Genomic DNA, 115,343 nt, shown 5'->3' with positions numbered 1-115,343 from the left:
GCCGAGGCCGCGCTCTCCGCGGCGAAGCAGGCGTTCGGGGAGGCCGAGGAGTTTGCGCGCCGCTGCCAGGAGGAGGCACGCGCGCGTGCCGCCGAGATCGTCGCGGACGCGCGCGTGCACGAGGAGCGCATCGCCCGCGAGACGGAACAGGTCCTGCGCGAGCACGGCGAGACCTGGGACGACGTACAGGCGCAGATGGACCACGTACGCAACAGCCTGACCTCGCTGACCGGCCGGGCGGCCCTGGAGTAGCGACCGTCCCCGGCGGGCACCGCGGCTCCCCGTCAGGTGGCTGCGTCAACTCCCCCTGCGTACCGCCCCCGCCAGGATCCAGCCCTCCACCGCCTCGTACTGGTGCCGTTGTTCCCCCGCCTCGCGGCGGCCCGAGACGACCGTGCCGAGCCAGCCGAAGAAGAAGCCGGCCGGTATGGAGACGATGCCGGTCGTGGTGAACGGGAACCAGTTGAAGTCGGCGTGCGGGAAGGCCGATATGGGCGAGCCGGAGACGAGATTGGTGCCCGGCATGAGCAGCACCACGGTCAGCGAGCCCCCGAGCAGCGTGGCCATCAGCCCGCTGCGCGTGTAGCGGCGCCAGAAGAGGCCGTAGACCAGGGCGGGCGCGAGCGCGGAGGCGCCCAGGCAGAAGGAGAGGGTGATCAGCGGCTGCAGGCTGTGGTGCTGCACCAGGGTGGCCAGCAGGACGGTGGGGATGCCGATGGCGAGCGCCGAGAGGCGGGCGAGGGCCATCTCCCGGCGGGCGGGCATCTCCTGCACGCGGGCCGCGAACACGTCGTGGGCCAGCGAGTTGGCGCAGGCGAGGATCATCCCGGCCACCGAGGCGAGCAGGGTCAGGAAGATCGCGGTCGTGACCATCGTGAAGAGGAAGGTCTCCGCCGTGGACACGTCGCTGCCGAACGCCGCCCGCGTTCCCAGCAGGTACGCGGTGTTGCCCTGCGGGTCGGCCACGGCGATCGCCGGAGTGCCGACCAGGGCCGTGGCGCCGAACCCCACCACCGTGATGACCAGCACGAACAGGGCGACGATCGACACCGCCCAGGACATCGAGCGGCGCACCTGGCGGGCGCTGGACGCGGTGTACATGCGCATGGTGACGTGCGGCAGACAGGCCCCGCCGAGCACGATCGTCAGCTCCGAGGTGACCATGTCGAGGCGGGGGTAGGCGCCGCCGCTGAACTCCAGCCCGGAGCGCAGGAAGGCCGGCCCCGCGCCGCTCTGCCGGGACGCCGCGGTGAACAGGGCGCCGGGGTCCCAGTCGAAGCGGCGCAGGATCAGTACGGCGACCACGGCGCCCGACCCGAGCAGCATCACGATCTTCAGGATCTGGATGAGGGCCGTGCCCTTCATGCCGCCGATCGCCGCGTAGCTGATCATCAGGGCGCCGAGTCCCACGACACAGCCGGTCTCCACCGACGGGTCGGAGAAGCCCAGGATGAACGCCATCAGCTGTCCGGTACCGGCCAGTTGGACCAGCATCAGCGGCACCAGCGCGGCGAGGGTCACCGCGCAGGCCGCGATCCGTACGCCCCGGCCCGGCATCCGGCGAGCCAGCGCGTCGCCCATGGTGAACCGGCCCGCGTTGCGCAGGGGTTCGGCCAGCAGGAACATCAGCAGCATCAGCGACAGCGCCGTACTGAGGGCGAGGACGACACCGTCGTAGCCGCACAGGGCGACGACCCCGCTGGTGCCGAGGACGGTGGCCGCGGAGATGTAGTCACCGGCGATGGCGAGGCCGTTGCGCAGCGGGGACAGGGAGCCGTAGCCGGTGTAGAACTCGTCGAGGTCGTCGCGGTCCGGGCCGGTCATCACGCACAGCAGCAGGGTGAGGGCGGCGACGGCGGAGAATGCGACCAGGGACATGGCCTGCGCGGAGCTGCTGAAGCCGGTCATCGGTCCGCCCTTCGCCGCGCGTCCAGTTCGGCCTCCCTGCGGATGCGGTCCGCGAGCGGATCGAGGTGCCGGCGCGCGGTGTACTCGTACAGGGCGATCGCGAGCCAGGTGACGGGGAGTTGGACGAGGGCGAGCAGCAGGCCGGCGGGGATGCCGTCGGCGACCGTGCTCGTCATGACGTGCGGGGCGCACGCGGACAGGATCAGGAACAGCGTGAAGTAGCCGAGCGCGGTGAGCGTGGCGGTGCGCCGCTGCCAGCGGTAGGCGGTGCGCAGGACGCGCAGGTCGCTGTGGTGTCCGAGGGGTGCGCGCGGCGGCCGTGGGCGGGGCGGTTCGGGGGGTAGGGGCTGCCAGGGGTAGGTGAGGTGGGGCGGGGAGTGCGGCGGGTCGTAGGACATCCCGGGGCTCCTTGCGTGGCTCGGGTCCGTGGCGGCGGACCGCAGGGAGAGGGGGAGCGGGGCCACGCACGTTACTCGCGAGTTACAGGCGGCGTGGAGTTTTCCCCAGACTGGCCAGTCGGTATGCGCTTGCTGGTCGAATACCGTGCCGAGCTGTTCGAATACCGGTCCGACCTGGGGTGTTACCCGCGTTAACCCAGAGGGTCCGGGGATGCCCCGACCCTCACTCCTGCCGTACCGGAAACCGTCGCGGTGCCACCAGCAGCAGCACCGCGAACGCCAGGGCCGCCGCGCCCGCCGCGCCGAAATACACCGCGTGCACCGCGTCCGCGATCGCCCGCCGGGTCGCCTCCGGGGCCGTACCGGTGTCCAGTCCGCGCGTGACGGAGTCCAGGTCGCTCGCCCCGCCCAGCCGGGCGGCCAGCACCGCGTTGGCCACGGCGCCGAAGAGCGACGCGCCGACCGTCTGCCCCGTCTGCCGGCAGAACAGCACCGACGCGGTCGTCGTCCCCCGCTCCGACCAGCCCACCGACGACTGCACCCCGATGATCAGCGGCAGTTGGAACAGCCCCAGCGCCCCGCCCAGCAGCAGCATCAGCAGCATCGGCTGCCACCACGCCCCGGGATACGGCAGGAACGGGAACGCGAACAGGATCAGCGCGCCGAGGCCGATGCCGATCAGCGCGGTGTCGCGGAAGCCGATCCGCCGGTACACGTGCTGGCTGAGCGCCGCCGAGCTCGACCACGTCAACGTCCAGACGCACAGCACCAGTCCGGCCGCCGCGGGCGCGAGTCCGAGCACCGACTGCGCGTACGTGGGCAGGAACACCGAGGGCGCCACCATCAGCAGGCCCAGCGCGCCGAACGCCAGGTTGACGGCCGCGATCGTACGCCGCCGCCACACCCACCCCGGCATGATCGGCTGCTCCGCCCGCCGCTCCACCCACACCACCACACCGGCCAGCGCGAGGCCCGCGGCGAACAGGGCGAGCGAGGGCGCGGACAGCCACGGCCAGGCGACCCCGCCCTGCACCAGCGCGGTCAGCAGCACCCCGCCGCACGCGAACACCGCGAGCGCGCCCGCCCAGTCCACGCGCGCGCGGGCGGCCCTCTCCCGCTCCGGCTCGTGCAGATGACGGACGATCAGCCACAGCGCCGCCGCCCCGATCGGCAGGTTGACCAGGAAGATCCAGCGCCAGTCGGTGTACGCCACGAGCACCCCGCCGAGCCCGGGGCCGGCCACCGCCGACACCGCCCACACCGTGGACAGCCTGGCCTGGATCTTCGGGCGTTCCGCCAGCGGATACAGGTCGGCGGCCAGGGTCTGCACGGTGCCCTGCAACGCCCCGCCACCCAGGCCCTGCACGATCCGGAACGCGATCAGCGCCGCCATGTTCCAGGCGGAGGCGCTCAGCAGCGAGCCGAGCAGGAACACGGAAGCGCCCACCACCAGGACCGGCTTGCGGCCGAAGGTGTCGGACAGCTTGCCGTAGACGGGGAGGGTGACGGTGACGGCGAGGAGATAGCCGGAGAACAGCCAGGAGAAGTACGAGAACCCGCCGAGGTCGCCGACGATCTGCGGTACGGCGGTGGAGACGATGGTGGCGTCGAGCGCGGCCAGCGCCATCGTGAGCATCAGCGCGGCGACGACCGCGCCCCGCCGCCGGGTGTCCTGCCGCCGAGCGGCGCCGTCGCGTATCGCGGGTGTCGTACTCCCCACCGGACCCCTCCCTGTGTTTCATGCACCTAATTTCGCTACGACAGAGCTTCCCCTGCCCCCCGACCCCGAAGCAACGCGCTTGAGCCTGACGCGGCGTGAGGGTGGAGGCTTGCTGCGTCCCGGGGTGGAGCCCGACCCCGAGACGATCTCCACCCGGCGGTGGAGATCCCCTAGGGGTATCTCCCCAGCAAGGTGCGGGCAGGGTTCGTCCCGCCGGAGGACGAGAAGGGCCGGGTGCGCTCCTTAACCTGGCTTTACGCCGCTGGGGGGCGGCTGACCGAACCGGCGGGGGTGGGGTTTTCCCCCCTGCAAGACGGGGCTTCGCACCAGCGCGCGACTGCCCCTCCTCCCGCGAGACTCATCGACGTACCGCTGCACGACACCGACGCACTGCTTCACGACACCGTTCGCTGACCGACATAGGAGACTTACCGTGACATCGGCTGTGACCATTCCCAGGCACGGGGGCACTGGAGGGCCTACGGCCGTTGCCGCGCGGGCCCGGCAGGTCGTCAAGGCGTACGGGTCCGGTGAGACCCGCGTCGTCGCCCTGGACCACGTCGACGTGGACATCGCCCGCGGCCAGTTCACCGCGATCATGGGCCCCTCGGGGTCCGGCAAGTCCACGCTGATGCACTGCCTCGCCGGGCTCGACACGGTGAGCAGCGGTCAGATCTACCTGGACGAGACCGAGATCACCGGCCTGAAGGACAAGAAGCTCACCCAACTGCGCCGGGACCGGATCGGGTTCATCTTCCAGGCGTTCAACCTGCTGCCGACGCTGAACGCGCTCGAGAACATCACGCTGCCCATGGACATCGCCGGCCGCAAGCCCGACAAGGCGTGGCTGGACCGGGTCGTGGAGACCGTCGGCCTCGCCGGGCGGCTCAAGCACCGGCCCACCCAGCTCTCCGGCGGCCAGCAGCAGCGCGTCGCCGTGGCCCGCGCGCTCGCCGCCCGCCCGGAGATCATCTTCGGGGACGAGCCGACCGGAAACCTCGACTCCCGCGCGGGAGCGGAGGTCCTGGGCTTCCTGCGCCGCTCGGTCGACGAACTCGGCCAGACCATCGTGATGGTCACCCACGACCCCGTCGCCGCCTCCTACGCGGACCGCGTGCTGTACCTCGCCGACGGCCGCATCGTGGACGAGATGCACAACCCGACGGCCGATCAGGTCCTCGACCGCATGAAGGACTTCGACGCCCGGGGGCGTACGTCATGACCGTCCTCAAAACCTCGATGCGCAACTTCTTCGCGCACAAGGGCCGTATGGCGCTGTCGGCGATCGCGGTGCTGCTGTCGGTCGCGTTCGTCTGCGGCACGCTGGTGTTCACCGACACGATGAACACCACGTTCGACAAGCTGTTCCAGGCCACGGCCTCGGACGTGACGGTCACCGCGAAGAGCGCCTCCGACACCGGTGAGACGACCTCCTCCACCGGCAAGCCGCCCGTCATACCGGCCTCCGTGGTCGCCGAGGTCCGCAAGGCCCAGGGCGTCAGGAAGGCCGAGGGGACGGTCTTCTCCACCTCGGTGACCGTCATCGACGCCGACAAGGACAAGCTCTCGCCCAAGAGCGGCGGGCCGACCATCGTCGGCAGCTGGAACGCCAACTCCGCCCGCACCATGAAGATCACCTCCGGCGCGGCGCCCAAGGGCCCCGACCAGGTGATGGTCGACAAGGACACCGCCGACAAGCACCACCTGAAGCTGGGCGACGAGATCGGCATCATCTCGGTCGTGGGCACGCACCACGCGCGCGTGTCCGGCATCACCTCCTTCACCGTCACCAACCCCGGCGCTGCGATCTTCTACCTGGACATGAAGACCGCCCAGCAGACCCTGGTCGGCAGGACCGGCGTCTACACCGACGTCGACGTCACCGCCGCCAAGGGCGTCACCAACGCGGCGCTGAAGCAGAACGTGATCGCCGAACTCGGCCACGGCTACAAGGTGAAGACCGCCAAGGAGGTCGCCGACGCCAACCAGAAGAGCGTCGCGAGCATGCTGAACGTCATGAAGTACGCGATGCTCGGCTTCGCCGGAATCGCTTTCCTCGTCGGCATCTTCCTGATCATCAACACCTTCTCGATGCTGGTCGCCCAGCGCACCCGCGAGATCGGCCTGATGCGCGCCATCGGCTCCTCCCGCAAGCAGATCAACCGGTCCGTGCTGGTCGAGGCGCTGCTGCTGGGCGTGATCGGGTCCGTGCTCGGCGTCGGCGCGGGCGTCGGCATCGCCGTCGGCCTGATGAAGCTCATGGGCAACATGGGCATGCACCTGTCCACCGACGACCTGACCGTCGCCTGGACCACCCCGGTGGCGGGCCTCCTCCTCGGCGTGATCGTCACCGTCCTCGCCGCCTACCTGCCCGCCCGGCGCGCCGGCAAGGTCTCCCCGATGGCCGCCCTGCGCGAGTCGGGCGCCCCCACCGACGCCAAGGCCGGTGTCGTCCGGGCCGTGATCGGCCTGCTCCTCACCGGCGCTGGCACCGCGAGCCTGTTCGTCGCCGCGAGCGCCGACAAGGCAAAGGCCGGTTCGGGCTGGCTGGGCCTCGGCGTGGTCCTCACGCTGATCGGCTTCGTCGTCATCGGCCCGCTGCTCGCCGGCGGCCTGGTCCGCGTCCTCGCCGCGATCATGCTGCGGATCTTCGGCCCGGTCGGCCGGATGGCCGAGCGCAACGCGCTGCGCAACCCGCGCCGCACGGGCGCCACCGGCGCCGCCCTGATGATCGGCCTCGCCCTGGTGGCCTGCCTGTCGGTGGTCGGCTCCTCGATGGTGGCCTCCGCCAGCGACCAGCTCGACAAGACCGTCGGCACGGACTTCATCATCCAGGACGACAAGGGGGCGGTCATCGCCCCGCAGGCGGTCCAGACGATCAAGGACACGCCGGGCCTCGCGCGGGTCACCGAGTACCGGATCCTGGACGCCTCCCTGACCACCCCTGACGGCCGCACCTCCAAGGGCGAGCACATCAAGGCGGCCGACCCCACCTACGCGCAGGACCTGCGCACCAAGACGGTCTCCGGCGCCCTCACCGACGCCTACAAGCCCGACTCGATGTCCGTGCCCGAGGGCTTCGCCAAGAAGCACGGCATCAAGATCGGCTCCACGGTCACGGTCGGTTTCAAGCGCGGTACGGCGGCCAGGCTGACGGTCCGCACGATCACCAGTGATGACGTCGCGTTCGACAAGGGCGCGATGTACGCCGCCATCGCCACGGCCGCGAAGTACGTGCCCGCCGACGGGATGCCGCTGGACCAGATGGTCTTCGCCAGCGCCAAGCACGGTCAGCAGGCCGCCGCCTACAAGGCGCTCAAGGCCGCCCTGCACGACAGCCACCCGGAGCTGACCGTGCGCGACCAGACCGACTACAAGAAGGCGCTCAAGGACCAGATCGGCCAGCTGCTGAACATGATCTACGGCCTGCTCGCCCTCGCGATCATCGTCGCGATCCTGGGTGTCGTGAACACCCTGGCCCTGTCGGTGGTCGAGCGGACCCGCGAGATCGGCCTCATGCGCGCCATCGGCCTCTCCCGCCGCCAGCTGCGCCGCATGATCCGCCTGGAGTCCGTGGTCATCGCCCTCTTCGGAGCCCTGCTCGGCCTGGGCCTCGGCATGGGCTGGGGCGCGACCGCCCAGAAGCTCCTCGCGCTGGAGGGCCTGAAGGTCCTGGAGATCCCCTGGCCGACGATCACCGGCGTCTTCATCGGCTCGGCCTTCGTGGGCCTGTTCGCCGCCCTGATCCCGGCGTTCCGGGCGGGCCGGATGAACGTCCTGAACGCGATCGCCACGGACTAGCCGCACAGGCCAGGCCGAGGCCACGACCACCGCATACGGGGGTTGCGGAGGAAGAGCCCGGTACCGGGAAGTCTTGGAGGACTTCCCGGTACCGGGCTTCTTGCCGTCGCGGCGGCGTTGTCGGCGCAGTTGTCCACAGCCTCCGACGCCCACGAGTCAGGCGTCGTACGCTGGACACCCCCGGCCACTCCACGCGTCGGGCTCTTTGCGTTGCCCACCCCCCTGGACGGAACAAGCCCCATGAGCCTGCACGGTCTGCTCGACGCCGTCGTCAAGGACGCCGCCCTCACGGAAGCCATCAAGGCCGCGGCGGACGGCAACCGCATGCACGTCGACCTCGTCGGCCCCGCGGCGGCCCGCCCCTTCGCGGTCGCCGCCCTGGCCCGCGAGACCGGCCGCCCCGTGCTCGCGGTCACGGCGACCGGCCGGGAGGCGGAGGACCTGGCCGCGGCCCTGCGCTCGCTGCTGCCGGCCGAGGGCGTCGTGGAGTACCCCTCCTGGGAGACCCTCCCGCACGAGCGGCTCAGCCCGCGCAGCGACACCGTCGGACGGCGGCTCGCTGTCCTGCGCCGCCTGGCCCACCCCAGCGCCGACGACCCCGAGACGGGCCCGGTCTCCGTGGTCGTCGCGCCCGTACGATCCGTGCTCCAGCCGCAGGTCAAGGGCCTCGGCGACCTGGAGCCCGTGTCCCTGAAGACGGGCCAGAGCGCCGACCTGAACACCATCGTCGAAGCCCTCGCCGCCGCCGCGTACGCGCGCGTGGAGCTGGTCGAGAAGCGCGGCGAGTTCGCCGTACGCGGCGGCATCCTGGACGTGTTCCCGCCCACCGAGGAACACCCCCTGCGCATCGAGTTCTGGGGCGACGACGTCGAGGAGATCCGCTACTTCAAGGTCGCCGACCAGCGCTCCCTCGAAGTCGCCGAGCACGGCCTGTGGGCGCCGCCCTGCCGCGAGCTGCTGCTCACCGACGACGTCCGCGCACGCGCGCGTGCCCTCGCCGAAGAGCACCCGGAGCTGGGTGAACTGCTCGGCAGGATCGCCGAGGGCATCGCGGTCGAGGGCATGGAGTCCCTCGCCCCGGTCCTGGTGGACGACATGGAACTGCTGCTCGACGTGCTGCCCAAGGGCGCCATGGCCGTCGTCTGCGACCCGGAGCGGGTCCGCACGCGCGCCGCCGACCTCGTCGCGACCTCGCAGGAGTTCCTCCAGGCCTCCTGGGCGGCCACCGCGGGCGGCGGCGAGGCACCCATCGACGTCGGCGCGGCCTCCCTGTGGTCCATCGCCGACGTCCGCGACCGCGCGCGCGAGCTGGACATGATGTGGTGGTCGGTGTCCCCGTTCGCCGCGGACCTGGAGCTGGAGGCGGACACCCTCAAGCTCGGCATGCACGCCCCCGAGACCTACCGCGGCGACACCGCCAAGGCCCTCGCCGACACCAAGGGCTGGCTCGCCGACGGCTGGCGCACGGTCTTCGTCACCGAGGGCCACGGCCCGGCCGCCCGCACCGTCGAGGTGCTCGGCGGCGAGGGCATCGCCGCCCGCCTCGATGCCGACCTCGGCGAGCTGAGCCCGTCCGTCGTGCACGTCTCCTGCGGTTCCATCGACTACGGCTTCGTGGACCCGGCGCTGAAGCTGGCCGTCCTCACCGAGACCGACCTGTCCGGCCAGAAGGCCGCCGGCAAGGACGGCGCCCGGATGCCGGCCCGCCGCCGCAAGACCATCGACCCGCTCACCCTGGAGCCGGGCGACTACATCGTCCACGAGCAGCACGGCGTCGGCCGCTACATCGAGATGGTGCAGCGCACGGTGCAGGGCGCCACGCGCGAGTACCTGGTTGTCGAATACGCCCCCGCCAAGCGCGGCCAGCCCGGCGACCGCCTGTACATCCCAACCGACCAGCTGGAGCAGATCACCAAGTACGTCGGCGGCGAGGCCCCCACCCTGCACCGCCTGGGCGGCGCCGACTGGACGAAGACCAAGGCCCGCGCGAAGAAGGCCGTCAAGGAGATCGCCGCCGACCTGATCAAGCTGTACAGCGCGCGCATGGCCGCCCCCGGGCACGCCTTCGGCGGCGACACCCCGTGGCAGCGGGAGCTGGAGGACGCCTTCCCCTACGCGGAGACCCCGGACCAGCTGACCACGATCTCCGAGGTCAAGGAGGACATGGAGAAGTCGGTCCCGATGGACCGGCTGATCTGCGGCGACGTCGGCTACGGCAAGACCGAGATCGCCGTACGGGCCGCCTTCAAGGCCGTACAGGACGGCAAGCAGGTCGCCGTCCTCGTCCCGACGACCCTGCTGGTGCAGCAGCACTTCGGCACGTTCTCCGACCGGTACGCGCAGTTCCCGGTGAGCGTGAAGGCCCTGTCCCGCTTCCAGACCGACACCGAGGCGAAGGCCACTCTGGAGGGCCTGAAGGAAGGCGCGGTGGACGTCGTCATCGGCACCCACCGCCTCTTCTCCTCCGAGACCAAGTTCAAGGATCTGGGCCTGGTCATCGTCGACGAGGAGCAGCGCTTCGGCGTCGAGCACAAGGAGCAGCTGAAGAAGCTCCGCGCCAACGTCGACGTCCTGACCATGTCCGCCACCCCGATCCCGCGCACCCTGGAGATGGCGGTCACCGGCATCCGCGAGATGTCCACGATCACCACGCCGCCGGAGGAGCGGCACCCGGTGCTCACCTTCGTCGGGCCGTACGAGGAGAAGCAGATCGGCGCCGCCATCCGCCGCGAACTGCTGCGCGAGGGCCAGGTCTTCTACATCCACAACCGGGTCGAGTCCATCGACCGGGCCGCCGCGCGGCTGCGCGAGATCGTCCCCGAGGCGCGCATCGCCACCGCGCACGGCCAGATGTCGGAGTCGGCCCTGGAGCAGGTCGTGGTCGACTTCTGGGAGAAGAAGTTCGACGTGCTCGTCTCGACCACGATCGTCGAGTCCGGCATCGACATCTCCAACGCCAACACGCTCATCGTGGAACGCGGCGACACCTTCGGCCTGTCCCAGCTGCACCAGCTGCGCGGCCGGGTCGGACGAGGGAGGGAGCGCGGCTACGCGTACTTCCTCTACCCGCCGGAGAAGCCGCTGACGGAGACCGCCCACGAGCGCCTCGCGACGATCGCCCAGCACACGGAGATGGGCGCGGGCATGTACGTGGCGATGAAGGACCTGGAGATCCGCGGCGCGGGCAATCTGCTGGGCGGCGAGCAGTCCGGGCACATCGCGGGCGTCGGCTTCGACCTGTACGTCCGCATGGTCGGCGAGGCCGTCGCCGACTACCGGCGCCAGCTGGAGACCGGCGGGGTCGAGGAGGAGCCGCCGCTGGAGGTCAAGATCGAGCTTCCGGTCGACGCGCACGTCCCGCACGACTACGCGCCCGGCGAGCGTCTGCGCCTCCAGGCCTACCGCGCCATCGCCTCCGCCAACTCGGAGGAGGACATCAAGGCCGTCCGCGAGGAACTCACCGACCGCTACGGCAAGCTGCCCGAACCGGTGGAGAACCTGCTGCTGGTGGCCGGGCTGCGGATGCTCGCGCGCGCGTGCGGCGTCGGCGAGATCGTCCTGCAGGGCACCAACATCCGCTTCGCGCCGGTGGAGTTGCGCGAGTCGCAGGAACTGCGGGTCAAGCGGCTCTACCCGGGCACGGTCATCAAGCCCGCCGTGCACCAGGTGCTGGTCCCGCGCCCGAAGACCGCGAAGGTGGGCGGCAAGCCGCTCGTCGGCCGCGAACTGCTGGGCTGGGTCGGCGAGTTTTTGGCGTCGATCCTGGGTTCCTGAGCCGGCGGTACGGGGGTGCGCGCCTCGCGCCCCCGCTACCGTAGGGGAAGGAACGATTCCGCCTGGGCGACATGAGGTCCCGGGCGAGGGCGAATGGGGGGCCTACCGTGGCGCGTCTGAGGGGCGGGGCGGTCACCGCTGTCGTCATGCTGGTCGGTGTGGCCGGGATGGCCGGCTGCACGGCGGATCACACCAAGGGGCCCTCCGGGCCCGAGCCGGGAAGCGGGGGCGCCGCCCTGGCCGCCGCCGACGCACTGCCCGTCAAGGGGCGCGCGCCGAAGACCGGTTACTCCCGGGCCCGCTTCGGCAGCGCCTGGGCCGACACCGACTCCAACTCCTGCGACACCCGCGACGACATACTCAAACGCGACCTGAAGGACGTGAAGTTCACCGGCGGCACCTGCAAGGTGACGTACGGCCTGCTGGAACCCGACCCGTACTCCGGGAAGCACGTCACCTACCGGCGCGGCCGGAGCCTGGTCGACATCGACCACGTCGTCGCCCTCTCGGACGCCTGGCAGAAGGGCGCCAAGTACTGGGACCCCAGCAAGCGCATAGCGCTGGCCAACGACCCGCTCAACCTGTTGGCGGTCGACGCGAGCACCAACCGTGGCAAGGGCGACGGTGACACAGCCACCTGGGTCCCGCCCAACACGGCCTTCCGCTGCACCTACGTCGCCGCTCAGGTCGCGGTCAAGAAGAAGTACGGCCTGTGGGTCACCGCCGCCGAGAAGGCCGCGATGAAGAAGGTGCTCGCCGGCTGCCCGCGCCAGGCCCTGCCCACGGGCGGCAATCCGACGAAGGCCCCGGAGCGGTTCCGGGCCCGGTGACCAGCTAATTCGCTTCCTCGATGTGCCCCGGTTAACTACCGTGACCGGCATGGACGTCAAGGTAAGCAGCCTCGCCGAGCGGCCCGACCGGCTGCCGGCGGTGTTCGGCATGGCCGACACATGGCCGGAGTTCGTGACCAACGACCCGGTGGGCTACGCCCACTACGGCCGCATCCCCACCGAACTGCCGGAGTACGCGCTGTTCGCCGAGGACGAGCGGGGCGAGATCGTGGCGCACGCCTTCAGCGTGCCGTTCGCTCTCGCGGCCGAGGGCCGGGGCAGCCTGCCCGCGCGGGGCTGGGACCAGATCCTGCTGTGGGCCTTCGCCGACCTGCGCCGCGGCACCCGCCCCGACACCGTCAGCGCGGTCTCGGTCGTCATCGCCCCGCATGCCCAGGGCCACGGCCTGTCCGCGGTCATGCTCTCGGCGATGCGGGACAACGCCCGCGCCCGCGGCTTCCGCGAGGTCGTGGCCCCCGTACGCCCGAACGCCAAGCACCGCGAGCCGCACACCCCGATCGCCGAGTACGCGCACCGGGTGCGCCCCGACGGGCTGCCGGAGGACCCGTGGCTGCGGGTCCATGCCCGCGCCGGCGCCACCATCGACTCCGTCGCCCCGGCCTCCATGACCGTGGGCGCTTCGCTGGAGGAGTGGCGCCGCTGGACCGGACTGCCCTTCGACACCGCGGGCGACGTCGAGGTGCCCGGCGCGCTGGTCCCGGTCCGCTGCGAACCGGAGCGCGGATACGCCGTTTACGTCGAGCCCAACGTCTGGATGCGGCACCCGCTCTGACCCTGCGCAGGGCCCAGCCCCCTCGGCGGGCGGCTGGGCGGGGGCGCGCGCCCGGATCGGGGCCGGGCGCGTGCCGCCCCAGTGTGGTGACCGTGCCGGTCAGGCCTTCTTCCAGTCGCCGCAGTCGGTCGTCTTGAAGTAGGCGTCCGTCGGGCGGATGGTGACGACGGCCGTGCCGGTCACGTTGTTGTTGGCGATGATCGAGTCCAGGCCGTGCTCGGCGTCCTTGGTGCGCTCCCAGTAGCAGGAGTCGTCCTTGTTTCCGGTCGACTTGTAGGTGCCCGGCGCGATGTCCGTGCCGACCTTGAACATGCCCCCCTTGCCGCTCATGGCGGAGGCGGGCGTCCCCTTTGCCTTCGGGTCTACGGCCTCCCAGTCCTTGCAGCCGCTGGACTTGAACAGCTTGTCGGTGGCCTTGATGGTGACGTAACTCGTGCCGGTGACATTGTCGTTGGCCAGCAGCGAGTCGGTGTCGCCCGAGGCGTCCTTGGCGCGCTCCCAGTAGCACATGTCGTCGGTGTTGCCGGTGGAGCGGTAGGTGCCCGGCTTCACGTCGGAGCCGACCTGGTACTCGCCGTCCCCGTCGAAGGCGGCCTTCTTCTTCTCGGCCGCCTTTGCGCCGCCGGAGTCCTTCTTCCCGCCGGGCTTGTGCTCGGCGGAGGCCGAAGAGCCCTTGCCGCTGCTGTTGGAACCGCTGTCCTTGTCACCGCCGCCGCCCGCGTTCGCGGACACGACACCGATGACGACGACCCCCACGACGGCGCCCAGCGCGACCTTGCCCTTCATCCCCATGACGGGTCCCCTCCCGTGTGCGGCGGCCTCCCCCTCTGGTGGGCCGCTCGTTCGCTGGGTCAATAAGAGCAGAGCCTGTGAACCGAGTCAACACGATTCACAAGATGAGGTGTGTACACGATCGTGAATGCATGGCTCTTGTGTACGCCGGTATGCTCGGTGCACACGTGGGATGAGGGGAGCGGGGCTGGTGCAGGACAACGCGACAGAGGTGACCGCGGCAGGTATCGCCCGGCTCGCCGGGGTGGGCCGCGCCGCCGTCAGCAACTGGCGTCGCCGCCACGCCGACTTCCCCAAACCGGTCGGCGGCACCGAGACCAGCCCGTCCTTCGCCCTCGGCGAGGTCGAGGCCTGGCTGCGCAGGCTGGGCAAGCTCGCCGAGGTCCCGCTGCGCGAACGCGTCTGGCAGCAGCTCGTCGGCCACCCCGGGGGCCCGGTCACCGCCCTGGTGCACGCGGGCTGCGTGCTGCTGCTGATCCATGAGCGCCCCACCGTCTGGCTGGACGCCGCCACCGGCTCCGACGAACGCCTGGCCGCGATCCTGCCGGGCGCGCTGGAACAGGTGCTGACCCCGCGCTTCGGTGCGACGCGCAGCCGCCGTGTTCACAGCGGAGGCTCCCGGGGCGAGGCGGCGGCTGTGAACGCCATGGGCCCTGTGAACACCGGGACGCCCGCTCACACCGGGGCGCCCGCCCCGGTCCCCGCCGCTGTGAACACCCCGCCCGCCGTGAACACGGGGACACCCCCGTCGCCCGTGAACACCGCGCCGGCCGTGGACAGCGCCCCCGCGCTGCACATCCCCACCGGCCCCGAACTCCTCCCCTCCGTCCCGCTCCTGCGCGGCGTGGCCGAGCTGGCCGCCGAGACGGGGGCGCGGCAGGCCTTCGAGTTCCTGCTGGGCCGGCATCTGGACGCCAACCCCCGCCAGTACACGCTCACCCCGGCCGAACTCGCCGGCCTCATGGCCGACCTGGCCGGCCCCGCCCGTACCGTCCTGGACCCTGCCTGCGGCACCGGCGCCCTGCTGCGCGCCGTCGAGACCCGGCCCGACCAGGAGCTGTACGCCCAGGACAGCGCCCACGACCTCGCCGCGCTCACCACGCTGCGGCTCGCCCTGCACGCTCGCGCGGGCGTGCGCGGCGCAGCCGGCGACACCCTGCGCGCCGACGCCTACCCGGAGCTGCGCGCCGACGCCGTCCTGTGCCACCCGCCGTTCAACGAGCGCAACTGGGGGCACGACGAACTCGCCTACGACCCCCGCTGGGAGTACGGCTTCCCCGCGCGCACCGAGTCCGAGCTGGCCTGGGTGCAGCACGCGCTGGCCCGGCTCGCCGACGGCGGAACCGCCGTCCTGCTCATGCCCCCGGCCGCCGCCTCCCGCCGTTCCGGGCGCCGGATCCGGGCCGACCTGCTGCGCCGGGGCGCGCTGCGGGCCGTGGTCGCGCTGCCGGTCGGGGCGGCGCCGCCGTACAACATCCCGCTCCACGTGTGGGTGCTGCGCCGCCCCGACCGGACACCGGCCGCGCCCGAGGTGCTGCTCGTGGACACCGGGCGGTTCGCCGGCGAGGGGCGCGGCGGACCCGACTGGGCGGCGGTGCGGGACGCCGTCCTGGACGCCTGGCGCGCCTTCGAGCGGGCCGGGCGGCTGGAGGAGCGCCCGGGACTGGCCCGCTCCCTGCCCGTCATCGAACTCCTCGACGACGACGTGGACCTCGCCCCCGCCCGGCATCTGCCGCCCGCCGCCGTGGCCGACGGCGCGGAGCAGCTCACCGCGGTGCGCGAACGCCTCGGCGTCACCCTGCGCCTGACCACGGAGCTCACGCCGCCCCCCGCCACGCCCGCGCCGGCCGCGCGCCGGCCGCTCACCACCATCGGCGAACTCGCGCGCGGGGGCGCCCTGGTGATGCGCACCGGCGGAAACGGCGGCCACGCGCGCGTGCCCGTGCTCACCGACCACGACGTCCTCGCCGGAACGGCCCCCTCCGGGACGCTCCCCGAGAGCGACGAGGAGGCGGTGCTGACCGAGCCGGGCGACGTCGTCGTACCGGTGCTCGGCGGCGGCTCGGTCGCGCGCGTCATCGACGACGCGACCGGAGGCGCCGCCCTGGGGCGCAACCTCGTGCTCCTGCGCCCCGATCGCACGGCGCTCGACCCCTGGTTCCTCGCCGGCTTCCTGCGCGGCACCGCCAACAACCGCCAGGCCAGCAGCTACGCCTCCACCGCCACCCGCCTCGACGTGCGCCGCCTCCAGCTGCCCCGGCTACCGCTGGACGAACAGCGGCGCTACGGCGCGCGCTTCCGCGCCCTCGACGAGTTCGAGCGGGCACTGCGCCACGCGAGCCGCCTCGGGGAGCAGTTGGTGCGCGGGATGTACGACGGGCTGACGGACGGGACGGTGGCGCCGGAATGACCGAAGCGATCAGTGCGACAACGGTTCGGTAGACCCGTAACCCCTTGTCGGTGTCGGCCTATAGGCTCGAACTCCGAAGTGGACCAACCCCCGGCCCAGGAGCAGTCATGTACGGCCACGGCGCGGCGCCGCCCACCCGCGGCGCGGGAAACGTCATCACCCTGCGCGTGCTGATGGCCGCCTGCGGCATGTTCTCGTGCGGCATCCTCGCGTGCGTGCCGCTGTTCCGGGTCGCGTTCCTGCGCGCGCGGTGGTTCGACTGGCTGGTGGCCTGGGCGAGCCTGGTGCTGGGCATGGCGTGCTTCGCGGTGGTCGGCTCGGTGCCGGAGAACGACAGGAGGGGCGACTTCGCGCTGGCCACGGTCCTGCTCCTCGGTGTCGCCGCAACCGTCCACTTTCTGGTCGCGGACATCCGGCACCACTCCAACGCACAGCGCGCGCAGTCCGGTTACGCGCCGCCGCACGCCCAGACCCTCCCGACGTCGTACGGCTACCCGCAGCCCGGGTCGCCGTACGCGAGCGCGCCGGTCACCCCGCACACCCCGCCGCCCATGACGCACACCCCGATACCCGGCCCCCCGCAGTCCACCCCGCTCGCTCCGCCCCCGCCCCCGCCCCAGGCCCACCCGCAGCCCCAGCGCCCGGCGCCCGCGCGGATCGACCAGGTGCGCGCCGAACTGGACGAGCTGAGCGACTACCTGCGCAACCACGAGGGCGGAAGGTGAGCGTGGCGGCGGGACGTGTCGTCGCCGGCCGTTACGAACTGTCCACGCTCATCGGCCAGGGCGGCATGGGCCAGGTGTGGACGGCGTACGACCAGCGGCTCGACCGGCGCGTGGCGGTGAAGCTGCTGCGCCCCGACAAGGTGGCCGGGCAGGAGGCGGACGAGCTGCGCCGCCGGTTCGTGCGCGAGTGCCGGGTGACCGCGCAGGTCGACCACCCCGGGCTCGTCACCGTGCACGACGCGGGCAGCGAGGGCGAGGAACTGTTCCTCGTCATGCAGTACGTCGACGGCGCCGACCTCTCCGACCACCTCGCCGAGCACGACCCGTACCCCTGGCAGTGGGCGGTCTCGGTCGCCGCGCAACTGTGCGCCGTGCTGAGCGCCGTGCACGCCGTGCCGATCGTCCACCGCGACCTGAAGCCGCGCAACGTGATGGTGAAGCAGGACGGCACGGTCACCGTTCTCGACCTGGGCGTGGCGTCGGTCATGGACACCGACACCACGCGCCTCACGCACACCGGCTCACCCATCGGCTCGCCCGCCTACATGGCGCCCGAGCAGGCGATGGGCGGTGCGGTCGGCCCGTACACCGACCTGTACGCGCTCGGTGTGCTGATACACGAACTGCTCAGCGGTGACGTGCCGTTCACCGGTTCCACGGCGCTCGGCGTGCTGCACCGGCACCTGTACGAGCCCCCGCTTCCGGTGCGCCGGATCCGGCCCGAGGTCCCCGAGGCGCTCGAAGCCCTCGTCCTCAGGCTGCTCGCCAAGGACCCGCAGCACCGCCCGGCCTCCGCGCAGGAGGTGTACGAGCACCTGGCCCTGCTGCTGCCCGCGCGCGGGATGCCGACGGGAGAGCCTTTGGACCCCACGCGCCCCTTCCTGCGCCCGCACGCCCCCTGGCCGGACCGCGCGCGGACGCCCGCGCCCCAGCCCGCCCCCGTCGCGCCCGCGCCGCCGGTGGCCGAGAAGCCCGATGTGGCCGCCGCCGTGGACGAGGTCAAGCGCCTCCTGGGGGAGGGCCGGATCACCCAGGCCGTGGACATCCTCGGCGCGATCCTGCCCGCCGCGGCCGAACAGCACGGCGAGCACTCCCCGGTCGTCCGTACCCTGCGCAAGCAGTACGCGGCCACGCTCCTGGACGACGGCCAGTACCGGCGCGCCCTGCCCGAACTGCGCCGCCTGGCCGACGAACGCGCCGCCGAGGCCGGCCAGGCCGACCCGCAGTCCCTGCGCTACCGCTACGAGGCCGCCCAGTGCCTGGAGCAGCTCGGCCAGCCGGCCGCGGCGCTCGCCGAGTACCGCGCGCTGCTGCCGTACTACGAGAACCAGTACGTCTCCGGCGACCCGCAGCTCGCGCACGACGTGCGCCGCCGTATCGGCCACCTGCTGCTCGCCCTCGGCGACCGCCCGGCCGCCCACGACACGCTCGCGCGGCTGCTGATGGACGTGGAGCGCGTGCACGGCCCGGGGCACCCCCTGGCGGCGGACATACACCGCACACTTCAGTGGCTGGGGCAGATGCACGGCTAGGAGTACACCTGGCTCCTGCCGTCGCGAGGGGCGCGACGGTGCCCGAAGCGGCTGTGAATCGTTGGTCGAATGGGTTGGCCGCAGCCTGCCCACTGCCTACCATCGATCACCGCAAGACTTTGTGCACCGTCGCACAAACTCCTCGGGAGGTTAACTTGCACCGCCGCCGTCGCACCGCGTTCGTCCTTTCCGCCGCGATCGCCGCCGCGGCACCCCTCCTCACCGCCTGCGGAAACGATGCGCACCCGGGTGCGGCGGCCGTCGTCGGCGGACAGCGGATCACCGTCGCCCAGCTGCAGAGCCGGGTCGACGAGGTCCGCAAGGCACAGCGGGCCGCGGTCTCGGACGAGGCCCAGTACCAGCAGGTCCTCGCCTCCACCAGCAGCCTCACCCGCGACACCCTGCACAACATGGTCCTGGACCGGGTGCTGCACCGGGCCGCGCAGGACGCGGGTGTCACGGTCACCCGCAAGGAGGTCCAGCAGATGCGCGCCGGCCTGGAGCTCCAGACGGGCGGCGCCAAGGGGCTGGAGACGGCCTGGCTGCAGAAGTACGGCATCGCGCCCAGGCGCCTCGACGACAACCTGCGCCTCCAGCTGGAGGCGCAGAAGCTCGCTGCCGGCCTCGGCACCGACACCAGCCAGCCCGCCTTCTGGAAGGCCCTGTCCAAGGCGTCCCAGGAACTCCACGTCGACCTCAATCCGCGCTACGGCGCGTGGGACGTGCAGCGGAGCAGCCGGGTGGACGCGAAGACGCCTTGGGTGCGGGAGGTCACGGCGGACGGCGGGCAGCCGCTGTCGGCGTAGAGCCGGGGCCGTCGGTCATACGATCACGGGAATCCAGGGGCCCTGTGGACAACCGGGCCGCTCCCTCCGCACCGTGCGTTACGTTCGGATCGTGAACGCAATCAGCCCCGAAGCCCCTGGCCGTATCGTCCTGCTCACCACGAGCCACCGAGTCGCGCCCGGCCTGCTGTCCTGGCCCGCCTGGCAGGCGCTGCGCGCCGCGGACGCCGTGCTGTGCGCGGACGGCGCCCATCCGCAGCTGCCGTATCTGCGCGAGGCCGGGATAGCGGTGGCGGAGGCGTCCCCCACCGCGCAGGAGCTGATCGACGCCTGCGCCGGCGGGCGGACCGCGGTGGTCGTGGCCACGGGTGAGGGCGAACCGGTCCTCACCGACGGCCTGGCCCGCCTCGCCGGCTCCGGCCGCGTCCGGATGCCGGAGCTGGAGCTGCTGCCCGCTTCCTACGACCTGCCAGGCGCCCGCCTCCTCGACCTCGTCCAGGTCATGGACCGCATCCGCGCCGAATGCCCCTGGTCGTCCCGGCAGACCCACCAGGGCCTGGCGAAGTACGGCATCGAGGAGGCGTACGAACTGGTCGAGGCCATCGAGGCCGGCGACCGGGACGAACTGCGGGAGGAACTGGGCGACGTCCTGCTCCAGGTCGTCTTCCACTCCCGCATCGCCGAGGAGGACCCGGACGCGCCGTTCTCAGTCGACGACGTGGCCGGCGGCATCGTCGCCAAGCTGATCCACCGCCACCCGCACGTCTTCGGCGACGAGAAGGCGGAGACGCCGGAGGACGTCAAGGAGCACTGGCTGCGCACCAAGGCCGAGGAGAAGCGCCGCTCCTCGGTGACGGAGGGCGTCCCCCTCGGCCAGCCCGGCCTCGCCCTCGCCGCCAAGCTCGTCTCCCGCGCCCGCACGGCGGGCCTGGACGTGCCCCTGCCGAGCGGCGCGGGCATCGGCTACGAACTGCTGGAGCTGGCGGCCCGCGCCGAGGCGGACGGCATCGACCCGGAGGCCGCGCTGCGGGCGGCGGCCCGCGCATACCGGGACGCCATACGGGCTGCTGAGGGGCTGTCCGCTTGATACCGTTGCTCTGACGGGCGGGCGCGATGCGTGGGGGCGGTTGTGACAGCGGAGTTGGTGCAGCTGAGGAAAGCGCTTCTGCGCGCGATCGACAGCTCGCCGACCACGGCACAGAGGGTCGCTCAGGTGATGAAGCGGGCAGGTGTCCGCGACGTCATGGACATCTGGATACGGCGTACGGGATCACGGGAGACGCGGACCGAGCGGCAGCTCGGCTCCCTGTCGACGGTGCGCGACAACCATCCCGAGAAGTTCTCCGAACTCGTGGCCATCGCGGCCGGTTACCCTGCCGCGGTACCCCAGCCGGCTCGCACCGCCTCGGCCCCCACGCCCAGGGGAGACGTCGGAACCCAAGTCGCGGGTGACCACGTCGACATGCGTCAGGCCACCTTCAACGACAAGGTCGTGGGACTGCAGTACAACCTCTACGGCGGTCCCGCGCCCGCGGAGTGGCGGCCGGCCGACCAGGTGGGGCCGTTCGCGTTCGGTGTGCATCCGACCCGGCCCGTGCCGGGGCTGTCGGACGTACCGCCGTACGTGGCGCGTGACCGCGACGAAGACCTGAGCGCCCAGCTCGCCCGTCCCGGCCTCGTACTGATCCTGGGTGAGCGCTACGCGGGCAAGTCGTACACCGCGTGGCACGGCGTGCGCTTACTGGAGGGCCACCGGCTGTACATGCCGGACCAGGGCGAGGACCTGCGCCCGCTGGTCGCCGCGCTGCGGGACAACCCCGGCAGGTACGTCGTCTGGCTGGACGAGCTGACCGACCACCTCGGCATGGGCGGGCTGGACCTGCGGCTGCTGGGGCGGCTCAACGAACTCGGCGCGGTCGTGCTCGGCACCATGAACCCCGCCGAGTACTACCGGCGCCGCGCCCGGACGGCCCCCGGCGACCGCGTCGTCGCCGCGGCCCGCACGGTGCTCCTGGAGCGTGAGTGGAGCGAGCCCGAGCTGCAACGGCTGGCGGCGGACGACGACCCGCGCGCGTACCCGGCGTACATGTGGAGCGGTAAGGAAGGAGCGGCCTCGTACTTCGCCGTCGGGCACCTGCTGTTCGACGAGTGGCTGCGGGAGGGCACGCGACAGGCGCACCCCCGTGGGCAGTTGCTGGTCCGGGCGGCGGTCGACCTCGCCCGGTGCGGGGTCACGGGGGCGGTACCGGCCGGGCTGCTCAAGAAGGTCCAGGAGAAGTACGCGGCGGAGGAAGCGGAGCCGGAGGAGTCCTTCGAGGACGCGCTCGCCTGGGCGACGGCCCGGATGTTCGGCGTGTCGGGACTGCTCGTGGCGGGCGAGGAGGACGGCACCTGGCGGGCGTACGGGGCGCTGGTCGCGGAGGCGCTGGGCTCGGGCGACCTGGAACCGGTACCGGACGAGGTGTGGTGGACGCTGCTGGGCGCGGCGGACCTGGGGGAGCCGCTGGACCGCGGGGCGGTTCTCGGCGCGGCCCACGCGGCGCTGCGTTCGCGTATCGAGGCCGGGGACGTGGAGGTGACGTTCCGCCTCGCCGTCTACACCGAAGGCGACGAAGGCGTGTCCTTGCTGCGCCGTGCGGCCGACGCGGGACATGGCCCGGCGGCGGCGGACGTGGCGGAGATCCTGCTGCGCGAAGGGAATGAGCAGGACGCGCTCCCCTATCTGGAGGTCGCCGCCGTGACCGGAGACCGTTGGGCCGCGCTGCGCCTCGGCCGGATCCACCGCGAACGCGCCAAGCGCTGGCTGCGTACGGCCGCGAAGGCAGGGGACGGGGCGGCGGCGCACGAGCTGGCGGATCTGTTGCTCACGAGCGATGTCAAGGCGGCGAGAGACTGGTATCTGGAGGCGGATCACCTTGGCTACGCCGAAGGGGCCAGGAGCCAGGGCATGTTCCAGCTGATCGAGGGCCAGCGCGAGGCCGCGGAGATTTGGCTGACACGCGCTGCGGACGCGGGTGACGAGCAGGCGGCCGAGTTGCTTGCCGAGTTGCTTGAGGAGGCCGGCCGCGAGCCGAGGCCCTTGGACGACGACTACTTCGACGGGGACGCGGACCCCCTCTACTACCCGCTGGACCCCACTCATCAGGGCGCCCTTCTGGAGATGCGGGGATATCTCGACGAGGCCCGCGAGAAATACGAGAAGGGCTACACGGTGGGCGACTCCTACGGCGCCTACCGTCTCGCCGCCCTCCTCGACAGGGAAGGCAAACCGGACGAGGCCAGGCAGTGGTACCGCAAAGCCGCCGACATGGGTCACCCCGCTGCCCTGAAGGCCCTCGGCGAGACGTCGGACAAGCCGGATACCGTCAAGGGGTGACCAACCAGTTCAACCCCCAGCCCGCCCCCGGCGCCCCCGCCCCCGACCTCTTCACCTGGGAGTTCGCCGCCGACCCGTACCCGGCCTACGCCTGGCTGCGGGAGCACGCCCCCGTGCACCGGACGCGGTTGCCCAGTGGGGTGGAGGCCTGGCTGGTCACCCGGTACGCCGATGCCAAGCAGGCGCTCGCCGACCAGCGGCTGAGCAAGAACCCGGCGCATCATGACGAGCCCGCGCACGCCAAGGGCAAGACCGGCATCCCCGGTGAGCGCAAGGCCGAGCTGATGACGCACCTGCTGAACATCGACCCGCCGGACCACACCCGGCTGCGCCGGCTGGTCAGCAAGGCGTTCACGCCCCGCCGGGTCGCCGAGTTCGCGCCTCGTGTGCAGGAGCTGACCGACCAGCTCATCGACGGGTTCGCGGCGAAGGGTTCCGCCGACCTCATCCACGAGTTCGCCTTCCCGCTCCCCATCTACGCCATCTGCGACCTGCTCGGCGTCCCGCGCGAGGACCAGGACGACTTCCGGGACTGGGCGGGCATGATGATCCGGCACGGCGGAGGGCCCCGGGGCGGTGTGGCCCGTTCGGTGAAGAAGATGCGGGGCTATCTCGCCGAGCTGATCCACCGCAAGCGGGCGGCGCTGCCCGCCGAGCCCGCGCCCGGCGAGGACCTGATCTCGGGTCTGATCCGCGCCTCCGACCACGGAGAGCACCTCACCGAGAACGAGGCCGCCGCCATGGCCTTCATCCTGCTCTTCGCCGGTTTCGAGACGACGGTCAACCTCATCGGGAACGGCACCTACGCCCTGCTCACCCACCCCGAACAGCGGCAGCGGCTCCAGCGGTCCCTCGCCGCCGGGGAACGGGAGCTGCTGGAGACCGGCGTGGAGGAACTGCTCCGCTACGACGGCCCGGTGGAGCTGGCCACCTGGCGGTTCGCCACCCGGCCGCTCACCATCGGCGGGCAGGACATCGCCGCCGGCGACCCGGTGCTCGTCGTGCTCGCCGCGGCCGACCGGGATCCGGAGCGGTTCACCGACCCGGACCGGCTGGACCTGTCCCGCCGGGACAACCAGCACCTCGGCTACGGCCACGGCATCCACTACTGTCTCGGCGCGCCGCTCGCCCGCCTGGAGGGCCAGTTCGCACTCGCCACCCTCCTCACCCGCCTCCCCGATCTGCGGCTCGCGGCGGATCCGGCCGAGCTGCGCTGGCGCGGCGGACTCATCATGCGCGGCCTGCGCACCCTGCCGGTGGAGTTCACGCCCGTCCAGTAGGAGCCGCTCACCCCTCCCACAAGCGCGGCCCGGCCAGGCGAAGATGAAAGACGTACAACTCCGTGATCTTCACGTGATCTGCGCGGCATTAACTTGTGACAAGTGATCGTATGCCGATACGTTCACTCGTCAGCGTGGCGCCCAGCATCACCCGCCGCGCCGGTCCTGCTGTCGCACGAAAGGCTTCCGTATGCTCACCGGGAACGGTCGTCACCGTCGCCCCCGTCAGGCTCCGGCCCTCCTCGTCGCGGCCGGAGTGACCGGCTCCGCGATCGCCATCCCGCTCCTCGGCGCAGCAAGCGCCAGCGCGGCCGACGGCACCACGTGGGACAAGGTGGCCGAGTGTGAGAGCGGCGGCTCCTGGAGCGCCGACACCGGCAATGGTTACTACGGTGGCCTGCAGATTTCCCAGGACGACTGGGACAAGTACGGCGGCACGAAGTACGCCTCCAGCGCCGACCAGGCCAGCCGTTCGCAGCAGATCGCCGTGGCCGAGCGGATCCTCGCCGACCGGGGCACCACTCCCTGGGCCACCTGCGCCCTGCTCAACGGCCTGACCGCGCACTCCGGCTCCGTGGACGTCGACACGGGCGTCGGAAACCCGGGTTCGGACTCGGCCTCCGGCTCGCACGGCTCCGGTGGCTCCTCCGAGTCCGGGCATTCGCCGGAGGACCAGCAGGACCAGCAGGACCAGCAGGACCAGCAGGACCAGCAGGGTCAGGATTCGTCCGACTCCGCCGACACTTCGGACTCATCCGGTCTGTCGGATTCGTCGCCTTCGTCACCCTCTTCGCCGTCGTCATCCCCGTCGCGGTCGTCCGACTCCTCGGACGCCACCGCCAAGCCGTCCCCGAGTGCGAGCCGTGGCGCGGGCGAGGGCGGCGACTCCGAGGGCTCCGGCAAGGGCGGCGAAACCCCCAAGTCCGACAAATCCACATCATCCGACACTCAAAACGGGCAGGGGGACGGTGGCGCCACCACGGACCCCGCAACGGACGACTCGGACAATTCCTGGCAGAACGGCGGCTCTTGGAGCCTCGTCGACACCGGCTCGCTCAGTAGTGGTGGACGTCACCGTGGCGTCAGTGCGGACGAAAGCGTGACAAACGGTCAGAACGCCACCCGGTCCGGTCGTCATGCGTCCCGCGATGCGAGCACCTACGAGGTCCGTGAGGGCGACACTCTCTGCGCCATCGCCGACTCCCTTGACGTCGACGGCGGATGGCGCGCGCTCTACGGCCACAACAAGAAGGTCATCGGCGCCGACCCGAACCACATCGCCGCCGGTCAGACCCTGGAAATCGGTGCGGAAACGGGCCAGAAGTAGCGGGAGTTGACGCCCCACTAAGCGCCTGAATGTCCGGTTTGGTGAAAGTGTGGGATGAGTCTCAGAAGCCCTGATCGTCTTTGAAATTCCGCGGATCGCGTGGCTACGGTCAAGGCCGCTCGTCACCACGAGCCCCGGCAGTCGCAACGCCGAATCCTGCCAGCGGTTGCCCGGGAACAGTCGTCGCATCATGCGCCGTAGGCAGGAGCGGGGGACCCAAGGTAAGTGCCAAAACCGGCAGTTGACGTCGGTTGCGGCTTGGGGTGAAGCCGTGTCCCGAAAGGGCCGCGGCCGGGCAACTCAACCGGCCCGAACCCGACAGCTCACCTCGCAGGCGTCGGTGAGGGGATCGATCCATGCTGTTCACCGGTAAGGGCAAGCACCGCCGCCCGTTCAAGGCCACCCGCGCCATCGCACTCGCCGGAGTCGCCGGCGCCGCTGTCGCCGCCCCGCTCATGGCGGCCGGCAACGCCTCCGCCGCCACCGCCGCCGAGTGGGACAAGGTCGCCCAGTGCGAGTCCGGCGGCAACTGGTCCATCAACACCGGTAACGGCTTCTACGGCGGCCTGCAGTTCTCCGCCTCCACCTGGGCCGCGTACGGCGGCACCGCCTACGCCCCGCAGGCCAACCAGGCCACCAAGGCGCAGCAGATCACCGTCGCCGAGAAGGTCCTCGCCGCCCAGGGCAAGGGCGCCTGGCCGGTCTGCGGCACGGGCCTGTCGAACACGCCGTACAACGGCACCGCGGCGGCCCCGAAGGCCACCGCCACCCGCTCCACCGGCCAGGCCGCCTCCCGCTCCGCCGAGCGTACGGCCCCGGCCAAGAGCGCGACCGTCACCACCCCGACCGGCAAGAAGGTCAAGAAGGGCGACGGCGAGTACAAGGTCGTCAAGGACGACACCCTCAGCACCATCGCCGAGAAGCACGGCGTCAAGGGCGGCTGGAAGAAGCTGTTCGACCTGAACAAGGACATCGTCCAGGACGCCGACCTGATCTACCCGGGTCAGCAGCTGCACCTGAAGTAAGGCGCGGCCCCCAGTCCCCCCGCCCCGGCGCGTGTTCCCCCGTACGCGCCGGGGCGGGGCTTTTCCGTCCCCGCTGTTCGCCGCTCCCCTCCCCGCTTTCCGCCGCACTTTCCCCACTCTTCACCCGGGGGCTACCCGGGAACCCCTTTGTTCCGGGCGTGAACAATGGGTACCGTTTGCCTGTCCACGGGACGGTCGGTCGATGGCCGACGCCCCATGGACGGTTAGGCTCTAGGCGCAAGGCACAGCCCGCAAAGGCACACGCCCCGCACTTCCAGCGTCACATCCCAAGAAGGAGATGCTCGTGCCGTCCATCGACGTCGTCGTAGCCCGGGAAATCCTGGACTCCCGAGGCAACCCCACGGTCGAGGTCGAGGTCGGCCTCGACGACGGCAGCACGGGTCGTGCCGCCGTCCCGTCCGGCGCCTCCACCGGCGCCTTCGAGGCCATCGAGCTGCGCGACGGTGACCCCAACCGCTACCTGGGCAAGGGTGTCGAGAAGGCCGTCCTCGCCGTCATCGAGCAGATCGGCCCGGAGCTGGTCGGCTACGACGCCACCGAGCAGCGCCTGATCGACCAGGCCATGTTCGACCTGGACGCCACCGACAACAAGGGCTCCCTCGGCGCCAACGCCATCCTCGGCGTCTCCCTGGCCGTGGCCCACGCCGCCTCCGAGGCCAGCGACCTCCCGCTCTTCCGCTACCTGGGCGGCCCGAACGCGCACCTGCTGCCGGTGCCGATGATGAACATCCTGAACGGCGGCTCGCACGCCGACTCCAACGTGGACATCCAGGAGTTCATGATCGCCCCGATCGGCGCGGAGTCCTTCTCCGAGGCCCTGCGCTGGGGTGCCGAGGTCTACCACACGCTGAAGAAGGTCCTGAAGGGCAAGGGCCTGTCCACCGGCCTCGGCGACGAGGGCGGCTTCGCCCCGAACCTGCCCTCCAACCGTGAGGCCCTCGACCTCATCCTCGAGGCCATCAAGCAGGCCGGTTACATCCCCGGCGAGCAGATCGCGCTCGCGCTCGACGTCGCCGCGTCCGAGTTCTACAAGGACGGCAAGTACCTCTTCGAGGGCAAGGAGCGCTCCGCCGCCGAGATGACGGAGTACTACGAGGAGCTCGTCGCGGACTACCCGCTCGTCTCCATCGAGGACCCGCTGTTCGAGGACGACTGGGCCGGCTGGAAGGTCATCACCGACAAGCTCGGTGACAAGGTCCAGCTGGTCGGCGACGACCTGTTCGTCACCAACCCCGAGCGCCTCGCCCGCGGTATCGAGGAGGGCACCGCCAACGCCCTGCTGGTGAAGGTGAACCAGATCGGTTCGCTGACCGAGACCCTTGACGCCGTCGAGCTGGCCCAGCGCAGCGGCTACAAGTGCATGATGTCCCACCGCTCCGGCGAGACCGAGGACGTCACCATCGCCGACCTGGCCGTCGCCACCAACTGCGGCCAGATCAAGACCGGCGCCCCGGCCCGCTCCGACCGCGTCGCCAAGTACAACCAGCTGCTGCGCATCGAGGAGATCCTCGACGACGCCGCGGTGTACGCCGGCCGCAGCGCCTTCCCGCGCTTCAGGGGCAGCGTGGAGATCTCCAAGGGCTGACCCAACCCGGGGTAAGCCTTAGCCAGTCGTACGTACGTCCCCGCACTCGGTCCCGTACCGTGTCCGGGGACGTACGTGCGTGTGAAAGGGGAGGCGGAGAGCCAGATGGCAGTGAAGGACCGGGACCGTTTCTCCACCGCGACCAGGCTGCGCCTGCTCGGCGAGCAGACGGCGGCCCGGGTCTACCGCTCCCAGACCAAGCGGCAGGCCCGCCGCTCCCGGCTCACCGGCCGCGCGGCCCTGCTCGCCCTGGTGCTGTGCTCGCTCATCGTCGCCCTGGCCTACCCGATGCGGCAGTACGTCTCCCAGCGCGCCGAGATCTCCGACCTCCAGCGGCAGCGGGAACAGGCCCGCCGGCGCGTCGAGCAGCTGCGCGACCTCAAGGCGCGCTGGCAGGACGACTCCTACGCCGAGCAGCAGATCCGGCGCCGGCTGCACTATGTGATGCCCGGCGAGACCGGGTACGTGGTCGTGGAGCCGGGCGCGGCCAAGCAGTCCCGCGCCCAACTCGGGACCGCCCGCCGGCCCTGGTACGCGAACGTCTGGGACGGCGTCGACAAGTCCGACGCCTCCGACCAGTGAACCGACAGAAAGACAGCCGAAGACAGTCATGGAAACGCCTCCGCCGCCCACTCCGCGTACCGAGCCGACCGACGCGGACGTCGAGGCCTTCAAGCAGCAGCTCGGGCGACCGCCGCGCGGGCTGAGGGCGATCGCGCACCGGTGCCCCTGCGGCCAGCCGGACGTCGTGGAGACGGCACCCCGGCTGCCCGACGGCACGCCCTTCCCGACGACGTACTACCTGACCTGCCCGCGCGCCGCCTCCGCGATCGGCACGCTGGAGGCGAACGGCGTCATGAAGGAGATGACCGAACGCCTGCAGACCGACCCCGAACTGGCGGCGGCCTACCGCGCGGCGCACGAGGACTACATCCGGCGCCGCGACGCGATCGAGGTCCTGGAGGGCTTCCCGAGCGCGGGCGGCATGCCGGACCGGGTGAAGTGCCTGCACGTGCTGGTCGGCCACTCGCTGGCCGCCGGGCCGGGCGTCAACCCGCTCGGCGACGAGGCGCTCGCGATGCTGCCGGAGTGGTGGGCCAAGGGGCCGTGCGTGCAGCCGCTCGTGGCGCCCGATCCGGCGGACGAGCACCCGGGCGAGGAGGGCGCGGTCCTCGACCCCACCGAGGTCCGCAGCGCTTTCTTCGCCGAGCGCCCGCTGGTCCCCGAGGGCTTCTCCCGGGTAGCGGCCGTCGACTGCGGCACGAACTCGATCCGGTTGCTCGTCGCGGACGTGAACCCTGCCACCGGTGAACTGCTGGAGCTGGACCGGCGCATGACGATCGTGCGGCTCGGCCAGGACGTGGACCGCACCGGGCGGCTGGCGCCCGAGGCGCTGGAGCGGACCTTCGCCGCGTGCCGGGAGTACGCGGACGTCATCCGCGAACTGGGCGCCCCCAAGGTGCGTTTCGTGGCCACCTCCGCCTCCCGGGACGCGGAGAACCAGGACGACTTCGTGCGCGGTGTCGTGGACATCCTCGGCGTCGAGCCCGAGGTCATCTCCGGCGACCAGGAGGCCGAGTTCTCCTTCACGGGTGCGACGAGGGAACTCGCCGGCCGCGAGGACCTGACCCGGCCCTACCTCGTCGTGGACATCGGCGGCGGCTCCACCGAGTTCGTCGTCGGCGACGACCACGTGCGGGCCGCGCGCTCCGTGGACGTCGGCTGCGTGCGCATGACCGAACGGCACCTGGTGCAGGGCGGCGAGGTGAGCGACCCGCCCACCGCGGAGGAGATCGCCGCCATGCGGGCCGACATCGAGGCCGCCCTGGACCTGGCCGAGGAGTCGGTCCCGCTGCGCCGGGCGCACACCCTGGTGGGCCTGGCCGGCTCGGTCACCACGGTGTCCGCGATCGCCCAGGACCTGCCCGAGTACGACTCCGCGCGCATCCACCACTCCCGGATCTCCCGCGAGCGCGTCCGCGAGATCACCGAGTGGCTGCTGCGCTCCACGCACGCCGAGCGGGCGACCGTCCCGTCCATGCACCCGGGCCGCGTCGACGTCATCGGCGCCGGCGCCCTCGTGCTGCTCGCGATCATGGAGCGGACCGGGGCCGAGGAGGTCGTCGTGAGCGAGCACGACATCCTCGACGGCATCGCGTGGTCGGTGGCGTAGCCCGCACGCGGTCGGTGACCCGGGCAGCATGCGCCCGGTGGCGTGGCTCTCTTTTGTTACTGACCAGTAGTAGTCGACTGAGCAGGTCGGATAACGTCTGAGCGGGGCTGAGGGGCCCTCAGGGGCCCCTCGGTGACGGCCGGTCGGAAAACTTCGTGAAGTTCTTCACAAGGATTTCGGCCAAGTGGCACCACGAAAAGGGGCCGGTAGGCCCTTCCGGGGGCTCCGGAGCTGTTTGAACATGTTCAGACGATGGCCGGAAAAGTGGCGCGAACGGGCCTGATCCAGGGGTGTTGCGAGGTGCTCACAGCCACCCCGAAAGCCCAGAGAGGCAGCTCACGCGGCCTTGACAACGGGGCAGACCGCCCAGGGGTTCCGGCCCGTCGGCATGACCTGCGTCACGCGGGTCGCGGATATTAACACAGGCCCTGTCGGACCTTGTGAAGGGGCGCACGAGCACCCCTCCCTGACCGGGTGGATACTCGATGGCATGAGCACCACGGAGCGTCCCAGGATCCTCGTAGTAGGCGGTGGGTACGTAGGCCTGTACGCAGCTCGGCGCATCCTGAAGAAGATGCGCTACGGAGAGGCGACCGTCACGGTCGTCGACCCCCGGTCGTACATGACCTACCAGCCCTTCCTCCCCGAAGCCGCCGCCGGCAGCATCTCCCCTCGACACGTCGTCGTCCCGCTGCGACGCGTGCTCCCGAAGGCGGAGGTCCTCACCGGCCGGGTCACGACCATCGACCAGGACCGCAAGGTCGCCACGATCGCCCCCCTGGTGGGCGAGGCGTACGAGCTGCCCTTCGACTACCTCGTCATCGCGCTGGGCGCGGTCTCCCGCACCTTCCCGATCCCCGGCCTCGCCGAGCAGGGCATCGGTATGAAGGGCATCGAGGAGTCCATCGGCCTGCGCAACCACGTCCTGGAGCAGCTGGACAAGGCCGACTCCACGACTGACGAGGAGCTCCGCCGCAAGGCGCTGACCTTTGTGTTCATCGGCGGTGGCTTCGCGGGCGCGGAGACCATCGGTGAGGTCGAGGACATGGCCCGGGACGCGGCCAAGTACTACAAGAACGTGTCCCGTGAGGACATGCGCTTCATCCTCGTCGACGCCGCGGACAAGATCCTTCCCGAGGTCGGCCCCAAGCTCGGCCAGTACGGCAAGGAGCACCTGGAGAGCCGGGGCGTGGAGATCTACCTCTCCACCTCCATGGACTCCTGCGTCGACGGCCACGTCGTGCTGAAGAACGGCCTGGAGGTCGACTCCAACACGATCGTGTGGACCGCCGGCGTCAAGCCGAACCCGGCGCTCGCCCGCTTCGGTCTCCCGCTCGGCCCGCGAGGCCACGTGGACACCGCGGCCACCCTCCAGGTGCAGGGCACGGACTACATCTGGGCCGCCGGCGACAACGCCCAGGTCCCGGACGTCGTCGGCCGCAAGGCGGGCAACGAGAACGCCTGGTGCCCGCCGAACGCCCAGCACGCGCTGCGCCAGGCCAAGGTCCTCGGCGACAACGTGATCTCCGGTATGCGGGGCTTCCCGCAGAAGGAGTACGAGCACGCCAACAAGGGTGCGGTGGCCGGTCTCGGCCTGCACAAGGGCGTCGCGATGATCGTCTTCGGCAAGATGAAGATCAAGCTCAAGGGCCGCCTCGCCTGGTACATGCACCGTGGCTACCACGGCATGGCGATGCCGACCTGGAACCGCAAGATCCGCATCTTCGCGGACTGGACGCTCGGCATGTTCCTCAAGCGCGAGGTCGTGTCGCTGGGCGCCATGGAGAACCCGCGCGACGAGTTCTACGAGGCCGCCAAGCCGGCGCCGGTCGCCGCCGCGCCCAAGACCGAGGAGAAGGCCAAGGCCTCCTGACCTCAGGACTTCTGACCTCAGGACTTCTGACCTCCGGTCACTGATCCACCCGAAGGACCTCCCGCTATCCGTGGTGCGGGGGGTCCTTCGGCGTTCCACGGCTTGTCGCGGCGAGGAAAAATGACCGGCTGTAACTCCTTCGCGGGACTGCGCCGCGTAGCCGTCGGTGTTTACGTGGTAACCGGCATCCGGGATCGTCGTCTTGGAGGTGGGCGCCATGACCGACGCCGCGTCGCGGCTGAGGAGGCTTTCCGAGCAGCTGCTGGGAGTTCCGCTCCCGGTGCGCCTGCGGGCGTGGGACGGGTCGCAGGCCGGGCCGCCGGAGGCACCGGCGCTCGTCCTGCGCAACCGCCGCGCGCTGCGCCGCATGATGTTCAAACCGGGCGAGCTGGGCCTCGCCCGCGCCTGGGTCTCCGGCGACCTGGAGATCGAGGGGGACCTGTACAGCGCGCTCGACGCCATGGCCGGGCTGGTGTGGGAGCGCGGGGAGGACGCCCGCAGCCTCACGCAGGCGCTGCGCGACCCCGACGTACGGGCCGCCGTACGCGAGCTGCTGAAGCTCACAGGGCTGCCCGTCCCGCCGGCCCCGCCCCGCGAGGAGGTACGCCGGCGCCGTCATCTGCACACCCGGCACAGCGACAAGCGGGCCATCAGCCACCACTACGACGTCGGCAACGACTTCTACGCGCTGGTCCTCGGCCCCTCGATGGTCTACTCGTGCGCGTACTGGGAGGACGGCGGGACCCTGGAGTCGGCCCAGCGCGACAAGCTCGAACTGATCTGCCGCAAGCTCGGCCTGACCCCCGGTCAGCGGCTGCTGGACGTCGGCTGCGGCTGGGGCTCGATGGCCATCCACGCGGCCCGTGAGCACGGCGTGAGCGTCGTGGGCATCACCCTCTCCCGGGAGCAGGCGGCGTTCGCCCGCAAGCGCGTCGCCGACGAGGGCCTGACCGACCGGGTGGAGATCAGGGTCCGGGACTACCGGGACGTCACGGACGGCCCCTACGACGCCATCTCCTCCATCGGCATGGCCGAACACGTCGGCGCCGAACGCTACCTGGACTACGCGAGCGAGCTGTACGGCCTGCTCAAGCCCGGCGGACGGCTGCTCAACCACCAGATCGCCCGCCGCCCGCAGGGGGACGAGTCCTCGTACCGCGTGGACGAGTTCATCGACGCCTACGTCTTCCCCGACGGTGAACTCGCCCCCCTCGGCACCACCGTCACCCAGCTGGAGCTGGCCGGGTTCGAGGTCCGGGACGTGGAGTCGATCCGCGAGCACTACGGCCGCACCCTGCGCCGGTGGGTCACCAACCTGGAGGCCGACTGGGACCGCGCGGTCCGCCTCACGAGCCCTGGCCGGGCCCGCGTCTGGCGCCTCTACATGGCGGCCTGCGCGCTCGCCTTCGAACGCAACCGGATCGGCGTCAACCAGGTGCTGGCCGTCCGGACCCCCGAGTCGGGCGCCTCCGGCCTGCCGCCGCGCCCGCGCACCTGGCACGGGTGACACCTGTAGGTACGGCGAAGGCCCCGCTCGGCGCGTTGCGAGCGGGGCCCTCGGCTGTCGTACGGCTGTCCGGCGCTACTCCGCCTTGATCGCCGCCAGCACGTTCAGGCGGGACGCGCGGCGGGCCGGCCACAGGGCGGCCAGGACGCCGACCCCGCCCGCCAGCAGCAGGAAGACCGCGATGCGGGCCCAGGGCAGGACCAGTTCGTAGGTCGACATCTTCGTGCCCAGCAGCTCACCGGCCGCCCAGCCGAAGAACACGCCGAGCCCGATGCCCAGCACACCGCCGAACAGGGAGATCACCAGGGACTCCAGACGGACCATCCGCTTCACCGAGGAGCGGTCCAGGCCGATCGCGCGGAGCATGCCGATCTCCTGCGAGCGCTCGAACACCGACATGGCCAGGGTGTTGATGACACCCAGGATCGCGACGATCACCGCCATGCCGAGCAGGCCGTAGACCATGTTCAGCATCATCGTGAACATCTGCGCGATGGAGTTGGAGATGTCCTGCTTGTCCTGGACCTTGATCGCCGGGTTGGAGCCGAGGGTCTTCTCCAGGCTGTCCTTGGCCGCGCTCGACGCGCCGGCCGCCGTCTTGACCATGACCTGCATGTCGGCCGGGTCCTTCAGGTGCGGGGTGAGGACCTTGTTGTCGAGCATGATCCCGTTGATCATGTCGTTGCCCTCGTAGACCCCGGCGACCGTCAGCGTGCGCGCCGCGCCGTCCTCGAAGTGCGCGGTGAAGCGCGAACCGGCCTTCCAGCCGTGCTCCTTGGCCTTGTCCTTGTCGACGACGACCCGCGTGCCGCCCACAGTGAAGGAGCCGTCGGTCACCTTCAGGTGCGTCAGCTCGCCGATCGTGGAGCCGTTGACGCCGGTCAGGAACTCCGTCTCGCCGTTGACGCGGGAGATGCCGTCCCGCAGCGGGCTGCTGGCGGTGACGCCCTTCGCGCCCGCGAGCTTGTCGGCCACGTCGGGGGAGAGCGCGGAGCGGTTGGCCATCGACACGACGTAGTCCGCGCGGATCGCCGAACTCGCCATCTTGTCGATCGACTTCTGCAGGCTGCCCGCCATCACCGTCATGCCCGTGATCAGGGTCAGGCCGATCATCAGCGCCGACGCGGTCGCCGCCGTACGGCGCGGATTGCGCACCGAGTTCTGGCGGGCCAGCTTGCCCGAGACGCCGAACACGTGCAGCACCGGAGCCGCCGCCGCGATCAGCGGGCGGGACAGCAGCGGGGTCAGGATGAACACGCCGATGATCAGCAGGACCGCGCCGAGGCCCATCGGACCCTGGGCGGAGTCCGTGCTCATCGTCGTCGCCGCGAGGACCACCGCGACACCGGCCGCCGAGAACAGCGCGCCGATCGTGTTGCGCAGTACCAGCGACTTGGTGGTGGCCTTGGCGTGCACGCTGCTCATCGCCGCCACCGGCGGGATCTTCGCGGCCCGGCGGCCCGGCAGCCACGCGGCCAGCACGGTGATGACGATGCCGACCGCGAGGGCGGCCACCACGGTGCCCGGCGTGATCACCAGCGGCCCGTCGGGCACGGTCGCGCCGAAGGAGCCGAGCAGCGCGCGCAGTCCCGCGCCGATGCCGATGCCGGCGACGAGGCCCGCCACGCCGGCGACCGTACCGACGACGAACGCCTCGATCAGCACCGAGCGCGTCACCTGCCGGCGGGAGGCGCCGACCGCCCGCAGCAGGGCCAGCTCCTTGGTGCGCTGGGCGACCAGCATGGTGAAGGTGTTGGCGATGATGAACGTGCCGACGAACAGGGCGATGCCCGCGAACACCAGCAGGGCCTGCCGCAGTCCGCTCATCCCGTCGGCGATGGCCTGCGCCTGGTCGTCGGCGAGCTGCTTGCCGGTGGTGGTCTCCACGAAGCGGGACGGCAGCGCCCGGTCGAGCCCGGCCTTGAGCGTGCTCTGGCTCGTGCCGGCCGCGGCCCGCACGTCGATCTCGTCGTAGGTGCCCTTCTTGCCGAACAGCTGCTGCGCGGTCGGCGTGTCGAACAGGGCGAGGGAGCCGCCCGCGGCGACGTTGCCGTCGTCGGTGGTGAAGATGCCGCTGACGACCGGGGTCAGCACCGGGCCGTCGACGGAGAGCCGCACGGTGTCGCCGACCTTGTATCCGGCGCGCTCGGCGGTCTTGGAGTCGATGAGCACCTCACCCCTGCCGTGCGGGGCGTGCCCGGCGGTCAGCGGGTACCGGGCGTCCTTGGTGCCCCAGTAGTTGCCGCCCTGGGACTGCCAGCCGCCGCCGACCAGCTTGCCGTGCTTGTCGGCGATCGCGGTGAAGCCGCTGACGACACCGGTGGCGGAGGCGGCGCCCGGGACCTTTGCGGCCTTGTCGAGCAGCGCTTGGGTCAGCTCGGGCGTCGTGCCGACCCGGTTGCCCTTGGAGTCCTGGTGCTTGGGCTGGACGGCGACGTCGACCTGGTCGAAGCCCTTGGCGGAGCTGTTCTGGTAGGCGTCGGAGATGGTGTTGGTGAAGACCAGGGTCCCGGAGACGAAGGCCACGCCGAGCATGACGGCGAGCACGGTCATCAGGAGCCGGGCCTTGTGCGCGAGGACGTTGCGCAGGGCCGTGCGGAACATCAGCTGGTACGGCCCTTCGCGTCGAACTGCTTCATGAGGTCGAGGACGGAGTCCGCCGTGGGGCCGTAGATCTCGTCGACGATCCGCCCGTCCGCGAGGAAGACCACGCGGTCCGCGTAGGCGGCGGCCACCGGGTCGTGGGTCACCATGACCACCGTCTGGCCCAGTTCCCGTACGGAGTTGCGCAGGAAGCCCAGCACCTCGGCGCCGGAGCGCGAGTCGAGGTTTCCGGTGGGCTCGTCACCGAAGATGATCTCGGGCTTGGAGGCGAGTGCGCGGGCGACGGCGACACGCTGCTGCTGACCGCCGGACAGCTGGGAGGGCCGGTGGTCGAGTCGGCCGGACAGCCCGACCATCTGAATGACCTGATCCAGCCAAGCCTTGTCGACCTTCCGGCCCGCGATGTCCATCGGAAGGGTGATGTTCTCCAGGGCGGTCAGCGTCGGCAGCAGGTTGAACGCCTGGAATATGAAGCCGATCTTGTCCCGGCGCAGCTTGGTCAGCTGCTTGTCCTTCAGGGACCCCAGCTCGGTGTCGCCGATCCGCACGGACCCGGAGGAGAAGGTGTCGAGGCCGGCCACGCAGTGCATCAGCGTGGACTTGCCGGAACCGGACGGGCCCATGATCGCGGTGAATTCGGCCTGCCGGAAGTCGACGGAGACCTGGTCCAGGGCGACCACCCGGGTCTCACCCTGCCCATAGATCTTCGACAGCTCCGTGGCGCGTGCGGCCACGGTCGTGGTCCGGCTGGCGGTGGGTGTGGTGGTCACGGGACGGTGCTCCTGTCGGGACGACGTGCGTTCGTGGGGACTCATCCATCGTCCCCGCGCAGAGCGCCCGTGGAGTCAGTCGCTGTTCCGGTTCCGGAGGGCGACTCGGGTCGGACGGGGCGGGCCCGTGTCATACCTGGGGAGGACGGCCGACCCTGAGCACCTACGGCCTCGAGATCGGCTGGAGGCGGCCTGGAGCAGTGCTCGTCAGCTGACGGAGCATGTGGCGCAAAACAGGTGGCCCACCCTCGTTCAGGTGGTGAAATCCCGTCATTCCGCGAGCACGCCGTTCCTTGTCCCAGCAGGCTAAGTGGCAAGTAAGCGTGGCTAGTTCCGTGGTCTGATGCACCCTCAGGCGTCAATAAAATAAGACAACAGCGCTCCGTGCGGCCGTTGTTCGGGAGGAGCCTCCCGATAGTCTCGAAACCCGAAGCGGAGCCCGTGCCCAGCCCGGATGGTGGAATGTAGACACGGCGAGCTTAAACCTCGCTGCCCCTTCGCGGGCGTGCCGGTTCGAGTCCGGCTCCGGGCACTTCCTCCTTCCCCTTCACTCCCTCCACCTCCTCCACGGCGGCGCCGTCCGCACCGTGCCGCCCACCGGGACGTACACCGGTTTCCCCCGGGGGCTGCCGTAGCCGGGAATCGGCCGTCCGCGTAGCGTGTTGCGCAGCATGACGAGGGAAAGATCCTCCCCAGGTATTACGGATGATCTTTTGCCAATCCATTACTCTTGAGGCCAAGGCCACGCAGGGTGGCCGTGGAGGAGTGAAATGAGGAGCAGTAACCCGGTCTTCTCGCGACGGGGGTTCAGCCGCGACAACGGCTACGCCGGCTTCAACACCGCACCGCAGGCCGGGTACGCACAGGGCAACCCGTACGCGCAGAACCCCTACGCCCAGAACCCGTACGCCCAGCAGGGCGCGCCGTACGGCACCATGCCGCAGGCCCCGGCCACCACCGACCGGATGACGATGGACGACGTCATCGTCCGTTCGGCCCTCACGCTCGGCACGGTCGCCGTCGGCGCCGTCCTCGCCTGGGCGCTGCTGCCGGTCTCGGCCACCAGCTACGGCCTGGCCATCGGGGCCGCGCTCATCGCGATGGTCCTGGCGATGGTCCAGAGCTTCAAGCGCACCCCGATGCCCGCGCTGATCCTCGGATACGCCGCCTTCGAGGGCGTCTTCCTCGGTGTCGTCAGCGAGATGTACAACAGCCGCTGGAACGGCGCCCCCTTCCAGGCCGTGCTCGGCACCATGGCCGTCTCGGCCGCGACGCTGCTGGTCTACAAGGCCGGCTGGGTCCGCGTCACCGCACGCTACGCCCGCATCGGCATGTCCATCGCCATCGCCTTCGTGGTGGTCATGGCGATCAACCTGCTGCTGGTGGCGTTCGGCGTCGCCGGGGACGGCGGACTGCGCAGCTTCGGCCCGCTCGGTGCGCTCGTCGGTATCGTCGCCGTCGTGCTCGGCGCGTTCTTCCTGACCCTCGACTTCAAGCAGATCGAGGACGGCATCGCCTACGGCGCCCCGCGGGGCGAGTCCTGGCTCGCCGCGTTCGGCCTCACCATGACCCTGGTGTGGATCTACGTGGAGATGCTCCGGCTGGTGGCGATCTTCACCAACAACGACTAGCCGGTTCGGCCTGAGCGAGCCTCAGGCCGGGTGAGCTGTGAGAGGGGCCCCGGGTTCGACCCGGGGCCCTTCAGGCTTCTCAGCGCAGCTTTCGCGCCGCCCTCCTCAGGTCGTACTCGTGGACGATCGCCTTGGCGTGGCCGTACGCCAGGTCGTACTCGTGCCGGAGCCAGCTGACCTTCTCCTCGAAGCGGAAGAGTGCGGGGCCTTCTTCGACGGTGCGCAGCCAGTCGGAGACTTCACGACCGGTGCAGTGGGGGATGCGGGCGAGCAGGTTGCGGTGGGTCTCTTCCGAGAAGACTTGGGACATCGGCGCCTCCGGACGCGATCGATGAAGCCGGTCCTTCACGTCACCGTGCCTGAGCGTTGGCGTGTTGGCAACAGTGCGGCACGTTACGCTCGGGCGCGTGGTTGATACGACGCCCCTCACCCAAGCCGTGGATCACTTCGCCGACCGCCTGCGGGCGGCGCCGCAGAGTCGGCTCCAGCGGGGCGCCGCCGCGGAGGCCCTGGCGCTGGCCCGGGAGTTGGCGGGCTGGGCGCAGCGCGTGGAGGAGCCGGGTACGGAGCCCCGGGAGATGCCGGACGCGGGGATGTTCGCGGCGGCCGACCAAATTCTCGTCGCCGCGCACGACTTGGCTCTGGTCCTGAAGAGCGAGGACGAGGTCCGGCAGGCCGTGCGTGTGGTCGAGGAGGCCCGTAAGCGGGCGGGGGTCTGACCCCCAGGGCCCTCGGATCTCGGGGCCCTCAGAGGGACGCGATGACCCGGTCCGCCAGGACGTAGACCATGTCCTCGCCGTCCTTGCCGCAGGCGAAGGTCAGGGTGTACGAGCCGGAGATGCCCGAACCGCCCAGGAGGTAGGGGGACTCACCGGACCGCAGGGCCGCCGCCAGGTGTTCCGCCGTCTCACGGTGGCCCGGCGTCATGCACAGGGTGGTGCCGTCGGCGAAGACGTAGACGTCGAGGGTGCCGAGCGGGCCGGGGCGGACGTCGGAGAGTTCGGTGCGCTCGGCGGCCAGCTGCTCCAGCGTGGTCGCCGTGCGCTCGTGGTCGTTCACGACCGGCGACTGCACCGGGACGAAGTCGGGGTGCGAGGGGTGGCGGCGGCGGGCCGCGGCCAGCTCCGGGGACTCCCCGGCGGCCTCGTCGGCGTCGGCGGTCGGCTCGGACACCGGCTCCAGTGGCTCCAGGCCCGCGAAGTCGGCCTGCCGGGGCAGGAACAGGTCGGAGTCGGACAGGCCGAGCAGGGAGGGCGCGTCGGAGGCGTCGCGGGCCTCCTGGGCCGCCCAGAAGGCGCGGGCCTCGGCCAGCTCCCGCTCGCGCTCCTCGGCGAGCGCCTCGGCCACGGCCGCCCGTATCTGGTCGGTGTCGGCGTGGCTGCGGGCGTTCGGCAGCAGGGCGCGCGTCGCGGCGGCGTTGCTCTCGGCGCTCTCGTCGAGCTGCCGCTGCAGCTGCGCGAGCTGGCGACGCAGCTTCAGCACGGTGCGCAGGACGGCGACGCCCACGGCGCCGGTGGCGGCCGTGGTGAGCAGCAGGGCGATCGGCATGGCGCTCACTGACACACTCCCTGGTTCAAAGTCGACCCCCGGACTTCCTACATCAGCTTGAAGGGCGGACTAACCACCTGTCAGTGCGTAACGTCACGAAACGGACAGGACTTTCGCTGCGAGGCTCCCCAGGGAACGACGTTGATCTGCGTTGACCTGCGCAGATGTCCTCGGCGAGGGAGATAGGTCACATCCTGGGGGAGATTGGATCACAAAAGGGCCCGGAACCTTGGAGTTTTCCAGGTTCCGGACCCTTGACCGACGTACGGTGGTTGGTTCGCTACGGAACGTCGATCAGTCGAGGCGTGCGATCAGCTGAGGCGCTCGATGACCATCGCCATGCCCTGGCCACCGCCGACGCACATCGTCTCCAGACCGAACTGCTTGTCGTGGAACTGCAGGGAGTTGATGAGCGTGCCGGTGATGCGGGCGCCGGTCATGCCGAAGGGGTGGCCGACGGCGATGGCGCCGCCGTTCACGTTCAGCTTGTCGAGGTCGATGCCGAGGTCCCGGTAGGAGGGGATCACCTGGGCGGCGAAGGCCTCGTTGATCTCGACCAGGTCGATGTCGTCGATGGTCAGACCGGCGCGGCGCAGGGCCTGCTGGGACGCCTCGACCGGGCCGAGGCCCATGATCTCCGGGGACAGGCCGGAGACACCGGTGGAGACGATGCGGGCGAGCGGAGTGAGGCCCAGCTCGCGGGCCTTGGTGTCGCTCATGATGACGACCGCGGCGGCGCCGTCGTTGAGCGGGCAGCAGTTGCCGGCGGTGACGAGCCCGTCCGGGCGGAAGACCGGCTTGAGGCCGGAGACGCCCTCCAGCGTGACGCCGGCGCGCGGGCCGTCGTCCTTGCTGACGACCGTGCCGTCGGGGAGGGTCACCGGGGTGATCTCGCGCTCCCAGAAGCCGTTCTTGATGGCCTGCTCGGCGAGGTTCTGCGAGCGGACGCCGAACTCGTCCATGTCCTGGCGGGTGACGCCCTTCCAGCGGGCGAGGTTCTCGGCGGTCTGGCCCATCGCGATGTAGGCGTCCGGGACGAGGCCGTCCTCGCGCGGGTCGTGCCAGGTGGTGCCCTCCTGCTGGGCGACGGCCGCGGTGCGGGCCTCGGCCTCGGCGAAGAAGGGGTTGTGCGTGTCCGGGAGGCTGTCCGAGTTGCCCTTGACGAACCGGGAGACCATCTCGACACCGGCCGAGATGAAGACGTCGCCCTCGCCGGCCTTGATGGCGTGGAGGGCCATGCGGGAGGTCTGCAGCGAGGAGGAGCAGTACCGGGTGATCGTGCAGCCGGGCAGGTGGTCCATGCCCATCTGTACGGCGACGATGCGGCCGAGGTTGTTGCCCTGCTCGCCGCCGGGCAGGCCGCAGCCGAGCATCAGGTCGTCGATGTCGCGCGGGTCCAGCTCCGGGACCTTGGCGAGGGCCGCCTGGATGATCGTGGCGGTGAGGTCGTCCGGGCGCAGGTCCTTGAGGGAGCCCTTGAAAGCGCGGCCGATCGGGGAACGGGCGGTCGAGACGATGACGGCTTCGGGCATCACGGCTCCAGTGGCTGACAGAGGGTTGGGCAGGGCCGCTTGGGAAGTTACCCGTACGTATGGGCCAGGTCACCGGTGTCGTGGTGTGACACTGGCCGCAATTTACTAAGCGCTTGCTTGGAGCCTCGCCAGAGTCACAGCGTCGGGGCTGCTGGTTCGGCTTCCGGTACGCGGCGGCGGCGCCTGCGCTTGAGCAACGCCCACGGCCCCCTCGGCCCCGTCGGCATCGCCGCCGTGACCTCCGTGCCCGCCTCCGACGCGGCCTCCGCGGCAGCACGGGCAACCGGCAGGAAGCCCTCGCGCCGCGAGACGTCCGGCCGTTCTTCCTCCGCCGGCCACAGGCCCAGCGTCGCGCACACCGTCGGCAGCACGGCCATCGCCGCCGTGGCATAGCCCTCCGCGGAGGGGTGGTAGTTGTCCGGCCCGAACAGCTCGCGCGGATTCGCCTCGAACTCCGGGCCCAGCAGGTCGCCCAGCGACACCGTCCGCCCGCCCTGCTCCACCACCCCGATCGTCTGCGCCGCCGCCAGCTGCCGCGAGGCCCGCCGCGCCAGCCACCGCAAGGGCTGCTGCACCGGCTCGATGGTGCCGAGATCAGGGCAGGTGCCCACCACCACCTCGGCACCGGCCGTCCGCAGCCGCCGTACCGCCGCCGACAGGTGCCGCACCGAACGGGTCGGCGGCATCCGGTGCGTCACGTCGTTCGCGCCGATCATGATCACGCACACGTCAGGGACAGGAAAGGGCGACGACAGAACCAGGGCCACCTGGCGGTCCAGGTCATCGGACTGCGCCCCGGGAAGGGCGACGTTGCGCAGCACCACCGGGCGTTCCGCCACCGCCGCCAGCCCCGACGCCAGCAGCGCCCCCGGTGTCTGCCCCGAGCGGTGCACGCCCTGCCCTGCTGCCGTGGAGTCGCCGAGCAGGGTCAGCCGCAGGGGAGGTTCGCCGGGGACGTCGTACGCCTGGCCGTACACGCCGTCCGCCGCCGGCACCCGCCCGCCGCTGCCGTTGCCCACATGACGCCGCGCCATCCGCACCTCGGCCAGCAGCAGCCCCATGGCCGCCGCACCGACGAGCCCGACGCCTCCGCCGCCGTACGCCGCTCCGGCCGCGATGCGCCGGGCCACTCTCGCCCTCGACATGTTCGTCATGCGTCGCCGCCACCTCCTCGTAGCCGTACATCCACTCCTTGCCCCGTACAGGGCGTGCGCCAATCTCCACTGGGAGTGAACGCCCTCCGCACGTCACCCGGGGGCCGTACGCTGGCTTAACCACTACGACCACTCTTTTTGCAAGCAACCGGAGACAACGGTGCAATTCCACGACTCGATGATCAGCCTCGTCGGCAACACCCCGCTGGTGCGGCTCAACAACGTGACCGAGGGCATCCAGGCCACCGTCCTGGCCAAGGTGGAGTACTTCAACCCGGGCGGCTCCGTGAAGGACCGCATCGCCCTGCGCATGATCGAGGCGGCCGAGCAGAGCGGCGAGCTGAAGCCTGGCGGCACCATCGTCGAGCCGACCAGCGGCAACACCGGCGTGGGCCTGGCGATCGTGGCCCAGCAGAAGGGCTACAAGTGCATCTTCGTGTGCCCCGACAAGGTGAGCACCGACAAGATCAACGTGCTGCGCGCGTACGGCGCCGAGGTCGTCGTCTGCCCGACGGCCGTCGACCCTGAGCACCCGGACTCGTACTACAACGTCTCCGACCGCCTGGTCCGCGAGACCCCCGGCGCCTGGAAGCCCGACCAGTACTCCAACCCCAACAACCCGCTCTCGCACTATCACTCGACCGGCCCTGAGCTGTGGGAGCAGACCGAGGGGAAGATCACCCATTTCGTGGCGGGCGTCGGCACCGGCGGCACCATCTCCGGCACCGGCCGCTACCTGAAGGACGCCAGCGACGGCAAGGTCAAGGTCATCGGCGCCGACCCCGAGGGCTCCGTGTACTCCGGCGGCTCCGGGCGCCCGTACCTGGTCGAGGGCGTCGGTGAGGACTTCTGGCCGACCGCCTACGACCGCACCGTCGCGGACGAGATCGTCGCCGTGTCCGACAAGGACTCCTTCCAGATGACCCGCCGCCTTGCCAAGGAGGAGGGGCTGCTCGTCGGCGGTTCCTGCGGCATGGCCGTCGTCGCCGCGCTGCGCGTCGCCGAGAAGCTCGGTCCGGAGGACGTCGTGGTGGTGCTGCTCCCGGACAGCGGGCGCGGCTACCTCAGCAAGATCTTCAACGACGAGTGGATGGCCGACTACGGCTTCCTGGAGGACGAGGGCCCCAGCGCCCGCGTCGCCGACGTCCTCGCGGACAAGGTGCACGGCGCCATCCCGTCCCTGGTGCACATGCACCCCGACGAGACCGTCGGCCAGGCCATCGAGGTGCTGCGCGAGTACGGCGTCTCGCAGATGCCGGTCGTCAAGCCCGGCGCCGGGCACCCCGACGTGATGGCCGCCGAGGTCGTCGGCTCGGTCGTCGAGCGGGAGCTGCTGGACGCCCTGTTCTCCAAGCGCGCCTCCCTGGAGGACCCGCTGGAGAAGCACATGTGCCCGCCGCTGCCCCAGGTCGGCTCCGGCGAGCCCGTCGGCGACCTGATGTCGGTGCTCGGCACGGCCGACGCGGCGATCGTCCTGGTCGAGGGCAAGCCGACCGGCGTGGTCAGCCGGCAGGACCTGCTGGCCTTCCTCGCCAAGGGCGGGAACAAGTAGCAAACCTCCGGTGAACCGCCCGTGGCGGCGGCGAACTTGCGGTGACGGTGGCCGATCGAGCCGTTTCGGAAGTGGTACGAGCGTGTCACGTGCGCGCAGCACTCGCTTAACACGGGTCCGGCAGATTGGAGGCGTCGGCAGGGCGATGGGAACTCCCGGGCATCGAGCACCGGGACGGCTCCCCGCCCAGGCCGGCGCCGAACGGCGTCACGGACCTCCGGAGCGGCTCCCGGACCTCCATGGACGCCTCGGACGCGCTGCCCGGTCCTGACCCGGCCCGCGTCCCGCGCGGGGACCGCCGTCGTCCCGCCCCCCGGAAACGGGGGTGCGGCGGTCCCCGCCCCCCTTTTGCGCCTAAGCCGGCGCCGCTTTCGCGGAGGTTGTTGCTCGCCGCCGCGGTTCCTCAATTGATGGTTGCGGTCTTCGTCGCTTTCAAATCCCTATCAGCAAGCATCAGTCCTGGTGGGCGGACCGGTCTTGGCGAGCCCGGAAGACCTCCGGGTTGTGGCGTACCGCCTGGGCCACGTTGACGCCGACGATGCCCAGCCAGGCGGTCACCATCCCGGGCAGGCCCTCGATGGCGGCGATCGCGGACAGCGGGATGGCCAGCACCAGCGTGAGGAGCGCGAAGCCGTAGCGGTTGGCCCACGAGTCGGCCGGCCGGGGCTGCCGGCCCCCGCGCGCGGTCGCCATCTGCTGCTCGGCCAGGTGCCGCCGCACCCGGCGGTCCACGCTCTCGCCGATGCGCTGCTCGACCTTCTCCAGGAACGAGTCGACCAGCGCGGAGTCGTACTCCGCGCCCAGCTCCCCGCGTGCCCGCAGGGTGGCGTCGAGTTCCTTCTTCAGGTCGGCTTCCTTCTCGAGTCCGACCCGCTGCGGGTCCAGTGCGCTCATGGGCTCCACCCTAGGAAGTCGGCGCGCCCGCCGCACTGGGGACAACCCCCCTGTCCGTGCTGGGGCTGACAGCCGTCAGGACCCCGCAGGACTCCAGGACCCGCTGGTGGTCCACGTCCACCCCGCTGATGCGGACCTCGACGCCGCGCCCGCGCAGCTCGCCCACCGCCTCCTTCAGCGCCAGCGCGCCCGTCGCGTCCACCGCCGTCAGCCCCGACAGCCTGAGGTCGACCGCCGAGACCCCGTCGTGCAGGCCGGCGAGGCCGCACCGGAAGCGGTGGGCGGCGGCGAACAGCAGCGGGCCGTCGAACCGGTACGCCACCGTGCCCGCCTCGCCCGGGAGTTCGTCGGCGGCGGCCGGGGTCAGCCGGGTCGCGCGCATCGCCGCGCGCAGCGCCAGCAGCACCGAGACGCCGAGCCCGATCAGCACGGCCCGCACCAGGTCCAGCGCGAGGGTGGCCGTGGCGGTCAGGGCCAGCACCAGGGCGTCGCCGCGGGTGGCCTTCGCCATCGCCCGGACCGCGTTCCGCTCCACCATCCGTACGGCCGTCGCCAGCAGCACTCCGGCCAGCGCGGCCAGCGGGATCCGGCCCACCAGCGGGGCGGCGACCGCCGCGATCCCGGCGAGGATCAGCGCGTGCGCGAGCGCCGCCAGCCGGGAGGCGGCGCCGGTACGGACGTTGACCGCGGTCCGCGCGATCGCGCCCGTCGCCGGGACCCCGCCGAACAGCGGGGCCGCGAGGTTGGCGATGCCCTGCCCGAACAACTCCTTGGACGGTTCGTGCCGTTCGCCCGGGCGCATGCCGTCGGCGACCGACGCCGACAGCAGCGACTCCAGCGCGGCGAGCGCGGCCACCGCCGCCGCCGGGGCGAGCAGTGAGGGGACACGGGAGAAGTCCAGGAAGGAGAGGGACGGCGCGGGGAGGCCGGACGGGAGCGTGCCGATACGGGCCACGGGCAGCCGGAACGCCTCCGTGGCCGCGGTCGCGGCGACGACCGCCGCGAGGGAGAAGGGCACGGCCGGCCGCCAGCGGGCCCCGCCGAGCACGATCACCGCGGCACCGGCCGCGAGCAGCAGGGCCGGCCAGTGCGGCCCGCGCCCGAACTCCTCGGCCGCGCGTACGGCCACCACGGCGACCTGCTCACCGTGCGGGGTCGGCACACCGAGCGCGCCGGGCACCTGCTGGAGGGCGATCACGCAGGCGATACCGATCGTGAACCCGGCGATCACGGGCGCGGGGACGTACGCCATCGCCGCCCCCGCCCGCGCGAACGCGAGCCCGACCAGCAGGACGCCCGCCATCAGGCCGACGGTGAGCACACCCGTGGCGCCGTACCGGTGCACGATCGGGACGAGGACGACGGTCATGGCACCGGTCGGCCCACTGACCTGCCGGGAACTGCCACCGCACAGCGCGGCCAGCGCCCCTGCGACGACCGCCGTGGTCAGCCCGGCGGCGGCACCGAGCCCGGAGGTGACCCCGAACCCGAGAGCAAGGGGAAGAGCGACCACGGCAACGGTCAGCCCACAGAGCAGATCACGACGCGGGGCACGGGCCATGGAACGGAGATCGGAGGGGGAGGGGAGGACGGAGAGGGCGCGGGTGAGGGTGTGTTTCATGGGTGCGTTTCGGGGAGGGGGAGGGTGGGCACGGCCGACTGCGCCGGGTGCGGTGTGAACGGGGCTCAGGGCAACACGCTGACCTGCCCGGTATCGAGATCGAACCGAGCGGCTTCGACCCTGGCGGAGCCGAACGCGGGGTCGGCCCGGATCACGTCGCGCACCCACCCCGCATGCGCCCGCATCGTGTGCTCGGCCCAGTCACCCCGCAGGGCACGCGTGCGACGGGCGGCCGGGGCGATCTCGTCCACCAGCAGTTCCAGATGGCCCGGCACCGGCGCCCCCGTGCGCAGATGCTCCAGCGTGGCGGCCACGGCCCCGCAGCGCTCGTGCCCGAGGACCAGGACGAGCGGGACGCCCAGCTCTGCCACGCCGTACTGGACGGAGCCGAGCACGGCCTCGTCCAGCACCTGGCCGGCCGTCCTTATGCACAGCAGGTCGCCGAGCCCCTGGTCGAAGACCAGCTCCGGCGGCACCCGGGAGTCGATACAGCCGAGGATCACCGCGAACGGGTGCTGGCCCGCGGCCAGCCGATGCCGCCGCGCGGGGCTGTCGTGCGGGTGCCGGGGCCGGCCGGAGGCGTAGCGCCGGTTTCCGGCGAGGAGTTCGTCCAGGGCGGCGTGCGCGGTGTGCGCCGGGCGGGGACGGGGGGCGGACGCGGCCACCGCCGGGGCGGCGCTCAGCGCGCCGACCGCGGTAGCCGTCAGAAAGGCCCTGCGGTTGGAGGCCATGACGCTTCCTCAGGAGTCGTGCCGGGAAGAGCACCCTCACCGTAGGCACACGCGATGTCACTCTCGGTGCCCGTTTAACGACACTTGGCTGATTCGTCGTCGGATCATCGCCGCCGCGATACCGCACCTTGAGGCCGGAACGATCCGGCACGATCAAGTAATGATCAGGTGCTGCGACCGCTTGCCGGTCTGCATATGCTCATGCAGAATCCTCAGCTACTGAATAGGCGAGGGGGAGCGCGTCATGAGCGCGAACGACAGCCCTGCGAACCGGTTGCAGGCGCTCTTCGAGGGGCACCGGCTCACGCCGACCCAGCGGCGCATCGCGCACAGCATGGTGCGCCGGGCCGCCGACGTGCCGTTCCTGTCCAGCGTGGAGCTCGCCGAGCTGGCCGGGGTCAGTCAGCCCTCGGTGACCCGGTTCGCGGTCGCCCTCGGCTTCGACGGCTATCCCGCGCTGCGCAAGCACCTGCGCGAGGTCGTGCCTGCCGAACCGGCCGCCGAGCCGGGCGCGCACAACGAGTACCAGCAGGCCGTCGAGGCCGAGATCGAGAACCTGAAGCACCTCGCCGAGCTGCTCGCCGACCCGCGCCCGGTGCAGGAGGCCGGCCGCGTGCTGGCCGCCTCCCGCCCGCTGGCCGTGCTCGGGCTGCGCGCCGCCGCCTCGCAGGCGTACGGCTTCGCGTACTTCGCCGCGAAGGTCCATCCGGACGTCCGGCTGCTCGACGAGGGCGGCACGATGATCCAGGACCGCATCGACGCGGCCGTCCGCGCGGGCGCCTCCGCGCTGCTGTGCTTCGCCCTGCCCCGGCATCCGCGCGAGGTCGTGGACACCCTCGCCTACGCCAGGGAATCCGGGCTGACCGTCGTCACCGTCGCCGACTCCGCGTTCGCACCGGTCGCCAAGTACTCCGACCTGCTGCTGCCCGCCGCCGTGGGCACCGGCCTCGCCTTCGACACCGCGTGCGCGCCGATGCTGCTCGGCCGGGTGCTGCTGGAGGCGATCTGCGACGACCTGCCGGACGCGCAGGCCCGCCTGGAGGAGTTCGACGCGAACGCGGCGGCACGCGGCCTCTTCGTGGACTGACGCCTGCCGACTGCCCTGAGGGGACTGCGCGGTACGGGCATCGCGGCCGGCGACGCCGCCCCGGGCGGGGCCCGCCGCCGTACCGCTGTGCCCGAGAGACCCCTAGACCTCCAGGTCGGCTTCGATCTTCCGCAGCTGGTGCCGGGCCATCGCCAGGTTGGCCCGGCTCACGTCCAGGACCAGGTAGAGGAACAGGCCGTTGCCGCCGCGGCCCCTGAGCAGGCGGATCAGGTGGTACTGATCCGACAGCGTGATCAGGATGTCCTCGATCTCGCCCTTGAGGCCCAGGTGTTCCATCGTCCGCATCTTGGCGCGGATCACGTCCGTGTTGCCGGCGGCGGCCACGTTCAGGTCGAAGCTCTTGCTGCCGCCCATCGTGCCCAGCGCCATGCCGCTGGTGTAGTCGACGAGCGCGACGCCGGTGGCGCCCTCGATGGAGGTCAGTGCCTCTTTGAGGGAGGTCTCGGTGTTGGCCATGGTGATCCTCTCAACTGTCGGTTGCGGTGCGCGCTTCGGCGGCCGTGCTGCGTGACGCGCGTGTGCTGCGAGTACGTGCGGGTGTGGTCGTGGTGGCCGGGCGTGCGGCCTGGGCGGCGGCCTCGGCGGTGTCGAGCACCTCACCGATGCGAGCGCCGGCCCGGCGGCCCTCCAGGTGCAGTCGGCCGACGTTGGCCCGGTCCTGGGCGAGCAGCGTCAGTACGGCGGTGCGGCCGGCCGCGTAGGTGGCGACATAGCCGTGCTCGCCGCGCACCAGCAGCTCCCGGAAGCCGCCGTTCCCGGTGTCGTCCGCCATCCGTACGGCCACGCCGAGCGCGGCCGCGGTGAGCGCCGCCAAGCCCTCCGGGTCGACGCCTGGGGTGTCGTGGGCGACGACGAGACCGTCGACGCCGGCCGCCAGGGCGCCGGTGAGCTGCGGCACGCGGGTCCGCAGCCGGCGCAGCTCGTCCTGGACGACGCCGAGGTCCTGTTCGGACACCATCAGCTCTCTCCTCTCGGCGGGGCGGTGTCGTTCAAAGCGCCTCCAGCGCATCCCTGAGCCTCTTCAGCAGCGCGATGTCGGGGTGGTCGGTGACCATGAGCGGGGAAGCGGGGTGGGGCGGCGGCGGGACGGGGGCCGTCGGCACCGGCCGGACCAGTCCGGCCGCCGCGAGCCGTCGCACGTCCACCAGCGTGTGAAACGCCTGCCTGCCCAGGTCGCGGGCGATCTCCGGGGCCGTGCGGACGCCGTCCACCCGGTCCAGGACCGCCCGCCGGCGGAGGGTGACCGGCGCCGCGGCGACCGGGTCGGCGCGGATCAGCGGGGCGCTGTCGGCCGCCGGGTCCGGCCAGAGGCGGTGCAGCAGCAGACGGCGGCGCAGCGTCTCGCGTTCCAGTGAGATGACCGGGATCGAGGGCAACGGGCCGAGGCGGGGCGTGCTGTCGTAGCTGAAGTGGCCCGGGGCGCTGCTCGGCGACAGGGCGAAGTACCCGGCGTCGTACAGCGCGTCCAGGTGGCACAGCTCCAGGGCGCCCTCGGACAGCAACCCGGCGGCCAGCAGCAGTCGGGCCGTGTCGGCCGGTCCGCCGGCCTGCCCGGCCGCCCGTTGCCAGGCGGCCGTGGCGAGGGTGCCGTGGGCCGTGAGGAGCACGCCGAGACCGGGGGCATGGGGGCTCTCGGCGTGCACCACCCGGCCCTCGGCGAGGTGCAGGGTGCCGTGCTCGCGGACGAGGACGCCGGTGGCCCGCTCCTCGGCGAGCCGCCGGAGCATCGGCGACAGCGCGCCCGCCGTACGGTCCCGTGCCCCGGCCTTGTCCCGTATCGCCAGCGGCGGAGCCGTTCCGGCCGTCGTCATCCGAGCACCAGCCGGGCGGCCATCTCGCCGAGCCGGATCCGGGCGAGGGCGAGGTTGCCCTCCTCGCGGCTGAGCCACAGGTGCAGGAAGACGCTGCTGTCGAAGGACGTGTCCAGGAACCGCAGCAGGTGATAGCTGTCGTGGTTGCTGACGATGACGTCCTCGACGGGCGGGTGCCCGTCCTCGCCCTCCCCGGGCGCGAAGGCGCCGTGTTCGGCGGCCAGCCGGGCCAGCTCGGCGGCCTCGGCGGCGGTGGCCTCGTGGTCACCGCCGGGGGCGTCCCCCACGGTGCCCAGAGCCAGCCCGCTCGTCCAGTCCACCAGCGCGGCTCCCCGGGCGCCGGGCAGCCGCATCGCTTCCAGTAGGCACTCGTCGATTCCGGGCACCCTGGCATCCCTCCCGCCTGTGACTCCGGTTGAGTGACGCCGACACTACGCAACGTGTGTGTGGGCGGTGGGGGCTTTGGCATTTTCCGTTGGAACATGCGTCCGGCGTACTAGTGTGGGTCAACTGACGGCTGTCTTGCGGCAGTTGCTTCATTTGTTCGAGGTGAAGCCGGGGTGCGTCAAGGGCTCCCGGGTGCGCGCAAGGCGGTCAGCGTGGAGGCGTGCGCCCCTCCGGACTCCGCCACCACCTCGGCCACGCTCTGCGGCTCCCGCACGGTCGCGAAGGTCACGCCTCCCGTTCCGTCCGGCGCGAAGCCGTAGATCCCGGGCCGGGCGAGGGAGTTGTAGCCGTAGTGGTGCGCGAAGTAGTACGCCCCGGTGTCCAGTGCCGCCACGTGATCCCCCTGCTCCAGCAGCGGCAGCGCCCGCGCCTGAGCCAGCAGGTCGCCCGAGAAGCACGCGGGACCGGCCACGTCCTGCACGACGAGGGGTCCCTCCTTCGGCCGTCCCTTCCCGTCGTACCCGGCGATCCTGAGTGGCCAGCTCCCCGGCGCGTACACCGTCCGCGTCGCCACCTGCACCCCCGCGTGCGTCACCGCGATCCGCCGCCCGCCCGCGCTCTTGGCGTACTCCACCCGCGCCACCACCGTGCCGTGCTCGGCCAGCAGCGAGCGGCCGAACTCGGTCACCAGCCCGTACCGCCCGTCGAACAGCCCCGGCACCTCCCCGGCCAGCACGCGCGCGTACTCGGCGTACGTCGGGGTCGTCACCTCCGAGGCGAAGTTGACCGGCAGTCCGCCGCCGATGTCGAGCGTGTCGATCTGCCGCCGCCCGGCGCGCGCGTTGATCTCCTCCGCGAGCGCGTACGTCTCCGCCACGCCCCGCGCCATCAGCGACAACGGGATGCCCTGGGAGCCGGTGTGCGTGTGCAGCCGGGACAGCCACGGCCGCTCCAGACATGCCTGTACGACCCACTCCCGAGCCCCCTCGTCGCGCAGCGCCACCCCGAACTTGGAGGTCTCCGTCGCGGTCGAGGTCGCCCCGATGGTCCCGCCGCCGACCTGCGGGTTGACCCGGATGCCGAGGGGTGAGCGGGGCGGCGCCGCTTGCTGCACCAGGGCGTCCAGCCGGTCCAGTTCCTGCGGGTTGTCGGCGTTGACGGCGATGCCCAGCGCCAGCGCCTCGCGCAGCTCCGCCGGGGTCTTCGCGGGCGAGTCGAGCACCGTCCGGGCCGGCTCCACCCCGGCCGCGCGGGCCAGCGCCAGCTCGCCGGGGCTGGCCACCTCCGCGCCGATGCCCTCCGCGTGCAGCAGCCGCAGCACCGGCACCAGTGGGGTCGCCTTCACCGCGAAGGCGTGCAGCACCGGCGTGCCCGGCGCCACGACCGCGTCGAACGCCGCCCGCAGGGCCGCCGCCGACCGCCGGATGCCGGTGACGTCCAGCAGTCCCACCACGGGCGCGTCGGGCCCCAATAGCCCCTGCTGCACCGCCCCGCGCACCGCCTCGTCCCGCCGGGCTGCGCGCTCCCGGGCCGCGCTGTCGCTGCCGTACTCCACGGTGTCGTGCTCCACGGTCGTCCCCCGTTCTGTCGGGTTCCCTGTGCGGCCGGCTCCTCAGTGCTTCCAGCCAAACACCTGCGACGCGCGAACGTGGCCGGCCCGATGTATTGACTAGTTCTATTCAGACGGCCAGGATGTGAATAGACGTAGCAACAGGAGGAGGCAGACGATGTCGGGACCCCGCCCCGTACGAGCACCGCGCGGCACGGAACTGAGCGCCCTGGGATGGCAGCAGGAAGCCGCACTGCGGATGCTCCAGAACAACCTGGACCCCGAGGTCGCCGAGCACCCCGACAAGCTCGTCGTCTACGGCGGCACCGGCAAGGCCGCCCGTGACTGGCGCTCCTTCGACGCCATGGTCCGCACGCTGAGGACGCTCAAGCAGGACGAGACCATGCTGGTCCAGTCCGGCCGCCCGGTCGGCGTGATGCAGACCCACGAGTGGGCCCCGCGTGTCCTCATCGCCAACTCCAACCTGGTCGGCGACTGGGCCAACTGGGAGGAGTTCCGCCGCCTGGAGGCCCTCGGCCTGACCATGTACGGCCAGATGACCGCCGGCTCCTGGATCTACATCGGCACCCAGGGCATCCTCCAGGGCACCTACGAGACCTTCGCCGCCGTCGCCGCGAAGAAGTTCAACGGCACCCTCGCCGGGACCATCACCCTCACCGCCGGCCTCGGCGGCATGGGCGGCGCCCAGCCGCTCGCCGTGACGATGAACGACGGCGTCGCCATCTGCATCGACTGCGACCCGCGCGCCATCGAGCGCCGCATCGAGCACCGGTACCTGGACGTCAAGGCCGACAACCTCGACCACGCGCTCCAGCTGGCCACCGAGGCCCGCGACCAGCGCAAGCCGCTCTCCATCGGCGTCCTCGGCAACGCGGCCGAGCTGGTCCCGCAGCTCCTCGCGATGAACGCGCCCATCGACATCGTCACCGACCAGACCTCCGCGCACGACCCGCTGTCGTACCTGCCGGTCGGCGTCGCCTTCGAGGACATGGCCGACGCCGCCGCCAAGGACCCGGCGGGCTTCACCACGCGTGCCCGCGAGTCGATGGCGAAGCACGTCGAGGCCATGGTCGGCTTCATGGACGCCGGCGCCGAGGTCTTCGACTACGGCAACTCCATCCGCGGCGAGGCCCAGCTGGCCGGTTACGACCGCGCGTTCGCCTTCCCCGGCTTCGTCCCCGCCTACATCCGCCCCCTCTTCTGCGAGGGCAAGGGCCCCTTCCGCTGGGCCGCCCTGTCCGGCGAGGCCTCGGACATCGCCAAGACCGACAAGGCGATCCTGGAGCTCTTCCCCGAGAACGAGTCCCTGCACCGCTGGATCAAGATGGCCGGCGAGCGCGTCCACTTCCAGGGCCTGCCCGCGCGCATCTGCTGGCTCGGCTACGGCGAGCGCGACAAGGCCGGCGAGCGCTTCAACGACATGGTGGCCTCCGGTGAGCTGGCGGCCCCGCTGGCCATCGGCCGTGACCACCTCGACTGCGGCTCCGTCGCCTCCCCCTACCGCGAGACCGAGGCCATGCTCGACGGCTCCGACGCCATCGCCGACTGGCCGCTGCTGAACGCCATGGTCAACGTGGCCTCCGGCGCGTCCTGGGTCTCCATCCACCACGGCGGCGGCGTCGGCATGGGCCGCTCCATCCACGCGGGCCAGGTGTCGGTGGCCGACGGCACGAAGCTGGCCGGCGAGAAGATCCGGCGTGTCCTCACCAACGACCCGGGCATGGGTGTCATCCGGCACGTGGACGCGGGCTACGACATCGCGGAGTCCGTCGCCCAGGAGCGCGGGGTGCGGGTGCCTATGCGCGAGGGTGACCAGGCGTGACCTTCCACAGCATGTGGGCGGAGCTGCTGCCGATCGGCCGCAGCTCCGCCTCCGGCGGCTACCGGCGCTACGCCTGGACCGGTGCCGACGCCGAGTGCCGGACCTGGTTCAAGGAGCAGGCCGAGGCGCGCGGGCTGGCGTACGAGGTCGACCGGAACGGGAATCAGTGGGCCTGGCTCGGAGACCCGGACGCCGGGGACGCCGTCGTCACCGGCTCGCATCTGGACTCGGTGCCGGACGGAGGGGCCTTCGACGGGCCCCTCGGGGTCGTCTCCTCCTTCGCCGCGCTCGACGAACTGCGCGGGAGGGGAGCGCAGTTCGGCAAGCCCCTGGCCATCGTCAACTTCGGTGACGAGGAAGGCGCCCGGTTCGGGCTCGCCTGTGTCGGCTCCCGGCTCACCGCCGGGCAGCTGACCGTCGAGCAGGCCCACCGGCTCACCGACGGGGACGGGGTCAGCCTGCCGAAGGCCATGGAGGCCGCCGGGTACGACGCCGACGCCATCGGACCCGACCCGGAGCGGCTCGCCCGCATCGGCGCCTTCGTGGAGCTGCACGTCGAACAGGGCCGCGCGCTGGACCTGTCCGGCGACCGGGTGGGCGTCGCCAGCGCCATCTGGCCGCACGGCCGCTGGCGGTTCGACTTCCGGGGCGAGGCCAACCACGCCGGCACCACCCGGCTGGTCGACCGCCGCGACCCGATGCTGTCGTACGCCGAGACCGTGCTCGCCGCCCGCCGCGAGGCCGCACTCGCCGGTGCCGTCGCCACCTTCGGCAAGATCTCCGTCGAGCCGAACGGCGTCAACGCCATCCCCTCCCTGGTGCGCGGCTGGCTCGACTCCCGCGCCGCCGACCAGGAGACCCTCGACAGCGTCGTCGGGGGCATCGAGAAGGCGGCCCGGGAGTACGCGGACGCCCACGGCATCGACCTCGACGTGGTCCGCGAGTCCTTCACACCGGTCGTGGAGTTCGACCACGCCCTGCGGGACGAACTCGGCCGCATCCTGGGCCGGGACAGCGACCTGACGGTGCCCGTCCTCGGGACCGGTGCCGGACACGACGCCGGAATCCTCTCCGGCAGCATTCCGACCGCCATGCTGTTCGTGCGCAACCCCACCGGTGTCTCGCACTCCCCGGCCGAGTTCGCGGCCGAGGACGACTGCGTGGCCGGGGTACGCGCGCTCGCCGACGTACTGGAAGGGCTGGCCTGCACGTGACCGAGGGAACCTACTGGCTGGAGCACGCCTGGCTCGGCACGAACGTGGAGCCGGGTGTCCTGGTGGAGGTGGCGGACGGCCGCATCACCGCCGCCCGTACCGACGTGCCCACCCCGCCGCCCGGCGCCGAGGTGCTGCGCGGGCTCACCCTGCCCGGCCTGGCGAACGCGCACAGCCACGCCTTCCACCGGGCTCTGCGCGGCACCGTCCAGGTCGGCTCCGGGACCTTCTGGACGTGGCGCGAGGTGATGTACTCCGTCGCCGACCGGCTGACCCCGGAGACGTTCCACGCGCTCGCCCGCGCGGTGTACGCCGAGATGGCGCTGGCCGGCATCACCTGCGTCGGCGAGTTCCACTACGTGCACCATGCCCTGGGCGGCACTCCCTACGCCGACCCCAACGCGATGGGCGAGGCGCTGATCGCGGCTGCCGCCGACGCCGGTATCCGCATCACCCTCCTGGACACCGCCTACCTCTCCTCCGGCTTCGGGGAGGCGCCCAACGCCCACCAGCTGCGCTTCTCCGACGGCAGTGCGGAGGCCTGGGCCGAACGCTGTGCAGTTCTCAAGGAGCGGGATCACGCGCGGATCGGGGCGGCGATTCACTCCGTACGGGCCGTGCCGGCGGACCAGTTGGCGACCGTGGCCCGCTGGGCCGAGGAGCGGCGGGCCCCGCTGCATGTGCACCTGTCGGAGCAGACGGCGGAGAACGACGCCTGCCTCGCCGCGCACGGCTGCACCCCCACCCGGCTGCTCGCCGACCACGGCGTCCTCGGGCCGCGCACCACCGGTGTGCACAACACCCACCTCACCGACGAGGACATCGCGCTGCTCGGCGGCTCCGGCACCGGCACCTGCATGTGCCCGACCACCGAACGCGACCTGGCGGACGGCATCGGCCCGGCCGTCGCCCTCCAGCGGGCCGGGTCCCCGCTCTCCCTCGGCTCCGACAGCCACGCCGTCATCGACCTGCTCGAAGAGGCGCGCGCGATGGAGCTGAACGAGCGGCTGCGCACCCGCACCCGGGGCCACTGGACGGCGGCGGCGCTGCTGCGCGCGGCGTCGCAGGACGGTCACGCGGCCCTGGGCTGGGAGAACGCGGGCACCCTGGAGGCAGGGGCGCTCGCCGACTTCACGACGATCGCCCTCGACTCGGTCAGGACGGCAGGGCCGGTACCGCGGCTCGGCGCCGAGACGGCTGTATTCGCCGCCTCCGCGGCGGACGTACGGCACACGGTCGTGGGTGGCCGGCAGGTCGTACGCGACGGGGCGCACACGCTCGTACCGGACGTTCCGCAGGCGCTGTCCGCAGCAGTCGAAGCCCTCCGTGGCTGAACCTGCCGATTGTGCTGAACCGGCCGAACCCCTTCGTCACCCCTGAGGACACCATGAGCAGCAGCACCGTCATCACCAACATCGCCACGCTGGTCACCAATGACCCCTCCCTCGGTGACGGATCCCCCCTCGGTCTGATCCAGGACGCGGCCGTCGTCATCGACGGCGACCGCATCGCGTGGACCGGTGAATCCAGCAAAGCACCCGCCACTGACAACCGGGTCGACGCGGGCGGCCGGGCGGTGCTGCCGGGCTTCGTGGACTCCCACTCCCACCTGGTCTTCGCCGGTGACCGCACGCAGGAGTTCAACGCCCGCATGTCCGGCCGCTCCTACACGGCGGGCGGCATCCGCACCACGGTCGCGGCCACCCGCGCCGCGACGGACGAGGAACTGGAGGCGAACCTCACCCGTTACCTGTACGAGGCGCTCCGCCAGGGCACGACGACGTTCGAGACGAAGTCGGGCTACGGCCTGACGGTGGAGGACGAGTCCCGTGCCCTGCGCATCGCGGCGAAGCACACCGAGGAGGTGACGTACCTCGGCGCCCACATCGTGTCCCCCGACTACGCCGACGACCCGGCCGCGTACGTGGCCCTGGTCACCGGCGAGATGCTGGACGCGTGCGCGCCGCACGCCCGTTGGGTCGACGTCTTCTGCGAGAAGGGCGCCTTCGACGGCGACCAGGCCCGCGCGATCCTCACCGCGGGCAAGGCGAAGGGCCTGCACCCCCGCGTCCACGCCAACCAGCTCTCCTACGGCCCCGGCGTACAGCTGGCCGTGGAACTGGACGCGGCGAGCGCGGACCACTGCACCCACCTGACGGACGAGGACGTCGACGCCCTGGCGAACAGCCGGACGGTCGCCACCCTCCTGCCCGGCGCGGAGTTCTCCACCCGCGCGCAGTGGCCCGACGCCCGCCGCCTCCTGGACGCGGGCGTCACGGTCGCCCTGTCCACGGACTGCAACCCGGGCTCGTCCTTCACCTCCTCGGTCCCCTTCTGCATCGCCCTCGCGGTCCGTGACATGCGGATGACCCCCGACGAGGCGGTCTGGTCCGCCACGGCGGGCGGGGCCGCAGCTCTGCGCCGCACCGACATCGGCCACCTCACCCCCGGTGCCCAGGCAGACCTGACCCTCCTGGACGCCCCCAGCCACGTCCACCTGGCCTACCGCCCGGGGGTTCCGCTGGTGAGCGGGGTGTGGCGCCGGGGCGTGCGGGTCGTCTGAGCGAGGTCAGCCCCGACTCCTGTGCCGGGCCATCACCGCGTTCCGCGCCAGGGCACGAGCCTTCCGCCGCTTGGGCCGGTTCAGGCGGCCCCAGCCCGCCAGTGTTGTGCGGGGCCGGGGGCGAGGGGTTCCAGGGACACGCCGTAGTGGCCGTCCGGGGTCACTGCCGTGTCCGGGGCGATGGCCGGGCGGACCGTGCCGTCGGGGGTGACGGTGAAGCGGAGGTTGCGGCCGTTGCGGCCGTAGACCGAGTCGCACTCCCAGATGCCCACGCCGCGGTCGATCGAACCGCGGCTGTCCAGGCAGAAGTCGGGGTCGGCGGACGAGCGCAGGACGCCCAGGTCGGCGTCGACGCGCCAGCGTTGCGTGGGGGAGCCGGAGCAGGGGGCCGTGACGACGTCGTTGCCCTCGTCCAGGTAGCCGTCGCGGATGTCCAGGCAGAGGCCCGTGGCGAGGTTCACCACCTGGGCGAAGGCGCTGCCCAAAGGAGCGGGTGCGGGGGACGGCTTCGGGGGTTTCCGGGTGGGCGGAGGACTGGGCCGGGGGCTGGTCGGCGAGCGGTGTGAAGTCCGGGTCGCTTTCGGGGACTTGGAGGTGGCGGAGGGGGTCGGTGCGGGCGGCGCGGGGATCGAGACCGTTGCCGTCACCGTCACCGGGGGAGGCGTGGGGGTCGCCGCCATCGGTTGTTCGTTGGAGCCGTCCGCCGGGGTCAGCAGGAACACCAGGAGCGGGGTCAGGGCCACCCCCAGGGCCGCCGAGGCCAGCAGGAGGCGGCGGCGTAGGGGCCAGTCCCCTTTGGGGGCAGGGGGGTTGGGTGCAGACGGGGGCTCGGGGTCGCGTGTGTATGCCGTGCCGTTCCAGGGCAGCAGGCCCTCCGCCAGGGCCTGTCGCGGTGCGTCCCGCAGCGCGGTCAGGTCCTCGTACGCCGCCGTGCAGTGCGGGCAGTGGGCGCGATGTGCGTCCAGGTCGGCGCTCGGGCGCGGGCCCTGCGGTCGTACCGCCTCCTCGATGAGCCGGCGGAAGTCGGCGCAGCGCGGGTCGCCCGAGGCGGCCAGGCGGTGGTGCAGGCAGGCCTGGGCCAGGGCCTTGAGGGCCTGCGGGGTGCCGTAGGCCACGTCCGTGCGGCTCAGGCCGAGGAAGGCGGCGGTCACGTCCTGCGGCTCCTCCTCCAGGACGCCGTACCAGAGCAGGCCCTGGGTGCGGGACGGGAGCGAGCGGAAGGCGGGAAGCAGGGGCGGGGTCGGGCCGTCGGGCGGCGCGCCGGTCGTGTTCAGTACCAGCAGCAGGCCGGGGTCCACACCCACCGAGCGTTCGTCGCGCGCCCAGGCCGCGGCCAGCCGGGCGGTGAGCAGCAGGAGCCGGTGCCGCAGCGGGACGGCCGGGTCGACACCGCGGGCGGCCTCCCGGGCCGCGGTGGTGAACGCCTCCGCCGCCAGCCGCCGTGCCGCGGCCTCGCTCGCGGCGCACAGCCGGGCGTAGGCGAGGATCGCCGGGAGGTGTCGTCGGCGCAGCTCCTGCAGCGCGGGGTACGCCGTCGGCGTGGGGGTGCGCAGGAGTTCGGTCAGCCGGGCGTCCGGCGCGTCCGCGCAGTCCTCGCCGGCCTCACCCCGGTCCCCACGAGCCATGCCGCAGCCTCCGTCCCCCGAAGTCCCTTACCTGCCAGTAGGTTTGGGGGCCCATGGTGGGGGAGAGTGCCGCTTCGGGAAAGTCGTTACTCCAGGTAACTGAGGTAACGGTTGAGACCTGCAAGCGCTTAACCGTCCCAAGAACGGCGAAGCGGCCCGGCCTTGTCGGCCGGGCCACTTCCCGTGAGCGGACGGAGGGTCACTCCTCCAGTGTCAGCCCCTTGCGCAGGCGTACCAGCGTGCGGGACAGCAGCCGGGACACGTGCATCTGGGAGATGCCGAGTTCGTCGCCGATCTCCGACTGGGTCATGCCCGCCACGAAGCGCAGGGACAGGATCTTCCGGTCCCGGGGCGGGAGTCCGGCGATCAGCGGCTTGAGCGACTCGACGTACTCGATGCCTTCGAGTCCGTGGTCCTCGTACCCGATACGGTCCGCGAGCGCGCCCTCGGACTCGTCCTCCTCCGGCTGGGCGTCCAGCGAGGAGGCGGTGTACGCGTTCGAGGCGGCCATGCCCTCCACGACCTCGTCCTTGGAGATGCCGAGGCGCTCGGCCAGTTCGCCGACCGTGGGTGCGCGGTCCAGCTGCTGGGCCAGCTCGTCCCCGGCCTTGGCCAGGTCCAGGCGCAGCTCCTGCAGCCGGCGCGGGACGCGCACGGACCACGAGGTGTCGCGGAAGAAGCGCTTGATCTCGCCGATGATGGTCGGCATCGCGAAGGTGGGGAACTCGACTCCGCGTGAGAGTTCGAAGCGGTCGATCGCCTTGATCAGGCCGATCGTGCCGACCTGGATGATGTCCTCCATCGGCTCGCTGCGCGAGCGGAAGCGGGAGGCGGCGAACTTCACGAGCGCGAGGTTCAGCTCGACCAGCGTGTTGCGGACGTACGAATACTCGTGCGTCCCTTCCTCCAGCGACTCCAGCCGATGGAAGAGGGTCTTGGACAGGGCCCTGGCATCGACCGGGCCGACCTCGTCGTACGGGGGGATCTCCGGGAGTCCCTCGAAGGGGTCGAGGGGTTCGATGGGTTGATCCAGTTGTTCCGGTGGGGGTGTCGACGTCGCGGTCGGGGTGTGCGATGCGTCGAGCCGGGGTGACATGGTGCCCTCCATCGTTCTCGGCATACGGCTGCCGAAGCCTGCGTGCACTGCGGTGTGCGGCGCCTCCAAAGCCGGCGTGTAGGTAGGTGTCTCTACTAGCCCTACCTGCTTCACCACGACGATCGCAAGTGCGTTCTATGGCGGTTTGCCCGAATATGTACGGTTGTTCGGGTGTCGGAGGTCGTAGGGAAGGCGTAGTGTTCGAGGGCATCAGCAGCCACGACCTCGGGAGAGAGACGGCATGGACCACGGGACGGTCGGCAGCGCACAGTCGGGCCGACTTCTGGTGGAGGTGCGGGAAGAGGGCTCCAGTGCCGTCGTGAAGCCGGCGGGTGAGCTGGATCACCACACGGCCGATCTTCTGCGTGTCCCCCTCGACGACCTCCTGGGCAAGGGCTTCTCGCGGCTCGTCGTGGACTGCTCGGAGCTGGAGTTCTGTGACTCCACGGGCCTGAACGTCCTGCTCGGCACCCGGCTGAAGGCCGAAGCCGCGGGGGGCGGGGTCCATCTCGCGGGCATGCTCCCCGTCGTCGCGCGTGTGTTTGAGATCACGGGTGCCGGGACGGTCTTCACCGTCCACGACTCCGTCGAGGCGGCCCTGGCCGACAGCCCGGACAGCCCCGAGAGCGAGGGCGGCTCCGACAGCGCCGACGGCGCCGGCTGAGCCCCTGTTTCCGCCCTCCCCGCCCCGCCTGCGCGCGAGGGGCGCCCCGGCTGTTGCATCGGTCACGTCCAACACGGGTGTGTTCCTCCGCAGTGGCCGGGCAGGAGACGGGTGGGCACGGATGCCGGACGGGCGCGGGGCGGCTCCGCCGCCGTGAGCGGCCGGCAGGCGTCGGCGGGCAGTCGGCGTACGTACCGGCCGGCACCGACCGGTGCCGGAACTCTTCAATCGTGAACTGGTGAATCGGTGAGGTGAAGCGCTGATGAGCACCACCCGGCCATGCTCGCCGGGCGACCGCGCTCCGGAGCCCGGCGGTGCTTCCGGGCAGCCCGGCGGCGCCTCCGAAGGGCCCGGCGGCGCCTCCGGGGCGTCCGAGGGCACCCAGGCGGCTGCGGGACGGCAGGTCCGCAGGCTGCGCCTGGACGGGGAGAGCGGGGTCGTCCCGCTCGCCCGCGACTTCGCCCGTCAGGCGCTGTACGCGTGGGGCTGGCTGCCCGCCGCCACCGCGGACCAGCGGGCCGCCGCCGAGGACGTGCTCCTCGTCGTCTCCGAACTGGTCACCAACGCCTGCCTGCATGCCGGCGGTCCCGAGGAGTTGTACCTCGGCCTGGACAACAAGGTGATCCGGCTGGAGGTCTCCGACCGCGGCACCGGCCAGCCGGCCCCGCGCACCCCGCACCGCGCGGGCCGTCCCGGCGGACACGGCATGTTCATCGTGCAGCGGCTCTGCCTGGACTGGGGGGTCGTACGCACCCCCGGCCGCTCGGGCAAGACGGTGTGGGCGGAGCTGGGCGCGCCGTCCTGATCCGGACTCCGCCGACTCGCTGCTCGGACCACCGCATCCACTCCAACCTCCCTTCGCACACGCCGGATCGACACAACTCCGGCGTGTGCCGTGTCTTCCCTCCTCACGACCCCGGGCGTACCTTGACGGCCAAATCTGATATGCCGTCAGGAATGAATGGGGTGGACCGACCGTGTCGTACCCGAAACGAACCGCCGCGCTCGCGTCCGCCGCGGCCCTGGCCGGCTCGGCGGTGCTGCTGGCCGCACCGGCCGCCCACGCCGACGTCGTGGACGTCAACTACCGCTGCCAGACGCCGATCGGCATCAAGAGTGCCGTGTCCCCCATCGACATCAAGGGCGTGAAGAGCGGCAGCGGCTACAAGATCACCATGTCCTGGCAGAAGGGCGTCTCCTCCAGCCCGGTCGAGCTGGGCAAGGGCGCGATGACCCCGAGCGCGACCATCGAACTGGGCGGTGCCGGCAGCGGGACGCTCCCGGTGAGCGGACCGGCCAACTCGGCCGCGATCCCCGCCAACACCCCGATCAAGATCAGCGACTTGAGCGGCACCTACACGCCGAAGAAGACCGGCAAGGTCACCTTCACGCCGGGCACGCTCGTCATCAAGGCGCTCGGTACGACGACGACCTGCAATCCGACCAACAGTCCCAAGCCGGCGCTGACCCTGGACGTCACCGCGGCCGGCGGCTCGTCCTCCTCGAACTCCTCGAACTCGTCCTCTTCGAACTCTTCGAACTCTTCGAACTCCTCGAACACCGGCGCCGACTCCGGCGGCCAGCTGCCCAGGACCGGCCCCGAGGACTCGGTCGTCGCCCTCGGCACGCTCGGCGGCACGGTCCTGCTCGCCGGCGCGGCGGGCGCACTCTGGCTGACCCGCCGGAATCCGGCCGTACGCCGCTGACGCGCAGGCCACGACGGCTGCCGCACAGGTCACGCCCGCCGACGCTCAGGCCACAACCGCTGGAGCCGCCCATGCCGTTCGCCGCCCGCGTCCTCGGCGCCGCCCTCCTTCTGCTGCTGGTGTCCGTCCCCCGGGCCGAGGCCGCCACCGCAGACCGGTCGGACTGGTCCCTCGCGCCCTCCGGCGGCGGGCGCCCGTCCTTCTACGCCGAGGGCGTGCCCGGCGCCGTACTCCAGGACACGGTGTCCGTGACGAACCGGAGCCGGAAGCCCGTCAGCGTACGGCTGCGCGGCACCGGTGTGCCGGCCGTCTTCGCCCGCACCGCCCTGACCGTGCCCGCCCGGACCCGCGCCGAGGTGCCGTTCACGGTGACCGTGCCGGCGGGTGCCGCGCCCGGCGACCGCTCCGGCGCGATCGTCGCCCGGGACGCGGACGGCCGGACGGCGACCGTACGGCTGCGGCTGCGCACGGTCGGCCCGGCGGTGTCCGCGCTGACCGTCGAGCACGTCGCCGTGCGCGGGGACCGCATCACGTACGAGCTGGTCAACCGCGGTACGACCGTCCTCGTGCCGAGGCTGGCGGTGCGCGCCGACGGCGCCTTCGGCCGCCGCGTCCTGGACCGCGCCCCACGCACCCTGCCCGTCCGGCTGGCCCCGGGCACCCGTCGCGCGCTCAGCGAGCCGTGGCCCGGCCGGCCTGCCCTGGACTTCGTCGACGTACGGCTGACGGTGACCGCGGCGGGCGGGGCGCACGCCACCGCGCACGCCTCGGCCCGGTTCGTGCCCTGGGGCGCGGTCACCGGGGCCGGCACGGCGGCAGGGGCGGTGGCCGTCCTCGCCGCACGGCGGCGCAGGCGTCGTAGGGACGCCGAGGGCGACGGACCACCGGATGGCGGCGAACGACCCGGTACGGAAGTCGAGTTGACGGGAGCGGTGACGTGAGGACCGGCACGATGCGGATCCCGGCGCTGGCAGCGGTGCTCGCGCTGCTCCTGCTGCCCTTCGCGGTCCCCGCCGCGGCGGCGGCCGGGCCGACCGTCCAGCTCTCCGACTCCCAGGCGGGCAGCGGCGGTTCGGTCACCGTCAGCGGCGACGGCTGGCGCGCGCACACGCTGCTGATGCTGCTGATCTGTGGGCGGGCCACCCCGGAGCGGGGCGTGATCGGCGGCACCAACTCCTGCGCCAACGGCGACGGACGGGCCGTCACCACGGACGCCGACGGCGCCTTCAGCAAGAAGCTGCCGGTCGCCGAGCCGCCGGTGCCCTGCCCCTGCGTGGTGCACGTGGCCACGGTCACCGGGGCCAGGGCCGAGGCGGACGCCGTCCTCCAGGTGGCCGGGCATCCGGTCGCGCCGCTGCCGGCCGAGCCCTCCGGCGGGCGGCTGTCGATCCTCTCCGACACCCGGCTGACCGGCTCCAGCGGCCTGCTCACCTGGTTCGGCGCGCCGCCCAGCCGCACCCTGGTCTTCACCGCGGGCAACCTCGGCTCCACCCCGATCAAGGACCCGGTGTTCCGGGTCGGCACCGCGCACGGCGTCTTCGCGCCCCAGTGGGACGAGCAGCAGTGGCGCGGCACCCTCGCGCCCGGGAAGCGGGCGCAGATCAAGCTGCCGGTCGAGCTGTCCGCCGGGGCGCACGGCGACTACACCGTGTCCCTGAAGTACGACGGCAAGCTCCTCGCCGAGCAGCCGTGGGGCGTGGGCCGCCCCTGGGGCGTGACCCTGTTCTGGATCCTGCTCTGCGTTGTCGTCCCGGCCGCGGTGTTCCGCGTCGGGATGGCCGTGGTGGACCGGGTACGGCCGCGCCGGGCGGGCGCCGTACGCCACCGGCGGCTCACCCGGCCCGCCCTGCCCGCCCTGAGGCTGCCCCGCTCCCGCGCCCCCGAGCCGCAGCCCGCCCAGACCCCGACCCTGCCGTGGTTCGCCCCGGACTCCGCTCCGGGCGGCCCGGCCGGCCGGCTCTCCGCACCGCACGACGACAGCCCGACGAGTCCGACGACTCACACCAGGAAGGGAACCAGCACGTGAGCATGCGAAGGAGAGGCACACCGGCCGCACCGGCCACCCCGGCCACCCCGGCCACCCCGGCCGCACCGGCCGCACGGGCCAGGAGGACGGGCGCCGCGGGCGCCGCACTGGTGCTCTGCTCGGCGGGCGTCCTGCTGGGGCTGGCCGCGACGCCCGCGCAGGCGGCCCAGGTGTCGTTCGCCACCCACTGCGTGCCGCCCGCCGGCATCAGCCCGGTCGACGGCACAACGAAGGTCGAGATCACCGCGCCGGCCACGGCGAAGGTCGGCGACACGGTGGACATCGTGTGGAAGTTCGTCCAGGCCGCCTCCAAGAACCCGGACATCATCGACCTGCCCGCCAACTCGGTGCAGCCGTCCGGCGTCCTGAAGGCGGCCGGCGCGCAGGCCGCCGACATCGCCATGCAGGGGCCGCGGGAGAACCCGGCGATCCCCAAGGGCGGCGACATGGTGCTGTCCGACATGAAGGGCACCCTGAAGCTGACCACCGCGGGCGAGGTGACGCTGACGCCGGACGCGTACACCGTCAACGCCATGTCCACGGACACCAAGTGCACGCCGAAGGAGACCGTGCAGAAGGCGGCGACGATCCAGGTGACGGGCGCCGGCGGCGGCACGTCCTCCAGCGCGCCCCCGACCCACTCGACGCAACCGACGAACTCCGCGACGGCGAAGCCGACCGCCTCCGCCTCGCCGAGCGGCGGCTCCGGCCAGACCGACTTCAAGGGCAAGGAGGTGCAGATCCCCTACGCCTGCAAGACGCCCATCGGCGACAAGAACGCGACCTCGCCGGTGCAGATCAACGCCAGGAAGAGCGGCGGGAGCTACGACCTCACGGTGCAGTTCAAGAAGTCGGTGATGGACAGCCCCGTCGACATCCCGAAGGACTCCGTGAAGCCGTCGATGGAGGTCGTGCTGGGCGGGGCGGACAAGGGCACCGTGCATGTGGAGGGGCCCACGAACGCGAAGGAGATCAAGTCCGGCGAGCCGATCGAGATCCCGGACCTCACCGGCACCTACAAGCCGGGCGCGAGCGGTGGTTCGACGCTGTCCCCGGGCGTCCTGACGGTCAAGGCCCTGGGTACCACGACGACCTGCACGCCGACGAAGACGGAGGTCTCCCTGACCCTGGACACCTCCCAGCAGCCGGGCGGCGCGGCAGGAGGCACGTCCTCCTCCGGAGGCTCGGCGTCGACCACCGGCGGCAGCAGCGGCAGCGGCTCCGGCGGCCTCGCCGAGACCGGTGCCGGCGACCACGGCGCCCTGAAGGCGCTCGGCCTGGTGGCGGGCACGGCGATCCTCCTGGGCGGCGCGGTGTTCACGTTCCTGCCTGGGCGCCGCACGCGCTGAACCGACTGCCGGCGGCGCCTCCGAAGCGCCCGTCGAAAACACGGAGGGCCATCACACCCACAGGGATGCGATGGCCCTCCGTCGGCCAAGGCCGAGCGGCAGCGCCTAGTGGACGTCGCCCATCAGCTTGTTGACCTTCTTGCGGTACATCCACACCGCGACACCGGCGACCACGGCGAGCACGGCCTCCAGGGTGACGAAGCCCGTCTTGTCGAGGTTGACCCCGCCGACGGCCGGGTTGGACAGCAGCGCGGTGATCGAGTCGCCCGCGGTGACCGCGAGGAACCAGACGCCCATCATCTGCGAGGCGTACTTCTTCGGCGCCATCTTCGTCGTCACGGACAGACCCACCGGCGACAGCGTCAGCTCACCGATCGTCTGGACGAAGTAGATCGCGACCAGCCACATCGCCGCGGCCTTGTGACCACCGTCGGCGATCGACAGCGGGGCGAGGAAGAGGAAGAAGGACGCGCCGATCAGCACCAGGCCGGAGGCGAACTTCACGATCGTGCTCGGCTCCTGGCCGCGCCGGTTCAGCCACAGCCACAGCCAGGCGAAGACGGGCGCCAGGGCCATGATCATGACCGGGTTGACCGACTGGTACCAGGAGACCGGGAACTCCCAGCCGAAGATGGTGTTCTCGGCCTTGCCGTCGGCGAAGATCGACAGGGTCGAACCACCCTGGTCGTAGATCATCCAGAAGACGGCGGCGGCCACGAAGAACCAGATGTACGCCGACACCCGCGAACGCTCGCTGGAGTCGAGGTCCTTGTCCTTCAGGATCCGCGCGATGACCACGACCGGAACGATCAGGCCGATGATCGTGAGCGGGATCAGCGCCCAGTTCAGCGTGAAGTGGCCGGTGCCACCGACGAGGCCGTAGAAGACGGCGGCGATCGCCAGCCAGATCAGGCCCTTGCGCAGCGTGGCGGACTTCTCCTCGGCGGTCAGCGGCGTCGGGACGACGCTGCTCTTCTCGCTCAGGTGACGGGCGCCGAGCAGGTACTGGGCGAGACCCAGCGCCATGCCGAGCGCGGCCAGCGCGAAGCCGAAGTGCCAGTTGACGTTCTCACCGATGGTGCCGATGACCAGCGGAGCGGCGAAGGCACCCAGGTTGATGCCGATGTAGAAGAGGGTGAAGCCACCGTCACGGCGCGGGTCGTCCGGGCCCTTGTAGAGGTGACCCACCATCGTCGAGATGTTGGCCTTCAGCAGACCCGAGCCGATGGCGACGAGGCCGAGACCCACGAAGAAGCTGGCCGCGACCGGCAGGGCCAGGCACAGGTGGCCGAGCATGATGATGATGCCGGCGACGGCCACCGTCTTGCGGGGGCCGAGGACACGGTCCGCGAACCAGCCGCCGGGCAGGGCGAGCAGGTACACGAGCGACACGTACACCGAGTAGATCGCGGTCGCCGTGCCCGCGTTCAGGTGCAGGCCACCCGGGGCCACGAGGTACAGGGGGAGCAGGGCCCTCATGCCGTAGTAGGAGAACCGCTCCCACATCTCGGTCATGAAGAGAGTGGCCAGGCCGCGGGGGTGGCCGAAGAAGGTCTTCTCGGAGCCGGGGGTGCCCGGGCGGACCGAGTCCTTCGTCAGGCTGGACGCCATGGTCGTTCCTTGCTGGTCGGGACGCGGCAGCTGGAGCGTTGCGCGCCCGGTGGGGGTGCGGCCGGCACCGGCGGGGTCGGTCGTCCACCCCCACGCCCAGGGGGAGTCCGCTCCGGATCACGGAAGCGGCGGACGGCGACCACCGGGATCCACGCCCCGGCGCGTCACGTCCGCGTCCTGGGCCCGGCCAGAGGTCATTCCTTTCAAGGCCGATGTTCATCTCTGATGTTCATCGGCCCGTACACAAAAGAGACCTTCAGCGTCATCTACGCGCCAAAGGTCCCCGGTGCACTACAGGCGTTCCCGTCACCATACGGCAGGACACTGCCGGATATGGAAGGACTTGAGACGCGGATCACAGGCGTCCAGGGAACCGCAGGACCTGTTTCGAAGGTGTTATCTACGATCGCATCCCACGAGCAATGGTTCGTACCAGCAAGCTGCGAAGGTAAGAATCCCTGGGAGCGATCACACCCCGGCACTGCGCGCAGGCGGTCTACCATCACCTCATGACCCGTGTACTGCTCGCCGAGGACGACGCGTCCATCTCGGAGCCGCTGGCCCGCGCCCTGCGCCGCGAGGGCTACGAGGTCGAAGTGCGCGAGGACGGACCCACCGCGCTCGACGCCGGAATGCAGGGCGGCGTCGATCTGGTCGTGCTGGACCTGGGCCTGCCCGGCATGGACGGCCTGGAGGTCGCCCGCCGGCTGCGTGCCGACGGCCACACCGTGCCGATCCTCATCCTGACCGCGCGGGCCGACGAGGTGGACACCGTCGTCGGCCTGGACGCGGGCGCCGACGACTACGTCACCAAACCCTTCCGGCTCGCCGAACTGCTCGCCCGGGTCCGGGCGCTGCTGCGGCGCGGCGCCGCCGAGCCGCAGCAGCCGCCGGCCACGCACGGCGTGCGGATCGACGTCGAGTCGCACCGCGCGTGGATGGGCGACGAGGAACTCCAGCTCACCGCGAAGGAGTTCGACCTGCTGCGGGTGCTGGTGCGGGACGCCGGCCGCGTGGTGACCCGGGACCAGCTGATGCGCGAGGTCTGGGACACCACGTGGTGGTCGTCGACCAAGACGCTCGACATGCACATCTCCTGGCTCCGCAAGAAGCTCGGCGACGACGCCGCGAACCCTCGCTACATCGCGACGGTGCGGGGCGTCGGTTTCCGCTTCGAGAAGAGCTGAACCCCGCCCGGGTTCAGCCGGTCACTCCAGGTAACAGATCATGCGCCGCCGTCTCATCCAGTCCACCCTCGCCGTCGTGCTCGTGGTGATCGCTGTCTTCGGGATCTCCCTCGTGATCGTGGAGACCCGGACGATCACCAACAGCGCCCAGGACCGGGTGGAGTCGGAAGCGGTGCGGCTGGCCAGCATCGTGGACAGCCGGATCCTGGCCGCGGAGAACGTCGACGCGGACGTGCTGCGCAACCCGGTCAGCAAGGACCAGTTCGTGGTGATCCGGTTCCCGAACCGGGCGCCGATCGAGATCGGCAGCAGGCCGAAGGGCAGCGTCATCCACTCCACGCAGCACGGCGAGGAGGGGGAGACGGTCACCGTGCAGGAGCCGCGCTCCACGGTGACCCGCGAGGTCGGCCGCACCCTGCTGATCATCGGGCTGGTCGCGCTGCTCGCGGTGGTCGCCGCCGTACTGCTCGCCGTACGCCAGGCCAACCGGCTCGCCTCCCCGCTCACCGACCTCGCCGAGACCGCCGAGCGCCTCGGCTCCGGCGACCCGCGCCCCCGGCACAAGCGGTACGGCGTCCCCGAGCTGGACCGGGTCGCCGATGTGCTCGACTCGTCCGCCGAGCGCATCGGGCGCATGCTGACCGCCGAGCGGCGCCTGGCCGCCGACGCCTCCCACCAACTGCGTACGCCTCTGACGGCGCTGTCCATGCGGCTGGAGGAGATCACCCTCACCGACGACCCGGAGACGGTGAAGGAGGAGGCGAACGTCGCGCTCACGCAGGTCGAACGCCTCACGGACGTGGTGGAGCGGCTGCTGACGAACTCCCGCGACCCGCGCACCGGCTCCGCCGTCACCTTCGACCTGGACGAGGTCATCCAGCAGCAGCTCGCCGAGTGGCGCCCCGCCTACCGCAGCATGGGCCGGGCCATCGTCAGCTCCGGAAAGCGGCATCTGCAGGCCGTCGGCACCCCGGGCGCGGTCGCGCAGGTGCTGGCCGCGCTGATCGAGAACTCGCTGATGCACGGCGGCGGGACCGTCGCCCTGCGCACCCGGGTCACCGGCAACCAGGCGGTCGTGGAGGTCACCGACGAGGGACCCGGCGTCCCGCCGGACCTGGGCGCGCGGATCTTCGAGCGCACGATCAGCGGGCGGAACTCGACGGGCATCGGGCTGGCCGTGGCCCGTGACCTCGCGGAGGCCGACGGCGGCCGTCTGGAGCTGCTCCAGTCCCAGCCGCCGGTCTTCGGCCTGTTCCTCTCCCGCACACCCCCGGCCCGCAAGCTGGACGACGAACGGCCGACTGTCCGCTAGGCCCTGGACCGCCCTCGGCGGCTTACGGCACGCGCTGTGACGGCTGGGGCTCGGTGGACCCCGCCGCCAGGATCGACTCCGCGCTCTCGACGGATTCCCGGGCCGGCAGGGCGCGGAACACCCAGGTGCGGTACGACCAGAACCGGAACAGGGTCGCCACACCGATGCCGAGGAACTTGAAGACGTTGCTCTGCAGCGGGCTGTCCCAGCCGAAGCCGTACGTCGCCACGAACAGGACGCCGTTCTCGATCACCAGGCCGACCGCGCTGAACAGCAGGAACAGCGTGAGTTCCCGGGTGCGCCCGCCCTTGTTGCGGTCCCGGTACGTCCAGTAACGGAAGCCCACGTAGTTGAAGGCGATCGCGACGACGGTCGCGATGATGCTGGCGCGCACCACCGGCAGGTCGGAGACGTGCCGGACCAGGTTGAACACGCCCAGATTGACCAGGACCCCGGCGCCGCCGACGGCTCCGAACCTGGCCACTTCGCCCACGAGCCGGTGCAGCCCCGAGGAACGCCGTTCCATGGCTGTGCAGCTCCCGTCCGTAGGTTTCGTCGACCCAGCCATGCTATCCACCGTGACTGTGGGCCGCCCGTGGACCAGGCCACAGCTCGGAAACGGGTCGGAAAGAGGCCGGAAAGTGCCGGGTAAGAGGAGGTGAGAGGCGCGCGATCCGGCCGCCTCGGCGTGGCCGATACCCTAGGGGTGTGACGTTCCCGGTAGTCGGCATGGTCGGCGGGGGGCAGCTCGCGCGTATGACGCACGAAGCCGGCATCCCGTTGGGCATCAGGTTCAAGCTCCTCAGTGACACTCCTCAGGATTCCGCGGCCCAGGTGGTGAGCGACGTCGTCATCGGCGACTACCGCGACCTGGACACGCTGCGCGAGTTCGCACGCGGCTGCGATGTGATCACCTTCGATCACGAGCACGTACCCACCGAGCACCTCCGGGCCCTGGAGGCGGACGGCATACCCGTGCGCCCCGGCCCCGAGGCGCTGGTGAACGCCCAGGACAAGGGCGTGATGCGGGCGAAGCTCGACGCGATCGGCGTGCCCTGCCCGCGGCACCGCATCGTCGCCGACCCGGCCGATGTGGCCGCGTTCGCGGCAGAGGGCGACGGCTTCCCCGTCGTCCTCAAGACCGTCCGCGGCGGCTACGACGGCAAGGGCGTGTGGGTCGTCGACTCCGTCGAGGAGGCCGCCGAGCCCTTCAGGGCGGGCGTCGCGGTCCTCGCCGAGGAGAAGGTCGACTACGTCCGCGAGCTGGCCGCGGGCGTCGTCCGCTCCCCGCACGGCCAGGCCGTCGCCTACCCGGTGGTCGAGTCGCGGCAGGTCGACGGCGTCTGCGACACCGTGATCGCCCCCGCGCCCGGCCTGGACGAGAAGCTGGCCCTGCAGGCCGAGGAGCTGGCCCTGCGCATCGCCAAGGAACTCGGCGTCGTCGGCCACCTCGCGGTCGAGCTCTTCCAGACCCGCGACGGCCGCATCCTCGTGAACGAACTCGCGATGCGCCCGCACAACTCCGGCCACTGGACCCAGGACGGCGCGATCACCTCGCAGTTCGCCAACCACGTCCGCGCGGTCCTCGACCTCCCGCTCGGCGACCCGCGCCCGCGCGCCAAGTGGACCGTGATGGTCAACGTCCTCGGCGGCGACTACCCGGACATGTACTCCGCGTACTTGCACTGCATGGCCCGCGACCCCAAGCTCAAGATCCACATGTACGGCAAGGACGTGAAGCCCGGCCGCAAGGTCGGACACGTCAACACCTACGGCGACGACCTGGACGACGTGCTGGAGCGCGCCCGTCACGCAGCCGGATACCTGAGAGGCACGATCACCGAATGAGCCCTGTTGTTGGCATCGTCATGGGGTCGGACTCCGACTGGCCCGTCATGGAGGCCGCCGCCAAGGCGCTGGACGAGTTCGAGATCGCGTACGAGGTCGACGTCGTCTCCGCGCACCGCATGCCCCGCGAGATGATCACGTACGGCGAGCAGGCCGCCGACCGCGGCCTGAAGGTGATCATCGCCGGGGCCGGGGGCGCCGCCCACCTGCCGGGTATGCTCGCCTCGGTCACCCCGCTGCCGGTCATCGGCGTGCCGGTGCCGCTGAAGTACCTCGACGGCATGGACTCCCTGCTGTCCATCGTGCAGATGCCGGCCGGTGTGCCCGTCGCCACGGTCTCCGTCGCCGGCGCCCGCAACGCCGGTCTGCTCGCGGCCCGTATGCTCGCCGCGTTCGACGAGGACCTGCTGCACAAGATGCGCGACTTCCAGCAGGACCTCAACGACCAGGCCACCGAGAAGGGCAAGCGCCTGCGCTCCAAGGTCGAGGGCTCCGGCGGCTTCGGCTTCGGGAAGTGACGCCCGTGACGTCGCTGACCTCGCTCGACGAAGCCCGCGAGCTGCTGCGCGAGTTCCCCGTGGTCGACGGCCACAACGACCTGCCGTGGGCGCTGCGCGAACAGGCCGGCTACGACCTCGACGCGCTGGACATCGCCGCGCACCAGCACGGGCACCTGCACACCGACCTGCCGCGGCTGCGCGCGGGCGGTGTCGGCGCACAGTACTGGTCGGTGTACGTCCCCGCCGACCAGCCGGAGCCGGTGTCGGCGACCCTCGAACAGATCGACTGCGTACGGCAGCTGATAGCGCGCTACCCGGCCGAGCTGGCACCCGCGCTGACCGCCGCCGACATGGACGCCGCCCGCGGGGAGGGCCGTATCGCCTCCCTCATGGGCGCCGAGGGCGGCCACTCGATCGCCAACTCCCTCGGCACGCTGCGCGGCCTGTACGCGCTCGGCGTGCGCTACATGACCCTCACCCACAACGACAACGTGGACTGGGCGGACTCGGCGACCGACGAGCCGCGGGTCGGCGGCCTGTCCGCCTTCGGCCGCGAGGTCGTGCGGGAGATGAACCGGCTCGGCATGCTGGTCGACCTCTCCCACGTGGCGGCGACGACGATGCGGGACGCGCTGGACGCCTCCACCGCGCCGGTGATCTTCTCCCACTCCTCCGCCCGCGCCGTCTGCGACCATCCGCGCAACATCCCGGACGACGTCCTGGAGCGGCTGCCCGCCAACGGCGGTGTGGCGATGGTGACGTTCGTGCCGAAGTTCGTGCTCCAGGCGGCCGTGGAGTGGACGGCGCTGGCCGACGAGAACATGCGTGCCCACGGCCTGCACCACCTGGACACCACGCCCGAGGCGATGGAGGTGCACCGCGCCTTCGAGGAGCGCACCCCGCGCCCGATCGCCACGGTCTCGACGGTCGCCGACCACCTCGACCACATGCGCGAGGTCGCGGGCATCGACCACCTCGGCATCGGCGGCGACTACGACGGCACCGCGTTCACCCCGGACGGCCTCAGCGACGTCTCCGGCTACCCGAACCTGCTCGCCGAGCTGCTGCAGCGCGGCTGGTCCAAGGCCGACCTGGCCAAGCTGACCTGGCAGAACGCCGTACGGGTGCTGGGCGCGGCCGAGGACGTGGCCCGGGACCTTCAGGCGACCAGGGCGCCGTCCGTCGCGACCATCGCCTCGCTCGACGGCTGACCCGCTGCCGTACCGAGGGCGGGTGGTCGTTGGCGAGGAACGGTCGGCCGGCCTGGTCCGCTCCCGGGACACGCTGGACGAGGCGATCGAGGCCGCCCGCACGAACTGACGGCCGTACCCCCGAACGCCCCACTCACCAGGAAGGCTCCCTCCCGTCCGTGCGACCGTGGGCGATACGCCCCACCACGACGTAGCTCGCGACGACGCACGGAGCCGCCATGGCCGACCTCCAGAAGGACCTGCCCCCCGCGACGGAGGTGGGCGGCCTCCCGGACGACCCCTTCGTCGCGGAGCCGTACCAGGGCGATCCCGACGAGGCCGTGGAGCGCGCGCACGCCCTGCTCGCCGCCCACCCCGTCGCCGACGGCTACAGCGGGCTGCCATGGGCGCTGCGCCACCTGCCCCGGTACGACCTGGAGCTGGGCGAGACGGCCGTCGACACGGACGTGCCCCGGCTGCGCGAGGGCCATGTGGCCGCCCTGTTCTGGTCCCTGCACCTGCCGGAGGGGCTGGCCGTCGACCGCGCGGTGGCGGCCACCCTGGAGCAGCTGGACCTGGTGCGCAAGGTGATCGAGAGCCATCCGGAGGGGCTGCGCCTGGTGGGTACCGCGGGCCAGGTCATCGACGCCCGCAACTGCGGCCGGACCGCCGTCGTCCTGGGCCCCGCGCATGCCGCCGCGCTCGACGACTCGCTCCCCATCCTGCGCATCCTGCGCGCCCTCGGCCTGCGCGTCCTCACCCTGACCGGCACCGCCTGGGCGAGCGAGGCGGGGCTGACCCGGTTCGGCGAGGAGGTGGTGCGCGAGATGAACAGGATCGGCGTGCTCGCCGACGTCTCCGGCGCCTCCGAGGCCACCGTGGAGCGCGTCGTCGCCCTCTCCAAGACCCCGGTGCTGTGCACCCGCTCGGCCGCCCGCGCCCTGCGCCCGCACCCGGCCAACCTGCCCGACGCCCTGCTCGCCGCGCTGGGCGAGGCGCACGGGCTGTGCATGGTGCCGCTGACGGCCGAGCAGACCGGCCCGTCCGTGCGCGACGTCGCCGACCACCTCGACCACATCCGCTCGGTCGCCGGCCCCGAGTGCGTCGGCCTGTCCGGCACCTACGACTCCGGCGCCGCCCACCCCCGCGACCTCGCCGACGCCTCCCGCTACCCCCACCTGATCGCCGAACTGCTCCGCCGCGGCTGGTCCGAGCCCGAGCTGTCCCTGCTGACCTGGTGGAACGTCCAACGGGTGCTGCGCAGCGCCGACTTCACGGCCAAGGCCGCACAGCACCGCCGGGAGCCGTCCACGGCGAAGATCGCGGAACTGGACAGCTAGGGCCTCTCGTTTGGATCACGCCGGGCTCGCGGGGCCTGGCACGCACTCCCCCACTGCCTTAAGGGCGTGGGGGGACCCCCAGCGGCGTTGGCGTCAGTCGCCAACGCTCCCCCACGCTCGGCTTCGCTCGCGCGGGGGGACCCCCATCGTTGACTCCCTCCTCCGCCTTGCAGCTGCACGCACCAGGCCCCGCTCCCTGATCCGGCCTGATCCAAACGAAAGACCCTAGCGGCCTGCGGGCGGGCCGTCAGGCGTGCTCGATCCGGCACAGGCAGAACGGATGCCCGGCCGGGTCGGCGTACACCATGAAGTCCTTCTTCTCCCGGTCCGTCAGGTCCAGCGGGCGGGCACCCAGCGCGAGCACCCGCTCATGGGCCACGTCGACCTCCGCCCAGGTCCGCCCCGCGTCGAAGTCGAGGTGGAACTGCTGCGAGTTCCGGTCGGCCCGCGGCCACTCGGGCGGCGTGTACCCCTCGGCCCGCTGGAAGCCGAGCCGAGGCCCGCCCGGGACCTCCAGGACGACCCAGTCGTCGTCCTCGGCCCGCGGGGTACCCCCGGCGACCGCCGCGTAGAACGCGGCCAGCGCGCGCGGGTCGGGGCAGTCGAGCACGACGTTACGGAAACGAGCGACGGACGCCACGAAGTCCTCCTCGGTCGGCAAGCGCACAGACGGAAGGTGCCCCGCCGGGCCGACGTACACACGCCGTTCACCGGCCGCGGACGACTTCCGTGGTGCAGAATGCGGAAAGACGCCGGTTCGGCCGACTGAGCCTCGGCCGAACCGGCGTCGCCACACACGCCCTCATGCGTCTTATGCGGTCGGGCGGCCCATCGCGCGGTACGTCCACCCGGCCAGCCGCCACAGCTGCGGGTCGAGCGCGTTGCGGCCGTCCAGGATCACCCGGGCCGCCGCGGCCTCGCCCAGCGCGGCCGGGTCCAGCTCGCGGAACTCCCGCCACTCGGTGAGGTGCAGGACGACGTCGGCGCCGCGCACCGCCGCCAGCGCCGAGTCCGCGTAGCCGAGGGTGGGGAAGACCCGGCGGGCGTTGTCCATGCCCTTCGGGTCGTAGACGGTCACCTGGCCGCCCTGGAGGTGGATCTGCCCGGCCACGTTCAGCGCGGGCGAGTCACGGACGTCGTCCGAGTCGGGCTTGAAGGTGGCGCCGAGCACCGCTACCCGCTTGCCGAGGAACGAGCCGCCGCCGAGCGCCTCCCGGGCCATCTCGACCATCTGGCCGCGCCGGCGCATGTTGACGGAGTCGATCTCCCGCAGGAAGGTCAGCGCCTGGTCCGCGCCCAGCTCACCCGCGCGGGCCATGAACGCCCGGATGTCCTTGGGCAGACAGCCGCCGCCGAAGCCGATCCCGGCGCGCAGGAACTTGCTGCCGATCCGGTCGTCGTGCCCGATGGCCTCCGCCAGCTTCGCCACGTCACCGCCGCCGGCCTCGCACACCTCCGCCATCGCGTTGATGAAGGAGATCTTGGTCGCGAGGAAGGAGTTCGCGGCGGTCTTCACCAGCTCGGCGGTCGGGAAGTCGGTCACCACGAACGGGGTGCCCTCGCCGACCGGCGTGGCGTACACCTCGCGCAGCAGTTTCTCGGCCCGCTCGCTGCGCACACCGGCCACGATCCGGTCCGGGTGCAGGGTGTCCTGCACGGCGAAGCCCTCGCGCAGGAACTCCGGGTTCCAGGCCAGCTCGGCGTCCGTCCCGGCGGGCGCGTGCTCGGCGAGGTAGGCGGCGAGGCGGTCGGCGGAGCCGACGGGCACGGTCGACTTGCCGACGACCAGGGCCGCGTCGTGCAGATGCGGGGCGAGGGAGGCGATCGCGGAGTCGACGTACGACATGTCGCAGGCGTACTCGCCGTGCTTCTGCGGGGTGTTCACGCAGACGAAGTGGACGTCACCGAAGGCCCCCACTTCGGCCCAGTCGGTGGTGAACCGCAGTCGTCCCGAGGACCCCTCGATACCGGCGACATGCCGGCGCAGCAGCTCTTCGAGTCCCGGCTCGTACATCGGGGTCTCGCCGCGCTCCAGCATCGCGATCTTCTCGGGTACGACGTCCAGACCCAGTACCTCGAAGCCCAGCTCGGCCATGGCCGCGGCGTGTGTGGCGCCGAGGTAGCCGGTGCCGATCACGGTGATCTTCAGGCTCATGGGGGTGCTCCAGCTAGGGGGACTCGGGCGTGCGGAGCCCGAGCATAGTCGGGCCTTGCGCCGGGCAACTTTCCCGCTGTCGGATAGCTCACGTAGGCGAGTGGCGGGCAACCCCCTAAAATTTGTGTTACTTAACGGTAATTAGCGTCAGTACTTGCGTCTGGAGCGTGAGAGACCTTGGCCGGATCGGCTGACTTCGACCTGTACCGCCCGTCCGAGGAGCACGACATGCTCCGCGACACCGTCCGTGCGCTGGTCGAGGCGAAGATCGCGCCTTTCGCCGCCGCGGTGGACGAGGAGGCCCGCTTCCCGCAGGAGGCCCTCGACGCGCTCGTCGCCAACGACCTGCACGCCGTCCATGTCCCCGAGGAGTACGGCGGCGCCGGCGCCGACGCGCTCGCCACGGTCATCGTGATCGAGGAGGTGGCCCGCGCCTGCGTGTCCTCCTCCCTCATCCCCGCCGTGAACAAGCTGGGCTCGCTCCCGGTGATCCTTTCGGGCTCCGAGGACCTCAAGAAGAAGTACCTCACCCCGCTCGCCAAGGGCGACGCGATGTTCTCGTACTGCCTCTCCGAGCCGGAGGCGGGCTCGGACGCGGCCGGCATGAAGACCAAGGCCGTCCGCGACGGCGACCACTGGATCCTCAACGGCGTGAAGCGCTGGATCACCAACGCGGGCGTCTCCGAGTACTACACGGTCATGGCCGTGACCGACCCGGAGAAGCGCAGCAAGGGCATCTCCGCCTTCGTCGTCGAGAAGTCGGACCCGGGCGTCTCCTTCGGCGCCCCGGAGAAGAAGCTCGGCATCAAGGGCTCCCCGACCCGTGAGGTCTACTTCGACAACGTCCGCATCCCCGCCGACCGCATGATCGGCGCGGAGGGCACGGGCTTCGCGACCGCCATGAAGACCCTGGACCACACCCGCATCACCATCGCCGCCCAGGCGCTCGGTGTCGCCCAGGGCGCCCTCGACTACGCCAAGGGCTACGTCCAGGAGCGCAAGCAGTTCGGCAAGCCGATCGGCGACTTCCAGGGCATCCAGTTCATGCTCGCCGACATGGCCATGAAGATCGCCGCCGCCCGCGCCCTGACCTACCAGGCCGCAGCCGCCTCCGAGCGCGGCGACGCCGACCTCACCTTCCAGGGCGCCGCCGCCAAGTGCTTCGCCTCGGACGTGGCGATGGAGGTCACCACGGACGCCGTCCAGCTCCTCGGCGGCTACGGCTACACCCGTGACTACCCGGTGGAGCGCATGATGCGCGACGCCAAGATCACCCAGATATACGAAGGAACGAACCAGGTCCAGCGGATCGTCATGGCCCGCAACCTGCCGTAGCCGCAGCGGTATCCGCAGCGGTTTCCGCGGCGCTCGGGTCCGGCATGCGGGCCGTACCCGGGAGGGCGTAGGACGCAGGGACGGGGGGACTCGGCAGGAGTCCCTCCGTCCCTGCGTCTTTCCCAGGAGGAGCCCATGACTCAGCCCGGAACGATGACGCCGATGAGCAAGCAGATGCAGGACTGCGTCGACGCCTGCATGAACTGCCACGGCGTCTGCGAGGAGACCATGAGTTCCTGCCTGCAGATGGGCGGCCAGGCCCAGATGCAGATCATGCGCGCGCTCATGGACTGCTCCGAGACCACCCGCATGTGCGCCGACATGATGATGCGGCGCTCGCCGCTGTCCGCAGAGATGTGCACCTTGTGTGCCCAGGCCTGCGACATGTGCGCGGAGGCGTGTATGTCCCTGCCGGACGACCCGCAGATGATGCGCTGTGCCGAGGCGTGTCGCCGCTGCGCGGAGATGTGCCTTGCGATGGCCGGCGCCGACATGTGACTCCTGGCACCGGTGAAACGGAAAAGGGCACCCACTTTGGTGGGTGCCCTTTGCGTCACACGCGGTCAGTTGCTGGAGACCGTCACCGCCTCGTCGTTCTTCAGCTCGTCCACCAGCGTCTTCACCTTCGCCTTGTCCCAGACGAGGTTGCCGCCGGTCGAGCCGGAGATCGGCATGTTCATCGACTTGCCGTCGCCGCTGCTGACGCCCTTCATCGCCCAGAACATGGACGCCAGGTCCCACAGGCTCATGTCCTTGTCGACGATGAGGGAGTCCAGGCCCGCGCCCATGGTCGGGTAGAACTTGAACGGGTTGAGGACCGTGCCCGGGGTGGCCACCTCGTGGGCCAGGGCCGACAGGAACTTCTGCTGGTTCTTGGTGCGCTGGAGGTCCGAGGCGGCGAAGGCGTGCCGGGTGCGGACGAAGGCCAGGGCCTGCGCGCCGTTCAGCGTCTGCTTGCCGGCCTTGAAGTCCGCGCCCGAGTACTTGTCCTTGAAGGCCTGGTCGATGTCGATGGTGACACCGCCGACCGCGTCCACGATCTTCGCGAAGCCCTGGAAGCCGATCTCCACGTAGTGGTCGATGTGCAGGCCGGTGTTGTACTCGATCGTGCGGACCAGCAGCGTCGGGCCGTCGTAGGCATAGGCCGCGTTCAGCTTGTTCGGGCCCATCGCGGCGCGGATCTTGCCGGACTCGGAGCCGCGGAACTGCGGGATCGTGACGTTCGAGTCACGCGGCAGCGAGATCAGCGTGTCGCCGTTGTCGCCGACGTGCAGGATCATCATCGAGTCGGTCCGCTTGCCCTGGGCGGAGCCGGTGTGCAGCTTCTTCTCGTCCGCCTTGGACATGCCCTCGCGGCTGTCCGAGCCGACGATCAGGTAGTTCGTGCCCTTGCCGGACTCCGGCCGGTCGATGACCGTGGACAGGTCGACCTCGCGGCGCAGCTTGGAGTCGGCCCAGAAGTACGTCGCCACCGATGTGACGATGAGCACGGTCACCAGCGTGAGCACGGCCCACTTGATGCGACGGCGCCAGTTCGGGCGCGGCCGGTACTGCTGGAGGTGCGGGTCGTGGTCGTCGTCGTTGGGCACGAAGCCGCCGCCGGCCCGCCCGCCGGCGCCGTAGACCTGGCCCGTGTTGTAGCCGCTGTCGTAGCCGGGCTGCTCACCGTAGCCGGGCTGCTCGCCGTAGCCGCCGCCGTCGTCGTATCCCTGGCCGTCGGTGTACGACGGCTGCTGCGGAACCCCGGCGCCGTACGGCGGAGCCGCCGGGTTGCGCCGCACCTGGCGCATCACACGGGCGTTCTCCGGCTGTGCGCCGGCGCTGCCGCGTCCGTAGCGCGGGCCGCGGTTGTCGTCGGACCATCCCTCGGGCCAGTCATTCATGCGCCCCAGTGTGCAGGGCAGGGCTGTGTGCCTTACAAGGGGCGTCGGGAAATCAGGTCGGGGCTGTTGCGAATCCGACACAAAGTCTGCTGAAAGTTTCTTCGGCATAAGGTGGAGGTCATGACAGACCTGGCCGCAGACGTGGAACCGGAGATCCCGGGCAAGCCGACGTCAGCTTCACGCACCACCCTCAGTCACATCATGACCCACAACGACACCAACCTCCTGGGGACGGTGCACGGTGGTGTGATCATGAAGCTCGTCGACGACGCGGCCGGCGCGGTGGCCGGCCGGCACTCCGGCGGCCCGGCCGTCACCGCCTCCATGGACGAGATGGCCTTCCTGGAGCCGATCCGCGTCGGCGACCTGGTCCATGTGAAGGCGCAGGTCAACTGGACCGGCCGGACCTCGATGGAGGTCGGGGTCCGCGTCCTTGCCGAGCGCTGGAACGAGTCCGCCCCGCCCACCCAGGTCGGCTCGGCCTACCTGGTCTTCACGGCCGTGGACTCCGACGGCAAGCCGCGCCGGGTGCCGCCGGTCCTCCCCGAGACCGAGCGCGACCGGCGCCGCTGCCAGGAGGCCCAGATCCGGCGCACCCACCGCCTGGCCCGCCGCCGCGCGATCCGCGAACTGCGCGAGAGGCGCGCGGCCGAGGGCATCGAGGACTGACCCTCGGGGCCGGCGCCTCAGGCCCCCTGGGCACCCGAGCAGGTCACCTCGTTGCCGCGCACAGGGGTTGGCTGCGTCTGCCCCGGGTCCTCGAAGCGGACGTCGCGAACGTCCTTGAAATCGGCCCCGGCGGTCACCTTCAGCAGCGGCCCCTGGCCGGGCATCGCGTGCAGCTCGCTGCCGGGCAGGGCCGCGGCCAGGGAGCGGGCGGAGCGGTCCCAGCGGGGGTCGTAGAAGATCACCGTGCGCCGCACGTCGTGCTCGGCCGCGGTCACCGGCTGGTGGGTGGTGGCGAAGCCGGTCGCCGCGAGCGCCGCGTCCATCCGCTTGCCGAGCCCGGCCATGCCGGTCCCGTTCGCCACCTGGACCTGGATCTGCTCCGGGTCCACTTCCACCGGCACCGGCGCCGGGCCGTGCCGCTCCGGGCCGTGCCGCGCCGGGCCGTGTCGCTCCGGGGCGGGCCGCTCCGGGCGGTCCACGGTGAGCGGCTTGTCGTCGCGCAGCGACCGGAACAGCTGGTCCGACTTGGCCTGGTCCCACTTCAGGGTCGAGCCGATGCCCTTGACCTGGTAGTCCATCTCCCCGATGGGCACGGTGGTGAACTCCGACGAGGACGGGGAGAAGTTCCGCATGGCCCGGCCGAGGTCGAGCAGCTCGTCGGTGCCGAAGCCCTCGTCCGCGCGGACCGAGCCGAGCACCGCCCGGGTCACGTCCCGGAACTTGATCGGGTTCAGCAGCACCCCGGAGGAGGTGGCCCGCTCGATCAGTGCCGCCAGGAACCGCTGCTGCCGCTTCATCCGGCCCAGGTCGCTCGCCCCGTCGACATGCCGGGCCCGCACGTACTGGAGCGCCTGCCCGCCGCCCAGCATGTGCGTGCCGGGCGCGAGGTCGAGACCGGTGTACGCGTCCTTCAGCGGGGTCGGCGTGCAGACCTGGACCCCGCCGAGCACGTCCACGGTCTTCATGAAGCTGGTGAAGTCGACCTCCAGGTAGTGGTCGATCTTCAGATGGGTCATGCTCTCGACCGTGCGGACGGTCAGCTGGGGGCCGCCCTCGGCGTAGGCCGCGTTCAGCTTGATCGGGTGCGGGCCGTGCTGCTGCCCCGTGGTCTCGTCGACGTGCGCCGGCGCCTCGGCGTAGGAGTCGCGCGGCAGGCTCACCACGGTGGCCCGCTCCCGGTCCTCCGAGATGTGCACGATCATGACCGTGTCGGTGCAGTGACAGGGCGCCCCGCCCAGCCGGTACGTCTGCCGCTCCTGCTCGGTGATCTTGTCGCGGCCGTCGGTGCCGACCAGCAGGACGTTCATGCCGTGGCCCGCGATCGGCCGGTTCTTCATGTCCTTGAAGGCGTCGACCCGGGTGATGCCCGCGTCCAGGCTGCTGACCACCGCGTGCCCGATCCCGGCGGAGGCCAGCACCACCACGGACAGCGTGGTCACCGCCCGCATCGCCCAGCGGGGCCGCCGGCGCGGCCGGACGGACTTCACGGGCCGCTCGGGCGGGCGCGGCACACGGCGGGGCGGCTGCGGCCGGCGCTGCGGCGGCCGGGAGGGGGACCGAGGCGGGCTGGGCAAGGGCGACACCTCCGGACGAGGCCGTACGTGGGATCCGTGAGCACCGTAGGCCGATACGATCTCCAGCCCGCGTTCTCGCCCCGGCGGCGCGCACCGGTGTCCCCCATTCGCGGTAACGTGAGGCCCCTATGAACGCCAAGTCCGACGTGCGGTTCCCCGCTGTGTCTGTGATCATGCCCGTCCTCAACGAGGAGCGGCATCTGCGCGGAGCCGTCCAAGCGATCCTCGCGCAGGAGTACGCCGGCGAGATGGAGGTCGTGATCGCCCTCGGTCCGTCCACGGACCGTACGGACGAGATCGCCGCCGAGCTGGTCATGGAAGACCCGCGCGTGGTCACCGTCCCGAACCCCACCGGCCGCACCCCCGCAGCGCTGAACGCCGCGATCAAGGCCTCCCGGCACCCGATCGTGGTCCGTGTCGACGGCCACGGCATGCTCTCGCCGAACTACATCGCGACCGCCGTACGGCTCCTGGAGGAGACCGGCGCGCAGAACGTCGGCGGCATCATGCACGCCGAGGGCGAGAACGACTGGGAGCACGCCGTCGCCGCCGCGATGACCTCGAAGATCGGCGTCGGCAACGCGGCCTTCCACACGGGCGGTGAGGCCGGACCCGCCGAGACCGTCTACCTCGGCGTCTTCCGGCGTGAGGCCCTGGAGCAGCAGGGCGGCTACAACGAGGAGTTCATCCGCGCCCAGGACTGGGAGCTGAACTTCCGGATCAGGGAAGCGGGCGGGCTCATCTGGTTCTCGCCCGAGCTGAGGGTGTCGTACCGGCCCCGTCCCTCGGTGCGGGCGCTGGCCAAGCAGTACAAGGACTACGGCCGCTGGCGGCACGTCGTCGCCCGCTACCACTCCGGCTCCATCAACCTGCGCTATCTCGCCCCGCCGACGGCGGTGTGCGCGATAGTGGCGGGCCTCGTGGTGGGCGCGGCGCTGACCCCGCTGGGCTTCGTGATCCCCGGCGGCTACATAGCCGCGATCGCGCTGGGCTCGCTGCCCGGGGGCAAGGGCCTGCCGCTGAAAGCCCGGCTGCAGATCCCCGTCGCCCTCGCCACCATGCACATGTCCTGGGGCTGGGGCTTCCTGACGAGCCCGCGGTCCCTGGCGAAGAAGGTCATCGCCTCCCGCCGCCCGGCGGTACTCAGTTCCGACTGAGCACCGCCGCAAGGCGTCCTACCACTGGTACGGCTTGTACACGTCCATGCACTGGGAGCTGTCCGAGCCGTTGATGGCGTCGGCGCCGCTCGGGATGTCGCCCGCCTTCGGCGGGGCCTGCCTGGGGTAGGCCGAGCCCGTGCGCCAGTCGGCGCCGACGACGACCGTGACCCCGGACACGTCGGTCGACCGCTTCACCGCGGTCGGCGGGATGCCCAGCGCCTTGGCCACCGCCTGGGCGTCGCCCTCCAGGTCCGCGCTGGGATAGCGCACGACCGTCGTGTCCTCGGACAGCGTCTCGGCGGTGTCGGCCGTCGCCCTGGCGTAGCCCTGCTGCGCGAGCGCCTGGGTGAGTTCCCGGGCCCGGCCGCTCACCGGTGCCTCCGTGTCGGTCCGGGTGGCGTTCTGGACCATCACGCCGAGCTGGTCCGGGGCGAGCGAGGGTGTCTTGCCCGGCGGGGTCTTGGGCGCGTCCTGCTTCGCGCCCGAACCCTTGCCGTGTTTGTCGAGCGGTACGTCGTCGCGGAGCATCTGCCACAGCCGGTCGGCGCCCGCCTGGTCCGGTACGACGTGCTCGCTGTTCTGCGGGTCGGGGACGTTGGGCATCGTCACCGACGTGATCCGGTCGGTCGGCACCGACTTCAGCTCCGTGCCCAGGTCGTACAGCTTCTTGACCGTGCCGATCTCCCGGGACACCGTCAGGGACTTGGTGGCCGCCTCGGCCAGGTCCATCAGCCGGCCCGTGTCGGTGAAGACGTTCTGGTGCTTCAGCGTGCGGATCATCGAGTTCAGGTACATGTGCTGGGCGCGGGCCCGCATCAGGTCGCTGCCCCAGGCGTGCCGGGTACGCAGCCACTGCAGGGCCTGGACGCCCTTGACCTTGTGGCGTCCCGCCGTCAGCTTCAGCCCGGAGCCGCCGTGCTGGGCGGCCGTCGAGCGGTCCCACACGTTCTGGTTCACGCAGACGTCGACGCCGCCGATGGCGTCGGCCATCTTCACCACGCCCGCGAAGTCGATCGTCATCCAGTGGTCGATGTAGACCCCGGTGAGGTTCTGCCAGGTGGCCAGCGTGCAGCCGGCGCCGCCCCGGGCCAGCGTGGTGTTGATGATGCCGTGGGTCGGCGGATAGACCTTGCCGGTGTCGGGGTCCGTGCACCGCGGGATGTCGACCCGGGTGTCGCGGGGGATGCTCACCATCGCGGCGCTGTTGCGGTCCGCGGAGAGGTGGATGAGCATCTGCACGTCGCCGAGCGGCGGGCTGCCGCGGTCGTACTTGGCGCCGCCGAGCTTCACGTTCTCGTCGGAGTTACGGCTGTCGGAGCCGATCAGCAGGATGTTCAGCGGCGTCTGCCCCGCCGCGTTCGGCCGGGACTTCTGCGCCGAGGAGTCGCCGCTGCTGCGCTCGCCCTTGTGGATGTTGCCGTTCAGGTGCTCGTAGTAGAGGTAGCCGGCCGCGGCCGTGCCGAGTATCACCACCGCCAGGGTGGTTGCCGACCAGCGCAGCACCCGCCGCCTGCGCCGCCGCCGGTCGGCCTTCGAGCCGCCGCCCCGCCGCCCGCCGCCGTGGTGTCCGGGGCCGTCCGGTGCGGTCCGGGGCCGCGCCGTGAGCGGCATCGTGTCCTCGACCGCGGCGGCCTCCCCCCGCACTTCGCTCTGCGACAAAGCCTGCCCTCCCCAGCCTGCGCCAACGTGCAACGGGTCCGTCCCGCCCAGAGTTAGACGCGTGACGGACCCGTTGGGTTACCTACGAGGCCACTGAACCTTTCAGGCCCTGGGCCTTACGAGGCGCACTCGGCCTTGTCGGCCGTGGACTTGATGACCTTCGGAGGCTGGCGCGGAGCGGTCAGGGAGACCCCGGCGCCCTTGAAGTCCTTGCCCAGGGTCAGCGTCATCGCGGGCAGTCCCTGGGAGTTGGTGACGCTCTTGCCGGGCTTGAGCGCGGACCCCGGCAGCCCCATCAGGGCGGCCAGCTCACGCGCCTGGTCGGCCTGGTCCGGTGCGTACTCCAGGGTCGTATTGGCGAGCGCTGCGGGCGCGTTGCCGTCGTTCTCCGACTTGAGCACGCCCTTGTCGTTCTGAAGCCATTGCAGGGTCGTCTGTGCGCTGCCGCCCACGGCGCCGCCGTTCTGGATGCGCACCCGCACCTCGGACGCCGCGGACTTCGGTCCCTTGAGGCGGGCGGCCTGAGCGTCCTTCGCCGCCTTCTCCTTCTTCTTCACGTCGGTGAAGGAGACGTCGTTCTTGATGGCGTCGAAGACCTCCGGGGCGGAGTTCGGGTCGACGATGACCGTCTTGTGGACGACCCCGTCCGCCGGGTTGTCGATCACCGGCACCGTCACGAAGCTGATGTTCTTCGGCGGCACCTTCTTCAGCTCCATGGCGATGTTCTTGAGCGTGCCCACGGACTTGATGCCCTTGTCGACGGTGAGCGCATTGGTGGCCGCCTCCGCCAGCTTTATGAGCTTGGTCGGGCTGGTGAGGGTGTCGCTGGAGGACATCTTGCGCATCAGCGAGCCCATGAACTGCTGCTGCGCCTTGATCCGGTCCAGGTCGCCGTGGTTGCCGAAACTGTGCCGGGTGCGCACGAACGCCAGCGCCTGCTCGCCCTGGATCTTGTGCTCGCCCTCGGGCAGGTTCAGGTGGGAGTCCTTGTCGTTCACGGCGTGCGCGAGGCACACGTTGACGCCGCCGACCGCCGTCGTCAGCGTCTTGACCGCGTTGAAGTCGACCATCATGAAGTGGTCGGGCTCGACGCCGGTGATCGCCTTCACCGTGCGCATGGTGCAGCCGGGGTCCCGGCCCTCCTGGCCCAGGCTGGTGTTGAAGCGGGCGTTCTGGGAGCCGGGGATGACCTTCGTGGTGTCGTCGGGCTGCTTGGTCTTGCAGTCCGGCACGTTGACGATCAGGTCGCGCGGGATGCTCAGCGCGGTGGCGTTCGTACGGTCCTTGGAGACGTGCAGCAGGATGTTGGTGTCGGCGTGCCCGACGCTGCCCTTGTCGCCGTAGCCCTCGTTGCCCTTGCCGGTGCGCTTGTCGGTGCCGATGATCAGGATGTTGAAGGCGTCGTTCTTGTCGAAGCCGTCCTTGGCCGCGTCACCGACATCGGTCGCGGTGACGTTGCCCTCCAGGTGCTTGAGGTAGAGGTAGCCGGCCGTGCCGACGGCGACCAGGACGAACGCCGTGCCGCCGGCGGTCCACGCCAGCACCTTCTTGACCTTCGACCCCTTCTTCACCGGCCGCCGGCTCCGCCGCCCCTGCGGCGGCTCGGGCTCGGCGCTCCGGCGGCGGCGCGGTCCCGGCACGTCCGCGCTGCGCGTCGCCTGCCGCGGATCGCGCGGACGGCCCGCGGCCTCGTCGTCACGACGGCCCGCTGCCTCGTCGCCACGGCGGCGCGGCGCACCGCCCGGACCCCGGGAGGAAGATCTCCGGGGCCTCGGGACCGATGACTGCGGTGCGGAACTGTTCAGTCGCAGTTCGTATTCTCCGGTGTTCGGATTGAGCACCCACTGGTCTGCGGGGTCGATGTTCTCCGCCCGCCCACGGCCTTGCGCGTCCACGGTTGTCCGAATCCTCCGTCGGGGCCACGCGGCGCCTCTCCCCCCAGGAGGCGCTCGGGTCTCGGTGAATCAGTGCACGACCCCAGGACGGACCTCGTGGCCTGGTGCACCGGATCGCTCACACTATCCGCCCAGTTCAGCGTCAAGCGAGGCCGGTGACAAATTCCACGTCCCTACAACTGGGCAATCCCGCCCATTCTTCTGGACAGGAGTTCGTCGCTCTTGCGTACCTCTTACTCGCAGGTGTGCTCGGCGGCGGTGTTCCCGCTGAAGGTGGGTGCGGGCGAGGGGCGCTCGGAGGGGCCGGTGGAGGGGCCTGGGGAAGACCCGTCGCTGTGCTCCCGTTGCGGGAGGCCTTGCTGTGAAATGTCCGGCTGTGGCGGATCCTGTCGCGGCATGTGCGCCGCCACCGCCACCGGCTGGTCCGCCCGCAGCCGGGCGAAGAGCTTCTCCGCCTCCGGCTCCACGAGCTGGTCGCGGTTGGCGTCGTAGACGTACGACTCCCGCGGCACGGTCAGGAACTGCACATGTTCGGTGGGAATGTTGCGCAGCCCGCGGACCAACTGGTACAAACCGCGCAGACTTGCCAATTCTGGATCGGTGGTGAGCGAGGAGGTCGCCGCGTCCAGCACCGGATACAGCTTCACCGGATTCAGCAGGACGTCGTTGCTCTGCACCTTGCTGACGAGCGCCGCGAGAAATCGCTGCTGCCGCTCCATCCGCTCGGTGTCGCTGCCGTCACCGAGCGACTTGCGCGCCCGGACATAGCCGAGGGCCTGCTCCCCGTCGAGTTCCACCTTGCCCGCGGGCAGCTTCAGCCGGGCCGCCTTGTCGTCGATGGGCTCCTTCAGGCACACCTGCACCCCGTCGACGGCGTCGACCATGTCCTTGAACCCGCTGAAGTCCACCACCACGTGATGGTCGATCCGGATGTCCGTCAGCTTCTCGACGGTACGGATGGTGCACGCCGAACCGCCCACCTGGAAGGCGTGGTTGAACATCGCGAACACCGGCTCGCTGCGACTGCCGTCGGCCCGCAGGCACTGCGGTATGTCCACCATCAGGTCCCGGGGCAGGGACACGGCGGTCGCACTGCGCCGGTTGGCGGCCAGGTGCAGCAGGATCGTCGTGTCCGACCGCTCGCTGCCCAGGTCCCGCCCGTACTTCCCGTTGCCGTCCCCGGCCCGCGTGTCGGACCCGATCAGCAGGATGTTCTGCGCGTCCCGCACCAGCGCGGTGGGCCGCTCCCGCTCGTAGCGGGCGAGTTCGCGGGCGGCGGCTTCATCGGCGGTGATGTTGGCGTTGAGCTTGGCGTACAGGGCCCACCCGACCCCACCGGCGCCGACGACGAGTACGGCCACGGCGAGGGCCGCACCTTTCACCAGCCGACGCCGACGCCGCCGTACGAGCCCGGCCCCGGTCGCGGAGGCCCCGAGCCCCGGGCCGAGGGGCCTGGCCTTGCCAACGGTGCCGCTCACGGGTGGGCCACCCCCTCATGGCGTACGAGCGTTGTGTCCTGCTCTTACGACGATGGCGGGGGAGGGGTCCCGGGGCGCCCGTTGTTACTCCGATCGGGGGACGGCAGCCGACCTCAGCGGCGAACCGCGGTCACCTTCTCGCTCTCGATCCGCTTGGCCAGACCTTCCTCGTCCAGCCGATCGAGATGACGGCACAGCACCACGGAACCGCCGGTGGCGAGCGGCGCGTACAGCCCCGCGCTCAGCCCCTCCCAGGTGTCGTACGACAGCCCGGACAGCAGCCGGGACCCGGGCCCCGTCAGATCCAGCGAGGGTGCGTCCCCCAGGGCCCGCTCCACGACTTCGGCCCCGCTGAGCTCGGCGCCCGCGACGATCAGCGCCGGCTCCTCCGGGTCCACCGGCGCGAACGGCACGAACCGGTCGCCCTGGCCGGGCACTTCCACGGCGTAGTCGACGAAGCCGGCCGGTGGCTGCGGGAACCGCCCGCCCAGCGGCCGCAGCGCGAGCGCCACCCGCTCCCCGGGGCAGGCCAGCGCCGCGTCCAGTGTGTCCGGCCCGCTGACGACCACGTCGGCCGCGGCGGGATTCCCGGCGACATCGGCCACCGCCCCCACCGACGCGCAGGCGAGCAGCCACACCGCCGTCTGCCAGTGCGCGGGTAGCAGCAGCGCGACCCGGTCGCCGGGCCCGGCGTTGAGATCGCCCTGCAGGAGGTTCGCGGTCTTGGCCACCCAATTGGCGAAGGTGGCGACGGACAGTTCGACGCGCTCGCCCGTGGCGTCGTCGTAGAAGGTCACCAACGGGCGGCCGGGGTCCCCGGCGAGCGCGGAAGTCAGCAGGTCGGCGGGGGTGCGATCGGTGGCGTTCACCCGGGACAGGGTACGCGCGGGCCGGTCCGCGCACCGAGCGGCGGGGCCACCGGTTCGGCGGAACGGTTCCCGACGGTCCGTCAGTTCACCGTTGGACAGATTTAAATGACTATGTCCAGGATCGGCGCTATGCGATCATTTCTCACTTCTTCGATCGGTGTCTCCTCAGTCGGCCTCACGTGCGCGGCGACCCTCGCCCTCCCGTTGACCCTGCCCGCGCGGGCGGCGTCGGCGCCTCCTGGGCCGGCCGCCGCCACTGCCGAGGCCGCGGTCCCTGGCCGCACCCAGTCGCTGCCCCTCCTCCCCCTCTCCCGGACACGCGGCTTCGGCGCGGCTGCGCAAGTGGCCGAGGAACAGGGCCTGTACCGCGCCGCGATCAAGCGCTTCTCTCTGGTCGGAGTCGTCTGGGACGACCCGGACGCCGAGCTGCACGGCCGCGTCCAGGTGCGCACCCGGTCCACCGCGACGAAGAAGTGGTCCGGCTGGCAGAAGGTCGAGACGCACTACGCGGACGACGGCGTCGACCCCGGCTCGGCGGAACGCTCCTCGGGCCGGGTGCGCGGGGCGACCGCACCGCTGTGGACGGGCGACTCGAACGGCGTGGACATCCGGGTGCGCCTGGACGCGGAGACGGTCCGGGCGACCGGCGGACGAAGCGATGGTGGCGACCGGGGCAGCGGTACCGGCGGAGTGCACTGGTCGCTGCCGTCCGGGCTGCGGCTGGAACTCGTCGACCCGGGGCGGGAGGCGCCGCCGCAGGGTCCATCGGCCGACGTGTCGCGCCTCGGCACCGGCATGGGCACCGGCATCGACGACGAAGCGGCGACCGCGGCCTCCGCCGTCAACGCCGACCTCGCCCGCCTCGGCGCCACCGAGATCCCGGCGCTGGGCAGGAGCGCCACCGAGCGGGAATTCACCCGGCTCCGGCGTGGCTTGGGGGCGGAGCCGAAGCTGCGGGCGAAGCCGTACATCGGTCCGCGCCCGCGGATCGTCACGCGGCGCGGCTGGGGCGCGGACGAGTCACTGCGCGAGCGCGGGTTCGTCTACACGAAGAAGGTCAAGGCGGCCTTCGTGCACCACACCGCCTCGGGCAACAAGTACAGGTGTTCGCAGGCGCCGTCCGTCATCCGCAGTATCTACCGCTACCACGTGCAGAGCATGGGCTGGCGGGACATCGGCTACAACTTCCTCGTCGACAAGTGCGGAACCATCTACGAGGGCCGGGCCGGGGGCGTGGCGAAGGCGGTCATGGGCGCCCACACCCGCGGGTTCAACGCCAACAGCATGGGCATCGCCGTGGTCGGCACCTACGGCTCCACCAAACCGTCCGCCGCTGCCGTGAAGGCCATCGCCAAGCTGACGGCGTGGAAGCTCGGTCTCTACAGGGCCGATCCGCGCGGCAAGACATATCTGACGTCGGGCGGTGGCAATCTCTACCCCAAGGGTAAGAACGTGCGACTGAACGTGATCTCTGGCCATAGGGACGGGTTCGCCACGGAGTGCCCGGGCAGGCGGCTCTACGCCAAGCTCGGCTCGGCCCGTTCCAGTGCGGCGCACTACCAGGGGCGATGAGATGCATACACTGGCCGGCCGAAACGTGTAGTTCGGCCGGTCCCGGCAGGAAGCAGAGACGACAGGTGACAGAAGCGATCCTCCTGGTCGGCGGCAAAGGCACCCGGCTGCGCCCGCTCACGGTGCACACGCCCAAGCCGATGGTCCGGGCGGCCGGAGTGCCGTTCCTCACGCACCAGCTGGCGCGAGCGAAGGCCGCGGGCGTGGACCACATCGTGCTCGCCACGAGCTATCTGGCGGAGGTCTTCGAACCGTACTTCGGCGACGGCTCCGCGCTCGGCCTGCACCTCGAGTACGTCACCGAGGAGGAGCCGCTCGGCACGGGCGGCGCGATCCGCAACGTGGCCTCCCGTCTGCACTCCGGCCCGGAGGACCCGGTACTGGTCTTCAACGGCGACATCCTGACGGGCCTGGACATCAGGGCTCTGGTCGGCACCCACGAGTCGACGGGCGCGGACGTGTCGCTGCACCTCACCCAGGTGACGGACCCGCGCGCCTACGGCCTGGTCCCCACGGACCCGACGGGCAGGGTCCTGGCCTTCCTGGAGAAGCCCCAGACCCCGGAGGAGATCGTCACCGACCAGATCAACGCGGGGGCGTACGTCTTCCGCCGCTCGGTCATCGACACGATCCCGGCGGGCCGCCCGGTCTCGGTGGAACGCGAGACGTTCCCGGACCTCCTCGCCGCCGGAGCCCATCTACAGGGCATGGTCGACTCGACGTACTGGCTGGACCTGGGCACCCCTGCGGCCTTCGTCCGTGGCTCGGCGGACCTGGTCCTGGGCCGGGCCCCGTCCCCCGCGGTCCCGGGCCGCTGCGGCGACCGCCTGGTCCTCCCCACCGCTCGGGTCGCCCCGGACGCCAAGCTGACGGGCGGCACGGTGGTCGGCGAGGGCGCGTTCGTCGCCGAAGGCGCGCGCGTCTTTGGCTCCACGATCCTCCCCGGCGCCGTCATCGAACCCGGCGCGGTCATCACCGACTCCCTCATCGGCACCCGCGCCCGCATCGGCGAACGCTCCATCCTCACCGGCACGGTCATCGGCGACGGTGCGGTCGTCGGTCCCGACAACGAGCTGCTCGCGGGAGCCAGGGTCTGGTGCGACGCCCAAATCCCCGCGGGCGCGCTCCGCTTCTCTTCGGACCAGTAGCTGTGTGGGTGGGCTGCGCACGGTCTCTTTCGGCCGCGGGCCGGTGGGGGGCCGGTCGCGCAGTTCCCCGCGCCCCTGGGGCGGCACGGGTGGGCGCAGCGGCAACCCCGCAAGCGCGGGTGGGCGAGACGCCCGGCCTCAGCTGCAGCCGACGGCACGTCAGAGCAACCCGATGTCCACCTTCGGCATCTTCGGTACCCGCCGAGCCGGCACGCGCCCGCTCAGCAGGATCAACCGAGCCGCCCGATGCCGCTGCCCGGCATACGGCTCAAGCAAGCGCAGCATCTCCGCATCGTCGGCATCCCGATCCCCCGCCAACGCCCACCCCACGATCCCCGGCAGATGCAGATCCCCCACGGTCACCGCGTCCGCCGCCCCCAGGCTCCGCTGCACGACCTCCGCCGATGTCCACGGCCCGATCCCCGGTACGACCTCCAACCGCGCCTGGGCCTCAGGCGCCGGCATCCCCACGGCCTGCTCCAGCCGCGCAGCGACCCGTACGGCCCGCAGAATCGTCGAGGCCCGCTTGTCGTCGACCCCCGCCCGGTGCCACTCCCAGGAGGGAATCAGCGCCCAGGTCCGCGGCGCCGGCATCACGAACATCGGCCGCTCGCCCGCGCCCGCGGGCCCCGGCGCCGGCTCCCCGAACTTCCGTACCAGCAGCCGCCACGCCCGGTACGCCTCGTCGGTCGTGACCTTCTGCTCCAGGACCGACGGGATCAGCGACTCCATCACCAGCCCGGTCCGCGTCAGCCGCAGCCCCGGCCGCCGGTGCCGCGCGAGGGCCACCACCCGGTGCCGGGGCTCGAACGCGTCCGGGTCGTCGGCCGCACCGAGCAGCTCCGGGAGCTGCTCCAGCAGCCAGTCGGCTCCGGGCCCCCACGCCTGCGCGCGCACCTCACCGCCGTACGCGCACACCCGCAGCGTCCCCGGCCCGGCGGGCGTACGGCTGGCCCGCCACACGGAGCCGTCCCGCTGGGCCCGGAACGTCGGGTCGGCGGGCCCGCGCCGCAGCGGGCCGAGGACCAGGCCGAGGTCGAGCGGCCCGTCCGGCCTCCACCGGCGCACCCGCGCAGGGGACGCCGCCTGCCGTGGCACCCCGCCGCCGGGCACGCCGACATGGCCACCGCGCACGGGCATGGGGGCACCTGCCACGCCTTTCGGGCTGTGGGGGAGCGTGGGGCGCTGGGGAAAACGTCCTGACACGAGAGGTCCTAAAAATGCCGGGGCTGTCCTACGAGACTAGGCGGTCGCACGGGTGCCGTACGCGAAGCGCACGGCACCGCGAACTCACCGCACCTCGATGAAGCCCCCTGCGTCCCGCTCCGGCCGAGGTCTCGGCTCCTCCGCCGGGTGTCCGATCGCCACCGCGCCCATGGGGTCCCAGTGCGCGGGCAGATCGAGTACCTCGCGCACCACGTCCCGGCAGAACATCGTGGACGACACCCAGGCCGAGCCCAGCCGCTCCCCGGCCAGCGCGACCAGGAAGTTCTGCACGCCCGCGCCGGCGGCGACCACGAACATCTCCCGCTCCGCTCCGTCCCGCCGCGCGTCCCCGTAGTGGTGCGAGCCGTCCATGACGAGGCAGGGCACGGCCAGAGAAGGCGCGTTGCGCAGGACGTCGCCGCGGCGGACGCGCCGGGCGATGGACTCCTCGCTCCTGCCGTCCCCGCGCAGGTCGGCGATCCAGGCGTCGCGCATCGCGTCGAGCAGCCGGGTGCGCGACTCCTGCGACTCCAGCAGGACGAACCGCCACGGGGTGGTGTGGTGCGGCGCGGGCGCGGTCACCGCGGCGGCCACCGCGCGGCGCACCGCGCCGGGGTCCACGGGCTCGTCGGTGAAGGCCCGCACGGTGCGTCGCAGGGTCACCGCCTCCCGGACCGCCTCCGAGGTGCCGAGCCGGAACATGTCGTCGCGCGCGTCGCGCACCAGCGCCCGCGCCCCCGTGTCGGCGCCGTCGTCCTCCGCCGGGGTCAGCACGTGCGGCAGCCCGCGCACCACGGCGACCGGCCGCCCGTCCGCCTTGCCCTTGACCAGCTCACCGGCGGCGGCCAGTTCGTCGGCCGTGGCCACGACGGTCGCACTCAGCGGGTTGCCGTGCGCGTCCGTGCCACCACGCAGGTCGTCCAGCACGCGCACCCCGGCGGCGCCGATCGCGACGTCCGTGAGCCCCGCGCGCCAGGGCCGCCCGAAGGTGTCGGTGATGACGACACCGACGTTGACGCGGAGCGTGTCGCGCAGGCCGTCACGGATCGCACGCGCGGACGCGTCCGGGTCCTCGGGCAGCAACAGCACGGTCCCGGCGGCGGTGTTGGAGGCGTCGACCCCGGCGGCGGCCATGACCAGTCCCTGCCGGTTCTCCACGATGCGGAGCGGGCCGCGCCGGGCCACGACCCGGACCGTCTCGGCGTCGATGGCCGCCTCCCGGTCTGCCGCCTCCACGATCCGGCCCTCGGCCTTGGACACGATCTTGGAGGTGACGATCAGCACGTCCCCGTCGGCCAGCCCCGGTTCGGCGCCGGCGATCAGCTTGGCCAGGTCGTCGCCCGGCCGCACCTCGGGGAGCCCGGACAGGGCCCAGACCCGGTATCCGGGGCGCTCGTCCGCCGCCGCGCCGGTGGCTGCCTCGCTCACGCTCCCCGCACCTCCTCGGCCAGCGCCAGCGCCTCCCGTGCCATCTGAGCCGTCGCGTCCACGTCCGTCATCATCAGCGGTACGGCCCTGCAGCGGATCCCGTCCGCCTCGACGCGCGCGACGGCGTCCGCGTCCACCGTGTCGACCAGCCAGCCGTCCAGCAGGCCCGAGCCGTAGTGCTCGGCGACCGCGGCGGCAGTGGACTCAACGCCGACCGCGGCGAGCACCTTGTCGGCCATCCCGCGCACGGGTGCGTCGCCGACGATGGGGGACAGGCCCACCACGGGCACGCCCGCCTCCGCGATCGCCTCCCGGATGCCGGGTACGGCGAGGATCGTGCCGATGGAGACGACCGGGTTGGACGGCGGGAAGAGGACGACGTCCGCCTCGGCGATGGCCTCCAGGACGCCCGGCGCGGGCTTGGCCTGCTCGGCGCCGACCGGGACGACCGCCTCGGCCGGCACGGAGGCGCGCAGCCGTACCCAGTACTCCTGGAAGTGGACCGCCTTGCGCTCGCCGTCGACCTCGACGGCCACGTGCGTCTCGACGCGGTCGTCGGTCATGGGGATCAGCCGTACGCCCGGCTGCCACCGGTCGCACAGCGCTTCCGTCACCGCGCTGAGCGGGAAGCCCGCGCCCAGCATCTGCGTCCGCACGATGTGCGTGGCGAAGTCCCGGTCGCCGAGCCCGAACCAGTCCGGGCCGACGCCGTAGGCCGCCAGCTCCTCCTTGAGGTGGAAACTCTCGTCGGTCCGCCCCCAGCCCTGCTCCTCGTTGATGCCGCCGCCGAGCGTGTACATCACCGTGTCGAGGTCCGGGCAGACCTTCAGCCCGAAGAGGTGGATGTCGTCGCCGGTGTTGCCGATCACGGTGATGTCCGCGTCCGGCGCGGCCTGCTTCAGACCGCGCAGGAACCGGGCACCGCCGATGCCGCCTGCCAGAACCACAATGCGCATGGGCCCAAGTCTTGCAGGCGGGTCCGACAATGCGTCAGGCGGTGAGGGAACGCGGCTCCGTTCGGGCCTCGCAGTCGGGGGCCACGAGGGTCCCCCCGGTCGAACGAAGCCGGGACTGGGGGAGCATCGGCATCTCGGTCAGGCCCGGGAAGTAGACGTGCAGGCTGATCGCCGGCTCCAGCGTGTCGTTTACGACCTCGTGCACGTACCCGGGCGCGAACACCCGCTGGGCGCCTCCCGCGAGCGCGCGCGTGGTGCGCTCGGTGCGCTCGGTGAGCGTGCCCTCCAGCACGGTGAGGACACCGGAGGAGCGGCCGTGGTCGTGCAGCCCGCTGCCCTGCCCCGGCACCCAGGACAGCAGCCACACCTCGTAGCCGGGGCCGGTGCGCAGCCGGTGGTACCAGCGGGTGGTGGCGTCGTAGCGGACGAGGTGCGCCCACTGGGAGCGGTCGGCCGCGATCGAGCGGGCGAGGCCGGCGAACTCGGCGACGGTGGCCGGGTGCTCGCGCGGCGGCTGGAGCAGGTGCGGGACTTCGAGGATGTCGCCGGCGATCTGGAGATCGTTGTCGCTGTTCATAAGGGTGCGTGGTTCCTCAGTGAAAGAAGGTCAGAGAAACGAACGCCGAGTCGCGCAGGGGCTCGGCCTACAGCTGGAGCAGGTGTGGCTCAACAGCTGGAACAGCAACAACAGCTACAGCGACCCTGGGCAGCACCGAGGGACCCGGCGGTGCGGGTCGAGGTGAGTGCCGAGTGCGCGAGCATGCCCCCTAGGACACCGGTTCACACCCGCACTGTCAACTCGACGTCCGGAATGTGGGACATGTTTCACCTCATCCGGTTCATCTCCAAGGGGAAAGGTTTGTTCATCCGCGCCCCGGGTCACATGGCGCACATCCGAGCGCGTGAGCCTCGCGGAACGCGATCGAACACAGGGACGTCCTTCTTCGTACAGAGATCTGGACGGCTTCGTACAGGGATCCGACGGGTCGACGCCCCTCAGGGCCTCACCTGCGCGTCAAGGTTTATGGCGATTTGAACACTTTCTGCACGGCCTTGGTTCCGCAGAGTGAATAACGGACCCAATAGCAGATCTCGGCTTGACTCGCCCGGAGCAGCACACTTGTAATTTCACTCGTGTCGTTCAGCCGAAATCGGAAACGGCTACGCACGGGGACGCGAAAGACAGACGAGGGGCGCACATGACCGAGCTGGTGCAGCAACTGCTGGTCGACGACGCGGACGAGGAACTCGGCTGGCAGGAGCGCGCGCTGTGCGCCCAGACCGACCCCGAGTCCTTCTTCCCCGAGAAGGGCGGCTCCACCAGAGAGGCGAAGAAGGTCTGCCTCGCCTGCGAGGTGCGCTCCGAATGCCTCGAATACGCCCTCGCCAACGACGAGCGCTTCGGCATCTGGGGCGGCCTGTCCGAGCGTGAACGCCGGCGCCTGAAGAAGGCCGCCGTGTGACCAGACGTACACAGAGTTCTTGCGAACGGCCCGTCGCATGTGGGTTATCCACAGGCGGCGGGCCGTCGTCATGGGCAGCCGATAGTGTGGTCGCTCGTCCGAGACGCCCCGCTGTCCCCTCGACGTCCCCTCGACGCGCGAGATGGCACGGGCGTCCACCGCAGTCCATCGAACCGGGGCCCGTACCTCGATGTCCGTGCACAGCCATACGGCAGCCCAAGACTCAGCTGCCACACCTGAGTTTCCGCGTCATGTGGTGACCGCGGTCCTCGTCTCCCACGACGGCGCCCGCTGGCTGCCCGACGCGCTCGCCGGCCTGCTCGGCCAGGAGCGCCCCGTCCAGTACGCGGTGGCCGCCGACACCGGCAGCGCGGACGACTCCGCCCAGCTGCTCACCGACGCCCTCGGCGACGGCAACGTCCTGCACCTCGCCCGCCGCACCGGCTTCGGCCAGGCCGTCGAGGAGGCGAGCCGCACCGCGCCCGCCCTCACCCCGGACGACCTGCCCTACCTCAAGCGCCCCAGCGGCTGGGACCCCGTCACGCGCAGTTGGCGCGACGACGCCTACGACCTGCCCGAACTGCCGTACGGCGAGCCGGTCCAGTGGCTGTGGCTGCTGCACGACGACTGCGCCCCCGAACCCGACGCCCTCGCCGAACTGCTGCGCGTCGTGGAGAACGAGATCGAACTGGGCCGCGACGACGTGGCCGTCGTCGGACCCAAGCTGCGCGGCTGGTACGACCGCCGCCAGCTGCTGGAGGTCGGCGTCTCCATCGCCAACTCCGGCCGCCGCTGGACCGGCCTCGACCGCCGCGAACAGGACCAGGGCCAGCACGACCACGTCCGTACCGTGCTGTCCGTCTCCACCGCCGGCATGCTCGTCCGCCGCGACGTCTTCGAACAGCTCGGCGGCTTCGACCGCCGGCTGCCCCTCATGCGTGACGACGTCGACCTGTGCTGGCGCGCCCACACCGCCGGCCACCGCGTCCTCATCGCCCCCGACGCCGTCGTCCGGCACGCCGAGGCCGCCTCCCGCGAGCGCCGCACCGTCGACTGCATGGGCCGCACCGCGGCCTCCCCGCACAAGGTCGACAAGGCGGGCGCCGTCTACACCCTCCTCGTCAACACCCGCGCCGCCGCGCTGCCCTGGGTATCGCTGCGGCTCGTGTTCGGCACCTTCCTCAGGACGCTCGCCTACCTTGTCGGCAAGGTCCCCGGCCAGGCCGTCGACGAGATCCGCGGCCTGCTGGGCACCCTGCTGCGTCCCGAGCGGATCATCGCCGGCCGGCGCAGGCGCGGCCCCTCCCAGATCGACAAGGAAGAACTGCGCAGGCTCTTCCCGCCGCCCGGCGCGACCATCCGCGCCACGGTGGAACAGGTCGCCGGCAACTTCACCGGCGGCTCCGACCCCGACACCTCCTCGGCCGGCCGGCACGGCGGCGCCGTGGAGTCCGGGCCCGGCGGCGACGACGCCGACTTCCTGGAGGTCGAGCAGTTCGCCCGGCTCAAGCGGATCGCCCGCAAGCCCGGCCCGGTGCTCTTCCTCGGCCTGCTCCTGATCTCGCTCGTCGCCTGCCGCGCCCTGCTCGGCGGCGGCGCGCTCGCGGGCGGAGCCCTGCTGCCCGCCCCGGCCGACGCCGGCGAGCTGTGGTCCCGCTACGCCGACTCCTGGCACCCGGTGGGCGCGGGCGGCACCCCGTCCGCCCCGCCGTACCTGGCCGTCGTCGCCGCGCTCGCCTCGATCCTGTTCGGCTCCACCGGGCTCGCGGTCACCGTCCTGCTGGTCTGCTCGGTGCCGCTGGCCGGATTGACCGCCTACTTCGCTTCCCGCCCGCTCGTCACCTCGCGCCTGCTGCGCGCCTGGGCGGCCATCGCCTACGCCTTCCTGCCCGCCGCCACCGGCGCGCTGGCCGGCGGCCGGATCGGCACCGCCGTCCTCGCCGTGCTGCTGCCGCTCCTCGCGCGCGCGGGCGTCGCCGCCTCGGGCCTCGCCCACCGCTCCGGCGCACGCGGCAGCTGGCGCGCCACCTGGGCGTACGCGCTGCTGCTGACCCTCGCCACCGCCTTCACGCCGATCGTCTGGCCCATCGCGCTGATCCTCGGCGTCGGTGTGCTGGTGCTGCGCCGCAGCGACCCCGTCGCCCACGGCCTGCGCCTCCTCGCCCAGCTCGGCACCCCGCTGCTGCTCCTCGCCCCGTGGTCGCTGACCCTGCTCCCGGCCGGCTTCTTCAAGGAAGCCGGACTGAAGTACGACCCCTCGACCGCCTCCGCGCTCGACCTGCTCGGCGCCAGCCCCGGCGGGCCCGGCACAGTGCACGGCCTGATGCTCATCGGCATCGTCCTGGCCGCGCTCGCCGCCCTCCTGCGCTCCGAGCGCCGGCTCGGCATCCGGACCGCCTGGGCGGTCGCCCTCGTGGGCCTCGTCCTCGCCGTCCTGTCCAACCACTCCGCCTGGGCCGGACCGGCCACCCTCGTCTATGGCATCGCCCTGCTGGCCGCCGCCGCGCTCGGCGCCGACGGGGCACGCGCGCGCGTGGCCGAGCAGAGCTTCGGCTGGCGCCAGCCGGTCGCCGCCCTGATCGCCTTCGCCGCCGCCGCGGGCCCTGCGCTCGTCGCCGCCGGCTGGATGCTCGGCGGCGCCGACGGCCCGCTGGAGCGCCGCGACCCGGTGCAGGTGCCCGCGTTCGTCGCCGAGGACGCCGGCACCCGTGACCAGGCCCGCACCCTGATCCTCGACAGCGACTCCACCGCGCGCGTGCGCTACACCCTCGTCCGCGGCTCCGGCGTCCGCATGGGCGACGCCGAACTCGCCACCGCCGACGGGGAGAACGCCAAGCTCGACAAGGTCGTCGCCAACCTCGTCGCCGGCTCCGGCGCCGACCAGGCGAACCAGCTCGGCGGCTTCGCCGTCCGCTACGTCCTCGTCCACAAGGGCGCGCCCCGCGAGGTCGCCCGCGTCCTCGACGCCACGCCGGGCCTGTCCCGGCTCAGCCAGCAGGGCGGCAGCGCCCTGTGGCGCGTCGACCAGCAGGTCTCCCGCGCCACCATCGTGGCCGCCGACGGCTCCGGCACCCCCCAGCCCGTCGCCGCCGGACCCGTCCGGATCCACGCCACGATCCCCTCCGGGACCAACGGCCGCGTCCTGCGCCTGGCCGACACCGCAGCCGACGGCTGGACGGCCACCCTGGACGGCAAGCCGCTTGCCCGCACCACGGTCGACGGCTGGGCCCAGGGCTTCCAACTGCCCGCCACCGGCGGCAAGCTGGACGTCGTCTACCACGACCCGGTCGCCCACACCGCCTGGCTGTGGACCCAGGGCGCCCTCGCCGTCGTCCTCGTCGTCCTCGCACTGCCCGGCCGCCGCCGCGACATCGACGACGACCTGCCCGAGGAGCAGCCCCTCCCCGCCCAGGCCACCTCCGGCGAGGGCCGCCGCGCCCGCCGCCTGCGGGCCCAGGCCGAGGAGTCGGCCGACCCCGAGCAGCCCGGTCCGGAACAGCCCGACCCCGGCAGCGTGCCTCCTCCTCCGGAGGAGGCCCCGGCCGCCGTCCCGCACCAGCAGCCGTACGGCGACTGGGACAACGCGTCCTACGCGGGCGCCGAATACGCCGGCTACGGCGCCGACCAGTACCAGGGCGCCGACCAGTACCAGACGGCCGGCTACGACCAGCAGGCCTACCAGCCCGACTCCTACCAGGCGGGCCAGTACGACCCCTACGCCTACGGCGGTACGGCCGGGCAGCAGCCCTACGACCCCGCGGCCTACCAGCAGGGCTACGACCCGGCGTACGACCCGGCCCAGCACCCCCACGGCACCGGCAGTGAGCGCCCCGACGGGAGCCAGCAGTGAACCGCACGACCCTGTCCCTGATCGTCGGCACGAGCGCGCTCGCCGCCGTCACCGCCTTCGCCGTGCTCGACACGCCGTCCGCGTCCGGCGCGGACACCGCCAAGGCCGCCGCCCAGCTGCCCGTGGAGCGCACCAGCCTGCTGTGCCCGGCGCCGAGCATCTCCGACATCGCCGACACCGCATACACGTCGTTCACGCCCGTCACCAAGGGCACCGGGAGCGGCGGCAAGGCCGAACTCCAGGCGGCCCCCGAGCAGTCGGCGGACGGCACTGGCGCTTCGAACGGGACGAACGGCAAGGGCAGCGAAAACGGTAAGAAGACCGGCAAGGGCGGCAAGAAGACGGCGGACGCCCCCGTCCTCACCCCGAAGGAGCCCGGCACGCCCGTCACCGGTGACACCTCCGGTGCCGACGCGCCCGCGCTCGTCGGCACCGCCGACGGAAAGTTCGCGCCCGGCTGGACGGTCCAGGAGACCACCGAGATCGCCGCCGGCACCGGCCGCGGCCTCCAGGGCGTCAACTGCACCGCCCCGGACACCGAGTTCTGGTTCCCAGGTGCCAGCACCTCGGCCGACCGCACCGACTACGTCCATCTGACCAACCCCGACGACTCCGCCGCCGTCGTCGACGTCGAGCTGTACGGCAAGGACGGCGCGATCAAGTCCGCGTTCGGCGACGGCCTCACGATCCCGCCGCACGCGAGCAAGCCGATCCTGCTGTCCACGCTCACCGACGAGCGGCAGAGCGACGTGACCGTGCACGTCGGCGTGCGCAGCGGCCGGGTCGGCGCGGCCGTACAGGCTCTGGACGACAAGCTCGGCGGCGACTGGCTGGCCGCGTCCGCCGACCCGGCCGGCAGCCTGGTCCTGCCCGGCATCCCGAAGGACGCCACCGACGTCCGCCTGATCGCCTTCACGCCCGGCGGCGACGACGCCGACCTGAAGGTCCGCCTGGCCTCGCCCAGCGGTTCGATCACCCCAGCCGGGAACGAGACCCTGCACGTCAAGTCCGGCATGACGACGGCGGCCGACCTGGGCGACGTCACCCGGGGCGAGCCGGGCTCCCTGGTCCTCACGCCCACCGACCACGAGGTCCCGGTCGTGGCGGCCCTGCGGGTCGTGCGCGGCAAGGGAGCGAGCCAGGAGACGGCGTTCATCCCGGCCACCGCCCCGGTCGGCACGCGCGCGACGTCGGCCGACAACAGCGGCAAGGGCACGACCCTGTCGCTGACCGCGCCCACCGGCACGGCCACGGTCAAGGTGACCGCCTCGGCGGGCAGCGAGGGCGGCTCGCCGGTCACCAAGACCTTCACGGTCAGGTCCGGCACCTCCCAGGACATCGCCGCCCCCGTCCCGTCGGGCGTGAAGGGCACCTACGCCCTGACGGTGGAGCCCGTCTCCGGCGGCCCGGTCTACGCCGCACGCACCCTGTCGGCCACCGAGGACGGCATCCCCGGCTTCACGATCCAGACCCTCCCGGACGACCGCGGGATGGTGGCCGTACCGGAGGCGGACGAGGACGTGTCGGTGGTGCAGAAGTAGCGAACCGGGCGGCGCGGAAGGACAGGTGGGCGGGGGAGACGGGCAGGGAGCCGGCACCGGCACTCGCCCGGGCCCCGCCCCCGGTCTCAGTCCTCCCCGTACCGCGGATCCACGGTCTCGGGAGTGAGCCCCAGCAGTTCGGCGACCTGCTCCACGACGACTTCGTGCACCAGCGCGGCCCGCTCGTCCCGCCCCTTCGTGCGGATCTCCACCGGCCTGCGGTACACCACGACCCGCGCCCGGCGCCCCTCACGCGCGGGGACGACCCCGCCGAGCGGCACGCCCTCGTCGCTCCACGCCTCCGCGGCCTGCCTCTCCAGCCGGGGCACCTCCCGCACGAGGAAGTCGATCTCGGCGAGCTGCGGCCAGCGCCGTTCGAGGCGCTCCACGGAGTCCTGCACCAGGTCCGCGAACACCTCGGCCCTGCTGGCCGCGAGCGGCACCTGCGGCGGCGCGATCGGCCCGCGCATGCCCCGTCCGTGGCGATCACGGCGACGGGGCCCGGGGCCGACCGCAGGGGGAGGTACTCGGTTGTCCATCACCGGTGAAGCGTAGTCCTCGCACGCTCCGCCCGCCCGGCTCCACACGGCAACCCGTCACGGGCCACGGCGACCCGTCATTCTCGGCCATGTCTCAGGCTGACCGTTTCAGCCAAGGTCCGGCTCGTTTCCGTAACCCTCCAAGACCGCCGAACTCAAGGCAATTGACGGTGTTTGTACCGACTCATGACCGGGCGCGGGCCCGTGCAAGTCCCGGTCAGGGCCCGTCCTCGCAGGTCAACGAGGCCTGTACGGAGGGGGGTGTGGTGCGTCTCACGGTACGACACGGTGGAGTGACCTGGTGGAGAGTCGTCGCGGCCCGCTCAAGAGTGCGGTACCGTCCAACGTCGTGAGCCCTGTACGTCGCTGTTCGCGCACCGCTTGCGGCCGACCCGCCGTCGCGACGCTGACGTACGTCTACGCCGACTCGACCGCGGTCCTCGGCCCGCTCGCCACCTACGCCGAACCCCACTGCTACGACCTGTGCGCCGAGCACTCCGAGCGCCTGACCGCCCCGCGCGGCTGGGAGGTCGTCCGCCTCCTCGACGGCTCCGCTCCCGCGCGGCCCAGCGGCGACGACCTGGAAGCGCTCGCCAACGCCGTGCGCGAGGCGGCCCGCCCCCAGGAGCGCGCGGCCCAGGCGGGCGGCGGCGGAGGGCGCACCGCGGACCCCATGGAGGTCGCCCGCCGCGGCCACCTGCGCGTCCTGCGTTCTCCGGACAACTGAGCGACGGAACCGTCCCGCCGCCCGGTTTGTCGCTGCCCATCGCCGAACCCCATGGCGCCCGTACACCGGACCCTTACCCCCGACGGGTAGTTTGTGGGCACCCATAGGACGTTCATGGAGGGTTTGGCCGTGTCTGCTGATCTGTCGCAGATCGTGAAGGCGTACGACGTACGCGGAGTGGTCCCGGACCAGTGGGACGAGTCACTGGCCGAACTTTTCGGCGCCGCCTTCACGGACGTGACCGGCGCGGCGGCCATCGTCGTCGGCCACGACATGCGCCCCTCGTCCCCCGGCCTGTCCCGCGCCTTCGCGCGCGGCGCGGCGAACCGCGGTGCGGACGTCACCGAGATCGGCCTGTGCTCCACGGACCAGCTCTACTACGCCTCCGGCGCGCTGAACCTGCCCGGCGCCATGTTCACGGCCTCCCACAACCCGGCGCAGTACAACGGCATCAAGCTGTGCCGCGCGGGCGCCGCCCCCGTCGGCCAGGACACCGGTCTCACGCAGATCCGCGAACTGGTCGAGAAGTGGCTGGAGTCGGACGCCCCCGAGCCGGTCGCCGAGCCGGGAACCCTCACCACGCGCGAGACGTTGGAGGATTACGCGGCGCACCTCCGCTCCCTCGTCGACCTGACCGCCGTCCGCCCCCTGAAGGTCGTGGTCGACGCCGGCAACGGCATGGGCGGCCACACGGTCCCCACGGTCTTCGCCGGCCTGCCAGTGACTCTCGTCCCGATGTACTTCGAGCTGGACGGCACCTTCCCGAACCACGAGGCCAACCCGCTCGACCCGGCGAACCTCGTCGACCTGCAGAAGCGAGTCCCGGCGGAGGGCGCCGACCTCGGCATCGCCTTCGACGGCGACGCCGACCGCTGCTTCGTCGTGGACGAGAACGGCGACCCGGTCTCCCCGTCCGCGATCACCGCGCTGGTAGCCGCCCGCGAACTGGCCCGCAACGGCGGCTCGGGCACGGTCATCCACAACCTGATCACGTCCCGCACGGTCCCCGAGGTCGTCCGGGAGAACGGCGGCAGCCCGGTCCGCACCCGCGTCGGCCACTCCTTCATCAAGGCCGAGATGGCCCGCACGGGCGCGATCTTCGGCGGCGAGCACTCGGCCCACTACTACTTCAAGGACTTCTGGAACGCCGACACGGGCATGCTGGCCGCCCTGCACGTCCTCGCGGCCCTCGGCGGCCAGGACGGCCCGCTGTCCGCCCTGGTCGACCAGTACGACCGCTACGCGGGCTCCGGCGAGATCAACTCCACGGTCGCCGACCAGACGGCCCGCCTCGCCGCGATCCGCACCGCGTACGAGAACCGCGCCGACGTGACCCTGGACGACCTCGACGGCCTGACGGTCGCCGCCGCCGACTGGTGGTTCAACGTCCGCCCGTCCAACACGGAGCCGCTGCTGCGCCTGAACGCGGAGGCGAAGGACGAGGCGACGATGACGAAGATCAGGGACGAGGCGCTGGCGATCATCCGGGGGTGATGCCCGGGGCTCATACCTGGGCTTTCCGGCCGACCGAGCCGGGTGTCGGGTGGGCGTAGGCGGGGGGCCAGGGGGCAGCGCCCTCCGGTCGGCACGGCAGCCCACCTCAGCCTGCCCACCGGCGGTACGCTGACCAGGCACATCCACAGTCGTACACACGCCCTCCGAAGGGACACCTCATGCCGCTCGAAGCCGGCCTTCTGGAGATCCTCGCCTGCCCGGCCTGCCACGCCCCCCTCAAGGAGCAGGAGACCGAGCTGATCTGCACCGGCCAGGACTGCGGCCTCGCCTACCCGGTCCGCGACGGCATCCCGGTCCTCCTCGTGGACGAGGCCCGCCGCCCGGCGTAACGACAGGGCGCCCATCCCTCTGCAGACGAGGCACACCCTCCCTCTGCAAAGGACTCACCCACACAGGACCCCCGGCGATCGGAGGCTGCCGCCCATGCTGGACGAATCGCTGCTCGACACCCCGGAGGGCCTCGCCGAGGCCGACCGCCGAGGACTCCTCCGCGGTGCGGCCGAGGCCGGCGCCCGCGTCCGCACCGCGGCCCGGCACGCCATCGAGGCCGGGATCGGCGACCTCAAGCCCGACGGCCGCCCCCGCGCCGTCCTGATCGCCGGTCCCGGAGCCGCCGCCATCCACACCGCCGACCTCATCGGCAACCTGGCCGGCCCCGGCAGCCCCGTCACCCGACTGGCCCCCACCGGTGTCGCCCCGGCCGCCGGTGCCCTGCGCTGGGAACTGCCGGGCTGGGCAGGCTCCGTGGACCTGCTGCTGATCGCCACCCCGGACGGCACCGAACCCAGCCTCTCCCTGCTCGCCGAGCAGGCCTACCGCCGCGGCTGCTCGGTCGTCGCCGTGGCCCCCGCCCACACCCCGCTCGCCGAAGCCATCGAGGGCGCGCACGGACTGTTCGTACCGATGGCGACCGCACCGTACGACCAGGAGGAGCCGCTCGCCGCCTCCTCCCCGGGCGTCTTCTGGGCGCTGCTCACCCCGCTGCTCGCGCTGCTGGACCGCGTCGGCCTGGTCGGCGCCCCGCCCGAGGCCCTGGAGAAGGTCGCCGACCGCCTCGACCACATCGCCGAGCGCTGCGGCCCGGCCATCGCGACGTACAGCAACCCGGCCAAGACCCTCGCCGCCGAACTCGCCGACGCCCTCCCCGTGCTGTGGACGGAAGGCACCTCTGCCGGTCCCGCGGGCCGCCGTTTCGCCGACGCCCTCGCCGAACTCGCCGGCCGCCCCGCCCTCGTCGCCGAACTGCCCGAAGCGCTCGCCGCGCACAGCGCCCTGCTGGCCGGCCCGCTCGCCGCCAGCGCCGACCCCGACGACTTCTTCCGCGACCGCGTAGAGGAGGCTCCCGCGCTGCACGCGCGCGTGGTGCTGCTCCGCGACCGCCCGACCAGCGGCCTCACGGCCGCCCCCGCCGCCCGTGATCTGGCCCTCACCCACGACACGCCGATCAGCGAACTCGAGCCGGAGGACGGCGGCGATCTGGAGACCCTCGCGGAACTGATCGCCGTCACGGATTTCGCCGCCGTTTACCTGGCGCTCGCTTCGAGGGCCTGATCTGGACCATGACGCCCCGCCACTCCGGCGGGCCGCTCCCTGGCAGCCGTACACCCGGTGAACCGACGTCGTACGCAGGACAACCAGCAGAGAGAAGACATGGACCGCCTCGACAACACCATCCGCCCCTACGCCTGGGGTTCCCCCACCGCCATCGCGCACCTGCTCGGCGTCGAGCCGACCGGTGAACCGCAGGCGGAGATGTGGATGGGAGCGCACCCGGGCGCCCCCTCGCGCACCGCGCGCGGGACGCTCGTCGAGGTCATCGACGCCGGCCCGGAGCGCGAGCTGGGCTCCGGTGCGGTGGCCAAGTTCGGCCCGAGGCTGCCGTTCCTCCTGAAGATCCTCGCCGCCGGCGCGCCGCTCTCCCTCCAGGTGCACCCCAACCTGGAGCAGGCCAGGGAGGGGTACGCCGACGAGGAGCGGCGCGGCATCGCCGTGGACGCCCCGCACCGCAACTACAAGGACGCCAACCACAAGCCCGAACTGATCTGCGCCCTCACCGAGTTCGAGGGCCTGTGCGGCTTCCGCGACCCGGCCGAGACCGCCGACCTGCTCGCCGGGCTCGGCGTCGACTCCCTCAAGCCGTACGTCGACCTCCTCCACGCCCACCCCGAGGAGGCGGCCCTGCGCGAGCTGCTCACGGCGATCCTCACCGCCGACCCCGCGGAGATGGCCCACACGGTCGCCGAGACCACCGCGGCCTGCACCCGCCTCGGCGGCGAGTACACCCCCTACGCCGGCATCGCCCACCACTACCCGGGCGACCCCGGCGTCATCGCGGCCATGCTCCTGAACCACGTCCGCCTCCAGCCCGGCGAGGCCCTGTTCCTCGGAGCCGGCATCCCGCACGCCTACCTCAGCGGCCTCGGCGTCGAGATCATGGCCAACTCCGACAATGTCCTGCGCTGCGGCCTGACCCCCAAGCACGTCGACGTCCCCGAACTTCTGCGCATCGTCCGATTCGAGGCCGGCGACGCGGGCGTGCTGCGCCCCGAGGCCTCCCCGGACGGCGAGGAGGTGTACGAGACGCCGATCGACGAGTTCCGGCTCTCCCGCTACGTCCTCCCCGAAGGCGGCACCCGCCACGACCTCACCCGCGACACGCCGCAGATCCTGCTGTGCACGGCCGGTACGGTCCGCGCGGGCGAGCACGAACTGGGCCCCGGGCAGTCGGTGTTCGTCCCGGCGGGGGAGACGGCCGAGGTGTCCGGCGCGGGCACCGTCTTCCGAGCCACTGTGATCGTATGACCGGGGCTGTGGATACCTGACGCGTCGCCGCCCGCCCGTGCTGCAAGAATGACCCACCGGCAAAGGGCGGGCAAAGGCGACGGCGGGCGCCCGCACGGCGTGGATCTACGGCGTGGACTTGCGCCGTAGAGGCGCGGCGTAGGCGTACGAAGGCGAAGGGACAACGCGGACAGATGAGCGCGTCAGGCGGTACGAAGGCGATCGTGGCGGCACTCGGCGCCAACCTTGCGATCGCGGCATCGAAGTTCGTGGCGTTCGCGTTCAGCGGCTCGTCCTCGATGCTCGCCGAGGGCGTCCACTCGCTCGCCGACTCCGGCAACCAGTTCCTGCTCCTCGTCGGCGGCAAGCGCGCGCAGCGCGAGGCCACCCCGCAACACCCGTTCGGCTACGGCCGCGAGCGGTTCATCTACGCCTTCCTCGTCTCGATCGTGCTCTTCTCGGTCGGCGGCATGTTCGCCGTCTACGAGGGCTACGAGAAGATCCGCCACCCGCACGAGCTGGAGAACTGGTACTGGCCGGTGAGCGTCCTCGTCTTCGCGGTCATCGCCGAGGGCTTCTCCTTCCGCACGGCCATCAAGGAGTCCAACGAACTGCGCGGCAAGCTGTCCTGGGCGCAGTTCATCCGCCGCGCCAAGGCCCCCGAGCTGCCGGTCGTCCTCCTGGAGGACTTCGGCGCCCTGATCGGTCTGGTCCTCGCCCTCGGCGGAGTCGGCCTCGCCCTGATCACCGGCGACGGCGTCTGGGACGGCATCGGCACGGTCTGCATCGGTGTCCTCCTCATCGCCATCGCCCTGGTCCTGGCCGCCGAGACCAAGTCGCTGCTGCTCGGCGAGGCCGCGGGCATCGAGGACGTCAAGAAGATCGAGGCCGCGATCGTGGACGGCGACACCGTCACTCGCGTCATCCACATGCGCACGCTCCACCTCGGCCCCGAGGAACTGCTCATCGCCGCCAAGATCGCCGTCCAGCACGACGACACGGCCACCGAGGTCGCGAACGCCATCAACGCGGCCGAGGCCCGCATCCGCGCCGCCGTTCCCATCGCCCGCGTCATCTACCTGGAGCCGGACATCTACAGCGAGGCCGAGGCCCGCCGCGGCCCCGACCCGGAGGCGACCCCGGGCGGCCCGACCCCGCCCACGGCCGGGCACTGAGCCCCAGGCCCTCAACCGGGTTCGCACTCGAATCCCGGCTCGTCTTTCCCTCGTGATCCAAGTGAACGCTTCGGAGACGGACTGGGGTCGGCCGGGTCCACCGGTGTAGCTTGGGACGGAGCCAGACGTCGCTGCTGATGGCGGTCGGGCGGTCCCGGAGCGGACCGACCGAGGGAGAGAGGGCCTCCGACGGACTGCGCTGCGCGTACGTGGGCATGCCTGTGCTCCTTCCGGGGCACCCCTGTGTCCGCCGCCGCGCAGACCAGCCGTATCCACCTCGCCCCAACCCCGAGGAGCAGCTCGCAATGACGACTGTCGACAACCGACAGGACTTCAAGGTCGCCGACCTCTCCCTGGCCGAGTTCGGCCGCAAGGAGATCACCCTCGCCGAGCACGAGATGCCCGGCCTGATGTCGATCCGCAAGGAGTACGCCGCCACGCAGCCGCTGGCCGGCGCCCGTATCACCGGCTCCCTGCACATGACCGTCCAGACGGCCGTGCTGATCGAGACGCTGGCGGCGCTGGGCGCGCAGGTGCGCTGGGCGTCCTGCAACATCTTCTCCACCCAGGACCACGCGGCTGCGGCCATCGCGGTGGGCCCGAACGGCACGCCCGAGAACCCGCAGGGCATCCCGGTCTTCGCCTGGAAGGGCGAGACGCTGGAGGAGTACTGGTGGTGCACGGAGCAGGCGCTGACCTGGGCGGACTCCCCGACCGGCGGCCCGAACATGATCCTGGACGACGGCGGCGACGCCACCCTCCTCGTCCACAAGGGCGTCGAGTACGAGAAGGCCGGTGAGGTCCCCGCGCTGGAGACCGCCGAGTCCGACGAGCACCGCGTCATCCTCCAGCTGCTGCATCGCACCCTGGGCGAGAACCCCCAGAAGTGGACCCAGCTGGCCTCCGAGATCCGTGGTGTCACCGAGGAGACCACGACCGGTGTCCACCGCCTGTACGAGATGCAGCGCGACGGCGACCTCCTGTTCCCGGCGATCAACGTCAACGACGCCGTCACCAAGTCGAAGTTCGACAACAAGTACGGCTGCCGCCACTCCCTGGTCGACGGCATCAACCGCGCCACCGATGTCCTGATCGGCGGCAAGACCGCCGTCGTCTGCGGCTACGGCGACGTCGGCAAGGGCTGCGCGGAGTCCCTGCGCGGCCAGGGCGCCCGTGTGATCGTCACCGAGATCGACCCGATCTGCGCACTGCAGGCGGCGATGGACGGCTACCAGGTCACCACCCTCGACGAGGTCGTCGAGACCGCCGACATCTTCATCACCACCACCGGCAACAAGGACATCATCCTCGCCTCGGACATGGCGAAGATGAAGCACCAGGCCATCGTCGGCAACATCGGCCACTTCGACAACGAGATCGACATGGCCGGCCTGGCGAAGATCCCGGGCATCGTGAAGGACGAGGTCAAGCCGCAGGTCCACACCTGGACCTTCGAGGACGGCAAGAAGATCATCGTGCTGTCCGAGGGCCGCCTGCTGAACCTGGGCAACGCCACCGGTCACCCCTCGTTCGTGATGTCCAACTCCTTCGCGGACCAGACCCTGGCCCAGATCGAGCTGTTCACCAAGCCCGACGAGTACCCGATCGGCGTCTACGTGCTGCCCAAGCACCTCGACGAGAAGGTCGCCCGCCTCCACCTGGACGCGCTCGGCGTCAAGCTGACCACGCTGCGCCCGGAGCAGGCCGCGTACATCGGCGTCGAGGTCGAGGGCCCGTTCAAGTCGGACCACTACCGCTACTGATCCAGCGATCCCGTAGCCCCGCCGCCGGGGGCGTGCGCCGGTACACCGACGCACTCTCCCCGGCAGCAGGTCCGCAGATCCACCGAGGCAGGCCCCCGCACCCCCGTGCCGGGGGCCTGCCCCTTCGGTCTCCGGCAGGCAGCAGCCCACTGGCCGGACCGGTCAGCCGTCAGAACCCAGGACCCCCATGCCCCGCGGCCGTTATTCGCTCCACGATCCGCACGATCACACCCCCCTCGGTGAAGAGCACTTCCAGTGCGCCCCCGGCCCCTCCGGCTGGCGCTACGTCTCCCAGCTGACGACGCCCGCCGGCGAGCACCGCGGCTCGGTCGACCTCGCTCTGGACGAGCTCGGCCGCCCCATCCGTCTCGAACTCCACGCGGGAAGCTGGCAGGTGCGCGGCGCCGCCCTCGACGGCGTCACCTGGGTCCGCACCGACCCCGCCGGCACTCATGCCACCGAAGGCAATGTGCGCGCCCACGCCTTCACCGGCACGTCCCCCGCGTTCCTCGTCGCCACCACCCGTCTCCTGCGCCTCACCCCCTCGTCCGGCGCGACCCGCGTACGCCTCGTGGCCTTCACCGACCCGGTCCTCGCCCCTCGCACGGTGGACCAGTCCTGGGTCCTGGTGAACAGCGAAGCACACGCCACTGACAGCGGCCCGCTGACCGTGGACGAATACCAGGTCACAGCCCTGGACACGGGCGAGCGGCACACCGTCCACATCGCCGGCGACGTGGTCCTGTCCGCGCCCGGGATCGAGCTGGAGGACCTCCAGTCACCGCCGTCGACGTTCGAATGAGCGGGGCCGACGCGTTCGGCTGACCTACCCGGCGACAGCCGTCACGCCGGAGGTGCGAACCCCGTGGCCGGGTGATCGGCCGGCGGCTCGTCCCGCGGCTCGTCCCGCGGCGGTGCCGCCTGCGGCGGGGTCGGCCGGGCGACGGGAGGCTGGGGCTGCGGCTGATACGGCTGAGGCTGGTACGGATACGTAGCAGGCGGCTGCGGTACAGGCGCCGGACAGTCGGCCGAGTCAGCACTGGCAGCACCCGAGCCGAACGCCTGCCGGGCCTCACGGGAGCGTCGCTCGTGCACCACGGCCGCCAGGAAGGCAGCCGGATGAACGTCTTGCGGCACGGGGGCACCCGTACAAGCCGCGAGGTCGCCGGCCAGCTGCTGGGCCATGCCCCAGGAGACCTGCGGATCGAGCTGCTGCATCCGGGTCAGGTACTGCCGGACCGCAAGCCACAGCCCGTCCGGCACCGTCGACAGGTCCAGCCCGGCGAACCGTCCGGCGAGCCACGGCGGCGGCGGAGGAACGGCCCCCGCACGACCTGCGGGAATCCGCTCGCGTACGACCAGGGTGCCGGCGAACACGTCGCCGAGCCGCCGCCCCCGCGCAGACACGAGCGAGGCGATGCAGGCGATCACCCCGAACGTCATCAGGATCTCGACCACGCCGATCGCGCCCCGCACCAACGCGTGCCGGAACCGGATCGGCCCGCCGTCGTCCCGCACGACCCGCAGCCCGAGCGCCAGCTTCCCCAGCGAACGCCCATGACTGAGTGTCTCCACCGCGATCGGCCCCCCGACCAGCACCAACAGGAAGGTCGCGATCGACAGCGCCACCTGTGCGGCGTCGTCCAAGGAGGAGGTCGAGGCCACCAGCACCGCGGTCACGCCGACGTACACGAAGACGGCCACGACCAGGTCGAGCAACACCGCCAGCGCCCTGCTCGGCAGCTTCGCGGGCCGCAGCTCGAGGGCCACCGCCTCGCCCGTCACCAGCTCACTCACGCCCGCCGCCCTTCCCCTGGTCTGCCTCGTGAACCGCAAGTCTGCCAAGCTGAGGGGGCATCGCGCCGCAGTACGACAAGCTGACCACGCATACGTGCACCACGAGCACCACGTGCACCACGAGCATCCACGAGCATCCACGACGAGCAGTCGGTGACCAGCCGAGGAGCAGGCAGACCCGATGGACCTGGACGTCTTCGTCGCCGCGCACCGTGCCGAATGGGACCGCCTCGACGCCCTGCTCCGCCGCCAGCGCCGACTCAACGGAGCCGAAGCCGACGAACTCGTCACCCTCTACCAGCGCACGGCCACCCACCTGTCCCTCATCCAGTCCAGCGCCCCCGACCCACAGCTGACGGGACGCCTCAGCCAACTCGTGGCCCGTGCACGCGGCGCCGTCACCGGCACGCGACGCGCCTCCTGGCGCGATGTCACGCGCTTCCTGGGACAGGGCTTCCCCGCCGCGGTCTACCGCGCGCGGCACTGGTGGGTGCCCACCGCGCTCATATCCACCGTCATCGCGATCCTCCTGGGCTGGTGGATCGGCACCCACCCGGATGTCCAGTCATCCATCGGCGCACCCGCGCAACTACGCGACCTGACCCGTCCCGGCGGCGAGTACGAGACCTACTACTCGAGCCACCCCGCGGCCTCCTTCGCCGCCCAGGTGTGGACGAACAACGCGCGTGCCGCGGCGATGTGCCTGGTCCTGGGCATCTTCCTGGGCCTGCCCGTGCTCTGGATCCTCTTCGAGAACATGCTCAACCTGGGCGTCGGCATCGGCCTGATGTCCTCCGCCGGCCGCCTCGACACCTTCCTCGGCCTGGTCCTCCCGCACGGCCTGCTCGAACTGACCGCGGTCTTCGTCGCCGCCGGAACGGGCATGCGCCTGGGCTGGACCCTCATCGACCCGGGCCCTCGCACCCGTCGCAACGCTCTCGCGGAGGAGGGCCGAGCCGCAGTGGGCATGGCGATCGGCCTGGCCCTGGTCCTTTTCGTCTCCGGCGCCGTCGAAGGCTTCGTCACCCCTTCCGGCCTGGCCACCTGGGCCCGGATCACCATCGGAGTAGTCGCCGAGCTGGCATTTCTGGTGTACGTCTACGTCCTTGGAGGCCGTGCGGTGCGTGCCGGCGAGACGGGTGACGTCGACGAGGCGGAACGCAGCGCCGCCGTCCCGACGGCTGCCTGATGTGCGTCCGACCCCTGTGAGCTGCTAGTCTCCTCTTCACCCACGAGACCCGTTGACACGGGTGGAGCGGGGAGGTAGATTTACACAGTTGCCTGGAGCTGGACAAGAGGTCCGGCAACGATCTAGAATCTATCTGCTTCTCGAGAAGTCGCTAACTGCACTCTCGAAAGCCACCTCCGATTACTCAGAATTGAGCGGCCGGTCAGACCGGCCAAGAACTTCTGATAAAGTCGGAACCGCCGGAAAGGAATCCGCGAGAGTGGAAACCTGGAAAGCACCGAGGAAATCGGATCGAGAAAAGATCTGATAGAGTCGGAAAAACCGAAGGGAAGCCCGGAGGAAAGCCCGAGAGGGTGAGTACAAAGGAAGCGACCGTTCCTTGAGAACTCAACAGCGTGCCAAAAATCAACGCCAG

95 protein-coding genes, 1 tRNA gene, 1 pseudogene and 1 riboswitch (1 of these 98 running past the window's edge) are annotated in these 115,343 nt (G+C 71.5%); of the genes and pseudogenes, 60 read left to right on the top strand and 37 right to left on the bottom strand.

The window, feature by feature from the left end; all coding sequences use genetic code 11:
* Positions 1 to 252, top strand: partial view of a cellulose-binding protein gene (locus tag ACWD3E_RS13795; RefSeq protein WP_451388140.1) — the 3' end only. Its footprint begins 603 nt before the window's first position; the window shows 252 of its 855 coding nt (coding positions 604-855); the start codon falls outside the window, past its left edge; it ends in the stop codon at positions 250 to 252.
* 45 nt (positions 253 to 297) lie between these two features.
* Here the strand turns inward: ACWD3E_RS13795 and ACWD3E_RS13790 are convergent, their stop codons facing one another.
* The 3 genes from ACWD3E_RS13790 to ACWD3E_RS13780 form a co-directional block, all read right to left on the bottom strand.
* Positions 298 to 1,908, bottom strand: a complete 1,611-nt coding sequence (locus tag ACWD3E_RS13790; protein ID WP_451387752.1) for a sodium/solute symporter — start codon at positions 1,906 to 1,908, stop codon at positions 298 to 300.
* On the bottom strand, positions 1,905 to 2,306 hold the full coding sequence (locus tag ACWD3E_RS13785; protein WP_451387751.1) for a DUF485 domain-containing protein: 402 nt from the start codon (positions 2,304 to 2,306) through the stop codon (positions 1,905 to 1,907). The genes ACWD3E_RS13790 and ACWD3E_RS13785 overlap by 4 nt, the downstream gene beginning before the upstream one ends.
* A 223-nt stretch (positions 2,307 to 2,529) precedes the next feature.
* Complete coding sequence (locus ACWD3E_RS13780) at positions 2,530 to 4,026, bottom strand: MFS transporter (protein ID WP_451387750.1); 1,497 nt, start codon at positions 4,024 to 4,026, stop codon at positions 2,530 to 2,532.
* Between the two features lie 433 nt (positions 4,027 to 4,459).
* Here ACWD3E_RS13780 and ACWD3E_RS13775 point away from each other — a divergent pair, with 433 nt between their 5' ends.
* From ACWD3E_RS13775 to ACWD3E_RS13755, 5 genes are all read left to right on the top strand, one after another.
* Positions 4,460 to 5,248, top strand: a complete 789-nt coding sequence (locus tag ACWD3E_RS13775; protein ID WP_451355201.1) for an ABC transporter ATP-binding protein — start codon at positions 4,460 to 4,462, stop codon at positions 5,246 to 5,248.
* Positions 5,245 to 7,827 (top strand): ABC transporter permease, encoded by a 2,583-nt coding sequence (locus tag ACWD3E_RS13770; RefSeq protein WP_451387749.1) that lies wholly within the window; start codon positions 5,245 to 5,247, stop codon positions 7,825 to 7,827. Before ACWD3E_RS13775 ends, ACWD3E_RS13770 begins: the two co-directional genes overlap by 4 nt.
* Before the next feature lie 240 nt (positions 7,828 to 8,067).
* Positions 8,068 to 11,601 carry a transcription-repair coupling factor gene (gene mfd / locus ACWD3E_RS13765; RefSeq protein WP_451387748.1) on the top strand — a complete coding sequence of 1,178 codons (3,534 nt, stop codon included), beginning with the start codon at positions 8,068 to 8,070 and terminating at the stop codon, positions 11,599 to 11,601.
* A 107-nt stretch (positions 11,602 to 11,708) separates the two neighbouring features.
* A complete protein-coding gene (locus ACWD3E_RS13760) occupies positions 11,709 to 12,431 on the top strand; it encodes an HNH endonuclease family protein (RefSeq protein ID WP_451387747.1) in 723 nt (240 codons plus the stop codon).
* 49 nt (positions 12,432 to 12,480) lie between these two features.
* Complete coding sequence (locus tag ACWD3E_RS13755) at positions 12,481 to 13,224, top strand: N-acetyltransferase (protein WP_451387746.1); 744 nt, start codon at positions 12,481 to 12,483, stop codon at positions 13,222 to 13,224.
* A gap of 99 nt (positions 13,225 to 13,323) precedes the next feature.
* Here ACWD3E_RS13755 and ACWD3E_RS13750 read toward each other — a convergent pair whose 3' ends face one another.
* A complete protein-coding gene (locus ACWD3E_RS13750; protein ID WP_451387745.1) occupies positions 13,324 to 14,016 on the bottom strand; it encodes a hypothetical protein in 693 nt (230 codons plus the stop codon).
* 190 nt (positions 14,017 to 14,206) lie between these two features.
* Here ACWD3E_RS13750 and ACWD3E_RS13745 point away from each other — a divergent pair, with 190 nt between their 5' ends.
* The 15 genes and pseudogenes from ACWD3E_RS13745 to ACWD3E_RS13675 all read left to right on the top strand — a co-directional run bounded on the left by ACWD3E_RS13745 (position 14,207) and on the right by ACWD3E_RS13675 (position 33,635).
* Positions 14,207 to 16,426, top strand: a complete 2,220-nt coding sequence (locus tag ACWD3E_RS13745) for an N-6 DNA methylase (protein WP_451387744.1) — start codon at positions 14,207 to 14,209, stop codon at positions 16,424 to 16,426.
* Positions 16,427 to 16,533: 107 nt separating this feature from the next.
* Entirely contained in the window at positions 16,534 to 17,151 is a 618-nt protein-coding gene (locus tag ACWD3E_RS13740) for a hypothetical protein (RefSeq protein WP_451387743.1), read from the top strand.
* Between the two features lie 38 nt (positions 17,152 to 17,189).
* Positions 17,190 to 18,683 (top strand): protein kinase domain-containing protein, encoded by a 1,494-nt coding sequence (locus ACWD3E_RS13735; RefSeq protein WP_451388139.1) that lies wholly within the window; start codon positions 17,190 to 17,192, stop codon positions 18,681 to 18,683.
* A gap of 155 nt (positions 18,684 to 18,838) precedes the next feature.
* A complete protein-coding gene (locus tag ACWD3E_RS13730) occupies positions 18,839 to 19,489 on the top strand; it encodes a SurA N-terminal domain-containing protein (RefSeq protein ID WP_451387742.1) in 651 nt (216 codons plus the stop codon).
* Positions 19,490 to 19,580: 91 nt separating this feature from the next.
* Positions 19,581 to 20,555: a nucleoside triphosphate pyrophosphohydrolase gene (locus ACWD3E_RS13725; RefSeq protein ID WP_451387741.1), complete on the top strand. Its 975-nt coding sequence runs from the start codon at positions 19,581 to 19,583 to the stop codon at positions 20,553 to 20,555.
* A gap of 156 nt (positions 20,556 to 20,711) precedes the next feature.
* Complete coding sequence (locus ACWD3E_RS13720) at positions 20,712 to 22,844, top strand: hypothetical protein (RefSeq protein ID WP_451387740.1); 2,133 nt, start codon at positions 20,712 to 20,714, stop codon at positions 22,842 to 22,844.
* Positions 22,841 to 24,124, top strand: a complete 1,284-nt coding sequence (locus ACWD3E_RS13715; RefSeq protein ID WP_451387739.1) for a cytochrome P450 family protein — start codon at positions 22,841 to 22,843, stop codon at positions 24,122 to 24,124. Before ACWD3E_RS13720 ends, ACWD3E_RS13715 begins: the two co-directional genes overlap by 4 nt.
* Positions 24,125 to 24,314: 190 nt before the next feature.
* Positions 24,315 to 25,451 carry a transglycosylase family protein gene (locus tag ACWD3E_RS13710; protein WP_451387738.1) on the top strand — a complete coding sequence of 379 codons (1,137 nt, stop codon included), beginning with the start codon at positions 24,315 to 24,317 and terminating at the stop codon, positions 25,449 to 25,451.
* 183 nt (positions 25,452 to 25,634) lie between these two features.
* Positions 25,635 to 25,803: riboswitch (cyclic di-AMP (ydaO/yuaA leader) on the top strand.
* A 4-nt stretch (positions 25,804 to 25,807) separates the two neighbouring features.
* Positions 25,808 to 26,476 (top strand): transglycosylase family protein, encoded by a 669-nt coding sequence (locus tag ACWD3E_RS13705; RefSeq protein ID WP_451387737.1) that lies wholly within the window; start codon positions 25,808 to 25,810, stop codon positions 26,474 to 26,476.
* A 298-nt stretch (positions 26,477 to 26,774) separates the two neighbouring features.
* Entirely contained in the window at positions 26,775 to 28,082 is a 1,308-nt protein-coding gene (gene eno / locus ACWD3E_RS13700; protein ID WP_451355215.1) for a phosphopyruvate hydratase, read from the top strand.
* 105 nt (positions 28,083 to 28,187) lie between these two features.
* Positions 28,188 to 28,664 (top strand): FtsB family cell division protein, encoded by a 477-nt coding sequence (locus ACWD3E_RS13695; protein ID WP_451387736.1) that lies wholly within the window; start codon positions 28,188 to 28,190, stop codon positions 28,662 to 28,664.
* 28 nt (positions 28,665 to 28,692) lie between these two features.
* Positions 28,693 to 29,097: pseudogene (locus ACWD3E_RS13690) on the top strand (DUF501 domain-containing protein); the annotation flags it as partial.
* Between the two features lie 201 nt (positions 29,098 to 29,298).
* On the top strand, positions 29,299 to 30,255 hold the full coding sequence (locus ACWD3E_RS13685; RefSeq protein WP_451388138.1) for a Ppx/GppA phosphatase family protein: 957 nt from the start codon (positions 29,299 to 29,301) through the stop codon (positions 30,253 to 30,255).
* Positions 30,256 to 30,745: 490 nt separating this feature from the next.
* The gene (locus ACWD3E_RS13680) at positions 30,746 to 32,128 is read left to right on the top strand and encodes an NAD(P)/FAD-dependent oxidoreductase (RefSeq protein ID WP_451387735.1); all 1,383 of its coding nucleotides are present in this window, start codon (positions 30,746 to 30,748) and stop codon (positions 32,126 to 32,128) included.
* Positions 32,129 to 32,345: 217 nt separating this feature from the next.
* A complete protein-coding gene (locus ACWD3E_RS13675; RefSeq protein ID WP_451387734.1) occupies positions 32,346 to 33,635 on the top strand; it encodes a class I SAM-dependent methyltransferase in 1,290 nt (429 codons plus the stop codon).
* 75 nt (positions 33,636 to 33,710) lie between these two features.
* Here ACWD3E_RS13675 and ACWD3E_RS13670 read toward each other — a convergent pair whose 3' ends face one another.
* The gene (locus tag ACWD3E_RS13670; protein ID WP_451387733.1) at positions 33,711 to 36,239 is read right to left on the bottom strand and encodes an ABC transporter permease; all 2,529 of its coding nucleotides are present in this window, start codon (positions 36,237 to 36,239) and stop codon (positions 33,711 to 33,713) included.
* Positions 36,239 to 37,009, bottom strand: coding sequence for an ABC transporter ATP-binding protein (locus ACWD3E_RS13665; protein WP_451387732.1), 771 nt, complete (start codon positions 37,007 to 37,009; stop codon positions 36,239 to 36,241). The genes ACWD3E_RS13670 and ACWD3E_RS13665 overlap by 1 nt, the downstream gene beginning before the upstream one ends.
* Before the next feature lie 448 nt (positions 37,010 to 37,457).
* Between ACWD3E_RS13665 and ACWD3E_RS13660 the strand changes: the two genes are divergently transcribed.
* Both ACWD3E_RS13660 and ACWD3E_RS13655 read left to right on the top strand, forming a co-directional pair.
* Positions 37,458 to 37,541 (top strand) — tRNA-Leu (locus ACWD3E_RS13660).
* 238 nt (positions 37,542 to 37,779) lie between these two features.
* Entirely contained in the window at positions 37,780 to 38,640 is an 861-nt protein-coding gene (locus ACWD3E_RS13655) for a Bax inhibitor-1/YccA family protein (RefSeq protein ID WP_451387731.1), read from the top strand.
* Between the two features lie 79 nt (positions 38,641 to 38,719).
* On the opposite strand, the gene ACWD3E_RS13650 is transcribed toward ACWD3E_RS13655, so the two are convergent.
* On the bottom strand, positions 38,720 to 38,950 hold the full coding sequence (locus tag ACWD3E_RS13650; protein ID WP_451355222.1) for a DUF4287 domain-containing protein: 231 nt from the start codon (positions 38,948 to 38,950) through the stop codon (positions 38,720 to 38,722).
* 97 nt (positions 38,951 to 39,047) lie between these two features.
* On the opposite strand from ACWD3E_RS13650, the gene ACWD3E_RS13645 reads away from it, so the two are divergent.
* On the top strand, positions 39,048 to 39,359 hold the full coding sequence (locus tag ACWD3E_RS13645; protein WP_451387730.1) for a hypothetical protein: 312 nt from the start codon (positions 39,048 to 39,050) through the stop codon (positions 39,357 to 39,359).
* Between the two features lie 28 nt (positions 39,360 to 39,387).
* Here ACWD3E_RS13645 and ACWD3E_RS13640 read toward each other — a convergent pair whose 3' ends face one another.
* The 3 genes from ACWD3E_RS13640 to ACWD3E_RS13630 form a co-directional block, all read right to left on the bottom strand.
* Positions 39,388 to 40,188 (bottom strand): LapA family protein, encoded by an 801-nt coding sequence (locus ACWD3E_RS13640; RefSeq protein ID WP_451388137.1) that lies wholly within the window; start codon positions 40,186 to 40,188, stop codon positions 39,388 to 39,390.
* Positions 40,189 to 40,499: 311 nt separating this feature from the next.
* Positions 40,500 to 41,720, bottom strand: coding sequence for an acetyl-CoA C-acetyltransferase (locus tag ACWD3E_RS13635; RefSeq protein ID WP_451387729.1), 1,221 nt, complete (start codon positions 41,718 to 41,720; stop codon positions 40,500 to 40,502).
* Between the two features lie 134 nt (positions 41,721 to 41,854).
* Positions 41,855 to 42,874 (bottom strand): SGNH/GDSL hydrolase family protein, encoded by a 1,020-nt coding sequence (locus tag ACWD3E_RS13630; RefSeq protein ID WP_451355225.1) that lies wholly within the window; start codon positions 42,872 to 42,874, stop codon positions 41,855 to 41,857.
* A gap of 160 nt (positions 42,875 to 43,034) precedes the next feature.
* On the opposite strand from ACWD3E_RS13630, the gene ACWD3E_RS13625 reads away from it, so the two are divergent.
* Positions 43,035 to 44,426, top strand: coding sequence for a cystathionine beta-synthase (locus tag ACWD3E_RS13625; protein WP_451387728.1), 1,392 nt, complete (start codon positions 43,035 to 43,037; stop codon positions 44,424 to 44,426).
* A gap of 453 nt (positions 44,427 to 44,879) precedes the next feature.
* Here the strand turns inward: ACWD3E_RS13625 and ACWD3E_RS13620 are convergent, their stop codons facing one another.
* The 3 genes from ACWD3E_RS13620 to ACWD3E_RS13610 form a co-directional block, all read right to left on the bottom strand.
* The gene (locus ACWD3E_RS13620) at positions 44,880 to 45,320 is read right to left on the bottom strand and encodes a hypothetical protein (RefSeq protein WP_451387727.1); all 441 of its coding nucleotides are present in this window, start codon (positions 45,318 to 45,320) and stop codon (positions 44,880 to 44,882) included.
* A 10-nt stretch (positions 45,321 to 45,330) separates the two neighbouring features.
* Complete coding sequence (locus ACWD3E_RS13615; RefSeq protein WP_451387726.1) at positions 45,331 to 46,941, bottom strand: SulP family inorganic anion transporter; 1,611 nt, start codon at positions 46,939 to 46,941, stop codon at positions 45,331 to 45,333.
* 65 nt (positions 46,942 to 47,006) lie between these two features.
* The gene (locus ACWD3E_RS13610; RefSeq protein WP_451387725.1) at positions 47,007 to 47,672 is read right to left on the bottom strand and encodes a carbonic anhydrase; all 666 of its coding nucleotides are present in this window, start codon (positions 47,670 to 47,672) and stop codon (positions 47,007 to 47,009) included.
* A 244-nt stretch (positions 47,673 to 47,916) separates the two neighbouring features.
* Here ACWD3E_RS13610 and ACWD3E_RS13605 point away from each other — a divergent pair, with 244 nt between their 5' ends.
* The gene (locus ACWD3E_RS13605) at positions 47,917 to 48,759 is read left to right on the top strand and encodes a MurR/RpiR family transcriptional regulator (protein WP_451387724.1); all 843 of its coding nucleotides are present in this window, start codon (positions 47,917 to 47,919) and stop codon (positions 48,757 to 48,759) included.
* Between the two features lie 102 nt (positions 48,760 to 48,861).
* Here ACWD3E_RS13605 and ACWD3E_RS13600 read toward each other — a convergent pair whose 3' ends face one another.
* From ACWD3E_RS13600 to ACWD3E_RS13580, 5 genes are all read right to left on the bottom strand, one after another.
* Positions 48,862 to 49,236, bottom strand: a complete 375-nt coding sequence (locus ACWD3E_RS13600; protein WP_451387723.1) for a hypothetical protein — start codon at positions 49,234 to 49,236, stop codon at positions 48,862 to 48,864.
* Between the two features lie 10 nt (positions 49,237 to 49,246).
* A complete protein-coding gene (locus ACWD3E_RS13595) occupies positions 49,247 to 49,738 on the bottom strand; it encodes a roadblock/LC7 domain-containing protein (protein WP_451387722.1) in 492 nt (163 codons plus the stop codon).
* A gap of 31 nt (positions 49,739 to 49,769) precedes the next feature.
* Positions 49,770 to 50,591: a transcriptional regulator gene (locus ACWD3E_RS13590; protein WP_451387721.1), complete on the bottom strand. Its 822-nt coding sequence runs from the start codon at positions 50,589 to 50,591 to the stop codon at positions 49,770 to 49,772.
* Complete coding sequence (locus tag ACWD3E_RS13585) at positions 50,588 to 50,977, bottom strand: hypothetical protein (protein WP_451387720.1); 390 nt, start codon at positions 50,975 to 50,977, stop codon at positions 50,588 to 50,590. Before ACWD3E_RS13585 ends, ACWD3E_RS13590 begins: the two co-directional genes overlap by 4 nt.
* Positions 50,978 to 51,156: 179 nt before the next feature.
* Positions 51,157 to 52,548 (bottom strand): diaminopimelate decarboxylase, encoded by a 1,392-nt coding sequence (locus tag ACWD3E_RS13580; protein ID WP_451387719.1) that lies wholly within the window; start codon positions 52,546 to 52,548, stop codon positions 51,157 to 51,159.
* Between the two features lie 157 nt (positions 52,549 to 52,705).
* Between ACWD3E_RS13580 and hutU the strand changes: the two genes are divergently transcribed.
* The 4 genes from hutU to hutI are packed head-to-tail and all read left to right on the top strand — an operon-like array spanning position 52,706 to position 58,147.
* Positions 52,706 to 54,370, top strand: coding sequence for a urocanate hydratase (hutU, locus tag ACWD3E_RS13575; RefSeq protein WP_451355684.1), 1,665 nt, complete (start codon positions 52,706 to 52,708; stop codon positions 54,368 to 54,370).
* Entirely contained in the window at positions 54,367 to 55,584 is a 1,218-nt protein-coding gene (locus ACWD3E_RS13570; protein ID WP_451387718.1) for an allantoate amidohydrolase, read from the top strand. Before hutU ends, ACWD3E_RS13570 begins: the two co-directional genes overlap by 4 nt.
* A complete protein-coding gene (locus ACWD3E_RS13565; protein ID WP_451387717.1) occupies positions 55,581 to 56,918 on the top strand; it encodes a formimidoylglutamate deiminase in 1,338 nt (445 codons plus the stop codon). The genes ACWD3E_RS13570 and ACWD3E_RS13565 overlap by 4 nt, the downstream gene beginning before the upstream one ends.
* 53 nt (positions 56,919 to 56,971) lie before the next feature.
* Entirely contained in the window at positions 56,972 to 58,147 is a 1,176-nt protein-coding gene (hutI, locus tag ACWD3E_RS13560; protein ID WP_451387716.1) for an imidazolonepropionase, read from the top strand.
* Positions 58,148 to 58,227: 80 nt separating this feature from the next.
* On the opposite strand, the gene ACWD3E_RS13555 is transcribed toward hutI, so the two are convergent.
* Entirely contained in the window at positions 58,228 to 59,772 is a 1,545-nt protein-coding gene (locus ACWD3E_RS13555) for a ricin-type beta-trefoil lectin domain protein (RefSeq protein WP_451387715.1), read from the bottom strand.
* 199 nt (positions 59,773 to 59,971) lie between these two features.
* Positions 59,972 to 60,868: an RNA polymerase sigma factor SigF gene (locus ACWD3E_RS13550; protein WP_451387714.1), complete on the bottom strand. Its 897-nt coding sequence runs from the start codon at positions 60,866 to 60,868 to the stop codon at positions 59,972 to 59,974.
* Between the two features lie 241 nt (positions 60,869 to 61,109).
* Here ACWD3E_RS13550 and ACWD3E_RS13545 point away from each other — a divergent pair, with 241 nt between their 5' ends.
* The 6 genes from ACWD3E_RS13545 (at position 61,110) to ACWD3E_RS13520 (ending at position 66,613) form a co-directional block, all read left to right on the top strand.
* Positions 61,110 to 61,532, top strand: a complete 423-nt coding sequence (locus ACWD3E_RS13545; RefSeq protein ID WP_451387713.1) for an STAS domain-containing protein — start codon at positions 61,110 to 61,112, stop codon at positions 61,530 to 61,532.
* Between the two features lie 262 nt (positions 61,533 to 61,794).
* Positions 61,795 to 62,337, top strand: coding sequence for an ATP-binding protein (locus tag ACWD3E_RS13540; protein WP_451387712.1), 543 nt, complete (start codon positions 61,795 to 61,797; stop codon positions 62,335 to 62,337).
* 172 nt (positions 62,338 to 62,509) lie between these two features.
* Positions 62,510 to 63,238, top strand: coding sequence for an LPXTG cell wall anchor domain-containing protein (locus tag ACWD3E_RS13535; protein ID WP_451387711.1), 729 nt, complete (start codon positions 62,510 to 62,512; stop codon positions 63,236 to 63,238).
* A gap of 71 nt (positions 63,239 to 63,309) precedes the next feature.
* A complete protein-coding gene (locus ACWD3E_RS13530; RefSeq protein WP_451387710.1) occupies positions 63,310 to 64,179 on the top strand; it encodes a COG1470 family protein in 870 nt (289 codons plus the stop codon).
* An 11-nt stretch (positions 64,180 to 64,190) separates the two neighbouring features.
* Positions 64,191 to 65,264 carry a hypothetical protein gene (locus ACWD3E_RS13525; RefSeq protein WP_451388136.1) on the top strand — a complete coding sequence of 358 codons (1,074 nt, stop codon included), beginning with the start codon at positions 64,191 to 64,193 and terminating at the stop codon, positions 65,262 to 65,264.
* Positions 65,265 to 65,374: 110 nt separating this feature from the next.
* The gene (locus ACWD3E_RS13520; RefSeq protein WP_451388135.1) at positions 65,375 to 66,613 is read left to right on the top strand and encodes a hypothetical protein; all 1,239 of its coding nucleotides are present in this window, start codon (positions 65,375 to 65,377) and stop codon (positions 66,611 to 66,613) included.
* A gap of 105 nt (positions 66,614 to 66,718) precedes the next feature.
* On the opposite strand, the gene ACWD3E_RS13515 is transcribed toward ACWD3E_RS13520, so the two are convergent.
* Complete coding sequence (locus ACWD3E_RS13515; protein ID WP_451387709.1) at positions 66,719 to 68,224, bottom strand: oligopeptide:H+ symporter; 1,506 nt, start codon at positions 68,222 to 68,224, stop codon at positions 66,719 to 66,721.
* Positions 68,225 to 68,733: 509 nt separating this feature from the next.
* Between ACWD3E_RS13515 and ACWD3E_RS13510 the strand changes: the two genes are divergently transcribed.
* Positions 68,734 to 69,411 carry a response regulator transcription factor gene (locus tag ACWD3E_RS13510; protein WP_020940464.1) on the top strand — a complete coding sequence of 226 codons (678 nt, stop codon included), beginning with the start codon at positions 68,734 to 68,736 and terminating at the stop codon, positions 69,409 to 69,411.
* A 40-nt stretch (positions 69,412 to 69,451) separates the two neighbouring features.
* Positions 69,452 to 70,723 carry an ATP-binding protein gene (locus tag ACWD3E_RS13505; protein WP_451387708.1) on the top strand — a complete coding sequence of 424 codons (1,272 nt, stop codon included), beginning with the start codon at positions 69,452 to 69,454 and terminating at the stop codon, positions 70,721 to 70,723.
* Between the two features lie 22 nt (positions 70,724 to 70,745).
* On the opposite strand, the gene ACWD3E_RS13500 is transcribed toward ACWD3E_RS13505, so the two are convergent.
* Positions 70,746 to 71,249 carry a GtrA family protein gene (locus tag ACWD3E_RS13500; RefSeq protein ID WP_451387707.1) on the bottom strand — a complete coding sequence of 168 codons (504 nt, stop codon included), beginning with the start codon at positions 71,247 to 71,249 and terminating at the stop codon, positions 70,746 to 70,748.
* A gap of 182 nt (positions 71,250 to 71,431) precedes the next feature.
* On the opposite strand from ACWD3E_RS13500, the gene ACWD3E_RS13495 reads away from it, so the two are divergent.
* The 4 genes from ACWD3E_RS13495 to ACWD3E_RS13480 all read left to right on the top strand — a co-directional run bounded on the left by ACWD3E_RS13495 (position 71,432) and on the right by ACWD3E_RS13480 (position 75,601).
* Positions 71,432 to 72,571: a 5-(carboxyamino)imidazole ribonucleotide synthase gene (locus tag ACWD3E_RS13495; protein ID WP_451387706.1), complete on the top strand. Its 1,140-nt coding sequence runs from the start codon at positions 71,432 to 71,434 to the stop codon at positions 72,569 to 72,571.
* A complete protein-coding gene (gene purE, locus ACWD3E_RS13490; protein WP_451355699.1) occupies positions 72,568 to 73,089 on the top strand; it encodes a 5-(carboxyamino)imidazole ribonucleotide mutase in 522 nt (173 codons plus the stop codon). The genes ACWD3E_RS13495 and purE overlap by 4 nt, the downstream gene beginning before the upstream one ends.
* 14 nt (positions 73,090 to 73,103) lie before the next feature.
* Complete coding sequence (locus ACWD3E_RS13485) at positions 73,104 to 74,282, top strand: dipeptidase (RefSeq protein ID WP_451388134.1); 1,179 nt, start codon at positions 73,104 to 73,106, stop codon at positions 74,280 to 74,282.
* Positions 74,283 to 74,500: 218 nt separating this feature from the next.
* Positions 74,501 to 75,601 carry a dipeptidase gene (locus ACWD3E_RS13480; RefSeq protein WP_451387705.1) on the top strand — a complete coding sequence of 367 codons (1,101 nt, stop codon included), beginning with the start codon at positions 74,501 to 74,503 and terminating at the stop codon, positions 75,599 to 75,601.
* Positions 75,602 to 75,848: 247 nt separating this feature from the next.
* On the opposite strand, the gene ACWD3E_RS13475 is transcribed toward ACWD3E_RS13480, so the two are convergent.
* Together ACWD3E_RS13475 and ACWD3E_RS13470 are read right to left on the bottom strand one after the other, a co-directional pair.
* Complete coding sequence (locus tag ACWD3E_RS13475) at positions 75,849 to 76,241, bottom strand: VOC family protein (RefSeq protein ID WP_451388133.1); 393 nt, start codon at positions 76,239 to 76,241, stop codon at positions 75,849 to 75,851.
* A 171-nt stretch (positions 76,242 to 76,412) separates the two neighbouring features.
* On the bottom strand, positions 76,413 to 77,756 hold the full coding sequence (locus ACWD3E_RS13470; protein WP_451387704.1) for a UDP-glucose dehydrogenase family protein: 1,344 nt from the start codon (positions 77,754 to 77,756) through the stop codon (positions 76,413 to 76,415).
* Positions 77,757 to 77,933: 177 nt separating this feature from the next.
* Here ACWD3E_RS13470 and ACWD3E_RS13465 point away from each other — a divergent pair, with 177 nt between their 5' ends.
* Together ACWD3E_RS13465 and ACWD3E_RS13460 are read left to right on the top strand one after the other, a co-directional pair.
* The gene (locus ACWD3E_RS13465) at positions 77,934 to 79,091 is read left to right on the top strand and encodes an acyl-CoA dehydrogenase (RefSeq protein ID WP_451387703.1); all 1,158 of its coding nucleotides are present in this window, start codon (positions 77,934 to 77,936) and stop codon (positions 79,089 to 79,091) included.
* Between the two features lie 135 nt (positions 79,092 to 79,226).
* Positions 79,227 to 79,589 (top strand): four-helix bundle copper-binding protein, encoded by a 363-nt coding sequence (locus ACWD3E_RS13460; RefSeq protein ID WP_451387702.1) that lies wholly within the window; start codon positions 79,227 to 79,229, stop codon positions 79,587 to 79,589.
* A 65-nt stretch (positions 79,590 to 79,654) separates the two neighbouring features.
* Here the strand turns inward: ACWD3E_RS13460 and ACWD3E_RS13455 are convergent, their stop codons facing one another.
* Positions 79,655 to 80,974, bottom strand: a complete 1,320-nt coding sequence (locus ACWD3E_RS13455; RefSeq protein WP_451387701.1) for an LCP family protein — start codon at positions 80,972 to 80,974, stop codon at positions 79,655 to 79,657.
* A 120-nt stretch (positions 80,975 to 81,094) separates the two neighbouring features.
* On the opposite strand from ACWD3E_RS13455, the gene ACWD3E_RS13450 reads away from it, so the two are divergent.
* Positions 81,095 to 81,643, top strand: a complete 549-nt coding sequence (locus ACWD3E_RS13450; protein WP_451387700.1) for an acyl-CoA thioesterase — start codon at positions 81,095 to 81,097, stop codon at positions 81,641 to 81,643.
* A gap of 17 nt (positions 81,644 to 81,660) precedes the next feature.
* Here the strand turns inward: ACWD3E_RS13450 and ACWD3E_RS13445 are convergent, their stop codons facing one another.
* On the bottom strand, positions 81,661 to 83,217 hold the full coding sequence (locus ACWD3E_RS13445; RefSeq protein ID WP_451387699.1) for an LCP family protein: 1,557 nt from the start codon (positions 83,215 to 83,217) through the stop codon (positions 81,661 to 81,663).
* A 128-nt stretch (positions 83,218 to 83,345) separates the two neighbouring features.
* Here ACWD3E_RS13445 and ACWD3E_RS13440 point away from each other — a divergent pair, with 128 nt between their 5' ends.
* Positions 83,346 to 84,374, top strand: a complete 1,029-nt coding sequence (locus ACWD3E_RS13440) for a glycosyltransferase family 2 protein (RefSeq protein WP_451387698.1) — start codon at positions 83,346 to 83,348, stop codon at positions 84,372 to 84,374.
* 18 nt (positions 84,375 to 84,392) lie between these two features.
* Here the strand turns inward: ACWD3E_RS13440 and ACWD3E_RS13435 are convergent, their stop codons facing one another.
* The 4 genes from ACWD3E_RS13435 to ACWD3E_RS13420 form a co-directional block, all read right to left on the bottom strand.
* Positions 84,393 to 86,036, bottom strand: a complete 1,644-nt coding sequence (locus ACWD3E_RS13435) for an LCP family protein (RefSeq protein WP_451387697.1) — start codon at positions 86,034 to 86,036, stop codon at positions 84,393 to 84,395.
* Between the two features lie 116 nt (positions 86,037 to 86,152).
* Positions 86,153 to 87,931: an LCP family glycopolymer transferase gene (locus ACWD3E_RS13430; protein ID WP_451387696.1), complete on the bottom strand. Its 1,779-nt coding sequence runs from the start codon at positions 87,929 to 87,931 to the stop codon at positions 86,153 to 86,155.
* A 233-nt stretch (positions 87,932 to 88,164) separates the two neighbouring features.
* Positions 88,165 to 89,409, bottom strand: coding sequence for an LCP family protein (locus tag ACWD3E_RS13425; protein ID WP_451387695.1), 1,245 nt, complete (start codon positions 89,407 to 89,409; stop codon positions 88,165 to 88,167).
* Between the two features lie 113 nt (positions 89,410 to 89,522).
* Positions 89,523 to 90,278: a TIGR03089 family protein gene (locus tag ACWD3E_RS13420; protein ID WP_451387694.1), complete on the bottom strand. Its 756-nt coding sequence runs from the start codon at positions 90,276 to 90,278 to the stop codon at positions 89,523 to 89,525.
* Positions 90,279 to 90,389: 111 nt separating this feature from the next.
* Here ACWD3E_RS13420 and ACWD3E_RS13415 point away from each other — a divergent pair, with 111 nt between their 5' ends.
* Both ACWD3E_RS13415 and ACWD3E_RS13410 read left to right on the top strand, forming a co-directional pair.
* Complete coding sequence (locus tag ACWD3E_RS13415) at positions 90,390 to 91,850, top strand: peptidoglycan recognition protein family protein (RefSeq protein WP_451388132.1); 1,461 nt, start codon at positions 90,390 to 90,392, stop codon at positions 91,848 to 91,850.
* Positions 91,851 to 91,915: 65 nt separating this feature from the next.
* The gene (locus tag ACWD3E_RS13410) at positions 91,916 to 92,998 is read left to right on the top strand and encodes a sugar phosphate nucleotidyltransferase (protein WP_451387693.1); all 1,083 of its coding nucleotides are present in this window, start codon (positions 91,916 to 91,918) and stop codon (positions 92,996 to 92,998) included.
* 159 nt (positions 92,999 to 93,157) lie between these two features.
* Here ACWD3E_RS13410 and ACWD3E_RS13405 read toward each other — a convergent pair whose 3' ends face one another.
* The 4 genes from ACWD3E_RS13405 to ACWD3E_RS13390 all read right to left on the bottom strand — a co-directional run bounded on the left by ACWD3E_RS13405 (position 93,158) and on the right by ACWD3E_RS13390 (position 97,165).
* The gene (locus tag ACWD3E_RS13405; protein ID WP_451387692.1) at positions 93,158 to 94,204 is read right to left on the bottom strand and encodes a DNA-3-methyladenine glycosylase family protein; all 1,047 of its coding nucleotides are present in this window, start codon (positions 94,202 to 94,204) and stop codon (positions 93,158 to 93,160) included.
* Positions 94,205 to 94,288: 84 nt separating this feature from the next.
* A complete protein-coding gene (locus ACWD3E_RS13400; RefSeq protein WP_451387691.1) occupies positions 94,289 to 95,632 on the bottom strand; it encodes a coenzyme F420-0:L-glutamate ligase in 1,344 nt (447 codons plus the stop codon).
* Positions 95,629 to 96,588, bottom strand: a complete 960-nt coding sequence (gene cofD, locus ACWD3E_RS13395) for a 2-phospho-L-lactate transferase (protein ID WP_451387690.1) — start codon at positions 96,586 to 96,588, stop codon at positions 95,629 to 95,631. Before cofD ends, ACWD3E_RS13400 begins: the two co-directional genes overlap by 4 nt.
* 34 nt (positions 96,589 to 96,622) lie before the next feature.
* Entirely contained in the window at positions 96,623 to 97,165 is a 543-nt protein-coding gene (locus ACWD3E_RS13390) for a cysteine dioxygenase (protein ID WP_451387689.1), read from the bottom strand.
* 622 nt (positions 97,166 to 97,787) lie between these two features.
* Between ACWD3E_RS13390 and ACWD3E_RS13385 the strand changes: the two genes are divergently transcribed.
* The 3 genes from ACWD3E_RS13385 to ACWD3E_RS13375 all read left to right on the top strand — a co-directional run bounded on the left by ACWD3E_RS13385 (position 97,788) and on the right by ACWD3E_RS13375 (position 103,442).
* Positions 97,788 to 98,051 carry a WhiB family transcriptional regulator gene (locus ACWD3E_RS13385; protein WP_003975777.1) on the top strand — a complete coding sequence of 88 codons (264 nt, stop codon included), beginning with the start codon at positions 97,788 to 97,790 and terminating at the stop codon, positions 98,049 to 98,051.
* A gap of 190 nt (positions 98,052 to 98,241) precedes the next feature.
* On the top strand, positions 98,242 to 101,901 hold the full coding sequence (locus ACWD3E_RS13380) for a glycosyltransferase (protein WP_451387688.1): 3,660 nt from the start codon (positions 98,242 to 98,244) through the stop codon (positions 101,899 to 101,901).
* A complete protein-coding gene (locus ACWD3E_RS13375) occupies positions 101,898 to 103,442 on the top strand; it encodes a DUF5719 family protein (RefSeq protein WP_451387687.1) in 1,545 nt (514 codons plus the stop codon). Before ACWD3E_RS13380 ends, ACWD3E_RS13375 begins: the two co-directional genes overlap by 4 nt.
* 86 nt (positions 103,443 to 103,528) lie before the next feature.
* On the opposite strand, the gene ACWD3E_RS13370 is transcribed toward ACWD3E_RS13375, so the two are convergent.
* Entirely contained in the window at positions 103,529 to 103,981 is a 453-nt protein-coding gene (locus ACWD3E_RS13370; RefSeq protein WP_451388131.1) for a metallopeptidase family protein, read from the bottom strand.
* A gap of 301 nt (positions 103,982 to 104,282) precedes the next feature.
* Here ACWD3E_RS13370 and ACWD3E_RS13365 point away from each other — a divergent pair, with 301 nt between their 5' ends.
* The 8 genes from ACWD3E_RS13365 (at position 104,283) to ACWD3E_RS13330 (ending at position 112,744) form a co-directional block, all read left to right on the top strand.
* Complete coding sequence (locus ACWD3E_RS13365) at positions 104,283 to 104,708, top strand: DUF3499 domain-containing protein (RefSeq protein ID WP_451387686.1); 426 nt, start codon at positions 104,283 to 104,285, stop codon at positions 104,706 to 104,708.
* A gap of 129 nt (positions 104,709 to 104,837) precedes the next feature.
* Positions 104,838 to 106,202 (top strand): phosphomannomutase/phosphoglucomutase, encoded by a 1,365-nt coding sequence (locus ACWD3E_RS13360; protein ID WP_451387685.1) that lies wholly within the window; start codon positions 104,838 to 104,840, stop codon positions 106,200 to 106,202.
* A gap of 179 nt (positions 106,203 to 106,381) precedes the next feature.
* The gene (locus tag ACWD3E_RS13355; RefSeq protein ID WP_133928598.1) at positions 106,382 to 106,552 is read left to right on the top strand and encodes a Trm112 family protein; all 171 of its coding nucleotides are present in this window, start codon (positions 106,382 to 106,384) and stop codon (positions 106,550 to 106,552) included.
* Between the two features lie 94 nt (positions 106,553 to 106,646).
* Entirely contained in the window at positions 106,647 to 107,774 is a 1,128-nt protein-coding gene (locus ACWD3E_RS13350) for an SIS domain-containing protein (protein ID WP_451387684.1), read from the top strand.
* 99 nt (positions 107,775 to 107,873) lie between these two features.
* Positions 107,874 to 109,025, top strand: coding sequence for a mannose-6-phosphate isomerase, class I (gene manA / locus ACWD3E_RS13345; protein ID WP_451387683.1), 1,152 nt, complete (start codon positions 107,874 to 107,876; stop codon positions 109,023 to 109,025).
* Between the two features lie 173 nt (positions 109,026 to 109,198).
* Positions 109,199 to 110,179, top strand: a complete 981-nt coding sequence (locus tag ACWD3E_RS13340; protein WP_451387682.1) for a cation diffusion facilitator family transporter — start codon at positions 109,199 to 109,201, stop codon at positions 110,177 to 110,179.
* Positions 110,180 to 110,484: 305 nt separating this feature from the next.
* Entirely contained in the window at positions 110,485 to 111,942 is a 1,458-nt protein-coding gene (gene ahcY, locus ACWD3E_RS13335) for an adenosylhomocysteinase (RefSeq protein WP_451387681.1), read from the top strand.
* A 187-nt stretch (positions 111,943 to 112,129) separates the two neighbouring features.
* A complete protein-coding gene (locus ACWD3E_RS13330; protein WP_451387680.1) occupies positions 112,130 to 112,744 on the top strand; it encodes a hypothetical protein in 615 nt (204 codons plus the stop codon).
* A gap of 41 nt (positions 112,745 to 112,785) precedes the next feature.
* Here the strand turns inward: ACWD3E_RS13330 and ACWD3E_RS13325 are convergent, their stop codons facing one another.
* Positions 112,786 to 113,739 (bottom strand): RDD family protein, encoded by a 954-nt coding sequence (locus ACWD3E_RS13325; protein WP_451387679.1) that lies wholly within the window; start codon positions 113,737 to 113,739, stop codon positions 112,786 to 112,788.
* Between the two features lie 181 nt (positions 113,740 to 113,920).
* Here ACWD3E_RS13325 and ACWD3E_RS13320 point away from each other — a divergent pair, with 181 nt between their 5' ends.
* On the top strand, positions 113,921 to 114,928 hold the full coding sequence (locus ACWD3E_RS13320) for a stage II sporulation protein M (RefSeq protein WP_451387678.1): 1,008 nt from the start codon (positions 113,921 to 113,923) through the stop codon (positions 114,926 to 114,928).
* A 202-nt stretch (positions 114,929 to 115,130) separates the two neighbouring features.
* Here the strand turns inward: ACWD3E_RS13320 and ACWD3E_RS13315 are convergent.
* Positions 115,131 to 115,343: hypothetical protein (locus ACWD3E_RS13315; RefSeq protein ID WP_451387677.1), on the bottom strand; the 213-nt coding region annotated here is incomplete at its 5' end.

The sequence above is a fragment of the Streptomyces sp. NPDC002676 genome, from assembly GCF_053592455.1.
This window is presented reverse-complemented; position numbering and strand designations above follow the sequence as displayed.

Coding starts and splice junctions, on each gene's coding strand:
- ACWD3E_RS13790 (WP_451387752.1), bottom strand. CDS start 1,908: ATGACCGGCTTCAGCAGCTCCGCGCAGGCCATGTCCCTGGTCGCATTC.
- ACWD3E_RS13785 (WP_451387751.1), bottom strand. CDS start 2,306: ATGTCCTACGACCCGCCGCACTCCCCGCCCCACCTCACCTACCCCTGG.
- ACWD3E_RS13770 (WP_451387749.1), top strand. CDS start 5,245: ATGACCGTCCTCAAAACCTCGATGCGCAACTTCTTCGCGCACAAGGGC.
- mfd (WP_451387748.1), top strand. CDS start 8,068: ATGAGCCTGCACGGTCTGCTCGACGCCGTCGTCAAGGACGCCGCCCTC.
- ACWD3E_RS13755 (WP_451387746.1), top strand. CDS start 12,481: ATGGACGTCAAGGTAAGCAGCCTCGCCGAGCGGCCCGACCGGCTGCCG.
- ACWD3E_RS13750 (WP_451387745.1), bottom strand. CDS start 14,016: ATGGGGATGAAGGGCAAGGTCGCGCTGGGCGCCGTCGTGGGGGTCGTC.
- ACWD3E_RS13740 (WP_451387743.1), top strand. CDS start 16,534: ATGTACGGCCACGGCGCGGCGCCGCCCACCCGCGGCGCGGGAAACGTC.
- ACWD3E_RS13720 (WP_451387740.1), top strand. CDS start 20,712: ATGGACATCTGGATACGGCGTACGGGATCACGGGAGACGCGGACCGAG.
- ACWD3E_RS13710 (WP_451387738.1), top strand. CDS start 24,315: ATGCTCACCGGGAACGGTCGTCACCGTCGCCCCCGTCAGGCTCCGGCC.
- ACWD3E_RS13705 (WP_451387737.1), top strand. CDS start 25,808: ATGCTGTTCACCGGTAAGGGCAAGCACCGCCGCCCGTTCAAGGCCACC.
- eno (WP_451355215.1), top strand. CDS start 26,775: ATGCTCGTGCCGTCCATCGACGTCGTCGTAGCCCGGGAAATCCTGGAC.
- ACWD3E_RS13695 (WP_451387736.1), top strand. CDS start 28,188: ATGGCAGTGAAGGACCGGGACCGTTTCTCCACCGCGACCAGGCTGCGC.
- ACWD3E_RS13680 (WP_451387735.1), top strand. CDS start 30,746: ATGAGCACCACGGAGCGTCCCAGGATCCTCGTAGTAGGCGGTGGGTAC.
- ACWD3E_RS13675 (WP_451387734.1), top strand. CDS start 32,346: ATGACCGACGCCGCGTCGCGGCTGAGGAGGCTTTCCGAGCAGCTGCTG.
- ACWD3E_RS13670 (WP_451387733.1), bottom strand. CDS start 36,239: ATGTTCCGCACGGCCCTGCGCAACGTCCTCGCGCACAAGGCCCGGCTC.
- ACWD3E_RS13655 (WP_451387731.1), top strand. CDS start 37,780: ATGAGGAGCAGTAACCCGGTCTTCTCGCGACGGGGGTTCAGCCGCGAC.
- ACWD3E_RS13650 (WP_451355222.1), bottom strand. CDS start 38,950: ATGTCCCAAGTCTTCTCGGAAGAGACCCACCGCAACCTGCTCGCCCGC.
- ACWD3E_RS13640 (WP_451388137.1), bottom strand. CDS start 40,188: ATGCCGATCGCCCTGCTGCTCACCACGGCCGCCACCGGCGCCGTGGGC.
- ACWD3E_RS13635 (WP_451387729.1), bottom strand. CDS start 41,720: ATGCCCGAAGCCGTCATCGTCTCGACCGCCCGTTCCCCGATCGGCCGC.
- ACWD3E_RS13630 (WP_451355225.1), bottom strand. CDS start 42,874: ATGACGAACATGTCGAGGGCGAGAGTGGCCCGGCGCATCGCGGCCGGA.
- ACWD3E_RS13620 (WP_451387727.1), bottom strand. CDS start 45,320: ATGAGCGCACTGGACCCGCAGCGGGTCGGACTCGAGAAGGAAGCCGAC.
- ACWD3E_RS13615 (WP_451387726.1), bottom strand. CDS start 46,941: ATGAAACACACCCTCACCCGCGCCCTCTCCGTCCTCCCCTCCCCCTCC.
- ACWD3E_RS13610 (WP_451387725.1), bottom strand. CDS start 47,672: ATGGCCTCCAACCGCAGGGCCTTTCTGACGGCTACCGCGGTCGGCGCG.
- ACWD3E_RS13605 (WP_451387724.1), top strand. CDS start 47,917: ATGAGCGCGAACGACAGCCCTGCGAACCGGTTGCAGGCGCTCTTCGAG.
- ACWD3E_RS13600 (WP_451387723.1), bottom strand. CDS start 49,236: ATGGCCAACACCGAGACCTCCCTCAAAGAGGCACTGACCTCCATCGAG.
- ACWD3E_RS13595 (WP_451387722.1), bottom strand. CDS start 49,738: ATGGTGTCCGAACAGGACCTCGGCGTCGTCCAGGACGAGCTGCGCCGG.
- ACWD3E_RS13590 (WP_451387721.1), bottom strand. CDS start 50,591: ATGACGACGGCCGGAACGGCTCCGCCGCTGGCGATACGGGACAAGGCC.
- hutU (WP_451355684.1), top strand. CDS start 52,706: ATGTCGGGACCCCGCCCCGTACGAGCACCGCGCGGCACGGAACTGAGC.
- hutI (WP_451387716.1), top strand. CDS start 56,972: ATGAGCAGCAGCACCGTCATCACCAACATCGCCACGCTGGTCACCAAT.
- ACWD3E_RS13555 (WP_451387715.1), bottom strand. CDS start 59,772: ATGGCTCGTGGGGACCGGGGTGAGGCCGGCGAGGACTGCGCGGACGCG.
- ACWD3E_RS13550 (WP_451387714.1), bottom strand. CDS start 60,868: ATGTCACCCCGGCTCGACGCATCGCACACCCCGACCGCGACGTCGACA.
- ACWD3E_RS13545 (WP_451387713.1), top strand. CDS start 61,110: ATGGACCACGGGACGGTCGGCAGCGCACAGTCGGGCCGACTTCTGGTG.
- ACWD3E_RS13540 (WP_451387712.1), top strand. CDS start 61,795: ATGAGCACCACCCGGCCATGCTCGCCGGGCGACCGCGCTCCGGAGCCC.
- ACWD3E_RS13530 (WP_451387710.1), top strand. CDS start 63,310: ATGCCGTTCGCCGCCCGCGTCCTCGGCGCCGCCCTCCTTCTGCTGCTG.
- ACWD3E_RS13525 (WP_451388136.1), top strand. CDS start 64,191: ATGCGGATCCCGGCGCTGGCAGCGGTGCTCGCGCTGCTCCTGCTGCCC.
- ACWD3E_RS13515 (WP_451387709.1), bottom strand. CDS start 68,224: ATGGCGTCCAGCCTGACGAAGGACTCGGTCCGCCCGGGCACCCCCGGC.
- ACWD3E_RS13510 (WP_020940464.1), top strand. CDS start 68,734: ATGACCCGTGTACTGCTCGCCGAGGACGACGCGTCCATCTCGGAGCCG.
- ACWD3E_RS13505 (WP_451387708.1), top strand. CDS start 69,452: ATGCGCCGCCGTCTCATCCAGTCCACCCTCGCCGTCGTGCTCGTGGTG.
- ACWD3E_RS13500 (WP_451387707.1), bottom strand. CDS start 71,249: ATGGAACGGCGTTCCTCGGGGCTGCACCGGCTCGTGGGCGAAGTGGCC.
- purE (WP_451355699.1), top strand. CDS start 72,568: ATGAGCCCTGTTGTTGGCATCGTCATGGGGTCGGACTCCGACTGGCCC.
- ACWD3E_RS13480 (WP_451387705.1), top strand. CDS start 74,501: ATGGCCGACCTCCAGAAGGACCTGCCCCCCGCGACGGAGGTGGGCGGC.
- ACWD3E_RS13470 (WP_451387704.1), bottom strand. CDS start 77,756: ATGAGCCTGAAGATCACCGTGATCGGCACCGGCTACCTCGGCGCCACA.
- ACWD3E_RS13460 (WP_451387702.1), top strand. CDS start 79,227: ATGACTCAGCCCGGAACGATGACGCCGATGAGCAAGCAGATGCAGGAC.
- ACWD3E_RS13455 (WP_451387701.1), bottom strand. CDS start 80,974: ATGAATGACTGGCCCGAGGGATGGTCCGACGACAACCGCGGCCCGCGC.
- ACWD3E_RS13450 (WP_451387700.1), top strand. CDS start 81,095: ATGACAGACCTGGCCGCAGACGTGGAACCGGAGATCCCGGGCAAGCCG.
- ACWD3E_RS13440 (WP_451387698.1), top strand. CDS start 83,346: ATGAACGCCAAGTCCGACGTGCGGTTCCCCGCTGTGTCTGTGATCATG.
- ACWD3E_RS13415 (WP_451388132.1), top strand. CDS start 90,390: ATGTCCAGGATCGGCGCTATGCGATCATTTCTCACTTCTTCGATCGGT.
- cofD (WP_451387690.1), bottom strand. CDS start 96,588: ATGCGCATTGTGGTTCTGGCAGGCGGCATCGGCGGTGCCCGGTTCCTG.
- ACWD3E_RS13390 (WP_451387689.1), bottom strand. CDS start 97,165: ATGAACAGCGACAACGATCTCCAGATCGCCGGCGACATCCTCGAAGTC.
- ACWD3E_RS13385 (WP_003975777.1), top strand. CDS start 97,788: ATGACCGAGCTGGTGCAGCAACTGCTGGTCGACGACGCGGACGAGGAA.
- ACWD3E_RS13380 (WP_451387688.1), top strand. CDS start 98,242: ATGTCCGTGCACAGCCATACGGCAGCCCAAGACTCAGCTGCCACACCT.
- ACWD3E_RS13370 (WP_451388131.1), bottom strand. CDS start 103,981: ATGGACAACCGAGTACCTCCCCCTGCGGTCGGCCCCGGGCCCCGTCGC.
- ACWD3E_RS13355 (WP_133928598.1), top strand. CDS start 106,382: ATGCCGCTCGAAGCCGGCCTTCTGGAGATCCTCGCCTGCCCGGCCTGC.
- ACWD3E_RS13350 (WP_451387684.1), top strand. CDS start 106,647: ATGCTGGACGAATCGCTGCTCGACACCCCGGAGGGCCTCGCCGAGGCC.
- manA (WP_451387683.1), top strand. CDS start 107,874: ATGGACCGCCTCGACAACACCATCCGCCCCTACGCCTGGGGTTCCCCC.
- ACWD3E_RS13340 (WP_451387682.1), top strand. CDS start 109,199: ATGAGCGCGTCAGGCGGTACGAAGGCGATCGTGGCGGCACTCGGCGCC.
- ahcY (WP_451387681.1), top strand. CDS start 110,485: ATGACGACTGTCGACAACCGACAGGACTTCAAGGTCGCCGACCTCTCC.
- ACWD3E_RS13330 (WP_451387680.1), top strand. CDS start 112,130: ATGCCCCGCGGCCGTTATTCGCTCCACGATCCGCACGATCACACCCCC.
- ACWD3E_RS13320 (WP_451387678.1), top strand. CDS start 113,921: ATGGACCTGGACGTCTTCGTCGCCGCGCACCGTGCCGAATGGGACCGC.